At 66.2% G+C, this 115,343-nt stretch carries 86 protein-coding genes and 1 pseudogene (1 of these 87 running past the window's edge); 42 read left to right on the top strand and 45 right to left on the bottom strand.

Annotated elements, in window-relative coordinates; translation table 11 throughout:
- Positions 1–96: 96 nt before the first annotated feature.
- Positions 97–1,716 carry an ABC transporter substrate-binding protein gene (locus N4261_RS11160; RefSeq protein ID WP_261760215.1) on the top strand — a complete coding sequence of 540 codons (1,620 nt, stop codon included), beginning with the start codon at positions 97–99 and terminating at the stop codon, positions 1,714–1,716.
- A gap of 60 nt (positions 1,717–1,776) precedes the next feature.
- Here N4261_RS11160 and pmbA read toward each other — a convergent pair whose 3' ends face one another.
- A complete protein-coding gene (gene pmbA / locus N4261_RS11155) occupies positions 1,777–3,144 on the bottom strand; it encodes a metalloprotease PmbA (RefSeq protein ID WP_261760214.1) in 1,368 nt (455 codons plus the stop codon).
- Between the two features lie 77 nt (positions 3,145–3,221).
- Here pmbA and yjgA point away from each other — a divergent pair, with 77 nt between their 5' ends.
- The 3 genes from yjgA (at position 3,222) to N4261_RS11140 (ending at position 5,042) form a co-directional block, all read left to right on the top strand.
- Positions 3,222–3,881 (top strand): ribosome biogenesis factor YjgA, encoded by a 660-nt coding sequence (yjgA, locus tag N4261_RS11150; RefSeq protein ID WP_261760213.1) that lies wholly within the window; start codon positions 3,222–3,224, stop codon positions 3,879–3,881.
- Positions 3,874–4,497: a molybdopterin adenylyltransferase gene (gene mog / locus N4261_RS11145; protein ID WP_261760212.1), complete on the top strand. Its 624-nt coding sequence runs from the start codon at positions 3,874–3,876 to the stop codon at positions 4,495–4,497. The genes yjgA and mog overlap by 8 nt, the downstream gene beginning before the upstream one ends.
- 68 nt (positions 4,498–4,565) lie before the next feature.
- Positions 4,566–5,042 carry an FKBP-type peptidyl-prolyl cis-trans isomerase gene (locus N4261_RS11140; RefSeq protein WP_261760211.1) on the top strand — a complete coding sequence of 159 codons (477 nt, stop codon included), beginning with the start codon at positions 4,566–4,568 and terminating at the stop codon, positions 5,040–5,042.
- 122 nt (positions 5,043–5,164) lie between these two features.
- Here N4261_RS11140 and cysE read toward each other — a convergent pair whose 3' ends face one another.
- Together cysE and N4261_RS11130 are read right to left on the bottom strand one after the other, a co-directional pair.
- Positions 5,165–5,932: a serine O-acetyltransferase gene (cysE, locus tag N4261_RS11135; protein WP_261760210.1), complete on the bottom strand. Its 768-nt coding sequence runs from the start codon at positions 5,930–5,932 to the stop codon at positions 5,165–5,167.
- 391 nt (positions 5,933–6,323) lie between these two features.
- Positions 6,324–7,115, bottom strand: a complete 792-nt coding sequence (locus N4261_RS11130) for an RNA methyltransferase (RefSeq protein WP_261760209.1) — start codon at positions 7,113–7,115, stop codon at positions 6,324–6,326.
- Positions 7,116–7,237: 122 nt separating this feature from the next.
- Between N4261_RS11130 and N4261_RS11125 the strand changes: the two genes are divergently transcribed.
- Positions 7,238–8,212: an inositol monophosphatase family protein gene (locus tag N4261_RS11125; RefSeq protein WP_261760208.1), complete on the top strand. Its 975-nt coding sequence runs from the start codon at positions 7,238–7,240 to the stop codon at positions 8,210–8,212.
- 114 nt (positions 8,213–8,326) lie between these two features.
- Here the strand turns inward: N4261_RS11125 and N4261_RS11120 are convergent, their stop codons facing one another.
- Positions 8,327–8,725: a hypothetical protein gene (locus N4261_RS11120; protein WP_261760207.1), complete on the bottom strand. Its 399-nt coding sequence runs from the start codon at positions 8,723–8,725 to the stop codon at positions 8,327–8,329.
- Between the two features lie 605 nt (positions 8,726–9,330).
- Here N4261_RS11120 and mutS point away from each other — a divergent pair.
- Together mutS and N4261_RS11110 are read left to right on the top strand one after the other, a co-directional pair.
- A complete protein-coding gene (gene mutS / locus N4261_RS11115) occupies positions 9,331–11,931 on the top strand; it encodes a DNA mismatch repair protein MutS (RefSeq protein WP_261760206.1) in 2,601 nt (866 codons plus the stop codon).
- Positions 11,932–11,995: 64 nt separating this feature from the next.
- Positions 11,996–12,859, top strand: a complete 864-nt coding sequence (locus tag N4261_RS11110) for an alpha/beta fold hydrolase (protein WP_261760205.1) — start codon at positions 11,996–11,998, stop codon at positions 12,857–12,859.
- A gap of 4 nt (positions 12,860–12,863) precedes the next feature.
- Here the strand turns inward: N4261_RS11110 and N4261_RS11105 are convergent, their stop codons facing one another.
- From N4261_RS11105 to pyrG, 7 genes are all read right to left on the bottom strand, one after another.
- On the bottom strand, positions 12,864–14,609 hold the full coding sequence (locus tag N4261_RS11105) for a bifunctional metallophosphatase/5'-nucleotidase (RefSeq protein ID WP_261760204.1): 1,746 nt from the start codon (positions 14,607–14,609) through the stop codon (positions 12,864–12,866).
- A 66-nt stretch (positions 14,610–14,675) separates the two neighbouring features.
- Positions 14,676–15,338: an ATP-binding protein gene (locus N4261_RS11100; protein WP_261760203.1), complete on the bottom strand. Its 663-nt coding sequence runs from the start codon at positions 15,336–15,338 to the stop codon at positions 14,676–14,678.
- A 21-nt stretch (positions 15,339–15,359) separates the two neighbouring features.
- Positions 15,360–16,007 carry a nicotinamide riboside transporter PnuC gene (pnuC, locus tag N4261_RS11095; protein WP_261760202.1) on the bottom strand — a complete coding sequence of 216 codons (648 nt, stop codon included), beginning with the start codon at positions 16,005–16,007 and terminating at the stop codon, positions 15,360–15,362.
- Positions 16,008–16,266: 259 nt separating this feature from the next.
- Positions 16,267–16,536, bottom strand: coding sequence for a cell division protein FtsB (gene ftsB / locus N4261_RS11090; RefSeq protein ID WP_261760201.1), 270 nt, complete (start codon positions 16,534–16,536; stop codon positions 16,267–16,269).
- 281 nt (positions 16,537–16,817) lie between these two features.
- Positions 16,818–18,104, bottom strand: coding sequence for a phosphopyruvate hydratase (eno, locus tag N4261_RS11085; RefSeq protein WP_261760200.1), 1,287 nt, complete (start codon positions 18,102–18,104; stop codon positions 16,818–16,820).
- A gap of 144 nt (positions 18,105–18,248) precedes the next feature.
- Positions 18,249–18,536: a DUF1330 domain-containing protein gene (locus N4261_RS11080; RefSeq protein ID WP_261760199.1), complete on the bottom strand. Its 288-nt coding sequence runs from the start codon at positions 18,534–18,536 to the stop codon at positions 18,249–18,251.
- A gap of 89 nt (positions 18,537–18,625) precedes the next feature.
- Positions 18,626–20,293 carry a CTP synthase gene (gene pyrG, locus N4261_RS11075; protein ID WP_261760198.1) on the bottom strand — a complete coding sequence of 556 codons (1,668 nt, stop codon included), beginning with the start codon at positions 20,291–20,293 and terminating at the stop codon, positions 18,626–18,628.
- Positions 20,294–20,660: 367 nt separating this feature from the next.
- Here pyrG and N4261_RS11070 point away from each other — a divergent pair, with 367 nt between their 5' ends.
- From N4261_RS11070 to N4261_RS11045, 6 genes are all read left to right on the top strand, one after another.
- A complete protein-coding gene (locus tag N4261_RS11070; RefSeq protein ID WP_261760197.1) occupies positions 20,661–21,044 on the top strand; it encodes a BlaI/MecI/CopY family transcriptional regulator in 384 nt (127 codons plus the stop codon).
- Complete coding sequence (locus N4261_RS11065) at positions 21,044–22,915, top strand: M56 family metallopeptidase (protein WP_261760196.1); 1,872 nt, start codon at positions 21,044–21,046, stop codon at positions 22,913–22,915. Before N4261_RS11070 ends, N4261_RS11065 begins: the two co-directional genes overlap by 1 nt.
- Positions 22,916–23,084: 169 nt before the next feature.
- Positions 23,085–24,233, top strand: coding sequence for an NAD(P)/FAD-dependent oxidoreductase (locus tag N4261_RS11060; RefSeq protein ID WP_261760195.1), 1,149 nt, complete (start codon positions 23,085–23,087; stop codon positions 24,231–24,233).
- 145 nt (positions 24,234–24,378) lie between these two features.
- Positions 24,379–26,523: an ABC transporter ATP-binding protein/permease gene (locus N4261_RS11055; RefSeq protein WP_261760194.1), complete on the top strand. Its 2,145-nt coding sequence runs from the start codon at positions 24,379–24,381 to the stop codon at positions 26,521–26,523.
- 100 nt (positions 26,524–26,623) lie between these two features.
- The gene (locus tag N4261_RS11050; protein ID WP_261760680.1) at positions 26,624–27,181 is read left to right on the top strand and encodes an MgtC/SapB family protein; all 558 of its coding nucleotides are present in this window, start codon (positions 26,624–26,626) and stop codon (positions 27,179–27,181) included.
- 130 nt (positions 27,182–27,311) lie between these two features.
- The gene (locus N4261_RS11045; RefSeq protein ID WP_261760193.1) at positions 27,312–27,548 is read left to right on the top strand and encodes a hypothetical protein; all 237 of its coding nucleotides are present in this window, start codon (positions 27,312–27,314) and stop codon (positions 27,546–27,548) included.
- Positions 27,549–27,583: 35 nt separating this feature from the next.
- On the opposite strand, the gene pdeM is transcribed toward N4261_RS11045, so the two are convergent.
- From pdeM to N4261_RS11025, 4 genes and pseudogenes are all read right to left on the bottom strand, one after another.
- Positions 27,584–28,414 (bottom strand): ligase-associated DNA damage response endonuclease PdeM, encoded by an 831-nt coding sequence (gene pdeM / locus N4261_RS11040; RefSeq protein ID WP_261760192.1) that lies wholly within the window; start codon positions 28,412–28,414, stop codon positions 27,584–27,586.
- A gap of 138 nt (positions 28,415–28,552) precedes the next feature.
- The gene (locus N4261_RS11035) at positions 28,553–31,555 is read right to left on the bottom strand and encodes a DEAD/DEAH box helicase (protein WP_261760191.1); all 3,003 of its coding nucleotides are present in this window, start codon (positions 31,553–31,555) and stop codon (positions 28,553–28,555) included.
- A gap of 335 nt (positions 31,556–31,890) precedes the next feature.
- Positions 31,891–33,534, bottom strand: a pseudogene (locus tag N4261_RS11030) (ATP-dependent DNA ligase); the annotation flags it as partial.
- Positions 33,531–34,598 (bottom strand): ligase-associated DNA damage response exonuclease, encoded by a 1,068-nt coding sequence (locus N4261_RS11025; protein WP_261760679.1) that lies wholly within the window; start codon positions 34,596–34,598, stop codon positions 33,531–33,533. The gene N4261_RS11025 and the pseudogene N4261_RS11030, both read right to left, overlap by 4 nt.
- Positions 34,599–35,431: 833 nt before the next feature.
- Between N4261_RS11025 and N4261_RS11020 the strand changes: the two genes are divergently transcribed.
- From N4261_RS11020 to N4261_RS10990, 7 genes are all read left to right on the top strand, one after another.
- Positions 35,432–39,421: a response regulator gene (locus tag N4261_RS11020; protein WP_261760190.1), complete on the top strand. Its 3,990-nt coding sequence runs from the start codon at positions 35,432–35,434 to the stop codon at positions 39,419–39,421.
- Positions 39,418–40,644: an HD-GYP domain-containing protein gene (locus N4261_RS11015; RefSeq protein ID WP_261760189.1), complete on the top strand. Its 1,227-nt coding sequence runs from the start codon at positions 39,418–39,420 to the stop codon at positions 40,642–40,644. Before N4261_RS11020 ends, N4261_RS11015 begins: the two co-directional genes overlap by 4 nt.
- A 236-nt stretch (positions 40,645–40,880) precedes the next feature.
- Positions 40,881–43,118 (top strand): hypothetical protein, encoded by a 2,238-nt coding sequence (locus tag N4261_RS11010; RefSeq protein WP_261760188.1) that lies wholly within the window; start codon positions 40,881–40,883, stop codon positions 43,116–43,118.
- Between the two features lie 181 nt (positions 43,119–43,299).
- Positions 43,300–45,516: a hypothetical protein gene (locus tag N4261_RS11005; protein WP_261760187.1), complete on the top strand. Its 2,217-nt coding sequence runs from the start codon at positions 43,300–43,302 to the stop codon at positions 45,514–45,516.
- 164 nt (positions 45,517–45,680) lie between these two features.
- A complete protein-coding gene (locus N4261_RS11000) occupies positions 45,681–46,742 on the top strand; it encodes a S1C family serine protease (protein WP_261760186.1) in 1,062 nt (353 codons plus the stop codon).
- 172 nt (positions 46,743–46,914) lie between these two features.
- Positions 46,915–47,901 carry an LLM class flavin-dependent oxidoreductase gene (locus N4261_RS10995; RefSeq protein WP_261760678.1) on the top strand — a complete coding sequence of 329 codons (987 nt, stop codon included), beginning with the start codon at positions 46,915–46,917 and terminating at the stop codon, positions 47,899–47,901.
- Between the two features lie 120 nt (positions 47,902–48,021).
- Positions 48,022–48,768, top strand: coding sequence for a 2OG-Fe dioxygenase family protein (locus N4261_RS10990; protein ID WP_261760185.1), 747 nt, complete (start codon positions 48,022–48,024; stop codon positions 48,766–48,768).
- Positions 48,769–49,014: 246 nt separating this feature from the next.
- Here the strand turns inward: N4261_RS10990 and N4261_RS10985 are convergent, their stop codons facing one another.
- Together N4261_RS10985 and N4261_RS10980 are read right to left on the bottom strand one after the other, a co-directional pair.
- A complete protein-coding gene (locus N4261_RS10985) occupies positions 49,015–50,520 on the bottom strand; it encodes a DUF3999 family protein (RefSeq protein WP_261760184.1) in 1,506 nt (501 codons plus the stop codon).
- Positions 50,507–53,434, bottom strand: coding sequence for a DUF2339 domain-containing protein (locus N4261_RS10980; protein WP_261760183.1), 2,928 nt, complete (start codon positions 53,432–53,434; stop codon positions 50,507–50,509). Before N4261_RS10980 ends, N4261_RS10985 begins: the two co-directional genes overlap by 14 nt.
- A 405-nt stretch (positions 53,435–53,839) precedes the next feature.
- On the opposite strand from N4261_RS10980, the gene N4261_RS10975 reads away from it, so the two are divergent.
- The 3 genes from N4261_RS10975 (at position 53,840) to N4261_RS10965 (ending at position 58,368) form a co-directional block, all read left to right on the top strand.
- A complete protein-coding gene (locus tag N4261_RS10975) occupies positions 53,840–54,946 on the top strand; it encodes a Leu/Phe/Val dehydrogenase (protein WP_261760182.1) in 1,107 nt (368 codons plus the stop codon).
- A 360-nt stretch (positions 54,947–55,306) separates the two neighbouring features.
- Positions 55,307–56,674, top strand: coding sequence for a phosphoinositide-specific phospholipase C-related protein (locus N4261_RS10970; RefSeq protein ID WP_261760181.1), 1,368 nt, complete (start codon positions 55,307–55,309; stop codon positions 56,672–56,674).
- A gap of 290 nt (positions 56,675–56,964) precedes the next feature.
- Positions 56,965–58,368 (top strand): phosphatidylinositol-specific phospholipase C domain-containing protein, encoded by a 1,404-nt coding sequence (locus tag N4261_RS10965; RefSeq protein WP_261760180.1) that lies wholly within the window; start codon positions 56,965–56,967, stop codon positions 58,366–58,368.
- A 196-nt stretch (positions 58,369–58,564) separates the two neighbouring features.
- Here the strand turns inward: N4261_RS10965 and N4261_RS10960 are convergent, their stop codons facing one another.
- The 4 genes from N4261_RS10960 to N4261_RS10945 are packed head-to-tail and all read right to left on the bottom strand — an operon-like array spanning position 58,565 to position 62,169.
- On the bottom strand, positions 58,565–59,281 hold the full coding sequence (locus N4261_RS10960; protein ID WP_261760179.1) for an ABC transporter ATP-binding protein: 717 nt from the start codon (positions 59,279–59,281) through the stop codon (positions 58,565–58,567).
- A 17-nt stretch (positions 59,282–59,298) separates the two neighbouring features.
- Positions 59,299–60,078, bottom strand: a complete 780-nt coding sequence (locus tag N4261_RS10955; protein WP_261760178.1) for an ABC transporter ATP-binding protein — start codon at positions 60,076–60,078, stop codon at positions 59,299–59,301.
- 22 nt (positions 60,079–60,100) lie between these two features.
- The gene (locus N4261_RS10950) at positions 60,101–61,225 is read right to left on the bottom strand and encodes an ABC transporter permease subunit (protein WP_261760177.1); all 1,125 of its coding nucleotides are present in this window, start codon (positions 61,223–61,225) and stop codon (positions 60,101–60,103) included.
- 20 nt (positions 61,226–61,245) lie between these two features.
- On the bottom strand, positions 61,246–62,169 hold the full coding sequence (locus N4261_RS10945) for a branched-chain amino acid ABC transporter permease (protein ID WP_261760176.1): 924 nt from the start codon (positions 62,167–62,169) through the stop codon (positions 61,246–61,248).
- A 332-nt stretch (positions 62,170–62,501) separates the two neighbouring features.
- Between N4261_RS10945 and N4261_RS10940 the strand changes: the two genes are divergently transcribed.
- Together N4261_RS10940 and N4261_RS10935 are read left to right on the top strand one after the other, a co-directional pair.
- Positions 62,502–64,460 (top strand): sensor histidine kinase, encoded by a 1,959-nt coding sequence (locus N4261_RS10940; RefSeq protein ID WP_261760175.1) that lies wholly within the window; start codon positions 62,502–62,504, stop codon positions 64,458–64,460.
- The gene (locus tag N4261_RS10935; protein ID WP_261760174.1) at positions 64,453–65,793 is read left to right on the top strand and encodes a sigma-54-dependent transcriptional regulator; all 1,341 of its coding nucleotides are present in this window, start codon (positions 64,453–64,455) and stop codon (positions 65,791–65,793) included. Before N4261_RS10940 ends, N4261_RS10935 begins: the two co-directional genes overlap by 8 nt.
- Before the next feature lie 129 nt (positions 65,794–65,922).
- On the opposite strand, the gene N4261_RS10930 is transcribed toward N4261_RS10935, so the two are convergent.
- Positions 65,923–66,294, bottom strand: coding sequence for a response regulator (locus tag N4261_RS10930; RefSeq protein ID WP_261760173.1), 372 nt, complete (start codon positions 66,292–66,294; stop codon positions 65,923–65,925).
- A 442-nt stretch (positions 66,295–66,736) separates the two neighbouring features.
- Between N4261_RS10930 and N4261_RS10925 the strand changes: the two genes are divergently transcribed.
- Genes N4261_RS10925 through N4261_RS10910 form a run of 4 tightly spaced genes read left to right on the top strand, consistent with a single transcriptional unit; the run spans position 66,737 to position 72,646 of the window.
- Positions 66,737–67,534 carry a biliverdin-producing heme oxygenase gene (locus N4261_RS10925; protein WP_261760172.1) on the top strand — a complete coding sequence of 266 codons (798 nt, stop codon included), beginning with the start codon at positions 66,737–66,739 and terminating at the stop codon, positions 67,532–67,534.
- A 7-nt stretch (positions 67,535–67,541) separates the two neighbouring features.
- Positions 67,542–69,956 carry an ATP-binding protein gene (locus tag N4261_RS10920; RefSeq protein WP_261760171.1) on the top strand — a complete coding sequence of 805 codons (2,415 nt, stop codon included), beginning with the start codon at positions 67,542–67,544 and terminating at the stop codon, positions 69,954–69,956.
- Between the two features lies 1 nt (position 69,957).
- Entirely contained in the window at positions 69,958–70,416 is a 459-nt protein-coding gene (locus N4261_RS10915; RefSeq protein WP_261760170.1) for a response regulator, read from the top strand.
- Positions 70,409–72,646 carry a hybrid sensor histidine kinase/response regulator gene (locus tag N4261_RS10910; protein WP_261760169.1) on the top strand — a complete coding sequence of 746 codons (2,238 nt, stop codon included), beginning with the start codon at positions 70,409–70,411 and terminating at the stop codon, positions 72,644–72,646. Before N4261_RS10915 ends, N4261_RS10910 begins: the two co-directional genes overlap by 8 nt.
- 83 nt (positions 72,647–72,729) lie before the next feature.
- On the opposite strand, the gene N4261_RS10905 is transcribed toward N4261_RS10910, so the two are convergent.
- From N4261_RS10905 to N4261_RS10885, 5 genes are all read right to left on the bottom strand, one after another.
- A complete protein-coding gene (locus N4261_RS10905) occupies positions 72,730–73,815 on the bottom strand; it encodes a TRAP transporter substrate-binding protein (protein WP_261760168.1) in 1,086 nt (361 codons plus the stop codon).
- Between the two features lie 504 nt (positions 73,816–74,319).
- Positions 74,320–75,885: a DHA2 family efflux MFS transporter permease subunit gene (locus N4261_RS10900; RefSeq protein ID WP_261760167.1), complete on the bottom strand. Its 1,566-nt coding sequence runs from the start codon at positions 75,883–75,885 to the stop codon at positions 74,320–74,322.
- Between the two features lie 107 nt (positions 75,886–75,992).
- On the bottom strand, positions 75,993–77,336 hold the full coding sequence (locus N4261_RS10895; protein ID WP_261760166.1) for an HlyD family secretion protein: 1,344 nt from the start codon (positions 77,334–77,336) through the stop codon (positions 75,993–75,995).
- 64 nt (positions 77,337–77,400) lie between these two features.
- On the bottom strand, positions 77,401–78,861 hold the full coding sequence (locus N4261_RS10890) for an efflux transporter outer membrane subunit (protein ID WP_261760165.1): 1,461 nt from the start codon (positions 78,859–78,861) through the stop codon (positions 77,401–77,403).
- Positions 78,862–78,943: 82 nt separating this feature from the next.
- A complete protein-coding gene (locus N4261_RS10885) occupies positions 78,944–79,468 on the bottom strand; it encodes a MarR family winged helix-turn-helix transcriptional regulator (protein WP_261760164.1) in 525 nt (174 codons plus the stop codon).
- 395 nt (positions 79,469–79,863) lie between these two features.
- Between N4261_RS10885 and N4261_RS10880 the strand changes: the two genes are divergently transcribed.
- Positions 79,864–81,603: an ABC transporter transmembrane domain-containing protein gene (locus N4261_RS10880; RefSeq protein ID WP_261760677.1), complete on the top strand. Its 1,740-nt coding sequence runs from the start codon at positions 79,864–79,866 to the stop codon at positions 81,601–81,603.
- Positions 81,604–81,684: 81 nt separating this feature from the next.
- Positions 81,685–82,512, top strand: coding sequence for a thymidylate synthase (locus tag N4261_RS10875; RefSeq protein WP_261760163.1), 828 nt, complete (start codon positions 81,685–81,687; stop codon positions 82,510–82,512).
- Between the two features lie 68 nt (positions 82,513–82,580).
- Here N4261_RS10875 and N4261_RS10870 read toward each other — a convergent pair whose 3' ends face one another.
- Complete coding sequence (locus N4261_RS10870) at positions 82,581–83,096, bottom strand: hypothetical protein (protein ID WP_261760162.1); 516 nt, start codon at positions 83,094–83,096, stop codon at positions 82,581–82,583.
- Between the two features lie 81 nt (positions 83,097–83,177).
- On the opposite strand from N4261_RS10870, the gene N4261_RS10865 reads away from it, so the two are divergent.
- The 3 genes from N4261_RS10865 to N4261_RS10855 all read left to right on the top strand — a co-directional run bounded on the left by N4261_RS10865 (position 83,178) and on the right by N4261_RS10855 (position 85,017).
- Positions 83,178–83,684, top strand: coding sequence for a dihydrofolate reductase (locus N4261_RS10865; protein WP_261760161.1), 507 nt, complete (start codon positions 83,178–83,180; stop codon positions 83,682–83,684).
- Between the two features lie 147 nt (positions 83,685–83,831).
- Positions 83,832–84,410 (top strand): DUF4337 domain-containing protein, encoded by a 579-nt coding sequence (locus N4261_RS10860; protein WP_261760160.1) that lies wholly within the window; start codon positions 83,832–83,834, stop codon positions 84,408–84,410.
- 70 nt (positions 84,411–84,480) lie between these two features.
- On the top strand, positions 84,481–85,017 hold the full coding sequence (locus N4261_RS10855) for a pyridoxamine 5'-phosphate oxidase family protein (RefSeq protein WP_261760159.1): 537 nt from the start codon (positions 84,481–84,483) through the stop codon (positions 85,015–85,017).
- A 248-nt stretch (positions 85,018–85,265) separates the two neighbouring features.
- On the opposite strand, the gene N4261_RS10850 is transcribed toward N4261_RS10855, so the two are convergent.
- The 10 genes from N4261_RS10850 to N4261_RS10805 form a co-directional block, all read right to left on the bottom strand.
- Entirely contained in the window at positions 85,266–86,420 is a 1,155-nt protein-coding gene (locus tag N4261_RS10850) for a Fic family protein (RefSeq protein ID WP_261760158.1), read from the bottom strand.
- Between the two features lie 281 nt (positions 86,421–86,701).
- Positions 86,702–88,918, bottom strand: a complete 2,217-nt coding sequence (locus N4261_RS10845; RefSeq protein WP_261760157.1) for a winged helix-turn-helix domain-containing protein — start codon at positions 88,916–88,918, stop codon at positions 86,702–86,704.
- 618 nt (positions 88,919–89,536) lie between these two features.
- Entirely contained in the window at positions 89,537–90,991 is a 1,455-nt protein-coding gene (locus tag N4261_RS10840) for a choice-of-anchor D domain-containing protein (protein WP_261760156.1), read from the bottom strand.
- 81 nt (positions 90,992–91,072) lie between these two features.
- Positions 91,073–92,533, bottom strand: coding sequence for a DUF1501 domain-containing protein (locus N4261_RS10835; RefSeq protein ID WP_261760155.1), 1,461 nt, complete (start codon positions 92,531–92,533; stop codon positions 91,073–91,075).
- Between the two features lie 16 nt (positions 92,534–92,549).
- On the bottom strand, positions 92,550–94,343 hold the full coding sequence (locus N4261_RS10830; RefSeq protein ID WP_261760154.1) for a DUF1800 domain-containing protein: 1,794 nt from the start codon (positions 94,341–94,343) through the stop codon (positions 92,550–92,552).
- 247 nt (positions 94,344–94,590) lie between these two features.
- A complete protein-coding gene (locus tag N4261_RS10825; protein WP_261760153.1) occupies positions 94,591–95,295 on the bottom strand; it encodes a hypothetical protein in 705 nt (234 codons plus the stop codon).
- 1 nt (position 95,296) lies between these two features.
- Positions 95,297–95,779, bottom strand: coding sequence for a BLUF domain-containing protein (locus tag N4261_RS10820; protein WP_261760152.1), 483 nt, complete (start codon positions 95,777–95,779; stop codon positions 95,297–95,299).
- A 37-nt stretch (positions 95,780–95,816) separates the two neighbouring features.
- Complete coding sequence (locus tag N4261_RS10815; protein WP_261760151.1) at positions 95,817–96,389, bottom strand: hypothetical protein; 573 nt, start codon at positions 96,387–96,389, stop codon at positions 95,817–95,819.
- A 189-nt stretch (positions 96,390–96,578) separates the two neighbouring features.
- Positions 96,579–97,508 carry a LysR family transcriptional regulator gene (locus N4261_RS10810; RefSeq protein WP_261760150.1) on the bottom strand — a complete coding sequence of 310 codons (930 nt, stop codon included), beginning with the start codon at positions 97,506–97,508 and terminating at the stop codon, positions 96,579–96,581.
- On the bottom strand, positions 97,505–98,230 hold the full coding sequence (locus N4261_RS10805) for a sensor histidine kinase (protein WP_261760149.1): 726 nt from the start codon (positions 98,228–98,230) through the stop codon (positions 97,505–97,507). The genes N4261_RS10810 and N4261_RS10805 overlap by 4 nt, the downstream gene beginning before the upstream one ends.
- Positions 98,231–99,148: 918 nt before the next feature.
- On the opposite strand from N4261_RS10805, the gene N4261_RS10800 reads away from it, so the two are divergent.
- The 6 genes from N4261_RS10800 (at position 99,149) to N4261_RS10775 (ending at position 103,850) form a co-directional block, all read left to right on the top strand.
- Complete coding sequence (locus tag N4261_RS10800; protein ID WP_261760148.1) at positions 99,149–99,697, top strand: TlpA family protein disulfide reductase; 549 nt, start codon at positions 99,149–99,151, stop codon at positions 99,695–99,697.
- 2 nt (positions 99,698–99,699) lie between these two features.
- Positions 99,700–99,927: a DUF4266 domain-containing protein gene (locus N4261_RS10795; protein ID WP_261760147.1), complete on the top strand. Its 228-nt coding sequence runs from the start codon at positions 99,700–99,702 to the stop codon at positions 99,925–99,927.
- A complete protein-coding gene (locus N4261_RS10790; protein ID WP_354005409.1) occupies positions 99,827–101,158 on the top strand; it encodes a DUF3570 domain-containing protein in 1,332 nt (443 codons plus the stop codon). Before N4261_RS10795 ends, N4261_RS10790 begins: the two co-directional genes overlap by 101 nt.
- 5 nt (positions 101,159–101,163) lie before the next feature.
- A complete protein-coding gene (locus tag N4261_RS10785; RefSeq protein WP_261760145.1) occupies positions 101,164–102,075 on the top strand; it encodes an FAD:protein FMN transferase in 912 nt (303 codons plus the stop codon).
- A gap of 321 nt (positions 102,076–102,396) precedes the next feature.
- On the top strand, positions 102,397–103,161 hold the full coding sequence (gene xth / locus N4261_RS10780) for an exodeoxyribonuclease III (protein WP_261760144.1): 765 nt from the start codon (positions 102,397–102,399) through the stop codon (positions 103,159–103,161).
- 200 nt (positions 103,162–103,361) lie between these two features.
- Positions 103,362–103,850, top strand: a complete 489-nt coding sequence (locus N4261_RS10775; protein WP_261760676.1) for a PaaI family thioesterase — start codon at positions 103,362–103,364, stop codon at positions 103,848–103,850.
- 237 nt (positions 103,851–104,087) lie between these two features.
- Here the strand turns inward: N4261_RS10775 and N4261_RS10770 are convergent, their stop codons facing one another.
- Both N4261_RS10770 and edd read right to left on the bottom strand, forming a co-directional pair.
- Complete coding sequence (locus N4261_RS10770) at positions 104,088–104,723, bottom strand: bifunctional 4-hydroxy-2-oxoglutarate aldolase/2-dehydro-3-deoxy-phosphogluconate aldolase (RefSeq protein WP_261760143.1); 636 nt, start codon at positions 104,721–104,723, stop codon at positions 104,088–104,090.
- A gap of 121 nt (positions 104,724–104,844) precedes the next feature.
- Entirely contained in the window at positions 104,845–106,665 is a 1,821-nt protein-coding gene (edd, locus tag N4261_RS10765; RefSeq protein ID WP_261760142.1) for a phosphogluconate dehydratase, read from the bottom strand.
- A gap of 238 nt (positions 106,666–106,903) precedes the next feature.
- On the opposite strand from edd, the gene N4261_RS10760 reads away from it, so the two are divergent.
- On the top strand, positions 106,904–107,533 hold the full coding sequence (locus tag N4261_RS10760) for a gamma-glutamylcyclotransferase (RefSeq protein WP_261760141.1): 630 nt from the start codon (positions 106,904–106,906) through the stop codon (positions 107,531–107,533).
- 231 nt (positions 107,534–107,764) lie between these two features.
- Here N4261_RS10760 and N4261_RS10755 read toward each other — a convergent pair whose 3' ends face one another.
- Positions 107,765–108,430, bottom strand: coding sequence for a nucleotidyltransferase family protein (locus N4261_RS10755; RefSeq protein ID WP_261760140.1), 666 nt, complete (start codon positions 108,428–108,430; stop codon positions 107,765–107,767).
- A 143-nt stretch (positions 108,431–108,573) separates the two neighbouring features.
- On the opposite strand from N4261_RS10755, the gene pdxH reads away from it, so the two are divergent.
- Positions 108,574–109,209 (top strand): pyridoxamine 5'-phosphate oxidase, encoded by a 636-nt coding sequence (pdxH, locus tag N4261_RS10750; protein ID WP_261760139.1) that lies wholly within the window; start codon positions 108,574–108,576, stop codon positions 109,207–109,209.
- Positions 109,210–109,747: 538 nt separating this feature from the next.
- Here the strand turns inward: pdxH and N4261_RS10745 are convergent.
- The 4 genes from N4261_RS10745 to N4261_RS10730 all read right to left on the bottom strand — a co-directional run.
- Complete coding sequence (locus N4261_RS10745) at positions 109,748–112,006, bottom strand: TonB-dependent receptor (RefSeq protein WP_261760138.1); 2,259 nt, start codon at positions 112,004–112,006, stop codon at positions 109,748–109,750.
- Between the two features lie 524 nt (positions 112,007–112,530).
- On the bottom strand, positions 112,531–113,127 hold the full coding sequence (locus N4261_RS10740; protein WP_261760137.1) for a hypothetical protein: 597 nt from the start codon (positions 113,125–113,127) through the stop codon (positions 112,531–112,533).
- Positions 113,128–113,153: 26 nt separating this feature from the next.
- On the bottom strand, positions 113,154–113,738 hold the full coding sequence (locus N4261_RS10735; protein WP_261760135.1) for a DUF3299 domain-containing protein: 585 nt from the start codon (positions 113,736–113,738) through the stop codon (positions 113,154–113,156).
- A 465-nt stretch (positions 113,739–114,203) separates the two neighbouring features.
- Positions 114,204–115,343 carry the 3' portion of an ABC transporter permease gene (locus tag N4261_RS10730; RefSeq protein WP_261760134.1) on the bottom strand. 273 nt of this gene lie beyond the right edge of the window, so 1,140 of the gene's 1,413 nt are visible here — the last part of the coding sequence; its start codon lies beyond the right edge, outside the window — the gene reads right to left on this strand; its stop codon occupies positions 114,204–114,206.

The following is a 115,343-nucleotide window of genomic DNA, read 5'->3' as shown; positions in this document are numbered from 1 at the left end:
GCCCCGGACCACCCGCGAACCCGCCCACCGCCCCCGAGCGTCGCCCGCCTGTCGCACTGCCGGGGCCAATCGCCGATTGATGGAGATGCCCAGACCATGATCCTGAAGACCGCCACTCGCATCAGCACGACGCGGACTGCCCGCGCCCTGCTGCCCTGGGCGCTGGCCGCCGGCAGCCTGTTCAGCGTCGGGATCGCCAGCGCGCAAACCCTGCGCTGGGCCAGCCAGGGCGACATGCAGACCGCGGATCCACATTCGCAAAACGAAATCCTGACCAATTCCATCAATGGTCAGACTTACGAGCGCCTCGTCTCGCGGGACCAACAACTGGCCATCGTGCCGGGACTGGCCACCGAATGGACGCAGGTGAAACCCACCCTGTGGCGGCTCAAGCTGCGTCAGGGCGTGAAATTCCATGACGGCAGCCCGTTCACCGCCGACGATGTGGTCTTCTCGATCCAGCGCGCCAAGGATCCGAACTCGCAGATCAGCGTTTATGCGCAGGCGGTAGGCACGCCGAAGAAGATCGACGACCACACCGTCGACTTCCAGCTCGACAAGGTCAATCCGATCTTCCTGCAGCACCTGGACACGCTGTTCATCATGAGCAAGCGCTGGAGCGAGCAGTACAAGGTCACCAAGCCGCAGAGCTTCAAGGACCGGGAAGAGACCTATGCCGCCACCCATGCCAATGGCACCGGCCCCTACATCCTGGTGGACCGTCAGCCTGGCGTGCGCACGACCTTCAAGCGCAACCCGAACTGGTGGGGCAAGTTCGACGGCAATGTGCAGGACGCCGTCTACACGCCCATCGGCAACGATGCGACGCGGCTCGCCGCGCTGATCTCGGGCGAAATCGACTTCGTCGTCGACCCGGCGCCACGCGACATCCCCCGCCTGAAGCAGACCGCAGGCGTGAAGGTGCAGGAAGGTCCGGAGAATCGGCTGATCTTCATCGGCATGGACCAGTCACGCGACAAGTTGCTCTACGGCAAGGTCCCGGGCGACAAGAACCCGTTCAAGGACCTGCGGGTGCGCCAGGCGCTCTACCAGGCCATCGACATCAACGCCATCCGCACCAAGCTGATGAACGGCCTGAGCGTGCCCACCGGCGGACTGACGCCCTCGCCGCTGGGCGCCTTCAACGATCCGCAGCTCGAGGCCCGATTGCCTTACGACCTTGCCGCCTCGCGCAAGTTGATGTCGGATGCAGGCTTCGCCGACGGCTTTGAGGTGACGTTGGACTGCCCGAACAACCGCTACATCAATGACGAGGAGATCTGCCTGGCACTGGCCTCGATGTGGGCGCAATTGAAGGTGAAGGTCCGCGTCAATGCCCAGCCGCGGGTGCTGATGTTCCCCAAGCTGGAAAAGCTCGACACCAGCCTCTACCTTTACGGCTGGGGCGGCACCATCACCGACGCGGAAACCCTGATCACCCCGGTGCTGCGCAACCGCAGCGACAAGGGCGTCGGCAACTACAACTTCGGCAACTGGCGCGACGACAAGTTCGATGCGCTGGCGGCCGCCTCCAGCATCGAGGCCGATCCCAAGAAGCGCGAAGCCCTGATCAGGGAGGTGCTGGCCGAGTTCAAGGCGCAGATCCACCTGATTCCGCTCCATCGTCAGATGATTCCCTGGGCCACACGTCAGAACGTGACGGTGCAGCACCGCCCGGACAACTGGTTCGAGCTGCGCTGGGCGACCGTGAAATAAGCCGGGCGACCAAGAAGAAAGCCGCGGGCCCGTCATGCACGGGCGCACGGCTGGGCTCGATCAGGAACCGGCCAGTTTCATCTGCGGCAGCAGCAGCGAGCCGACGGTCTTGCCGCCCAGGGTGTAGGTGTCCGAACCGATGCCGACGATCTGCCGGAACATGTCCTTCAGGTTGCCGGCGATGGTCACTTCATTGACCGGGAAGGCGATCTCCCCGTTCTCGACCCAGTAGCCGCTGGCACCGCGGGAATAGTCCCCGGTGACGTAATTGACGCCCTGCCCCATCAGCTCGGTGACGAACAGGCCAGTGCCGAGCCGGCGAAGCATGGTGGGCAGGTCATCACCCGGCGCGGTCGCACGGCTGCGCATCGTGAGGTTGTGGGAGCCGCCGGCATGGCCGGTGGTGCGCAGACCCAGCTTGCGCGCCGAATAGGTGCTCAGGAAATAGCCCTTGAGCACGCCCGCCTCGACGACGGTACGGGGACGCGTGATGACGCCCTCGTCATCGAAGGGCGCGCTGGCCTTGCCCTTGAGCAGATGCGGATCTTCCACCACCTCGACGTGCGGGGCCAGGATCTGCTGATCCAGGCTGTCCAGCAGGAAGCTGGCCCGGCGGTAGAGCGCGCCGCCGCTGGTCGCCTGAACCAATGCGCCCAGCAAGCCGGCGGCCACCGGCGATTCAAACAGCACCGGCACGGTCGCGGTCTTGACCTTGCGGCCCTTCAGGCGTGCCAGAGCGCGCTCGGCGGCGTAGCGGCCGACGGATTCGGCGCTGGCCAGATCGGCGGCGTCACGCATCGAGCTGTACCAGGCGTCGCGCTCCATGCCCGCGCCGCGACCGGCGATCGGTGCGACCGAGAGGGAATGCCGCGAGCTGGCATAACCGCCGCGGAAGCCGCGCGAATTGCCAGTGAAGAAATGCGATTGCTGCGCCGACACGGCCGCGCCTTCGGAATTCGTGATGCGCGCATCCGTCCTCAGCGCCGCAGCTTCGCACTCCAGCGCCAGTTCGGCCGCGGCCTCGGCGGTGATCGCCCAGGGGTGGAACAGGTCCAGGGACGGGCGGGCCTCCGCGTCCAACGACAGGTCCTGCTCATCCGGCAGACCGGCGAATTCGTCCTCGGCAGTGAAGCGGGCGATGTCGTAGGCGGCGCGCACCGTGTCCTTCAGGGCCTTGACCGAGAAGTCGGAGGTGCTGGCATTGCCGCGCCGCTGGCCCAGGTAGACGGAAATGCCCAGCGACTTGTCTCGGTTGCGCTCGACATTCTCCAGCTGGCCGCGGCGAACCGACACCGACATGCCGCTGCCTTCAGACACTTCCGCACCCGCGTCCGACGCGCCGAGCTGCTTCGCTTCGGCGAGCACATCCTCGATCAACTGTCGGAACTGGTCCTGGCTGTAGGCGAATCCTTGCTCGGCTTGGCTCATGAATACGGTCTCGTGTGATGGGGCTCGCGCGGGACGACAACCGTCCGCGCGGAAATGGTCGCAATAGGGGGTCGCAAATGGGGGTCGCGACCGGGATCGACAGGGTGGCGACTATCATACGGGCGCTGCGCCCCACCCTCTCGGTCGGGGCTTCTGACCTTTCCCCCATGCAAGATTACGAAGATCCCGACGACGAACGCCCCAGCAAGAGCCAGCTCAAGCGCGACATGTCCGCGCTCCAGGCCCTGGGTGTCGATCTGCTCGCACTGCCGGAAAAGCGCATTGCCGCGCTCAATCTGCCCGAGAAGCTCAACGATGCGCTCCGGGACGCCCGCCGCAGCACCGCGCACGAGGGCAAGCGGCGGCTGCTGCAGTTGATCGGCAAGCTGATGCGCCACGTCGACCCGGAACCGATCCGGGAAGCCGTCGCGGAATTCAAGCTGGGCCGCGCCCAGGATTCGCTGGAGCTGCACCAGGCTGAACGCTGGCGCGAGCGGCTGGTCAGCGAAGACCCCGCGCTGCAGGCCTTCATCGACACCTTCGACGAAGTCGATGTCCAACAACTGCGCAGCCTGATCCGCGCCGCCCGCAAGGACCGCGCCCTGGAGCCGGAACAACGCAACGGCCGCGCCTGGCGCGAACTGTTCCAGTTCATCAAGGCCCACGTGCTGGCGGCCAAGGGCTCGACCGGGAGCGACGACGAGCAAGCCGACGCTCCGGGCAGCGACGATGAGTGAGCCCAGCGCCAGCGGCCCCGCCGCCGCATTGCAGCCCGGCCCGATCGAGCCGGTGCGGATCGGCATCGTGTCGATCAGCGACCGGGCCTCGAGCGGTGTCTACGAGGACAAGGGCCTGCCCGCGCTGCAGGACTGGCTGACCGCCGCGCTGCTCAATCCGATCACGTTCGAGCCGCGACTGATCCCGGACGAACGGGCACAGATCGCCCACACGCTGCGCGAGCTGGTGGACGACGCCCGCTGCGACCTGGTGCTGACCACCGGCGGCACCGGCCCTTCGCCGCGCGATGTCACCCCCGAAGCGACGCTGGATGTTGCGGACCGCGAGATGCCGGGATTCGGCGAGCAGATGCGCCAGATCTCGCTGCATTTCGTGCCGACGGCCATCCTGTCCCGGCAGGTGGCGGTCCTCCGGGGCCGGGCGCTGATCATCAATCTGCCGGGCCAGCCCAAGGCCATCGCCGAAACCCTCTCGGGGCATGAGGCCGCGTCTGGCATCTTTGCCGCGGTGCCGTATTGCATCGATCTGATCGGCGGCCCTTATCTGGAAACCCGCGACGAGGTGTGCGCGGCGTTCCGCCCCAAAACCGCCCGGCGCCCCGCGCGCCAGGGCTGAATGAAACGACTGATCTCATTCATCCGATGGGATCGTCACCCACGACTGAATCGAACCACCCTCCGCTCATGAAAATCACCAAAGACACCATCGCGACCGTGGAACTGAAAGTGTCCGACAAGCTCGGCCGCGTCATCGAGAAGACCGACGAACCCATGGCGCTGCTGATCGGCGGCTATGGCAACACCCTGCCGGTGGTGGAATCCACGCTGGAAGGCCAGGAAAAGGGTTTCCAGACCGTGCTGGAACTGACGCCGGAAACCGGTTTCGGTGAGCGCGACGAGGGCCTGCTGATCACCATCGCCAAGAAGGACTTCCCGCCCGGCGTCAAGGTCGGCGGCCAGTTGGAAGTCCGCGGCGAGGATGGCGAGTTCAAGGTCTTCACCGTGTCCAAGATCAAGGGCGACGCGGTGATCCTCGACGGCAACCACCCGCTGGCGGGACAGCATCTGAAGATCAGCATCAAGGTCAAGGATGTCCGCGCGGCCACGCCGGAAGAGATCGAACACGGTCACGCGCACGGCGCGCATGGCCATCATCATTGAGGGATGAGATCTCGCTTCGGGCCACTGCCGATCACGGCTGACCCGCAGCACTGAAGGCGGGGCGCGCCGCGGAAAGGTCATCATGACCTTGCCGCAGCGGATTGACGCTGGCCGTCAGCGCGTCACTTGACCAAACGGGCGAACTCGGCGGCGTCGAACTGCTCGTCCTGCTGCGCGCCGCTTGGCACGCAGTCCCGACGCTGGTCTTCGGAGAGCTTGGCCACCGCCTGCCACAGCAGCGCAATCTGATGCTCATGGCCGGCGGCGTGGTCGATCAAGCCCTTCATGGCCAGCGCGACCGGATCGTCGCCCTGGGTGACCCCGTAAGCGGAGAACCCCATGCGCGCCGCGGCAGCCTCGCGTTGGGCGTCGCCCTTGGCTTCGATGATGCGCGCCGGATTACCGACGGCGGTCGCGCCCGCCGGGACCGGCTTGGTCACCACGGCGCCAGAACCCACGCGGGCGCCTTCCCCGACGGTGAAGCCGCCCAGGATGCAGGCATTGGCGCCCACAATCACGCCGCGCTCCAAGGTCGGATGGCGTTTGGCGCCCTTCACCAGCGAGGTCCCGCCCAGGGTGACGCCCTGGTAGATGGTGCACTCGTCGCCGATCTCGGTCATCTCGCCGATGACGATGCCCATGCCGTGATCGATGAAGACGCGCCGGCCGATGGTCGCGCCGGGGTGGATCTCGATGCCGGTCAGGAACCGGCCGACATGCGAGGTGAAGCGACCCAGCCAGCGCCATCCGCGCGTCCAGAACCAACGCGCACAACGATGCAGCACCAACGCATGCAGACCGGGGTAACAGGTCAACACCTCCCAAGCCGAGCGAGCGGCAGGGTCGCGTTCGAGGATGCAAGCGATGTCTTCGCGAAGACGCTGAAACATGAGGGACGCAGCGGTGGGCTGTCCTGGATGGAGGATGGGATGCACGCGGCCAGCGACGGCCGGGCAGGACACTGGGCGCAGACCCCAAGGTCATGAACGCCAGCGGGCGGCCAGTTTAGCGGCGGGCGCCAACCTTGCTTCGGTCAGGCTCTCTGGGATGGAGGGCAGCTCGGGTCGCCGCTCGTCGCTCGTCGCTTCACCACGAACGCCCGATCGCGGAGTCATGTGTCAACGCCCTGCGACAGGCGATTCCTGCGCTGCGACGGTCGTCAGGCACCTCATGCGGTGCTGCGGTCGTCGGACGCGTCATGCGCTGCTGCGGTCGTCAGGCGCTGCGTGCGCTGCTGGAGCCCTCAAACGCTCTCGGGCAACGGCGCTCAGCGCTCAGCGCTCAGCGGTCAGCGGGCCCGGTTTTCTCGATGGCACGCGCGATCCCGCGCAGGATATGGACCTCCTCCTGCGTGAGGCCGGCCCGATTGAAGAGCTGATTCAGTCGTGGCATCAATTTCTTGGGCGACGCCGGATCCAGGTAGCCGAGATGAATCAGGCTGCGCTCCAGATGCTGCAGCAGACCTTGAACCGACTGTGCATCGGCCCATTGCGGGTCGGCGGTCCGGGCCTGGACGGGGAACCCGCCGAGTGCCTGCCGCCAGTCGTACGCCAGCAGTTGAACGGCCTGCGCCAGATTGAGCGAGCCGTAGTCCGGATGCGTCGGGATGGACAGCACCGCATGGGCGCGATAGACGTCCTCGTTGCTCATCCCATACCGTTCGGAGCCGAACACAAACGCCACCTGCGGCGTGGTTCTCGCAGCACCCGGCGCAGCGCCCCCCGCCAGCTCGGCGAAGAGTTCACGTGGCATGCGGGTCGGCGGCCCGAAATCGCGCGGAGTCATGGCGGTGGCGCACACGAAGGTGCAGCCGTCCAGCGCATCCTCCAGCCGATCGACGATGCGGGCGCGCGCCAGGATGTCGGCCGCACCGCTGGCCATGGCGACGGTGTCTTCCTGGCTCAGCACATCGGCGAAGCGGGGCCTGACCAGCACCAGATCGCGAAAGCCCATGACCTTCATCGCACGGGCGGTCGAGCCGACATTGCCGGGATGGCTGGTCTCGATCAGCACGAAACGTGTCGGATCCAACGCCGGAGCGGGTGCGCCGGGATCGGCGGAGGATGGGGGCATAGGGGAAACCACGACTCTGTGCCAAAATCGCGCATTATCCGCGCCGACGATGGGCTCACGCCCTTTGTGGCGCGTTGCTCTTTCCCTTCGCCAGTCCATCTCCAGCACAGGAATCGTCCCGCATGACGCAAGTTGCCCTTCATCCCATGCTCAACGTCGCCATCAAGGCGGCGCGAACCGCCGGCGCCATCATCAACCGCGCGTCGATGGATCTGGACATCCTGAAGATCAACACCAAGTCGCCCAATGACTTTGTGACCGAGGTGGACCAGGCCGCAGAAGCGGCCATCATCGAAACCCTGCTGCAGGCCTACCCTGACCACGGCATCCTCGCCGAAGAGTCCGGCCGCACCCACGGCGCCCGTCATTCCGAATACCAATGGATCATCGATCCGCTGGACGGCACCACCAATTTCATCCACGGCCTCCCGGTCTATTGCGTGTCGATCGCCCTGGCACACCGCAACGTGGTGCAACAGGCCGTCGTCTACGACCCGACCCGCAACGACCTCTTCTACGCCACCAAGGGCCGCGGCGCCTACCTCAACGACAAGCGCCTGCGCGTGTCCAAGCGCACCCGCATGAGCGACGCGCTGATCGGCACCGGCTTCCCCTTCCGCCGCGGCGACAACTTCAAGCGCTACATGAAGATGTTCGAGGAGGTCATGACCCAGTGCGCCGGCCTGCGCCGCCCTGGCGCTGCCGCCCTGGACCTCTGCTACGTGGCCGCCGGCTACTACGACGCCTTCTTCGAAACCGGCCTCAACCCCTGGGACGTGGCCGCTGGTTCGCTGATCATCACCGAGGCAGGTGGTCTGGTCGGCAACTTCACCGGTGAATCGGACTTCCTGTTCCAGCGCGAAATCGTGGCGGGCAGCCCGAAGATCTACGGCCAATTGGTGCAGACGCTCACCCCGTACACCCGCGTGATCAAGGCGGAAGACCTGGAGGCCGATGCGCAAGGCGAGGGATCGCCCAACGCCAGCGCCACATCCGCCAAGCCGGCAGCCGCGACTGCCGCCGATGCGGTGGCTGAAGCCGCCCAGAAAAAGCGCGGACCTGTCCGGATCAAGAAGACCGAGGACAGCGAGGGCTGAACGTCGCCCCTCAGGACCGGCCTGTGAGCGAACCTCACGATCAGCCCCGCCCTCGAGCGGGGCTTTTTCATGCCTCGCAGCGGTGCGGTTCACCCGCCTCTCGCAGGTCATGGCTCAGGGCGCCTCCTCCGTCGTCCTGGGCGACGATTCCCGCACGCGGCTCGAGGCATTGGAGGGCGGCGCCGCCACACCCCCCGCTGCCAAGGGCGCGCTGGCATCCAATCGAGGCGCGCCCAGCACGTCCAGACGCTGATTCAGTTGGCGGAATTGTTCGGTCAGCTCATGCTGATGCTGTTGATAGACACTGCCCGCACGGACCGATTGGATGGTGGTCTGTTGCACCGCCCACACCGCCCCATACACCCCGGTGACCACGGTCAACACCGGAACCACCCACCACCAGCGGAGATTGCCCACGCGCAGGGCCAGATCCTCCACTTGCTTGGCGAGCGCGTCGATTCGGCGGGACACGCCTTCCAGCTGCAGTTGCAGCAGCTTGACCTCCGCGCGCACCTCTTGGCGGAGGGCGCCCAGCTTTGCGTCGTGCTCTTCTCGCCCAATGGGGTGGAACGAACGCTCATTCCGCGAGCGCGAAGGGCTGTCTTGACGTTGTCCATGACGCTGGCCATCGGGACGTTCGTGCAGCCATTCTTGTGAAGGTTCCTGCGGAAGTTCGTGGGCGCGCTCATGCGGGCGCTCATGCAGGCGATCGCTTGGTCGATCGTGCGGTCGATCGTGTGGTCGATCGTTTCGACGCTCGTCGGCATGGTCCCAATGAGACACTGCGGGCCGGGCCTCGTGGGCCGCCGGCTCGCTCATGGGCTCTGCCGGGCGCTGCCCACCGGTGGACCTCTCCGGCAGGGGTGAGGGTGTCAAGAACGCGGCGGCGGTCGCGCCCTTCATCGTGATGTCTGCGGTCGTCATGTCCTGCTCTCCGTCAAGGGGTGAAACACAGGGGTTCAGACTAGTCCCGCAGGCGGCTCACCTCAATCGCGCAAAAGCGGGCACTCCGAAGGGGGGCGTTGGACGGACCTTGAGCCGCCCCCTCTGCCCTACACTGTCGCCTCCAGACCCCCCAAGCCCTCGGTCAGAGGGCTTTGTTCATTTCCAGACGCCCGATGAGCAGTCCCGCGACCGACGATTTCAGCCAGCACACACCGATGATGCAGCAGTACCTGCGCATCAAGTCGGAGTATCCGGAGACCCTCGTCTTCTACCGGATGGGCGACTTCTATGAGGTGTTCTACGACGACGCCCGCAAAGCGAATCAGTTGCTGGACGTCACCCTCACCACGCGAGGCCAAAGTGGCGGCGCGCCGGTCGTCATGGCTGGCGTTCCCGTGCATGCCCTGGACGCCTATCTCGCCAAGCTGATCAAACTGGGCGAGCCCGTGGCCATCGCCGAACAGATCGGCGAAGTCGGCGCCACCAAAGGGCCGGTCGAGCGCAAAGTGGTCCGGGTGGTCACGCCCGGCACCGTCACCGATGCTGAGTTGCTCGCCGACAAGCAGGACGCCATCCTGCTGTCCGTCGCCACGCAGGGCAAGACCTTCGGCCTGGCCTGGCTCTCATTGACCCAAGGCGAACTGGGCCTGGCGCAATGCGGAGAACGTGAACTGGCCTCCTGGCTGGCCCGCCTCGCTCCTGCCGAAGTGCTGGTGGACCGCGAGCGCCACCCCGCCGCCGTACTCGCCGCGCGGCTGCCCATCACCAACCGCCCCAGTTGGCAGTTCGACACCAGCCTCGGCCAACGCAAGTTGTGCGAGCAACTCGGTGTCGCGAGCCTTCAGGGCTTCAATGCGCAGGATCTGCCAACGGCGCATGCGGCCGCTGCGGCGCTGCTGTCCTTTGCAGAACACACCCAGGGCCGTGCGCTCTCGCATGTGAAGCGCCTGCAGGTCCAGCGCGCGACCGATCTGCTGGATCTTCCGCCCGCCAGCCAGCGCAACCTGGAACTCACCCAGACCCTGCGCGGCGAGACCTCGCCCACGCTGCTGTCCTTGCTGGACACCTGCCGCACCGGCATGGGCAGCCGCGCGCTGCGTCACTGCCTGCTGAACCCGCCGCGCGACCGCACGATCGCCCGCGCTCGGCAGGATGCGATCGCCGAACTGCTGGCCACCGGCTTCGATCCACTGCGCGAAGCCTTGCGCCAGGTATCTGACGTCGAACGCATCTCCGCGCGCATCGCGCTGCGGCAAGTCCGACCGCGGGAACTGGCGGGCCTTCGCGCCACCCTGCAGATCCTGCCCGAACTTGCCCAGACGGTGCCCGCCGGCTCCGCCCTGCTGGATGAGTTGGCCGTCGGCCTCGGCGCATCCCCTCATTTGGCCGAATTGCTGACCCGCGCCATTGCCGAAGAGCCCGCCGCGTTGTTGCGCGAAGGCAATGTGATCGCCACCGGCTTCGACGAACAACTCGACGAGCTGCGAAGCATCCAGACCAACTGCGACGACTTCCTGCTGGATCTCGAGACCCGCGAACGGGCTCGCACCGGCATCACCAACCTGCGCGTGCAGTACAACAAGGTGCATGGCTTCTACATCGAAGTCACCACCAGCGGCCTCGACAAGGTGCCGCTCGACTATCAGCGCCGCCAGACACTCAAGAACGCCGAACGCTTCATCACGCCCGAGCTCAAGACCTTCGAAGACAAGGCCCTGTCGGCGCAGGAACGCGCGATGGCGCGTGAGAAGCTGCTTTATGAGCTGGTCATCGACCAACTGGGCGAGGAGCTCCCTGCCCTGGGCCGACTGGCGCGCTCCCTGGCCACCCTGGACCTGCTGGCCGCCATGGCTGAACGTGCCGCAACCCTGAACTGGTGCCGGCCCGAGTTCGTGACCCACCCCTGTATCGACATCCAGGCCGGCCGCCACCCGGTGGTCGAATCCCGCCTGCGGGAAACCGGCAGCGGCGAGTTCATGGCCAACGACTGCCGACTCGACGCCCGCACCAAACTGCTGGTGATCACCGGCCCCAACATGGGCGGCAAGAGCACCTTCATGCGGCAGGTGGCCCTGATCGCCCTGCTGGCATCCATCGGCGCCTATGTGCCCGCAGCGGCCTGCCGGCTCGGACCGATCGATGCGATCCACACCCGCATCGGCGCGGCGGACGACCTCGCCAACGCCCAGTCGACCTTCATGCTGGAGATGACCGAGGCAGCGGCCATCCTGCACAGCGCCACGGAACAGTCGCTGGTGCTGATGGACGAGATCGGCCGCGGGACCTCGACCTTCGATGGTCTGGCATTGGCCGGCGCGATCGCGACCCATCTGCACGACAAATGCCGCGCGTTCACGCTGTTCGCCACCCACTATTTCGAGTTGACCGAGTTCCCGGCCAAGCACACGCAGGCGATCAACATGCATGTGTCGGCGGTGGAAAGCGGCGAGGACATCGTCTTCCTGCACGAGATTCAACCCGGGCCCGCCAGCCGGAGCTACGGCGTGCAGGTGGCCCGGCTGGCCGGCATGCCCGCCCCGGTGGTCCGTCAGGCGCGTGCGGCGCTGGAAGCCCTCGAAGCCCGCGCCAGCGAAGACGAGAGCCAGATCGACTTGTTCGCCGCACCGCCAGAGCCTGCCCCGGGTGCCCTGGCGGCGGATGAGCCCTCCCCGCTGCTGGACGCGCTGCGCGATCTCGATCCCGACGCGCTCAGCCCGAGAGAGGCGCTCGCCGCGCTCTATCAGTTGAAGTCCTTGGCTTCGGGACGGCTTTAACCACCGCCTGGCCACTGCACCGCCGCCAATCCACGATCATCGCCACGCACCTGACGCCCCTTCCATGAGCCCAGCGACCCACGCGATGCCCCCCTCTCAGCCTGACGGACCGAAGACCCTGGTCTTCTCCCACGCCAATGGCTTCCCGTCCGGCTGCTATCGGGTGCTGTTCGAGACCTGGGAAGCGGCAGGCTGGCAGGTGCATGCGTTGCCGCGCATCGGACACGATCCGCGCTATCCGGTCACCAGCAACTGGCCGCACCTGCGGGACGAACTGCTGGGCTTCATTCAGGACGAGGTGCGACCGCAAGGTCCGGTGATGCTGGTCGGCCACTCGCTGGGCGGCCTGTTGTCGCTGCTGGCGGCCTGCCGAAAACCGGCGCTGGCGCAGGGTCTGGTGATGCTGGATTCGCCGGTCGTGGACGGCTGGCGGTCGCACAGTCTGCAGGTGGTGAAAGCCGCGGGGCTGATCCACCGCGTGTCGCCGGGAAAGATCTCTCGGCAACGCCGCCATGAATGGCCGACGCGTGAGGACGTCCACACCCATTTCGCGACGAAGGGGAAGTTCGCCCGCTGGGATCCACGGGTGCTGCAGGACTATGTCGCCAGCGGATTCGATGAGCAGGCGGACGGTCGCATCCAACTGGGCTTTCAACGCGAAATCGAGACCCGCATCTACAACACCCTGCCCCACAACCTGCCACGCATCCTCAAACGCCACGCACCGAAATGCCCTGTGGCCTTCATCGCAGGCACGCAGTCCGAAGAACTGCGCCAGGCCGGTGCTGGCGCATCAAAGGCGTTGGCGAAGGACCTCTTCCGCTGGTTTGAGGGCACCCATCTCTACCCGTTCGAACGCCCGGACGACACCGCGGCGCTGGTGCTCGAATTGATGGCAGCCATGCGCGCCAAGGCGCACACGGCCTGATGCGTCAATCGTCGATGCGCACCGAGCGCGTCAGCAAGCTGGGCTGAACGGGCGTCGTGCCCTGCAACTTGAAATAGGTTTCCAGGGCGTCCACGTCCATCGGCCCGGTCTGCACCAGTCGGCCCTTGGTGAGGGTGGTGAAGCCGTCGCCACCGGCTTGCAGGAAGGCGTTGATGGTCACTCGCAATTTCTGATCCGAGGTGATCGGCTGGCCGTTGAGCATCAGGCTGTCCGGCAGGATGCGCTGACCCGCCGGACGACGCTTGTCCCAGCGATAGCTGAAGCCCTGAGACACCTGCAGCGGCAGGAAGCGGCTGTCGTTCACCTGCCATTGCTGCTCGAGCACCTCACGCAATTGCGCGCCGGTGTACTCCATCACCACCAGCGCATTGGAGAACGGCAGTGCGGCAAACAGGTCGCCGAAGGTGACGCGGCCGTCGTCGCGTCGGATCAATCCGGTACGAACCCCGCCGATGTTGGTCAACGCCAATTGCGCGCCGCCGGCCGAACTCGCCGCCGTGGAGGCCAGCATCGCATCGGCCACGAGTTGGCCCATGGTGGTGCCGCCGCCCTTGTCCCGGTCACCATCCTCCTTGCTGAGCGGGCGGGCGAGGAACCCCACCGGTCGCTCGATCAACGGATTGGCCAGGCGCTGATAGGACGCGATCAATGCCGTCTGGGCGGGATCCTTGGCAATCTCGGGGCGAACGACCAGGTTCTCAGCCCGTGCTTCGACCAGCCGGCCGGACCGGCGATCGATCTGCAGATCGATCTCACTGACCAGCGTGCCGTACTTGTCGCCGCTGGTGACCAACCGACCGTCTATCCGACAGTTGTAGGCACGGTGGGTGTGTCCGGAGACGACCAGCCCCACGCTGGGATCCAGTTGCTTGACGATGTCCACAATCGGACCCGAGATCCCCGGGCATTCGTTGTAGCTGCCAGTCGGAACGCCGCCTTCATGGATCAGCACCACGACGGTGTGCACGCCCTGTCGCTGGAGTTCGGGGACCAGGCGATTGACGGTCTGGGCCTCGTCGTCGAAACGGAGTCCGGCCACGCCGGTCGGGCTGACCAGATTGGGCGTGTCTTTCAGGGTCAGGCCGATGAAGCCGACAGGCACGCCATCAAACCGCTTGATGCTGTAGGCGGGCAGTACCGGGCGCCCGGTCGCGGTGTCGATCGTGCTGGCCGCCAGGTACTGGTAACGCGCGCCGGTGAACGGGGTCGGCCCCTTGCAACCATCCTTGAGATGACAACCGCCGTTCTGCTTGCGCAGCAGCTCCGTCAGTCCCTGATCGAATTCATGATTGCCGACGGCCGACAGATCCAGACCCATCAGTCCCAGGGATTCGATCGTGGGCTCGTCATGGAACAGTGCCGACAGCAGCGGGCTGGCACCCACGAGATCGCCTGCAGCGACGAAGACATGGTTGGGGTTCTTCGCCTTCAATGCCTGGACGACAGTCGCCATGCGCTCCGCGCCGCCCGCGCCCAACGTCAAGGTCTCCCCGGTTTGCGGATCGCGAAGCTTGATGCCACCGGCTGGCGGCATCAGATTACCGTGGAAATCGTTGATCGCCAGCACCTTCACCGCCACCGTGGCCGCGTTCACCGTCGACGTCGACTTCAACGCAGACGGGGCGGGGGCGCTCGGCGGAGCGTCTGGCGGTGCCGTCATGCTGGCGCACGCGGCGAGCACGGCGCTGCTCAGCAGCAGAAGGAAATGACGCGGAACCAGTCGATTCATGAGGGCACTCCGAGGTCCTGCAAACCTCTGCGATCGGGGACGGCGGATTGTGCCTCGCCGACAGGTTCAAAGCCGTGTTTGACGGCTCGCGTGTTCGCAGTCCGGGTCGTCGCAGTTGTCGCAGCGCCAATCGCCCCCCAGGCGCTCGCCGCGCTGAAGCAGTCGACCGAACAGACCGTCTTCTCGACCGAGATGAGGACGCAGCAGCGGTCCCAGCGCGTTCAAGGCTTGCGCCAAGCGCGCCCCACCCTCTCCGGCCACCAGGCTGTAGCCCAGCCCTGAACCGCGGAGCGCGCGCCGGATCGCCTGATCGACCGGGCCGCGCACCTGCGGGCCATCCCGCTGCAGGCCATCGGCCACCCAGGGGAGGTCCAGCGCCATGAGCAAGGTCGCATCCATGCCGGCCTGCACGCGCAGTGCGAACGGATAGAGACTGTCATCCTGAAACAGCAGGTCGCTGTAGATGGCGGTCATCAGCGGCGTGGTGTCGTGCAGCACGAGGTCATGGGCCTGCGCAGCGACGTCGGCGCGACGATGCTGCTCCTGGGCGATGGCCATCTGCTCGTCCGGGCGTGGCGTGCGGCCCTCCCGGTCGCACCACTCACGCAGGAACTCCGGGACCAGGGCACATCGCAGCCGGGTCTGATCGCACAGATGGCGCAGCAGGTCCTGACCGAGCTGACTCTTGCCGGTGCTCTCGGCCCCGAGGAGCGCGATGTGAAGCGCCATGTCGAACCTGGCGGTCGCGGGTCAGGCCGGCACCGGCGCGCCCAGCTGACGTTGCCACGCACGCCAACCCGCCACCGACATCGGTACGAAGACCGCATACAGCACCACCGTCAGCCAGTAGCCCTTGAGCGCAAACAGGGCAATGCTGACCAGATTCACCAGCACCCAGACGGGCCAGTTTTCCTGGTACTTGCGACCCAGCAACCATTGCCCAGTGATGCTGGCCACGGTGGGCAAGGCATCCCAATAGGGCAGCGGCGAATCCGTGCGGTGTTGAAGGAAGAGCCCCAACAACGGCCAGGCCGCCAAGGTGACCAGCAAGGCGGCCCAACGGCCTCGGGGCCCCAGTGTGCGAACACGCAGCGCCTGACCATCCGCCGTCCGGCCGCGCAACCATTGCCACCAGCCCCAGAGCGACAAGGCGGCGAACAACAATTGCAACGAGGCCTCGCCATAGAGCTTGCCGCTCCAGAACAGGAGGAAGTACAGCAGCGAACTGCTCAGCGCCAGCGGCCAGGCCAGCACTTGAACCCGCATGTTGCACACGACCATCCAGATGGCCAGGACGAAGGCGACCAGTTCCAGCCAACTGATGGGACTGCCCAGGGCGGTGAACGCCGGAGCGAGCATCAACGACACGAGGGACTGAAGCGACGGCAGAGCATCCATGGATCACTCAGGGGTTCAATGGCGCAAGGCTAGCCCGCCAGGCTGACGACGAGGCCCGCCTCGGGAATTCGGGAACACCGAGACCCGGCAACCCGGAGCCTCGGGAGCTCGACGAATCCTGAACTCCAAGACTCGCGGAGCCCGCAAGTCGGCAAGTCGGCAAGTCGGCAGGTCGGCAGGTCGGCAGATCGACACATCGGCGCAACGGCAGCGGACGGACCAAGATCGAGTCGATCGGAACAGACACCGCCGAGGCGACTCAGCGACGCAGCGGAACGAAGACTTCGTCCGGCTTGACCATGCCCAGTTCGAGCCGGGCCTTTTCCTCGACCATCTCCAGGCCTTCGCGAAGGTCCAGCAGTTCGGCCTGCAATTGTGCGTTGCGGGCCCGCGCCTTCTCGTTGGCCTCCATCTGCTCACGCAGTTCGGCCCGCAACTGGACGCCGCGCGCCAGCCCGCCCTTGCCAAACCAGAGCTGGGCCTGGATGGCGACAAGGAAGGCTGTGAGGACGATGGCCAGGGCTTTCACGGCCAGAAGTGTAGCCGCAGCGCGGTGGCAGGCATTGCCCGGCACCTACCGCATTCAGGTGGGGCGTGTTGGCCATCACGGTCCGCCATCAGGGGCCGCCACCACGGCTGATGAATGCCCCGGATGACAGGTCATGACCGCCGCGCCGCCACCCTACCGACCCCTACTGACCCCTGTCGGCCCCATCCAATCTGATCCGCAACGGCCTGATCGGATGGGACACCGGCCGCAGTCCAGGGGCGCAACACGCCGCCACCCGGAATGCCGGCCCCTGCGGGCGATCAGCGCAGGTTGTAGAACGCCGAACGGCCAGGATAGACCGCCACGTCGCCCAGGTCTTCCTCGATGCGCAGCAGCTGGTTGTACTTGGCCATGCGGTCGGACCGCGACAGCGAACCGGTCTTGATCTGACCCGCGTTCAAGCCGACGGCGATGTCGGAAATCGTCGAGTCTTCGGTCTCGCCCGAACGGTGCGAGATGACGGCGGTGTAGCCAGCGCGCTTGGCCATCTCGATGGCCGCGAAGGTCTCGGTCAGGGTGCCGATCTGGTTGATCTTGATCAGGATCGAATTGGCGATGCCCTTGTCGATGCCTTCCTTCAGGATCTTGGTGTTGGTGACAAACAGGTCGTCGCCGACCAGCTGCACCTTCTCGCCCAGCTTCTCGGTGATGTGCTTCCAGCCATCCCAGTCCCCTTCGGCCATGCCGTCCTCGATCGAGATGATCGGGTACTTGTCGACCCAGGTGGCCAGCATGTCGGTCCACTGCTCAGCGCTCAGCTGGATGCCGCCCTCGCCTTCCAGGACGTACTTGCCGTCCTTGTAGAACTCGCTGGCAGCGCAGTCCAGGCCGAGCGCGATCTGTTCGCCGGCGGTGTAGCCGGCCTTGTCGATGGCTTCCAGGATCAACTGGATGGCCGCCTCGTGGCTTTCCACGCTGGGGGCAAAACCGCCTTCGTCGCCGACGGCGGTGCTGATGCCCTTGTCGTGCAGGATCTTCTTCAGCGCATGGAAAACCTCGGCACCCCAACGCAGGGCCTCGCGGAACGACGGTGCGCCCACGGGGATGATCATCAGCTCTTGCAGGTCCAGCGTGTTGTTGGCGTGCGCGCCGCCGTTGATGACGTTCATCATCGGGACCGGCAGTTGCACCCCACCCATGCCGCCGAAGTAGCGGTACAGCGGCAGGCCGGATTCTTCGGCCGCCGCACGCGCCACTGCCATCGACACCGCCAGCATCGCATTGGCGCCCAGGCGGCTCTTGTTGTCGGTGCCGTCCAGGTCGATCAGGGTCTTGTCCAGGAAGGCCTGTTCCGACGCGTCCAGCCCCAGCACCGCTTCCGAGATCTCGGTGTTGATGTGCTCGACGGCCTTCAGCACGCCCTTGCCCAGGTAGCGCGACTTGTCGCCGTCACGCAGTTCGATCGCTTCACGCGAGCCGGTGGACGCGCCGGAAGGCACGGCCGCACGGCCCATCACGCCGGACTCCAGCAGCACGTCGCATTCCACGGTGGGATTGCCGCGGCTGTCGAGGATCTCTCGGCCGACGATATCAACAATGGCGCTCATGGGAACAGTCTCCAGAAGTGAAAAATCTTGTCGGCGCGCATGGTGCCAGCTTGTAGTTACCTGCGCAGAACAATCGATCCACGGACGCACGTGGCCAGCACGGCGGGCGGTGTCGAGGCGATCGTCATCAAGGTGACGCGCGGATCACACACCGTCGACCAACACCATGCGCATGACGCCGGCGTTCTCGCGCAGCGACTTGGCATGTTGGTAGGTCTCGGAGTGATAGAAGCCCTTGGCGGCTTCGCGGTCGGCGAACTTCAGCACGACCAGACGGCCCGGGGTCCACGGGCCTTCCAGCACCTCGAACTCGCCGCCACGCACCAGCACCTCCGCCCCATGCTCCTTCATCGCCTTGGTGCTCCATTCGCGATAGATCGCCATCTGGGCGGCATCGGTCACGGTCACGTCGATCAGGATGAAGGCGGGCATGGGCGAGGTCTCGGGCGGGTTCGCGGGGCGCTGACGCGGCCTGTGGAAGGAAGCGCGGCGTCGGTTGGTCTCAGCGGTCTCAGGCGGTCTCAGGCGGCCTTGGCTTCAGGATGGGCCTTGGCCTTGTGCTCGAGCGCGGCCTTGATGAAGGCGATGAAGAGCGGGTGGCCGTCCCAAGGGGTGGACTTGAACTCCGGGTGGAACTGCACGCCCATGTACCAGGGGTGCACCTCGCGCGGCAGTTCGACGATCTCGGTCAGCTTCTCGCGCTGGGTGATCGCGGAGATCACCAGGCCGGCGTGCTGCAGCTGATCCAGATAGTGCTCGTTGGCCTCGTAGCGATGACGATGGCGTTCGGTCACAACCGGGCCGTAGATCTCATAGGCCAGCGTGCCCGGCTTGACGTCGGAGCTCTGGGCACCCAGGCGCATCGTGCCGCCCAGATCGGACTTCTCGTCGCGCTTCTGGATGGTGCCGTCTGCATCCTGCCACTCGTCGATCAGCGCGATCACCTTGTGCTGCGCGTCGGGTTCGAACTCGGTGGAGTTCGCGCCCGCGAGGTCAGCCTTGTGACGGGCATATTCGATGGTCGCGACCTGCATGCCCAGGCAGATGCCCAGGTAGGGGGTCTGGTGCTCGCGGGCGTACTGGGCCGCCAGGATCTTGCCTTCCACGCCGCGCTTGCCGAAACCGCCCGGCACCAGAATCGCGTCGTACTGGCTGAGCTGGCGAATGCCGTCCGCATCCAGCGTTTCGGAATCGACGTACTCGATGTTCACCCGCGCATGGTTGTGGATGCCGGCGTGGCGCAGGGCCTCGTTCAGCGACTTGTAGCTGTCCGACAGATCGGTGTACTTGCCGCACATCGCGATCGTGACTTCGGTCTTGGGGTTCTCGACCTCGCTGACCAGGGTGTCCCAACGCTTGAGGTCGGCCGACTTGGTGTTGAGCTGCAGCTTGGTGCAGATCAGTTGATCCAGACCCTGCTCATGCAGCACGCGAGGCACCTTGTAGATGGTGTTCACGTCCCACATCGAGATCACGCCGTATTCGGGGACGTTGGTGAACAGCGAGATCTTCTCGCGCTCATCGTCCGGGATGCGGCGGTCGGCACGGCACAGCAGCGCGTCGGGCTGGATACCGATTTCGCGCAGCTTCTGGACGGTGTGCTGGGTGGGCTTGGTCTTGAGTTCACCGGCCGCGGCAATCCACGGCACATAGGTCAGGTGAACATAGGCGACATTGGTCGGACCGAGCTTCAGGCTCATCTGCCGAGCGGCTTCCAGGAAGGGCAGCGACTCGATGTCGCCCACGGTACCGCCGATTTCGACGATCGCCACATCCACCGCATCCGGCGTGCCATGACCGGCACCGCGACGGATGAACTCCTGCATCTCGTTGGTGATGTGCGGGATGACCTGCACCGTCTTGCCGAGATAGTCGCCGCGACGTTCCTTCTCCAGCACGGACATGTAGATCTGTCCGGTCGTGAAGTTGTTGCTCCGCTTCATCCGCGTGGTGATGAAGCGCTCATAGTGGCCCAGGTCCAGGTCCGTCTCGGCGCCGTCGTCGGTCACGAAGACTTCGCCATGCTGGAACGGGGACATCGTGCCCGGATCCACGTTGATGTAGGGATCCAGCTTGATGAGGGTGACCTTGAGGCCGCGGGACTCGAGCAAGGCGGCGAGAGAGGCCGATGCGATGCCCTTGCCGAGGGAGGACACGACACCGCCGGTGACGAAGACGTACTTGGTCATTGTCTTGCAGCGCCTGGGTACTCCGATGGGATCCCAAAAACGCCGTGGTGGTAAAGCGCGATTATATAGGTCGGCTCTTGGTCGACCCGGCGCCCGGCGTGCCTCCCCCCGCATCAGAAGGATATCAGGGGCGCCTTGGGGGATGCCGGGGTCGCCCAAGGAGACAGACGGAGGGCCCCGCGAAGCCGGGATGCCACACCCCAGCAGCCGGCCGCTTCGCGCGTTGCTGCCCCGCTGGGAACACCCCGGGAGAGGGAGAGGGAGAGGGAGAGGGAGAGGGAGAGGGAGTAGAGAGCGAGAGAGACATCGCCGCCATCTAGACATTTTGTTCTAGACAATCTCTTCTAGAACACCTATTCTGCGCGTCATGTCGAAAACTGGATTGCCACCCCCTACGGCGGGCGAACTCGATCTGCTGCGCGTGCTGTGGCGCCTCGGTCCCGCCGATGCCCGCCAGGTCCACGAGGCCCTGCTGCCCGAACGACCGGACGCCACCTATGCGACGGTGCTGCGCCAGTTGCAAGTGATGCACGGCAAGGGGCTGCTGGAACGCGATGAAACCCAGCGCCCGCAGCGCTATGCACCGGTGCAGACCCAGGAAAGACTCCAGACACGGCTGCTGAAGGAACTGATCGCCAAGGCCTTTGCCGGCTCCGGCAAGGCGCTGGTGATGGCGGCACTGAAGGGTCATGTGAATGCCAAGGAGCGGGCGGAGATCCAGGACCTGCTCGACCGCGAGGCCAAATCCTGATGGGCGCGATCTGGTTGGACAGCGCCGTGGCGGCGCTGGGTTGGGTGCTGCTGCATGCGCTCTGGCAAGTGGTGCTGATCGCCGCCCTCGCCGCTGTCGGCTTGCGGGCACTGCGCGGTGCCGCCCCTCAGGCGCGCTACGCCGTCTGCGCGGCGGCCCTGGCCGCTTGTCTGGCCTTGCCGCTGCTGCACTGGCTATGGCTGGTGCAGCCGTCCGGCCAATGGCGCTACGACAGCGATGAGGCCCTGCCCCGCCCGCTGAAGGAACTGGTCGACCACCTCCCGCTGCTGGTCCACGCCTGGGCCAGCGGTGTCGGACTGATGAGCCTGCGTCTCGGTCTGGGGCTGGTGTGGGTGGCCCGACTGCGACGCCGCGCCACCGCCGCCCCGGCCGAGTGGCAGGCGCGGCTGGATGCGCTGCGCCGCCGACTTCACATCCACCGACCAGTGCCGCTGCGCCTGCTGCCGACGCTGGACGGCCCGATCACCGTCGGCGCCTTCCGCCCGCTGGTGCTGGTGCCCGCCAGCCTGCTCACCGGTCTGCCGGCGCCGCTGATCGACGCCCTCCTGGCCCATGAACTGGCCCATGTGCGGCGATGGGACTTCCTGGTCAATCTGCTGCAGAGCCTGGCCGAAGCGCTGCTGTTCTTCCATCCCGCCGTCTGGTGGCTGTCGGCCCGCATGCGGCATGAGCGCGAACAGGTCGCCGACGCGCTGGCCGCCGACGCGCTGGAGGGCGACCGTCATCGCGTGGCCACCGCCCTGGCCGCGCTGTCGCAGTTCAACGCATCCCCCGCATCCCGCCCATCCGTCCGGCGCCCCGATCCGGACGCCCGCGCCGGCCGGTCCGCCCCTCCCCCCTTTCCCGCGCTGTCCGCCCGCGGCGGCCACCTCCTGCAACGCATCGAGCAACTGATGATCACCACGCCGCACACCACCAGCTGGAAGCTGGCCCTGCCTGCCTTGTTGCTGGCCTGCGCGACCCTGCTGGTCCAAGCCGCCAGCCATGCGCCCGTCGCCGTGGACGAGCCCACCCAGGCCCGCTCGCCGCAGCGTCAGTCCGGCGTCGTGACCGCCGCCGCACCGGTCGCCGCACCGGCCTTCCAGACCGTGTCCGGCACACAGATGATGAAGCTGCCGGTCAATGCGCGGCATGTGATGGTGGTCGACGACAGCGGTCGGGTCATGATGGCCAAGGATCCGGATGCGATTGTTCCGATCGCCTCGCTGACCAAGCTGATGACCGCGATGGTGGTCCTGGATGCCCACCAGGATCCGCAGGCGATGTTGCGGATCGACGCCGCCGATGTCGACCTGCTCAAGCACAGCCGCTCCCGGGTGGCAGTCGGCGCCCAGATGACACGCGCCGCGGCGCTTGAACTGGCGCTGATGTCCTCGGAAAACCGCGCCGCCGCCGCCCTGGCCCGTGCCTATCCCGGCGGCACCGCCGCCTTCGAGGCCGCCGTGCAGGCGAAGATCCAGGCGCTCGGCCTGACCCGCACCACCCTGGTCGACCCCACCGGCCTGTCGCCCGCCAACACCTCGACCGCCACCGAAGTGGCCCGCATCGCCATGGCCGCAGCGCACTATCCGGACATCGCCCGCATCACCAGCGACAAGAGCAGCCGCGTGGCGATCAATGGCCGCGCCCGGGAGCTGCGCAACACCAACCACCTGGTCGGCGGCAAGGGCTGGGACATCAAACTGTCCAAGACCGGCTACACCACCGAGGCCGGCCGCTGCCTGACGATGCGCATGAAGAGCGGCGGTCAGACGCTGACCGTCGTGCTGCTCGATGCCGATGGCTCTGCCCAGCGCCTGCGTGATGCGTCGCTGATCCGCAAGTCGCTGTCGCGTCTGGCCGCCGCCTGAGCGCGGGGGCCGCGGCGGGGCCGCGTCGGGTGTGGCCCATCGCCTGCGGTTGCGCTGCAGATGCGCCGCGGATGTCCGGCCGAGGCCCCGCAGACGCCCGCCGACGCCTCGCTGAAATCCCCTTGATGCCCTCCTGATCCGGGCGCCTCGCCGGCGCTCGTCCCACGCCATGCAACGACGTCATCTGATCGGCGCTGCCAGCGCCTGGGCTGCCGCATGGCCGCTCGGCGGCTCAGCGGACCCCTTGCCCTTCGCCTCACCCGCGCTTCCCGCCCGCATCCGCGCCAGCGTTGATCGCGTGATCGACATCGGCGTGTGCACCCGACCGTTCCGGCTGCAAGGGCCGCGCATCGAGTCGGAGCGCCTGTTCGGCAAAACCGTGGTCCACCACTACGGCCACGGCGGCAGCGGCTGGTCGCTGTCGTGGGGATCGGCCGCCATCGGCGCGCTGCCCCTGATCCAGGCGACCGGGGAACGTCGCATCGCCGTGATCGGCGGCGGCGCGATCGGACTGACCACCGCGCGCGTGGCGCAGCAGGCCGGCCTGCGGGTGCGCCTCTACGCCCGCGAACGCCCGCCCGAGGTCGCCTCCACCCACGCCACCGGGATGTGGACGCCCGACTCACGTCTGTGCGCGCTGGCCGCCGCCACACCGGCCTTCGAGCGACGCTGGGAGGCCATGGCTCGCCACGCGTTCCGCAGCTACCAGCAGTTGCTGGGCGCGCCGGGGTCCCCCATCGAATGGCGCGACGGTCATGTGCTGTCCGACACGCCGTTCGATGCCCCGGGTGCGGGCGACCATGGCCTGCCGGGCGAGCCCGAGTATCCCGACCTGATGGATCTGATTGCAGACCTGCGTCCAAGATCGAGCCCGCTGCGGCCGGATCAGCACCCGTTCAAGGTGGCCCATGCCCGGCGCTTCACCCAGATGGTGTTTCACATCCGACCCTATCAACGGATGCTGGTGGAGGACTTCCTGCGAGACGGCGGCGAGTGGATTCAACGGGACTTCCAGCATGCCCGCGAGCTGGCCACGTTGCCGGAGCGCACCCTGGTGAACTGCACGGGCTACGGCGCGAAGGCGCTGTTCAATGATCCGCTGCTGATCCCGGTGCGCGGCCAGACCGCTCGATTGATTCCGCAGCCTGAAGTCACCGACCTGCTCGTCTACCGCGGCCACAACCTGGTGGTGGTGCCCCGGCGCGATGGCTTGCTCGTCCAGGCGCAGGATCCGCAGGACTTCAACAACCCCGACCACAAGGTGGTGCGCGCGCTGACCGATGCCGCTGTGCAGCGGCTCGCATCGCTGTTCGCTTGAAGCGCTGTTCGCATCAGAAGCCCTTCCCAGGAGACGCCGTTCGTCAGAATGCGCTGCCCGCCGTCAGACGCTGTAGGTGGCGTCCGACACGGTGCCTCCGGGCGCCGCGCTACCGTCAGGCATCCCGGCTGCCCTAGGGCAACTCATGCCTCGCACCTCCCCTACCAACACGCCTTCTGACCCCGGCCGGACTGCCGACTCAAAAGCCAACACCGCCAACTCCGCGGCCACGGCGCCCGCAACGAACACGCCCTCCGCAGCCGGCGCCCGCGCCCGTGCGCGGGCGGCCGCACAGCGTGCCTTGGCGCGCACCCGGGACGCCTTCAAACGCAAGTCAGACAGCCCCCGGCGACAGCCGCCGCGACTCTCCGCCGCCGCATGGCGGCAGTTCCTTCAACTCGCCAAGCCGTATTGGCAAGGCGACAAGAAGCGAGCCGCCTGGGGCTTGCTGACCTTGCTGGTCGTGCTGATGCTGTGCGAGACCCAGCTCGCGGTGATGCTCAACGACAAGACCGGTGAAATGACCTCCGCACTGGCCGCGCGCGACCATGGCCGGTTCTGGCTCTCGGTGCGGGACAGCCTGATGGTGCTGGCCTTCGCCGTCCCGGTCTACGCGTTCTACTACTACATGCGGGACGCCTTCTCCAACCATTGGCGTCGCTGGCTCACCGGTCGGTTTCTCGACGGCTACCTCGACGGGCGCAAGTACTACGACATCAGCCGCGGCAGCGCCGCCAGCCAGCACGGCGACATCGACAACCCCGACCAGCGCATCAGCGAAGACCTCAACACCTTCACCGGCCGCTCCACCCATTTCCTGCTGATGATGTTGGGCTCGGCCATGCAACTGGTGGCCTTCTGTGCGGTGCTGTGGTCGCTGTCCAAGCCGCTGGTCGCCTTTCTGGCGGTCTATGCCACCACCGGCACCTTCCTGGCCCTGTATGTCTTCGGCTCGCCGCTGATCAAGCTCAACTTCTGGCAGTTGCGTCGGGAGGCCGACTTCCGGTTCGGTCTGATGCGGCTGCGCGAGAACGCCGAATCGATCGCCTTCTACCGCGGCGAACCGCAGGAGCGCGCCCAGATCGAAGGCCGCTTCGAAGCCGTCTACGACAACTATGCCAAGCTCATCCGCAAGCAGCGCTCGCTCAACCTGTTCCAGCGCGGCTTCAGCCAGTTGACCCTGGTTGTGCCCAGCGTGATCCTGGCCGACAGCGTGCTGTCGGGACAACTGGAGGTCGGCGCCGCCGTCCAGGCCGCGGGCGCGTTCGCTGCGGTGCTGACCGCCGTCTCCCTGATCGTCGACAACTTCGAAAGCCTGAGCCGGTTCGTGGCGGGCATCGACCGGCTGCATGCGCTCTCCGAAGCCGTGCTGCACAACAAGCCGCCCACCGGACGCGAACGTGAGCGCATCGCCAGCAGCCCGGCCGAGCAACTGGCGCTGCGTGAGGTCACGCTCTACACGCCGCAGTTCGACCGCCTGCTGGTCGACAAGCTCAACCTCCAGCTCAAGCCGGGCGAAAGCCTGCTCATCACCGGGGTGAGCGGTTGCGGCAAGAGTTCATTGCTGCGCGCCATTGCCGGCCTGTGGCGCACCGGCAGCGGCACCATTGAACATCCACCGATGGAGGATGTCTTCTTCCTCCCGCAGCGCCCTTATCTCCAGCCGGGCAGCCTGCGCAGCCAGATGATCTATCCGGACACCCGGACCGACCTGGATGACGACACCCTTCGCCGCATCCTGGACGAGGTCAGCCTGCCGGAGCTGGTCGATCGGGTCGGCGGCCTGGATGCGGTGCAGGATTGGGAGAAGCTGCTCTCGATGGGCGAGCAACAGCGTCTGGCCTTTGCCCGCGTGCTGGTGCGACGTCCCAAGATGGTCATCCTGGATGAGGCCACCAGCGCGCTCGATGGCCGCAATGAGCACCGGCTCTATCAGCGCCTGTGCGAGGACGGTGTCACGCTCGTCAGCATTGCGCATCGCCCCGCGGTGTTGCGGCATCACACCCATGTGCTGCGACTGCACGGAGGAGGTGAATGGTCGCTGCATCCGGCGGAAGGCTTTGCCTTCGAGTCCGACGATCCGGAGGCGGCCGACCCCCGGGTCAGCGCGGGCTCCGCACGCGGCGATGTCCGGACGCTGACCGGCACGTCGACGCCCGCGCTGGCGGCCGATCCCTTGGGGACGCCGATGAGCACGGCGCCCGTCGAAGCCGACGAGCCCAGGCGGGCGGCGATGTCCGAAGCCGACCGTTCCTCCATCGCTGGGCTGAGCCTCGGCACCGCCACCTGAACCCAGGATGTCAGCCATGATGCTCGCGCTCACGCCCCTCACCGCCGCCGTCCACCCGGGCGCCGCCCCCGCCTCCAGCACGTCCGCCTCCGGCAGTTGGATGGACGAGGTCGTCGACACGATCCGCACCGAGTTCTCTGACATCCCCGACACCGCCCAGATCGTGCGGCTGGTGCTGCGCCTGACGCTGGCGGCGCTGCTGGGTGGCGTGCTGGGCTATGAGCGCGAGCAGGCGGGCAAGGCTGCGGGAATCCGGACCCACATGCTGGTGTCGCTCGGCGCCGCGCTGTTCGTGCTGGTGCCGCAACAAGGCGGCATGCCGATGCCGGACATGAGCCGGGTGCTGCAGGGCGTGATCGCCGGCATCGGCTTCCTGGGCGCGGGCGCCATCCTGAAGCTCAAGGAAGAGGAACAGGTACACGGCCTCACCACGGCAGCCGGAATCTGGATGACGGCGGCGATCGGTGTGGCCTGCGGACTCGGCCGCGAGGCCACGGCCGTGGTCAGCACCCTGCTGGCGCTGGCCGTGCTGACCTTGGTGCCGCTCATCACCCGAAACGGCAACCGCAACGGCAACGGCAGCGGCAGCGGCAACGGCAACCGCGCCCGCGCCACGCCCTCGTCGGTCGAACGCTCAGACGACGCTTCCCGCGACTGAGCCAGGGTCGCAACGCCAGGGAGATCCGTTGGGCATGACGGTTGCCGCCGAAGGATGTTGACGCCAAGATGGCCCGGTCGTTCCCGACGCGAGGACCCAAAGCAACGCCCATGAGGACGTGGAGTGCACGATGGATATAGACACGATTTCTTATGCCTATGAGAGTGTGGACGGCAGATTCACCATCAAGCCGCGGCTGTCGCGCCGCTGGCGTGTGAAGCACGACGGCCATCCCTGGGGCGATTCCTTCACCACCGCTGAAGAGGCCGCCAAGGCGGTGGCGGCCGCATTCGCCGTGCCCGAACAGCTGTCGCAATGGTCGGAGGTCGGGGATTACCACACCGAACTGGGCGGCCTGATTCCCTGACCCCCACTGAGCCTTCACCGCCCCGCGTGGGACCGTCAGCCCCGACGCCAGCGCGGCCCCGACCCGCCGCTTGCGATCGGCCCGTGCACCCGGCCTCCGCCGATCGGGTAACAGCGTGCGTCGGCCGGTAGTCCTGACACCGTCGAACCGGTGAACGCGCCGAAGGCCGGGAGGATCAGCTGGTCCGCCGTCTTGCAAAAGCAAGGCAGGCGCAGGCGGTCCGCAGCCGGCCCCCTCAGCCACACTGCTGGATGCAGGTGCCCGGCCAGACGGACGCGCACCGCCGGGCCGTCGCTGGCTCCGCCGGATGCATTCGATGCATTCGATGCATCGTTGGCGAACCCTGTCGATCCGCTGCCCGCCACATCGATGGACGCGCCGCCTGCGGCGTGCGCCGGCATGTGGCAGGCCAGGAACGGTCCCAGCGGATGCGGCTCATCGACGATCTCGAACCTCAGCGACGGCGGCGGATCGCCCGCATGGCTGTCGTGATTGCCTCGCACCAGCACGCACACCAGATCGGCATGCCGCGCCCGCCACTGCGTCGCCGGCTCGATCACCTGGCTCTGCTGCGCCGTGGCGGCATGCAGAAAGTCCCCCAGCACCACCAGACGCTTGGCCTGAAAGCGATCGATGAGGTCACTGAGACGATCCAGGTTGTCGCGCGTGGTGCCGGATGGCACCGGCTGGCCCAGGGCACGGAAGCTCGCGGCCTTGCCCAGATGCACGTCGGCGACGAACATCGTGTCCGCCGCCGGCCACCAAAGCGCCCGCTGCGGTAGCAGCCAGACGGATTCCCCCGCCAATGGCAACGCCACGGCCCCGGGTGAAGGCTCGATGGCGGCATCCCTCATCAACGTCGTCATTCCCTCATCATCGCCCGGTTTCATCCCGATGAAGCCGCCCCACCTCGGCCGCGGAGCGCTCCACGCCACATTCCGCCGACCTGGCCTGAAAGGCAAAAACGGCGAGCAGCCCCCACACCCTTCGTCCCCGGAGGCCCATCAGCGACGCCCCCGCCGCGCCCGCCCGTCCCGACGGGACGACGGCGCTTCACCGCGCGGCTCCATCGCCAGCGACGCGTCCACCGTGCCGATCGCCCATTCCGGCGCCCCTTCCTTCGCATACACCCGCTCCGCGCGTTCATGCGCGGTGCCCACGGTCTCACCGCCGGCACTGCGTTCCAACTCGGACACCATGCGCGCAATGCGTTCGCCCAGTGGCTCGTTGCTCAGCTTCTCGCGGAAGCGTTCCACCATCAAAGGAAAGGCCAGCGGCGTGGGCTTGCGCAGCGCATGCACCCGCACCGTCTGGGTCGCGATGCGTCCCAGCGCGCCGGCGAGTTGCTGCACATCCAGCTCCTGCGTGAGCAGTTCCTGTTCGGCCTGCACCAGCAGCCGGTTCTGGGGGTCATATTGCTGGAACACCTCGAAGAACAGCGTCGCGGAGGCCTGCAACTGTCGATTGCTGCGCCGCTCACCGGGGTGGCTCTGGAAGATCAGTCCCGCGATCCGCGCGATCTCGCGAAAGCGCCGGCGCGCCAGCTCGGTGGCATTGAGACTGGCCAGCACTTCATGCAGCAGATCCTCCATCGGCGGCAGCGTCAGCAGCGAGGGCAGCCGTTCCGCCCAATCGATGGGCTTGGCGCTGAGCAGCTCGATGCCGTAGTCATTCAGCGCGATCGAGAACGTGCCGGATTCCGGTTGCGCCGCCCGCCAGGCCATCAAACCGGCCAGGCCCAGGTGGACCTGGCGGCCGGCAAACGGATAGAGGAACAGGTGCCAGCCCTCGCGGGACTTGAGGGTCTCCACCACCAGCACCTCGGGCGCCGGCACGCCGGACCAACGCCGCTGGATGTCGATCAGCGGCCGGACGCAGGCCATCTCCGGTGACGTGTCCAACCCGGCATCGGCCGCTGCCAACTCGCGCAGCACCGCATCGGCCAAGGTGCTGGACAGCGGCATCCGGCCGCCATTCCATCGGGGCAGCGCCGCGCGGCCCGCGGTGGCGCGTCGCACCAGGGCCGTCATCTGCTCCACCCGCACCAGCTCCAGCAATCGGCCGCTGAACATGAAGGCATCGCCCGGACGCAAGCGCCCGATGAAACCCTCCTCGACCGTCCCCAATTTGCCGCCGCTCAAATACTGCACCGTGACCGCCGCATCACTCACGATGGTGCCGATGTTGACCCGGTGCCGCCGCGCCAGCCGGGCATCGGGCACCCGCCAGACACCGGCCTCGTCCGGAATCACCCGGTGATAGTCCGGATAGGCCGCCAGCGAGGGTCCGCCCTGGCGGACGAAGTCCAGGCACCACTGCCAGGACGCGTCGGACAAGGACTGATAGGCCACTGTCGTCCGAACTTCGTCCAGCAGAGTCTCGGGTCGGAACCCGCCGCCCAGCGCGACCGTGACCAAGTGCTGCACCATCACGTCCAGCGGCTCGCGGGGGCTGTGGCGGGCTTCGATCTGACCGGCGTGCACCGCTTCGCGCGCGGCAGCGGCCTCCACCAACTCGAGGCTGTGGGTGGGTACCAACGTGATCCGCGACGGTCGCCCCGGCGCATGACCGGAGCGACCGGCCCGCTGCACCAGCCGCGCCACACCCTTGGCCGAGCCGATCTGCAACACCCGATCGACCGGCAGGAAGTCCACGCCCAGGTCCAGGCTGGAGGTGCAGACCGCCGCCTTGATGCGGCCTTCCTTCAAGCCCAGTTCCACCCACTCCCGCACCTCGCGGTCCAGCGAGCCGTGGTGCAGAGCGAGCACGCCGGCCCAGTCCGGCCGCGCTTCCAGCAAGGCCCGGTACCAGCGCTCCGCCTGCGAGCGCATGTTGGTGAAGACCAGGCAGCTCGCGCTGGACTCGATCGCCTCGACCACCTGCGGCAGCATCCGCAGCCCCATGTGGCCCGCCCAGGCGAAGCGCTCGGCGGTGGCGGGCAGCAGCGTGTCAATGACCATCGTCTTGTCGGTCTCACCCTGGACCAGCACCGGTGCGAGGTGACCCGACGCACCGTCGATCGATCCATCGGTCCCGAGCAACGTTTTCAGCGCCTCCTCCAGATTGCCCAGCGTGGCCGACAAGCCCCAGGTCATCAAGGGCGCGGCACGGATCGTCGATGCCGGCGTCGCAGGCAATGCGGTGGATTCGGTGGATGCGGAGGATGCGGAGGATGCGATCCATGCCGCTGCGCAGGCCGATGAAGCGGATAAAGCCGACGGTGCGGCCGACGCGGCCGACGCGGATGACGAGGCTGACGCGGATGCATCAGAGGCCTTGGCGGCCCGGCCACTGGCACGCGTGCGCCTGGCGGGCCGCACGGGCGCCATCGAGTCGTCGGATGAAGACGGCACCTCTGAGGGCTCTGAGGGCTCCGAGGCATTCGACGGACCCGACGACCTCGAGGGACTCAACGCATCGCCTGGGCTGAGCCGCTCCCGCCGAAAGGCTCGCAATCGCGCCAACGCCAGTTGCGTCTGCACACCGCGCTTGTTGCCCATCAGCTCATGCCATTCGTCGACGACGGCCAGCCGCACCTGGCCCAATTGATCGCGCGCATCGGCACGAGACAGCAGCAGGGACAGGCTTTCGGGCGTCGTGACCAGCACCGTCGGCAGCCGCCGATCCTGCGCGGCGCGCTGGGCGGAGGTGGTGTCGCCGCTGCGCAGGCCGATCGACCAGTCAGGGCACAGCGCCGCCATCGGGGCCTGCAGGGCCCGCATCGTGTCGGCGGCGAGCGCGCGCATCGGTGTGATCCAGAGCACGGTCAGCGCCGGCGCGAGGGCCTTGCCTCCACGTGTGCGCGTTGGCACTGCCGTCTCGCCCTCGCGCAGCGCCGCCAACGCGCCCAGCCACACCGCCAGTGTCTTGCCACTGCCAGTGCTGGAGTGCAGCAGTCCACTCCGGCCCTGCGCCATGGCGTCCCACACCTGTCGCTGGAACGGAAACGCCGACCATCCCTGCTGCGCCAACCAGTCTTCCTGCACCGACCCCTTCTGCTTCCTCAACGCGCGTCCTCCGGGTGCACATCGGCGTCGGCTTCGGCCTGCGCATCCATGCCGGCATCGGTATTGGCATCGGCATCGGCATCGGTAAGGACATGGGCAGGCGCAGAGTCAACGCCACGGCTTCGCCCCTTCGAGGACCATCCGTCGGTACCAGGCACGGCCAAGGCCGCGCCAGGCTCGGGCACGGACACGCGCGAGCCCATCGCCGCGGCTGATCCGGGCATGTCGCTGACCGCTTCGGTCTCGCGGTCCGTGTCCGCTGGCTTGGCTTTTCGCCGCGCCCGGGCAGGCGGTGCCGCAGGCCCCTGACCCGGCGTGCCTGAGGAGGGATCGACCGGCAGCAGCGCCTGCAGCGTCTGCAAGGTGTCAGCCTCCGCCACCGGCTTGTCCTCACGCCGACGCAGCATCCGCGGGAAGCGCACCGCGATGCCGCTCTTGTGCCGCGCGCTGCGGGCAATGCCTTCGAAGCCCAGTTCGAACACCAGGGTCGGTGTCACGCTGCGCACCGGGCCGAACGTCTCGATCGTGGTCTTGCGGATCACCGCATCCACCTGGCCGATTTCCGCATCGGTCAGGCCGGAATAGGCCTTGGCAAACGGCACCAACTGCCGTGCCGCGTCGTCCGGCGGACCGTTCCAGACCGCAAAGGTGTAATCCGAATAGAGGCTCGCCCGACGGCCATGACCACGCTGCGCATAGATCAGCACCGCGTCCACCGACAGCGGATCGATCTTCCACTTCCACCACACGCCCACCTCCTTGGTGCGGCCCACGCCGTAGCGGGCATCGGCGCGCTTGAGCATCATGCCCTCCACGCCCAGGGCCCGGGCCTGTTCGCGCACACGGGCCAGATCGGCCCAGGTCGCGCCATCGATCAGCGGACTCAGTTCCAATCCCGGCATCGGGTGCGCCGCCACCAGCGCCTCCAAACCTTGGCGACGCTCCCGCTGAGGCCGATCCCGCAGATCCTCGCCCTCGGCCTCCAGCAGGTCGTAGACGCACAGCACAGCCGGCAGGTCCCGCAGCAGCTTCGCACTCAGCGTCTTGCGGCCGATGCGCTGTTGCAGTTCGGCAAAGGGCTGCGCACGCCCCTCGCGCCAGATCAGGATCTCGCCATCCACCACGGTGCCGTCGGGCAAAGCCTCGCCCATGGCACGCAGTTCCGGAAAGCGATCCGTCAGCAGCTCCTCGCCGCGCGACCAGATCGAGACCTGCCCGTCGCGCTTGACCAGTTGCGCACGGATGCCGTCCCACTTCCATTCGACCAACCAATCGGTGGTTGCCCCCAGCGCCTCGTCGAATTGCGCCAGCGGCAAGTTGAACGGATGCGCCAGGAAGAACGGATACGGCTGCCCGCCGCGCGCGGGACTGTCCGCCGCATCGACGTCGGCGGGCGCGACCAGTGCCTCATAGTCCGCCGCGGCCGGCCGCGCCCCGATGTGGGTGTAGCCCATCAGGCGCTGGGCGATGACCTTGGCATCGACCCCGCTCACCGCCGCCAGCGCCTGGGTGACCTGCAGCTTGGACACCCCCACCCGGAAGGCCCCGGTGATCAGCTTGAAGTAGACGAAGCGCTGCGCCGGATCCAAGGTCGCCCATTGGCTTTGCAGCGTCAGCGCCAGGGCGTCTGGCGCCTGTCCACGCAAGGGCAGCAGGTGATCCCGCATCCAGGCCGAGAGCGGGCGCTCCGCCACCTCGGTCGGTTCCGGCAACAGCAGTGAGATGGTCTCGGCCAAGTCGCCGACCGCTTCGTAGCTCTCGTCGAACAGCCATTCGGGCAGGCCCGCAGTCAGCCGGGCCTGCGCACGCAGCAAGGCATTCGGCACCAACTGGCGGGGTTTGCCGCCGGCCAGGAAGTACACCGCCCAAGCGGCATCCTCCGAGGGCGCCTGGCGCAGGTAGGCCTGCAGTGCGGCCTGCTTGGCCAGGCTGCCGGTGGACGCGTCCAGCTCGCGATACAGCGCCGCAAACGCCTTCATGCGGGCTCCTGCTGCGCTGCGGCGTCCGGCGCTGGGGCCTCGGGGCGCTCCGGGCCGTCGTCCTCGTCGCCGTATTCGGTGGCAAAGGACTGCGCACGCAGGCCCTGCTCATTGAGCCAGCGCACCATCACCGGCACGCTGCCATGGGTGACGAAAATCCGCTCCGCGCCGGTGGCACGGATCGCCGCTTGCAGCCCGGGCCAGTCCGCATGGTCCGAGACCACGAAGCCACGGTCCACGCCGCGCCGACGACGCGTGCCGCGCAGTTGCATCCATCCGCTGGCGAAGGCGTCCGCCGGATCGGCGCCAAACCGGCGCAACCAGGTCGACCGGCCCGCAGATGGCGGCGCAATCACCAGCGCCTGCGACAGCGCCGCCTTGTCCAGTGACGCGTCGGTGGCCAGGAAGGTGCGCGGCAGCGCGACACCCGCCGCGCGGTAGACCTCGTTCAAGGGCTCCACCGCGCCATGCGCAACGATCGGTCCGATCGACGCATCCACGCCGTGCAGCAGGCGCTGCGCCTTCCCGAGCGCATACGCATACAGCACCGACGCCCGACCCGCCGCCGCATTGCGGCGCCACCAGGCATCGATCTCGGCGAACAGCACTGCCTGGGACGGCCAGCGGTAGATCGGCAGTCCGAAGGTCGATTCGGTGATGAAGGTGTCGCACCGGACCGGCTCGAAGGGCGCGCAGGTGCCATCTGCCTCGAGCTTGTAGTCGCCAGAGGCCACCCACACCCGCCCGCCATGCTCCAGCCGCACTTGCGCGGAGCCCAGCACATGCCCCGCTGGATGCAGGGAGACCCGCACGCCGTGATGGTGAACCACCTCGCCATAGGCCAGCGTCTGCAGCTGGATGGCGTCGCCCAGCCGCCGCCGCAGGATCGCCTCGCTGTCCCGGTGCGCCAGATAGTGGGCATGTCCCGAGCGCGCATGGTCGCTGTGGCCATGGGTGATCACCGCCCGGTCCACCGGCCGCCATGGGTCGATGTAGAAGTCACCCGGCGGGCAATACAGCCCCTCGGGGCGCGCGACGATCAGGTCCCCGGCCTGGGCTGCCATCGAGGCGCGGTCGGCCTGCAACTGGGCTGTCCGCCTGGCAGAGACCTCGTCATGAAACGGGTCGGTGGGGGCTTCAGCGGGCTCGTCGGCCATGCGCGGGCCTGCGGGGAAAGGGGCATCCGGTCCGGTCATGCCACCGATCGTAGTGCGGCTGCCTCCACGTTCGCTGTAGGACGTGAACCCGTCCGCGCCTGTCCCCCATTTGTCTCCCGATCGTCCCCCGATCGCCGCTCGTTGGCGCCTCGAACCCCGCCCGACCGTTGCAGCATGGCCTCGCAACGGGTGATGGATGACGTCCGGTGCGTCTCCAGCGCAGTGCAGTCGCCCCTTTAATCGCCTTCAATCGCCCTGCAATCACTCAGCAATGGGGTTGCAATCGCGCCGCGATGGCCTCTCCATCGGGTGTCAATGCCCGGCGATGGTCCCTCAATCGCGTGTCAATGCCCCGCGCATTTCGTCCGCATTTCGTCCCAATGAACTCTCAATGGCCATTGAAGGCCGTTGAAGGACTTTCAAGCGACCTCTGAAGCGGCCTCTGCAGCGACCTTTGACCGGTCGTTCACCTGACATTCAGCTGCCTTTCAATCGGCTTTCAACCCATCCCATCACCCTTCAGTGGCCCCTTCAGTCGCCCCTTCACTCGCCCGCGTCAATCGCTCCAGAACCGCTGCGCCATCGCGGCGCAATCCCGGCCAGCCTGCCCATTGGCGGCGCCTCTGTTGCCCCTCCACAGGGGGCTTCCCATCGCCGGGCGCTCCCCTACACTGCACAGGACGGGTTCACATCCACAAAGGTCCGGCGGACGCCGCCAGGACTTTCCGGGGAGGACAAGGATGGGTCGTGTCTCAGGATGGTTGCTGGCCCATCGCCGCGCCGGCTGGCTGCTGGCTCTGGTGATGGCGGCGGTGCTGGGATGGGCTGCCGGTGCGCTGCATCAGGCCTCGCTGGAAAGCGAGTACCGCCGCACCATGGATCAGACGGCCCTGCGCGAGGCCAGCGCCCTGCAGAACTTCACCTTGACCGGCCGCGGCATGGGCGCGGTCACCCTGGCGGGGCAACTGACTCCGGCGCTCAAGACGGCGGCCCAGATCAAGGATGTCGCGCTCGCGCGGCGCACTCGCCCGGCGGCCGACACCTTGCAGGTGCTGGCCAGCAGCGTGGCCTCCCAGCAGACCTTCGTGGTGAATGCCGACGGCGTGCTCATCAGCGCCTGGGACGAAAAGGGCCAGGAGCCCATCGGCCTGGACGTGAGCTTTCGCGAATACTTTCGACAGGCCATGCAAGGCCAGCCCAATGTGTATGCCGGCATCAGTCTGAGCACCGGCAAGCGCACCTTCTGGCTCTCCGCCCCGATCTATGAAACGCCAGGGCAGACGGGCAAAGTCATCGGCGTGATTTCGGCCCGCTTCTTTGCCGAAGGACTTGATCGCTTCCTGGACGCCGGCAGTCACGCCGGCGCGCTCCTGGTCTCACCCACCGGTGTGGTGCTGGCCGCCACCCGCGAGGAATGGCGTCTCACGCTCGACGGCACCCCGCATCCCGAACGCAGCCGCCTGCTCACCGAGAGCCGCCAGTTCGGCAAGTTGTTTGCCGATCCTCAGACCGTGCGTCGACTGCCGTTGGCGCTCAACCTGCGAACGATCGAGCTGGATGGCCAGCGTCATGCCGTGGCACGGGCGCCCGTCGAGTGGCATGACACCACCGGCCAGTGGCAACTGGTGCTGCTGGACGATCTCTCCGGCGTCGCGCCGATGGCCTATCGGTGGTGGATCTCGTTGCTGGTGGGGCTGCTGGCCTTCGGTCTCATGATGATGTGGCTGCGCGGACTCAGCCACCGCGCCGACCGCGAACGCAAGGACCTCGCCCTGCAACGCCAGCACCGTCAGCTGCAGACCATCCTGGACCGATCGCCGATCGGGGTGAGCGTGCTGGTGGACGCCGAGGTGCGCATGATCAACCCGGCCCAGCGCGACATGATCCGCGCCGAGCTGGGCTTGCCCCTGCCCGACGACATCGCCGAGCCCGGCGAGCGCGACCGCCTGCAGGCGCTGATCACCCAGGGCTCCGACGAGCGCAGCATCGAGCTGCGGCTCTACAACCCCAAGCGCGAACTGCGGGACTACCTCGCCTCCTTCCTGCGCATCGACTACCAGGGCGAAACCGCCACGCTGATGTGGATGGTCGACATCACCCGCCGCAAGCAGGCGGAGCAGGCCATCCTGCGTGCCAAGGAAGCCGCCGAGGAATCCACCCGCGCGAAGTCCGACTTCCTGGCCAACATGAGCCACGAGATCCGCACGCCGATGAACGCCATCATCGGCATGTCCCATCTGGCGCTGCAGACCGGCCTGGACGCCCGGCAGCGCAACTACATCGAGAAGGTGCACCGCTCCGCCGAGAACCTGCTGGGCGTGATCAACGACATCCTGGACTTCAGCCGCATCGAGGCCGGTCGACTGACACTGGAGCGGGTGCCCTTCCGGCTGGATGATGTGCTGGATCACCTGGTCAACCTGATCGGGTTCCGGGTCGAGGACAAGGGCCTGGAGCTGCTGCTGAAGCTGGAGCCGGACCTGCCGCTGGCGCTGCTCGGCGATCCCCTGCGGCTGGGTCAGGTGCTGGTCAACCTCGGCAACAACGCAGTCAAGTTCACCGACCGCGGCGAGGTCATCATCGGCATCGAGCAGACCGGCTGGCGCGAGGTCGACGAGGGCCGGCTGGTCGAGCTGCACTTCTGGGTGAAGGACTCCGGCATCGGCATGAGCGACGAGCAGCAGTCGCGCCTGTTCCAGAGCTTCAGCCAGGCCGACAGCTCCACCACGCGCCGCTATGGCGGCAGCGGCCTGGGCCTGGCCATCAGCCGCCAACTGGTCGAGCTGATGGGCGGACGGATCTGGGTGGAATCCGAACCCGGCGCCGGGTCCACCTTCCATTTCAACGCCACCTTCGGGCTGCAGGCCCAGCCGGCCGGCCAGTTGCCCGGTCGCCGCGCGCTCATGGCCCATGATCTGCAACATCTGCGCACCCTGGTGGTGGACGACAACGCCCCGGCCCGCGAAATCCTGGCCGCCCTGGCTCAGAGCTTCGGGCTGCGGGTGGACACCGCGTCCGATGGCGCCCGGGCGGTGGATGCGGCAGTCGAGGCGCAGGTGCAGGGCGATCCCTACGGCCTGGTGCTGATGGACTGGCAGATGCCGATCGAGGACGGTCTCTCCGCCTCGCGCCGCCTGCGTGACGGCCGGCTGCGCCAGCCGCCCTCGCTGGTGCTGGTGACCTCCTTCGGCCGCGACGAGGCGCTGGCCGCCGCCCTGGCCCAGACGCCGTCCACCCAACGGCCGGTGCTGCTCACCAAGCCGGTCACCGGCTCGGCGTTGCTGTGCGCGGTCGGCGAGGCCATGGGGCATGCGAATGGACCGGTACCGCATGAACGCCGTCGTCGAGGCGCCACCAAGGACGCGATCCGAAAGCTGGCCGGTGCCCACGTGCTGATCGTGGAAGACAACGAACTGAATCAGGAACTCGCTGCGGCTCTGCTGGAAGAGGCAGGCCTGCGCGTGACCCTCGCCCCCAACGGCCAGATCGCCCTGGATCTGCTGGCCGACGCCGCCCAGCCCTTCGACGGCATCCTCATGGACTGCCAGATGCCAGTGATGGACGGCTACTCCGCGACCCGTGCACTGCGGGCCGATCCGCGCTGGCGCAGCCTGCCGGTGATCGCCATGACCGCCAACGCCATGAGCGGCGACCGCGACAAAGTGCTGGCCGCCGGCATGAATGACCATGTCCCGAAACCGCTGGATGTGGACGCCTTGTTCGAGACCCTCGCCTACTGGATCAAGCCGGTGGCGACCGATGACACCATGAAGACCCGGTCCGGGGAGGGGCGTCGCATCGACACCCGGCTGCGCACCGACGACGCACTCCCGGTGGCTGACACGGTGGATCCGATGACCGGCCTGACGGCCCTGCCCGGCCTGGATCTGCAAGCCGGGCTGGCCACGACCGGCCACAATCCCAAGCTCTACCGCAAGCTGCTGCGCACCTTCCACGACAGCCAGTTGGACTTCACTGCGCAGTTCGCCGAGGCCACCCGCGCCGGCGACACCGTCACCATGACGCGCCTGGCGCACTCGCTGCGCGGCGCGGCGGCCACGCTCGGCGGACACACGCTGGCCCAGGCGGCGGGCCAGCTCGAACAGGCCTGCGCGCGGCAGGCGCCAGCGGCAGAACGAGAGCCCCTGCTCCAGCAGACCCGGTCGCTGCTCGCGACGCTGCTGGTGTCCCTGGGCCGCATGCTCGCGCGAGAGGCGCTGGCGGATACCCAGGCGGAGACGGCTGCCGGAGCGTCCTCCGCCTCCACCGCAGCGGCACCGCCGCCTCAGGTCGCGCAGGCCCGCAGGCAGCTCGAGGACGCGCTGCAGACGCTGATGAAGGTGCTGGAGGAGAGCGATTCCAACGCCTCCGAGATGGCCTCGCAATTGGTGCTGGCCATGGAGCGTGCCGCACTGCCTGCACCGCGTCATCGGCTGCTGCGCCGAGCGATCGATGCCGCAGCCCGGTTCGACTTCGATATCGCGATCGCCTTGTTGAGAGAGGACGCTCAGCTGCAACGCCAGCGCGCAGCGACGTCGAACACAAACGGCGGCGTGTCGACCGGGCCCAGCGCTGCGAACACCGTCGCCCCCTCGATCGCGAGCGCAAGCACAGGCGCGGGCATGAACGCGGCCGCGACGGGAATCGTCAGCACGGCGTCGCCTGCGGGCGCGGCGACCGTCGAGGCGGTCGAGCCGGGTGGTCCCCGCGAAGAAAGGAAACCGTCATGAGCGATGCCGCCCCTCTGCGACCGTCGTTGCACCCCGTGACGGGAGCCCCGGCCGAGCGCCCGATCGTGCTGGTCGTCGACGACACGCCGGACAACCTCTCGTTGATGAGCGAACTCCTGCACAACGACTACCGGGTGAAGATCGCCAACGGCGGCGACAAGGCGCTGCGCATTGCCAATGCCGATCCCGCGCCCGACCTGATCCTGCTCGACGTCATGATGCCGGGCATCGACGGTTACGAGGTCTGTGCCCGGCTCAAGGGCGCGCCGGCCACAAGCGACATTCCCATCATCTTCCTCACCGCCAAGTCCGACGTGGCGGATGAAACCCGCGGCTTCAGCCTGGGTGCGGTGGACTACATCACCAAGCCGATCAGCCCGCCGATCGTGCTGGCGCGGGTGCGTACCCAGTTGCTGCTCAAGGCCAGTGCCGATTTCCTGCGCGACAAGGCGGATTTCCTGGAGCGTGAGGTGGCACGCCGGACGGCGGAACTGGCGGCGATCCAGGATGTGACCATCCTCGCCATGGCCTCGCTGGCCGAGACCCGCGACAACGACACGGGCAACCACATCCGCCGTACCCAGCACTATGTGCGCGCGCTGGCTCAGGCCTTACGCTCGCATCCTCGCCATGCCGCCCTGCTCACCGACGCCTACATCGACACCCTCTTCAAGTCAGCGCCCCTGCACGACATCGGCAAGGTCGGCATCCCGGACCGCATCCTGCTCAAGCCAGGCCGTTTCGATGCCGACGAGTTCGAGATCATGAAGACCCACACCACGCTGGGCCGCGACGCCATCGCCCAGGCGGAGCGCCAGCTCGGCACCCCGGTCGCCTTCCTGGCCATGGCCAAGGACATCGCCTACGGTCATCAGGAAAAGTGGGATGGGTCCGGCTATCCGCTGGGCCTGCGCGGCGAAGACATCCCGCTGGCCGCCCGATTGATGGCGGTGGCCGATGTGTATGACGCCTTGATCAGCCGGCGCATCTACAAAGAAGGGATGTCACACGAAGCCGCTACCGCGCTGATCCTGGAGGGTCGCGGCGCGCATTTCGACCCGGAGCTGGTGGACGCGTTCATCAACATTCAAACCCAGTTCCAGGAAATTGCCGCGCGATACGCGGATTCAGACCTCGAAATCAAGAAGAAGCGCGATTGGGCCGAGACGGTTTCGCCGCCGTTGCTGGACAGTCCCGGCGCGTCGGACGATCAAGTCGGATGACAACGGCTCAAATGAAGCGACTTCCACGCATAGGAATGACGCAAACAGCATCAGTTGGCAGCGTGTAGGTCAGTCACGACGATGCGGGCTGGAACAACCCAAGCGCCAGCGCTCGACTGGCGATGTCGCCCATGCCCATGCTCACCTCCCGCACCCCACTTCAGGCGCGCCGTGTTGGCCAATCGGGCCATCCGTCCCCCTCCAGCGAACGTGGCTCCCGAGGTCCGGCGGGCCCCATGCATCACTCAAACCCGCTCGCGGTATCGGCGCGACAACAGACCGCACGCCGGGCGACGCCCCGCCCCCTGGGCCGGCACGACGGCGGATTCACCCTGCTCGAATTGGCGTTGGCCAGCACCCTGATCGTCGGTGTGAGCGTTGGCATGTTGTTGAGCTTGCGCATGCATCATATGGTGCAACTGGGTGAAGCCGCGGGCGAGCAACTGAACCTGATCGACGCCGGCGTGAACCGCTACATGCAGCAGCACGCGCAGGCCATCGCCGGGCTGCCGGCGACCTGCGCGGTGATCCCGGCGCTCGATACGGCCTCGGTGCCGGATCCCCAATGCGCGATGCCAGCCAACGGCCTCACCGTGATCAACGGATTCCAGCCCGCCATCCAAGAGCTGTGGCAGCTCGGCTACATCAGCCGTCCCGAGTCGGGCGAACTGATGCTGCCCTTCGATGCCATCAACCCGGCGCTGCCCAAGCCGATGCTGGCCGTGTCCATCGTGCTGGAGCAGGCGTCTGGATCGGGCGGCGATGGCGGCGGCGGCAACAACGGCGGTGGGAACGGGCCGGGTTCGGGCTCATCCATTGCCACCTTTGAAGAAGGCACGGGACGGGGCCGGCTTGCGGTGACCTACAAGGCCAGCGGCGAACTCGCCACCGTGTTTGACGCGTCGTGTGATTGGGTAAGGGGGTCGAATGGATTCAACGAACTGCATGCCGTCAAAGATCCGGACAAGGCCCCAGGCGACCATTACAACACCGCGATCTATCAGGGCACTGGGGCGGAGTTCTGTGGCGCCTACCGTCAAATGACCCTGGGAGGATCCTTTCGCAGCGACTGGGCGTTCTACTATCCCGCAAAGCTCAAGACCCTCTACGGCGCGGACTGCAACAGCATCGCCCCCGCCGTGTTCATCCCAGGTGTGCTGGAGTTCCCCGACAGCAGCCGGTTCTGCCAGAGCTATGTTCAGGCCAGCCTGGCGGCGACGATGATCCAACAGCTTCAGAAGTTCTGGACCTCGTCCAACACGGGTCAGAGTTCCGCTGCAACGGGAGGCACTGAAACCGGGTCGGGAACAGGAGGCAGCAATAGCCGAACGCGGCTGCGCAGCCTGGTCTACAACCCGCAGCCCTATCACTACAGCCCCCGCGCCACATCCGCGTCGCTGCCCTTTGGCGCCTCGGCTCAGTTGTCCGCCGCCTTGCATGCGACTGGCTTGAAGGGGCGTCTGTCGATGCCGGGGTGGCAATCGGTCGACACCCCCGCGGGTCCCGCCGAGCCTCCGGGTGAGCTGTATGGCCTGCAAGGCAAGCTGCGCACCGCCAATCCGGTTCAACGAGCCGACGGCCGAGGTGGACTGCCGGGGATCCTGGCTGCCGAGAGCTGGCACTACCTGGACAACCAGACGGTTGGATCCGGAGGCGAAACCCCTTCGACGCTTCCGCCTTGCGTGCCCTACGGCAAGTACGTCTGCGTGGATGGGTCGGCGCTGCCCACTTCGGCGTGGGACTTCAATGAACAAGACCTCACCCGCGTGAAACATGCTCAGGCGGGCACCCTGGAGGTGCGCTACCAAAACTGGCAGAACCACTCCGCCGCACTCCCTGCGTTGATCAGTCCTCAAAATTCAGGGCGACCCGCGTTGACGGTTCGTGGCGATCTTCAGATGTCCGAACGGTCCACGATGGCGGCCGACGTCGTCGAGGCCAGCGTGGTGGTGGCCAAGAATCTCGGTGCGACCCACAATGCCTCGTTTCAAAGCAAGACAACCGTCGGCACGCCGAGAGGTGGCCAGATCTTGGGTGAACGACATGCGGCACTCTATGTGCACAACGGCGCAGCGCTGCGGCTGCCCCGAGCCATGCCGGGTGAACCCTGCGCCAGGGAAAACGACCTGGAGGACATCGCCCTGAGCCTGCCTGGCCAATTGGTCAGCAACGACGATGGAAAGCAGGTTCTGCTGGATGCCAATGGCCGAAGTTTTCATCGGTTCATGCTCTATTGCGGCGCGACGAAGGCCACGTCCCCCACACATCCTCCTTCAGGCAGCGAACGCAATGAAGCCGTCTGGCGAAACTCCGAATACGAGGCACTTTCGCAGACCTACCGAGCGACCCATGTCTGGAGGTGGTTGGAGCCGACCTACGCGGCGAATGGCTCGCTCACAACCGGTTCCCGGCGTGACACGAATGAGGACATCCTCATCGGACCCAACGGTCCGTGGGTGAGTGGCTATGAGTGAAGTGTCGCCAGCTCAAACAAGCCAGCACCAATCGAGACGAGGACTCCAACTCTGAGCAATTGTTGAAGTCCCACACCCTGACGACGATGCGGACCAATTCCAACCATGCGCCCGTTCGGGGCGCCGTCGTCTCATGCGTGACCTTTGTTCCGGGCGGTTGACCCCGCCCCCGTCTTCCCTCGTGGCCATGCCGTCGCGCCGATCCCGGCGCGGCGCTGGCCTGCCGCCCTTCCGCCTCGCCCGCGGCATGACCTTGATCGAGATCGCACTGGCCAGCACCCTGGTGGTAGGCCTGAGCGTCGGCTTCATGCTCACGCTGCGGATGCACCAGATGGTGAAGCTGGGCGAAGCGGCCGGCGAGCAACTGGCCGCCATCGATGAGGGCGTCAACCGCTACATGCTGCGGCATGCCGAAGCGATCCGCGCCCTGCCGGCGGCCTGTGCGGATGTCAAGCTGGTTGCCGGCAGCACCATCGGCACCGCGCCCTCACAAGAGCCGGATTGCAAGCTCACCCTCAACGGCGAAACCGTGCAGAACGGCTACCAACCCACGGTGGCAGAACTGTTCAAGCTCAACTATGTGCGCGGCGCTGATTCGCTGCTGCTGCCCTACCAGCAGTCCGCCGTGAAGGACAGCGTCACCGGGCAGGACGCGCTGCCGCGACTCGCAGTGTCCATCGTGTTGGAACAGGGCCCCACCAGCGACGATCCCGGTGCGGAATCAGGCAGTGGGGGATCGGGCGGCGGATCGGGTGGTGGGGGATCCATCGGTGGCGGATCTGTCGGTGGCGGCGGCACTGTCGGAAACGGCGCACGGGAGATTGCGAAATTCGCGATGGGTAGCGCAGGGCGCCTACCGCTTGATTACGGACTCGATGGAGAGCTGAGTCGCGTCTATGACGTCGATTGCCTCGACACGTCCATCAAAGAGATCAACGTCGTCATCGGCTCAAAAGTTTTTACCTCATCAAGCGGCCAATCGTTTTGCGATATGTACCGCCACGGGAAGCCATTCACCGGCGAAGCTCAGGATGCCTGGAAAGCGAAGTACCCAGCGACGCTCCAAACACTGTATGGCATCGATTGCAGAAGCAACATTAAAATAATCTTCAAAGCTGGCTCCATTGAATTCGACAACGGCATCCAGTTCTGCTCCGATTATGTAAACGCAAAGCTTCGACCAAACATCATCAAGCAATTGCAGGAAACATGGCGAACTGATTCACAGAACATTGCCGGAATCACCTCGGGCACCGGCACAGTGGGTTCCAATGTCTCTCAGAACAAGCCAGAATGGCGACTGAGGAGCCTGGTTTACAACACCCAGCCCTACTACACCGGCAACCATGCATTGCCTTTTGGGGCCTCTGCACAGCTTGCTGCCGCTTTGCATGCCGCCGGGTACAAGGGGCGACTGGCTATGCCCACCCTTTCGCCCGCTCAAAGCGTTCAGCTAGCGGGTTTGCAAGGCACCACTCAAGTACCCAACCCCATTTCAATGGCGGATGCAAGCGGAGGACAGCCCGGGATTCTTGCCGCCGAAAGCTGGTATTACTTCAACGGCAAAAGTGGCAGTGGGGGAGGCGATGATTCGTCCACCTTGCCGACCAGTTGCAACCAGTTGGGCGCCACCACCTGCCGCGACGGAACAGCGAAACCCACTGCAGCATGGGATTTCAACCAAAAGGACCTGATCAACGTCAACAATTTCTCATCTGAGGACATCAAAGCTCGACAAGTCACGATCCAGCCGGACAGATATCCAGACGCGTCCAGCTTCACGCCGGTAAAGCAGAACCAGCAGGGTTGGAGACCGACCGCTCTAAAACTGGATGGAAACTTACAAATGGGAAAGGACTCGAAAATTGCTGGCGGAGAGGCACAGCTGGAGACAATTGAATCCAAGCGGCTCGTTAGCGAGGCAATGGAAAGCACCGGATACTTGACGGTAAACCCGCCCATCGACAAGTCCCAGAAAAATATAGGCCTCTATGTGAAGAATGAATCATCGATCAGGCTTCCACGGGCATACCCAGGCCAGAAATGTGACAGCAGAGGCTATGGTGACATGGCGCTCTCCTACTCTGGCAAATTGGTCAATCTCAACAATGCGGCCTCGGCAAATGATCTTGTTCGCTTTGACTATCCAAGCGACTATGTCAACGCTCAGAATCTTCGCTGGCAGAGATTTTTCCTCTATTGTGGAAGCAATGGCGTAGCAAGCAATGCGGGCGAAAGAATCTGGCGCAGCGCCGAATACGAGACACTGACCGCATCCAAGAGCAAGACTCACCGATGGGTGTGGAATGACTCGGCCATACCCATTTCATCAGCTGGTAAAATGACCTATCTGGAACTTGTGCCGAGCGATTCGAATTTAAACACCTCAGCGCCCTAATATGACAACCAACCCTTAACAGGAAGGAACGCGTCAATTTGAGCGTGAAGCGCCAGTAGGCCCTCAGATGAAAGCAGGAGCACCAGGGACGGCGCATGAATCAATAAGGCCCGCACTCGCGTCGACGAAGTCGATAATGCGGGTGTTGTCTCAACGCAAACGCCATGATTCATCGCCGCCTGCTCCTCGGACTGCTGAGTCTGTGTCTCCTCCCTGCCTGGGCCCAGCAGCCCCGCGCGGTCACCCCGCGCGGGACGTTGGACGCTCAGGAGCAGAACAACATCGCCGTCTTCCGACGTGTCTCGCCGTCGGTGGTGCACATCACCACCTTGGAGCAGCAACGCGACTTCTTCTCCCGCAATGTGTCGCAGGTGCCCCGCGGCACCGGCTCCGGCTTCATCTGGGATGAGCAGGGCCACATCGTCACCAACTTCCATGTGATTCAGGGCGCGGACGCCGCCCGGGTCACGCTCTCCGATCAATCGAGCTTCGCCGCTCGCCTGGTCGGCATCGATCCCGACCGCGACCTGGCCGTGCTGCGGATCCAGGCACCGCGCGACAAACTCCCCCCCGTCCCCATGGGCAGCAGCCGCGACCTGCTGGTCGGACAGACGGTCTACGCCATCGGCAATCCCTTCGGGCTGGACCAGACGCTCACCCGCGGCATCGTCTCCGCCCTGAATCGCGAGATCGAGTCGCTGACCCAGCGCACCATTCGCGGCGCGATCCAGACCGATGCGGCCATCAACCCCGGCAACTCCGGTGGCCCGCTGCTCGATTCCTCCGGTCGCCTGATCGGCGTCAACACCTCCATCTACAGCCCCAGCGGTGCCAGCGCCGGCATCGGCTTCGCCATCCCGGCGGACGAGGTCAATCGCGTGGTCCCGCAATTGATCAAGAACGGCCGCGTGATTCGGCCCGCGCTGGGCATCAGCGCCGGCGCCGAGGGGTTGCGCCAGGCCCTGAACCTGCCCAAGGGTGTGGTGCTGGTGCGTGTGCAGGCCGGCGGACCGGCCGCCAAGGCCGGCCTGCAGCCGTTCATGCGAGGTCGCGATGGACGCATCCAGCATGGCGACGTCATCACCGAGGTCAATGGCCAAACCGTCGCCTCATTGGATGACCTGCTCAATCGACTCGAGGACTTCCAGATCGGCGATTCGGTGACCCTCACCGTCTCGCAGGCGGGCCGATCATGGCAGGTCAAGGTGCAGCTCGGCAGCGATTGAGCGCGCTACTCGCACGCGAACCTCCCAGCACTGGCACTGGCACTGGCACTGGCGCACACAAACACGCACGGGCACAGGCACGGGCCCACGTACATGCGCCAGCGAAAAGCACAACCAGAAAGCCCCCGCCGCCGACACGTCCGCGCGCTCCGTCCTAGACTCGCGTCCCATGCTGACCCGACTGTCTGTTCTCGACCTCGCCTTCATCGTTGAAGGCGGCGACGCCGCGCAAGCCCTGCGCGGCAGCATTGCCCTCGCCCAGCACGCGGAACGCCTCGGCTACGAGCGCTTCTGGGTGGCGGAACACCACAACATGGAGGGCGTGGCGTCCTCCGCCACCGCGGTACTGATCGGCCAGATCGCTGCCGCCACCCAGACCATCCGCGTCGGCTCCGGCGGCATCATGCTGCCCAACCACGCGCCGCTGACCATCGCCGAACAGTTCGGCACGCTGGCGACCTTCTTCCCCGGCCGCATCGACCTCGGCCTGGGCCGCGCCCCCGGCACCGACGGCCCGACCATGCGCGCCCTGCGCCGGCACCTGGCCACGGCCCATGAGGACCGCTTCCCGGAAGACGTGCTGGAGCTGCAGGCCTACCTGGCGCCCGCAAAGAAGGACCAGGTCGTGCGTGCAGTCCCCGGCCAGGGCACCGAGGTGCCGATCTGGCTGCTCGGCTCCAGTCTGTACAGCGCCCAGCTGTCGGCTTACCTGGGCCTTCCCTTCGCCTTCGCCTCGCATTTCGCGCCGGCGATGCTGATGCAGGCGCTGGAGATCTACCGTGCCCAGTACCGACCCAGCGAGCGCCATCCGCGACCTTATGCGGCCGTCGCCCTGAATGTGATCGTGGCCGACACCGATGCAGAAGCCATCCGCCTGTTCAGCTCCATCCAGCAGCGCTTCCTCGGCATGCAACGCGGTGAGCGCGGCCTGCTGCCTCGCCCGGTGGACAGCATCGATGCGCTCTGGACTGCGGGCGAGAAGCTCGCGGTGGAGCGGATGCTCTCCGAATCCATCGTCGGATCGCCCCGCACGGTACGCGCACGTCTGGAGGAGACGCTGGCCCGCACCGAGGCGGACGAGCTGATCGTCGCTTGTGCGGTGCATGACGCGGCCGCACGTCGCCGCTCCTATGAGCTGCTGGCGGGACTGAATCGCTGACCCGCCCTCTCACCGATTGGCGCAAAGTCCCGCGACACGCGGGCGCATCCTGCACCGCTGATCCCGGATGCCGACAAGGACTCGACGTCGGTCGGCCCGCGCAGCGCGATACTGCCGACCATGAAGCATTTTCCGCCGCCGTATTCCAGCGCCGCCCAGTTCGAGCAGCAGTTGTCCGACCTCGGTCATACCGTGATCGCCCCGGAAAGCCTGACCCACTGGCTGCACTGCCAGACCGCCGACCTGCGCGCGCTGCAGGCGTTCTGGAACGACCTGCCCGCAGACGCGTATCTGCGCGACGGCGGCCGCTACCGCTTCCGCCGCCACGCCAGCTTCGTCGTCGATGCCCAGGCCGATCCCGCAGTGCGCTTGGCGCCGCATCGCGCCCACTGGCAACCGCTGGACTACAACGCGCTGCACGGCGGCATCGAACGGTGGTTCGAGCCAATGGCGCCCGGGGCGATCGAGCTGCCCATCTGGTCGCGACTCATGCTGGGTCTGGCCGGGGTCGCCGACCGTCTGAAGGGCACCCGCCCCTGGTTCGTCGAGGCGCATCAGTTCCGCATCGACACCGCCGGCGGCATCGGCCGACCCACGCCCGAGGGCGCGCATCGGGATGGCGTCGACCTGGTGGCCGTCTTCATGCTGGCACGCCAAGGCATCAAGGGTGGCGAGTCCCGCGTCTTCGAGGCCGACGGCCCGCGCGGCATGCGCTTCACCATGATGGAGCCCTGGACGCTGCTGCTGCTGGATGACGAGCGGGTCATCCACGAAACCACCCCCATTCAGCCGATGGAGCCGATGCATGCCGGCCACCGCGACACCCTGGTGGTGACGCTGCGGTCCGAGACCTTCATGGGCCCTTGATCCCGTGTGCGGTTCGGCGCGCCAAGGCGCCGGCCGCCGCGCATGTCTCTGCCTCATCGAGGATGTCGAAGACACGCTGAGCGCATCAGCAGATCAGCGCATCAGCACGGCAGCACGGCAGCGCATCAGCGGATCACCGCATCGCGCATTGGCATCCTGCCCGCCAGTTCACGCCACCTTGTTCACACTTGCTCCGGCGTAGCGTTGACACGACGCCGGCGTGCTGTCGCAGTGAACCCGCATCGTTCAAGGTGCCGATGAGCCACCGGCTTGAGGATCGCGCGTGTTTTCGGCGACCGGCTGCGCGGCGGCTGACGTGTCGTGTCGCGCACCGCGAGCGAGCTTCCACACCATCGCGCCCAATGCAATCACGCCCGCGAGCAATACGCCCCACAGCAGCCAGACGCGCATGGCGGCCCGTCGCTGGTCCGCGGCAGCCTGCTCCGCCACCGCGGTGACTTCCGTCCATTCGCCCAGTTGCGCGCGCCCCAGGCGGTCCCGTTCCTGATCCAGCTGCGGCACCAGCATGCCGATCGGCAGCGCCCCATTGGCCGCGTTGTCCGCGCCAGCCTGCAACTGGAACGGCGGCTGGCCTTGGCTGGCGAACACCAGCGTCGCCAACGCGGCCTTCACCACGAGCTGCGTACGAGCGGCATCGAGGGCGCCGGTCCGTTCATCCGGCAGCAAGCGCAGATAGCGAACCGTGGCCGGCACCGCCATCGGTGGCGAATGACTGGTGGGCGATTGCCCATCCGGCCGGTCCAGGCGATAGGCCACCCAACTGCCGAGCTCGCGCCACGGCTCGTCGCTGCGTTGCCGACCTTGAAGGCGCAACGGCACCACACGGGTGGCCGGGGGCAGTTGAAGGTCGACGGCGTGGATCGGCAAGCCCCCACCCAGATCAAAGTGGAGCGAATTCGGCACAAGGGGCCACCGGCCGGCCGGCTCGGGGCTGGGCGTGAAGCGCAAGGTTTCAGTCACGGTCTGCGCGCCAAGGCCCGTCTGAATGCGGACCGCTTGCCCGCCCGTGAGCTGCGGTGCCGTCGAGGTGTCCCGCCACACCAGACGCACAAACCGCGGCACATCGGCCGGCAGCAGCACATCGCGCTGCTGCAGCGCCCCGGACGGCGCACTCAAGGCCATCACTTGACCGCTGCCGGCACCACGCCAGTCGCGCAGGGTCTCGCTGGCGTCGATGTCGAACGTCGCGGCGAATTCCGATGGCCCCGACCACGTCAGCCGCAGCCTCTGCGGCGCCGCTTCGCCGGGCGTGCGCTCGCCCAGGTCGAACAACCAACCGGGGGACATCGCATCGGGTCGGGCCAGCGTGTCGCCGCCTCCCAGGCGCCGCACGCGAAGGCGGTCGCCCTGCACCAGCACCTCCACCGGCGACTGCAGTGCCGCATCCGGCGCCGTGCGGCGCGGCAGCGGATAGGCCGTGGTCGCGCGCAGGCTCTCTTCTGAACGGGGTGCCCCTTCCGGCTGTGGCAGCCACGCATACGGCACGCGCTGCCCGGCGGCATCCACCACGCGCAAGTCGGCCAGGCCGGGGCTCAGGCTGTGCGCATAGGCGCTGGGTGGCAAGGGCAGTGCAATGAAGCTGCCCTCCTGCTGGAGGGTGACGGCGGCCTGCCAGCGCAATGCGGGGGCGGACGCCGGGGCGGCGGGCGCATGGGAAGCGGCCCATGACGGTAGCGTCCACAGCGACACACTGCCCGCCAGCAGCGCAACGACGATCTCAAGAGGCTTCACGTTTGGACTCATTCGCAGTCGAGGGCAAGGGGGCCACATAGGCGATGACCAGCATCAGCACCCCGACGCCGATGAAGGACACGATGCGGGTCACCGTGCCGCTGCCCGACAGGTCGACCAGCAGCAGCTTGGCCACCACGGCCGCCAGCAGCGCGGCGCCCACCATCCACGGGGTGCGACGAACGCGACGGGCCGACCACCACATCAAGGCCAGCGCGGTCACCGACCACAGCAAGGTGACGCCGGTCTGCACCGCGAGTGAATCCGTCCACGACGCCCATCGGTAGGGGATGTCCGCCCAGTGGTGGAAGGCACGCAGCAGCATCGCATTGATCCAGAAGAAAGCGATCCCGGCCATCAAGGCCATGGGCGCAGGCGCGGCGCCGGCCAGCCGGGCGCGCGCGGCCGGATGGCGCAACCACATCCACACCGCATACAGGGCCGCGGCCACGCCCAGATCCAGCGGATTGAGCAGCGGCACATGCGGCAGCGGGCGGGCATTGCCGCTCGAGAACCAGTTCGCCAGCAGCGTCCACAGCAACAGTGACGTGGCCAGCACCAGCCCTGCCGAAATCAGATAGGCCCTTGGTTCGGCCTTCACCGGCCAGCGAGCGGCCGTGGCGGCTCGCGGCAGCAGCAGCAACAGCAGCGCCGGAACCGCCAGGGTGCCCAGCCAGGGCCAGGCGGTGTGGGCGTCGCCCCAGTGACGGGTGAGGTCGCCGCCCCCCTGCGCGCCCAGCACCGCCAACACACAAGGCCCGAAGGCGTGCACCGCATGGCGCGCCCGCGCTGGCCAATCCGGCGACAACCGACGCAGCACCCACACCTGCAGCGCCAATGCCAACGGCCAGGCCCACCAGCCGCCCTGCTGCGCCGGGTTGTCCAGCAGGACCACCGAGCCCAAGGCCAGGAGCAGCAGCGCTGGCGCCAGCGCCATCAGCGGCAGGCCCAGGTGGCGCCAGCGCAGCCGCAGCGCGCCCGTCGTCAGGCCCAGCGTGAGGGCGGACAGCGCGGCCAGCCAGGCCGTCACGCTCTGCCGCTCGGTGGTGAACAGCTCGATCTGCACCGCTGCGGCACCCAGCGCCCACAGCAGACCCCATCCGATCAGCAGCCCTTCGGCGCTCGCTTCATCCTTCAGCGATGGGTCGGTGGAGGTGCCGCGATGGACGAAATAGCCGCCGGCCAGAGCCGCCACCGCCAGCAGCAGCGCATTGAAGGCCCAGCCGTTGAACACGGTGGCGGGCGCGCCATGCCATTCCCGCGCCATCATCAGCGTGAAGCCGGCGATCAGCATCAAGGCGTAGCCGAACAGGCGCGGCAGGCGTCGCTGCTGCCTGAAGCCCAGCCAGAGCAGCCCCGCCCCTTCCAGCGCCCACGCGCCGCCGGTGCTGTCGGCATCAAGGGCAAAGGGAATCACCAGGCTGATGAACACGGTGGCGATCGCCAGCGTGGCATCGAACAGACCCTTCAGCGCCGCGCTCTTGCGCAGGCGTGTGGCCAGCACCACGTAGAACGCCGCCATCACCAATGCAGACAGCGCGGTGCCGTAAGCCGTGTCACGCATCAGGCCGTGCTGCAGCACGAAGCTGAGCGTCGGCACGCCGAACAGCAGCCCGCCGTTGATCCAGGCATCGCTGCGCGCCGGGGCAGCGGACAGCCGCCGCACCGGCATCAGCAGCACGGCAGTGAAGAGCAGGAAGTAGGCGATCAGGAAACTCTGGGCCATGGCGTACTGCGCGGGGTCGTACTTCAGCACGCCCCAGGCCGTGGCCACAGAGAAGGTGAAGAAGAATCCCACCGCGTTGAGCAGCCGCCAGTTGCGGAACCAGGCCACCGCCGCAATGCCCAGATCCAGCACCAGGTAGTAACTGAACAGGCCCAGCACATTGCCGCTGCCGCTGGACACCAGCAAGGGTGTGGCGAAGCCGCCCAGCGCGCCGATGACCGCCAGGCTGCGGGCGTCCTGCCGCACCGCCAGCGCGGCGGCCAGCCCCGCCACCATCACCATCAGCCCGAAGACCGGTCCGGCGGCCAGCACGCCGTAGAAGCGGAAGGCGACGAACAAGGTCAGATAGAGCACCGCCACCGCCCCACCCTGCAACGCCTGCCCGAAGGCCGGGCGCGCCTGGCGCAACCGCCAACCGAGCCCGAGCAGCGCCAGCGCGACCGCGCCGATGCCGGCCAGACGGAGCTCCACCGGCAGCAGCGATTGGTCGCTGGCGTATTTCGCCAGGAAGGCCAGGCCGATGAACAGGATGCCGATGCCGGCCTTGGCGATGGTGTTGCCACCCACCAGCCAGGCACGAACCTGATCGAAGAGGTCCGGGGAGCGGGGCGCGGCCGGACGAGCCGGGGGAAGCGGCGTCGGCACCGGTGCGGAAGGCGCAACGGGAACGGGAACGGGAACGGGAACGGGAACGGGATCGGGATCGGGATCGGGATCGGGAGCGGGGACCGGGGCAGTCGCGAGGGGGTCTCCTGACGCCGGCGAACGCGCTGCGACAGCGGAAATCTCGACGGCCGCCGCTGCAGACGCTGCGGCCGGCCCGGCAGGGGTCAAGGTCGACGCCGGCACCGTCGCCGAGGCAGGTGGGTGCGCCGGTGTGGGCGCAGCCGTCGACGGGTGCACCGCCGAGGTGACCAACGGAGACGGTGGTCGGCCCGTGTCGGACATCGCCTCGCCTTCGGCCGAGGGGGCTTCAGCCTCGGGCGCGGTGTCGCGTCGAGTCACCGCAGCCAGCGCGACCTCGCGCCACTGCGTCAGGGCGTCCTGCAACTGCTTGATCTCTTGCTGCTGAGACCGGCTGCGGTGCAGCAACCACCCCACCACGCCGCCGACGACGGCGCCGAAGAACCCACTGTCCAGTGCGGCGCCCATCAAGACCCCCACCACCACCATCACGATCAACGGCACCTTGTCTGCCCTCCCATGGCCTTGCCTTCGCTGCCCTGTCGCTGACAGCCTATCGTCGCCCGTTGCCGCCATCCAGCGGCCGGGTCTCCCGTGTCACCTCCCGCGACGGTCGGTGTCGGGTGGCGCGCCTTCGGTACGTCCTGCTTGAAATTTCCGAAGTGCCCGGACTTTGACACGGAAGCGGCCCGGAATTGCGCCACCCACCCTTGGGAGGGATCCGCCACTCACCGCACGAAACCCGGCCCAGCATGCAAAGCTTGCATGCCCTGATGCCCAAGGGGCAAGCAGCCCGCTGGGCGGCCCTCTACACTGACGCACCCTCGGCGCCACAAGCGCGCGGGGTCCGTTCCCCCGGCGCCGCTGGCACGGGTTCTCCCCTTACGCATCACAAGTGCAGGCTCTCGCATGAACGCCCTCACCGACATCGCCCGCGCGCTCGCCGCCGGCTCCTCCGACTCCATCCCCTCCTCGCTGTTCGGTCTGCCCGACCAATCGCCGCATGAGCGCGTGCTGCTCGCGGCCGATCCGGTCACCGGCCTGAAGGCGATCCTGGCGGTGCACAGCACCGCGCGCGGTCCAGCCTTCGGCGGCTGCCGCTTCTGGAGCTATGACAACGAACTGGCCGCGCTCAATGACGCGCTGCGCCTGTCGCAGGGCATGAGCCTGAAGAACGCCCTGGCCAACCTGCCCTTCGGCGGCGGCAAGGCGGTCATCATCAAGCCGGCGGGCGACTTTGATCGTCCGGCCCTGTTCGCGGCGTTCGGCCGCGCGGTGCAGTCGCTGGACGGTGCCTACATCACCGCCGAGGACGTCGGCACCACCACCGCCGACATGCTGGGCATGACCGCGCACACGCAGTATGTGTCGGGCATTCCCCGTGAAGGCGCCTTCGGCGGCGACCCCAGCCCCAAGACCGCCTACGGCGTGTTCGTCTCCATCGACGAGGGCGTGAAACGCGTGCTGGGCCGTGAGTCCCTGCAAGGCGTGCGTGTGGCCCTGCAAGGCCTGGGCGCGGTGGGTTGGCACCTGGCGGAGTACCTGCACCGCGCGGGCGCTCAACTGGTCGTGGCCGATGTGAACGCCGACAAGGTCGCCCGCGCGCAAGCCAAGCTGGGCGCCCAAGCGGTCGGCATTGGTGAGATCCTGGCTGCCGAGGTGGATGTGGTGGCCCCGTGCGCCCTGGGTGCGGTGCTGAATGCGCAGTCCATCCCGGCCTTGAAGGCCAAGCTGATTGCCGGCGCCGCCAACAACCAGTTGGCCACCGCCGCCGATGGCGACGCGTTGCAGGCCCGCGGCATCACCTACCTGCCGGACTACCTGGTCAATGCGGGCGGCATCATCAGCGTGGCACGCGAGTTCCGCAACGAAGGCGAAGAGACGGCGGTGATGAACGAGGTCGCGCAGATCCGTGGTCGCGTCGCCGAGCTGCTGGATCGCATCAAGACCAGCGGCCAGACCCCGGCCCGTGAGGCGGACGCCTGGGCGCGTTCGCTGCTGGTCAAGCCGGCCTGAGTTCACGCAGTCACCGGAGCGGCCCCTGTGCCGCTCATCGCAAGAAAGGGCGCCGTGGGCGCCCTTTCGCTTTTCCGGGCACCGACAACCAGCGGCGCGGCGAGCGGCCCCTCCTGTTTCCAGTCATCGAGCGCCTGATGCAAGGCAAGACCTGGCCCCAGAACGACCTGTCAGAGCGTGAACGACCGTGGCTCACTGCGGCAACTGAGGCGCGACCTGCGCAGTGCGGGCGGATCGCATCCAAACGCGCCGCGCCACTGTGCGGGCCAGCGCACTTCCTCGTGAAGTGTCATCGCCAACCGCGAGCTCATGCTCGCATGACAGGAAATCGATACTGTGACTGCCCGACTTTCAAGACTCATGCTCCCATGTGTCAGCGCCTTGATGGCCGTGCTCTGCACGACCGCCAAAGCCGGGGACTGGGACTACAACGACGCGTACTGGCCCAAGTCCCTCTGGGCTCGGGACAAGTGGCAAATGGACTGGATGTCGACCATCCCCGACGACCGTCCATTGCTCAAGATGTCCCTCCCTGGCACTCACCAATCCGCCTCCAACGGTTATGGTGGCGACGCCATCCAGAACCAGAGCCTCAGCATCGCTGATCAGCTGAAGGCGGGCATTCGTTTCCTGGACTTCCGATGCCGACTCATCGACGGCAGCCTCCAGTTCCACAACTACGACGTGTGGATGCGCAAGAGCTGCGCGAGCGGCATGGCCGACGTGGCCAACTTCCTGGCCGAACATCCCAAGGAAGCCGTCATCGTGTCGATGAAGCAGGAGTACTCCAACGCTCCCAACGCCGTCTTCCAGGGGGCATTCAACCAGATGGCAGCGAGTTTCTCCGGCTCGATCTGGAAGGGGGACACACCGAATCCACTGCTGGGAAAGGTACGAGGCAAGATGGTGATCTTGAATCGAGGATGGGACCAGTCCAGCCAAGACTACTCCACGCTCCTCGGCGCCAACTTCGATGTCCTCTACAGCCCCCAGATGTCGAGCAACTGGGACCTGTATGACCGTTGGACCAAGGTCAAGTCGCGGCTGGGCGGGTTCGCTGAAGGCAACGCCGCCAAGGTCACCTTCATCGTGGGCACTGGCGGATCGTTTCCGTATTTCGCGGCCGGCGGACGCTCGTCAATGTATGGAGGACATCTGTTGACCGGACGGACAACGCCCGGCTGGAACAGCAGCTACCCTGACTTTCCGCGGGACGACTGCTTCATCGGCATCTGCAGCATCTTCTTCAAGGGGCTCAACGAGCTGACAGCCGGCTTCCTCAAGCAGCAGATGCCCACCTACGTCGGCATCGTGGTCGCAGACTTCCCTGGCAAGCCACTGATCGACGCCATCATCGAGCGCAATGCCAGTGCATGGAAGTGGGCGGGGACCGCGCAGAAGAACGAGGTCTTCATCTACAAGAACCCTTATACGAAGACGGTGGACTTCCTCGCCGCCAAGCGCGACGGCAGCTACGGCTACTTCCCGATCGACGGCAAGGACAACAACGACTGGCTGTTGCTGGGTCGCGAGTTCCCGACCAAACCGGGTGCCAAGTACTGGATCGCCAACGGCTATTCGAATGCGGGGGACCTGTATGTCTACCGGAATCCGTTCAGCCACACCATCGAGTACTTCCGCGCGAAACAAGGCGCTTTCTACGACAACCAGAAACTCTGGCTCCCAGTCGACCAGACCTCCAACGCGTATTGGGAGATCGTGCACTGAGTGAGTGAGTGAGTGAGTGAGGCACGTCACTCCGTGACCCTCAGATCAGGGCGCCAGGGGCGCCCTGACTTGCTTCCAGGGACCCAACACCTGATGCAAGGCAGGCTTCACGCCAAAGCGACCTGTCCGAGGGTGAACGACCTCAGCGGGACGGCAACTGATGGGTGACCTGAGCCCTGCGGGCGGATCGCATGAAAGCGCGCCGCGTTCACTGCGCAGGTCACCGCACCTCCCCGTGAAGTGCCATCGCCATCCGCGAGCCGTCGCTCGCATGACAGGAGAGCCATCCCGTGACTGCCCAACTTTCAAGACTCATCGCCCCCAGTGTCAGCGCCTTGCTGGCCGTGGTGTGCACCACCGCCAAGGCTGGCCCCTGGGAATACGAAGACGCCTATTGGCCCAAGCCGCTGTGGGCTGGGGATCAGATGCAAGCGGATTGGATGTCGACCATCCCGGACGACCGCCCGTTGTTCAAGATGTCCATCCCGGGTACGAATCAATCCGCGACCTACGGCGACCACACCAGAAGCCTGGCCTACCAAAGCCAAAGCCTCAACCTCGTGGACCAGTTGCAGGCGGGGATTCGCTTCCTGGATTTCCGCTGCCGCCTCACCAACGGCAGCCTGCAGTTCCAGCGCGAGGAGCTGTCAATGCGCAAGAGCTGTGGCAGCGGCATTTACGACGTGGTCAGCTTTCTGAAGCGACATCCCACCGAAACCGTCATCGTGTCGCTGAAGCAGGAATATTCCACGGCTTCCAGCGAAGAGTTTCTGACGGCCTTCAACAGGATAGCTGCGGACTTCGCCCCATGGATGTGGACGGTGGACACCTTGGCACCGACGCTGGGCAAGGTGCGGGGCAAGATCGTGATCCTGAACAACTATGCTTGGGACGAATGGGATATTGACAAATCAGGGATCCCGATCCGCCACTTCAATGTGCTCAACAGATTCGAGAATTCGACGAAGCAGTTCCCTTACGAACAGTTTGTGGCGACCCAGGCTCGACTGAAATCGTTCCCGGACCCCGCCGCGTACTACATCACGAACCTCGCGTCCTCCGGGACCTACCCTCCGTATGTCTCGGCAGGCGCACGCACGTCGATGTTCGGTGGCCATCAGGCGACCTTCCTGAGGGTGCCTGAGTGGGATCTGGCCTACCCTGAATTGCCGCGGGACGTCTGTGCCGGCGGAACTGCCCGATGCATCTACTACATGGGGATGAACGAGATGGCAGCCGGCGTGATCAAAAAGGAGATGCCGGCTTACGTGGGCATCGTCGCCGCAGACTTTCCGGGCAAGCCGCTGATCGACGCCATCATCGAACGCAACGCCAGCGCATGGCAGGCAAACGGCACCGCCCAGGCGCAAGAGCTCTTCATCTACAACAACCCCTACACGAAGACGCTCGACTTCTTGGTCGCCAAGCGAGCCGGACGCTACGGCTACTTCCCGATCGACGGTAAGGACAATGGCGACTGGGTTCTCATTGGCCATGAGTTCCCGGCCAAGCGCGGGGCCAAGTACTGGGTGCCCAACGGCTACTCCAATCCCGGCGACCTGTATGTCTATCGGAACCCCTACACCCGCACGGTCGATTACTTCCGAGCCAAGTACGGCACCTATTACGAGAACCAGCACCTCTACTTGCCGATCGACCAGAAGTCCAATGCGTACTGGACGAGCGAGCAATAAGTGAGGAAGGCCCACCTTGACGGGCCATGACGCGCCATGATGCATGGCGCGTCATGTTGCGCGGCAGCACGGAATGACACGGAACTCCGCGATGCCGCGCACCGGCGTTGCGACCACAGTGCAGAAGGCGCGCGGGCTGCGGCACATCGCGTGCGCCGCAGCCCGCCGTAATTCGAGCCCGCAAGGCGGGCCGGCCTCACTCGCCCAGGTAGGCTGCCCGCACCTTCGGATCGGTCAGCAGCGTCCGGCCTTCACCCTGCATGGTGATCAACCCGGACTCCATCACATAGCCGCGATTGGCGAGTTCCAGCGCCCGGCTGGCGTTCTGCTCGACCAACAGCACGGTGACGCCCTGTTGGTGGATGTCGTTCACCACCTCGAAGATCTTGTCGACCATGATCGGCGACAAGCCCATCGACGGCTCGTCCAGCAACAGCACCTTGGGACGGGCCATCAGTGCACGGCCCATGGCCAGCATCTGCTGCTCGCCACCGGACATCGTGCCGGCCAGTTGGTTCCGGCGCTCCTTCAGGCGGGGGAACAGGCCGAACACCTTGTCGATGTCCGCATCCACCTCCTTGTCCTTGCGGATGTAGGCGCCCATCATCAGGTTCTCGGTGATGGTCATGCGGGTGAACGTGCCGCGACCTTCCGGCACCATCACCAGGCCCTGCTTGGCCAGGTCCCAGGCGCCCTGGCCCTTGATCGACCGGCCCATGAACTGGACATCGCCCACGGCCACCGGCTGCAGACCCGTGACCGCCTTCAGCGTGGTGGTCTTGCCCGCGCCGTTGGCACCGATCAAGCTGACCAGCTCGCCCGCACGCACTTCGAAATCGACGCCCTTGACGGCCTGGATGCCGCCGTATGCCACTTTCAGGCCGGAGACCTGAAGCAGGATGTTGTCTGCCATCTTGTTGAGTCCTTGGATCAGTGGGCGTGAGCCGCATTGGCACCGAGATAGGCCTCGATGACCTTCTCGTTGCGCTGCACTTCCGCCGGCGTGCCTTCGGCGATCTGCTTGCCGTAGTCCAGCACGGTGACGCGGTCGCACAGACCCATCACCAGCTTCACATCGTGCTCGATCAGCAAGATGGTGCGCCCATCGTTGCGGATGCGGTCGATCAGTTCGCGCAGCACCACCTTCTCGGTCGCATTCATGCCGGCCGCCGGTTCGTCCAGAGCGATCAGCTTGGGATCGGTGGCCAGCGCGCGGGCGATTTCCAGGCGACGCTGGTCGCCGTAGGACAGCGTGCGCGCCTTGAATTCGGCGTACTTGCCGATGCCGACATAGTCCAGCAGCTCCTGCGCCCGGGCCGCGATCTCGGCCTCTTCCTTCTTGAAGCCCGGCGTGCGGAACACCGCCCCCAGCAGCCCCGAGTGGGTGCGCACATGGCGCCCGACCATCACGTTCTCCAGCGCGGTCATGTCGGCGAACAAGCGGATGTTCTGGAAGGTGCGGGCGATGCCGGTCTTGGCGACCTGGTGCACCGCCTGCGGCCGATAGGCCTGACCACCCAGCTCGAAGCTGCCGGCGTCCGGCGTGTAGAGGCCGGTGATCACATTGAAGAAGGTGGTCTTGCCGGCGCCATTGGGACCGATCAGGCCATAGACCTGGCCCTTCTTGATCTCGATGCCGACTTCGCTCAGCGCTTGCAGGCCGCCGAAGCGCTTGGACACACCGGCGACTTTCAGTACGGTTTCAGTCATTCGTCTTTGCTCCTGCCGGTGTTCAGGCCGCGTTGGCGGTTTTGGCGGAATGGTCGGGGCCATCCACCGGCGTCGGGGCGGCCTTGCCGTGCTCCGGCGACGGCCACAGACCGCGCGGACGCAGCAGCATGATCACGATCATCGCCAGCGCAATCAGCAGCTGACGCAGGATGGCGGCATCCAGCCGGCCGTCCGTCATCTGTTGCAGCGGGCCGGCCACATAGCGCAGCACTTCCGGCAGCGCGGCCAGCAGCAGCGCCCCCAGGATCACGCCCGGAATGTGGCCGATGCCGCCCAGCACCACCATCGCCACGATCATCACCGACTCCTGCAGGCTGAAGGACTCGGGCGAGACGAAGCCCTGGAAGGCACCGAACATCGAACCGGCCACGCCGCCGAAGGTCGCGCCCATGCCGAAGGCCAGCAGCTTCATGTTGCGGGTGTTGATGCCCATGGCCTTGGCGGCGATCTCGTCTTCGCGGATGGCCATCCAGGCGCGACCGATGCGCGAGTTCTCGAGCCGGTAGCAGATCACCACCGAGCCGATCACCAGTGCCAGGAACAGGTAGTAGTACATCGACACCGACTGCACGGTGAAGCCGAAGAACTCATGCGACTGGCTGAACTCGAAGCCGAGGAAATGCACCCCGTCGATCTGGCCGATGCCGCGCGGGCCATTGGTGATGTTCAGCGGATATTCCATGTTGTTCAGGAACACCCGGATGATCTCGCCGAAACCCAGCGTCACGATGGCCAGGTAATCGCCGCGCAGCTTCAGGGTCGGCGCGCCCAGCAGCACACCGAACAGGCCCGCCAGCATCGCCGCCACGATGATGGCGATGATCAGCGGCAGATGCAGGCCCTGCGGGAAGTTGGCCGCAATGGTCTCGAAGTTCTCCGCCAGGTGCGGGCTGTTGAGCAGCGCGAACAGATAGGCGCCGACTGCATAGAAGGCCACATAGCCCAGGTCCAGCAGGCCGGCATAGCCCACCACGATGTTCAGGCCCAGGGCCAGCAGCACATACAGCAGCGCCAGGTCGATGATGCGCACCGGCCCGTTGCCCAGCTGCTGGGTGAACAGCGGCAGCGTGAGCAGCACGGCGGCGGCGATCAGGAAGACGATCAGCTTGTTGAATTGTTTTTGCATGAGTGGGTTCTCCTCTGGCCTCAGGCGCGGTCGGCGACACGTTCGCCCAGCAGGCCGGACGGACGCAGCGTCAGCACCAGGATCAGCGCAACGAAGGCAAAGATGTCGGCGTAATGGCTGCCCAGCACGCCGCCGGTCAGGTCACCGAGGTAGCCGGCGCCGATGGCTTCGATCAGCCCCAGCAGCACGCCGCCCACCATCGCACCGGCCAGGTTGCCGATGCCGCCCAGCACCGCGGCGGTGAAGGCCTTCAGTCCGGGCATGAAGCCCATCGAATGCTGCACCGTGCCGTAGTTGGCCGCCCACATCAGACCCGCCACGGCCGCCAGCGCGGCGCCGATGATGAAGGTCAGCGAGATCACCGCATCGGGCTTGACGCCCATCAGCGCAGCCACCCGCGGGTTCTCGGCGGTGGCGCGCATCGCGCGGCCCATCTTGGTGTGGTTCACCAGGAACAGCAGGCCGCCCAGGATGACCACCGTCGAGACCAGGATCAGCACCTGGGTCACCGTGATCACCGCACCGGCGATCTGGATCGGCTCGGTGGGCAGCAGTTGCGGGAACGGCTTGGGGTTCGGCTTCCAGATGATCATGGCCAGCGTCTGCAGCAGCAGCGACATGCCCATGGCGGTGATCAGCGGCGCCAGGCGCGGCGCATTGCGCAGCGGCCGGTAGGCGATCTTCTCGATCGCGAAGTTGAGCACCATGCAGACCACCACCGCGCACACCAGCGCGATGATCATCAGCAGCCAGCCCGGCAGGCCCAGCCCGGCGAGCGCGGTCACCACCGTCCAGCTCACCAGCGCGCCCACCATCAGCACCTCGCCGTGCGCGAAGTTGATGAGGTTGATGATCCCATACACCATCGTGTAGCCCAGTGCGACCAGGGCATACATGCTGCCCAGCACCAAGCCGTTGATGATCTGCTGAAAAAGTATCTCCATGAAGGCCCCGGCAATCTGTTGGACATGGCTTTCGCCAGCGACCGGTCACAAGGTGCAACCCCCGTGCCAATCTTCACGTTTCAAGGGTAATCACCGACCCAGAACACCCTCTGGGCCGGGATCGGTGCGCTATTCGCAGTCTCGGCGAGCAAACGCTGGGCGGAAATCCGCACAAACCGCCTCGACAGCCGGGCGATTCCCCGCCAACCCCAAAAATCGGGTGCCGCATGGTGCACGACATCTGACACTTTGGGCACACTAGGTGACGTTTTTCGTCTCACATGGATCAGGCAGTTCCTCACTCAAACATCAGGGCCCGGGCCACTCATTTATTGGGGCGGCCGAGTTTCTATCTCTATCTGACCGCGGTGCTGATGATGCTGGGGCTGGTGTTCGGTCACCGGCTCAGCGAACGCGCCGGCCTGATCCAGCTCTCTGCGCTCGCCACCGAACGGCTGGAGCTGTATGCCTCCAACCTGTCGACCGAACTGAGCCGCCACGCCTATCTGCCCAGCCTGCTGGCGATCGATGACCGGGTGACCACGCTGCTGCAGCGCCCGGACGATGAGGCCCTGCGGGGGCAAGTCGGCCAGATGCTGGCGCGGGTCAATGTGCGGGCCGGCACCACCCAGATCTTCCTGTCCGATGCCGAGGGCCAGGTGCTGGCCGCCAGCGAGGCGGTCACCCCGCCGCCGCGGCTGGCCCAGGCGATCGCGCAGGACCGCCACCATTTCTTTGCCTCCGATGCGGGCGATGGCGTGGCCAGCACCAATTTCTATCTGCTGCAGGCGGTGCGCCGCCAGCAGCGTCTGCTGGGCGTCATTGTGGTCAAGCTCAACCTGGCGCCGCTGGAAGCCACCTGGGTGGACCTGGGCCTGCGTTCCCAGGGCGAGCGCATCCTGGTGGCCGATGACCAGGGCGTGGTGATCATGAGTTCGGTCGAAGCCTGGAAGTACGCCGTGCTCAACCAGGCGGACGACGCCCAGCGCGATCAGTTGCAGGCCAGCGCGCGATACCCCCGTGCGGTCGGCCCGGACCTCGGCCTGCCCGCCGTGCTGGAGGCCTACGACAGCCGACTGGTGCGCGCCCCGGCGCCCGCCAACACCACCCTGCTGGCCCAGGAGCGGCAGCTGCTGCCGCTGGGCCTGCGCTTGCTCGCGCTGTCCGACCTGTCGGAGGTGCGTCGACAGGCGCGGCTCGCCGCCTGGAGCGGCGCCGCCTTCGGTGCGGCCATCGGCATGCTGCTGCTCTATCTCGCTTCACGCCGCAAGACGCTGCGTCAGCTGTTCCTGGCCAAGACGGAACTGCAGGATGCGCATGTGCAGCTGGAACGCACGGTGGATGAACGCACTGTCGAACTACGCCGGGCCAACGACGAATTGAAGGACCAGATCAACCAGCGCCGGCAAGCCGAAGGGGAATTGCTGCAGACCAGCAAGCTGGCGGTGCTGGGGCAGATGTCCGCCGGCCTGTCGCATGAAGTCAACCAGCCGCTGACCGCCTTGCGGGCCCTGGCGCGCAACTCGCAGCGCCTGCTCGAAGCCGGCCGCACCCAGGCGGTGGCCGACAACCTGCAGACCATGGATGAGATGGTCGAGCGCATGGCGCAGATCACCCGGCAGCTCAAGAGCTTCGCCCGCAAGGCCGAGCAGGTGAATGCGGCCGTGCCGCTGCTGGCCTGCGTGCGCAACGCGCAGCTGCTGCTGGAGCACCGCACCCGCGCGCTGGATCTGCGCATCGACGTCGCCGTGCCCGGCGGCCTGCGCGTGCGGGCAGAGGGCAATCGGCTGGAGCAGGTGCTGGTCAATCTGTTCGCCAATGCGATCGACGCGATGGTGGCCGATCCGACCGCGCCGCTCGGCCCGGCGGCGTCGCGCGAGTTGGCGGATGACCTGCCCACCGGCGCGTCGCCAGCAGCGCAACCAGCGCAAGCCGCCCACGCGTCTCACGAAGGCCTCCACGATACGGCCGACGCCCCCTTGTCGACGTCCTCGGCGGTCAGCCATCGGCTGCGGATCGAAGCCGTGCCGCTGGACGACGGCCGACGCGCGCTGATCAAGGTGCAGGACAGCGGTCCCGGGCTGGCGGACGATCATCTGCAGCGGCTGTTCGAGCCCTTCTTCACCACCAAGCCGGCGGGCGAAGGGCTGGGGCTGGGGCTGGTGATTTCATCCAAGATCGTTCACGAGTTCGGCGGCACGCTGCGTGCGCAGCGCCTCGAACAAGGCATGAGTTTCGAGTTCGACCTGAGCGTCGACACCTGGCAGGCGGAGGAAGAGACATATGTTTGAGGGCTACAAGGTCGTGTTCGTCGAGGACGACCTGCCGGTGCGGGTCAGCCTGACCCAGACCCTGGAACTGGAGGGCCTGTCGGTGATCCCCTGCCGATCGGCCGAGGAAGCCCTGCCCCATGTGCAGCCGGGCGCGCAGATCGTCCTCATCACCGATGTGCGCCTGCCGGGCATGGACGGCCGCGCTCTGCTCGCTCATGTGCAGGCGACCGATCCCGACATCCCCGTCATCCTGATCACCGCCCATGGCGATGTGCAGATGGCGGTGCAGGCCATGCGCACCGGCGCCTACGACTTCATCGAGAAGCCCTTCGCGCCGGAGCGTCTGCTCGACACCACCCGCCGCGCGCTGGACCTTCGCATGCTGCGCCATTCCGCCGACGAACTGCGCCAGCAGCTGCAGCGCGCCAGCGGCATCGAGGCGGCCTTGCTGGGCCGCTCGGCCTCGATGCAGCAACTGCGTCGCCAGGTGCTGAACCTGGCCTCCACCTCGGCCGACGTGATGATCCTCGGCGAGACCGGCACCGGCAAGGAGCTGGTGGCCCGTTGCCTGCACGATCAGAGCCCGCGGCGGGATCGGCACTTCGTCGCCATCAATTGCGGCGGTCTGCCGGAGGCCTTGTTCGAAAGTGAATTGTTCGGTCATGAGCCGGGTTCGTTCACCTCGGCGGCCAAGCGGCGCATCGGCAAGATCGAGCATGCCAACGGCGGCACCTTGCTGCTCGACGAGATCGAAACCATGCCGATGCCGCTGCAGATCAAGCTGCTGCGGGTGCTGCAGGAACGCCGCATCGAGCGGCTGGGCTCGAACGAGGAATTGCCGATCAATGTCCGCTTCATTGCCGCCAGCAAGGCGGACCTGCGCGAGCTCGGCGATCGCGGCCAATTCCGCAACGACCTCTATTACCGGCTGGACATCGCCACCTTGCAGCTACCGCCGCTGCGCGACCGGCGTGAGGACATTCCGCTGCTGTTCGAGCATTTCGTGGCCCAGGCCTGCGTGCGCTATGAACGGGAGGCGCCGGAGCTGACGCCGGAGAAGCTGCGCGAGCTCATGGCCCACGACTGGCCGGGCAATGTGCGCGAGATCCGCAATGCCGCCGACCGCTTCGTGCTGGCGCTGGATGACCTCGATCGCCAGGAAGCCCTGCGCGACCTGCCCAGCCTGCACCTGGCCCGTCAGATGGAGCTGGTGGAGAAGGCGCTGATCGAGCAGGCCCTGCGGCGCACGCAGGGCAAGGTGCCGGCCGCCATGGAGCTGCTCGGCACCCCGCGCAAAACGCTCTATGACAAGCTCAACCGGCACGGGATCCAGCTGGACGATTTCCGCTGAACCTGGCGGCAGTCCTGGTGGAACGCCTGGCGGCGTTCAATGCGCTCGACAGGCTGAAAGCCAGTCTGCAGAGGTTCGGCGAATCGTGCCGCGCGCGTCGCGCGTGGCGATTCCGCCGCGCAGTTGCGCTCAGACCTGCGAGGTCGTGCGCGACGCTGCCTGATCGAGCACCGCCTTGAGCTGGTCGATGGTCGTCGGTTTGACCAGGTAGGCGGCCGCGCCGCGGCGCACCGCTTCGGCGGCGTCGGCGGCGTCGGACAGGCCGGTCAGCAGCACCACGGTCATCGGGCCGTCTCGCAAGGCCTCTTCAATGAAGTCCATGCCTTGGCCGTCCGGCAGCGCCCGGTCCAGGATCAGCACATCCGGCCGATGCTCGGCCAGCCGCCGGCGCGCTTCGCCCAGCGACGCGGCCGTCGCGGCGTCATAGCCCTCCATCTCGAGAAGGATGGCCAGGGTCTCGCTGGATTCAAGGTTATCGTCGACGATGACGGCGTACGGCATGGCGGTCTCTGCAAGTAATGGAACAGGCGTGCGCGGCAACGCGCCGGACACGATGCATCGAGGGTCCGCGCAGCGGAGAGGTCGCGGAGTGTCGCCGCAAATCCAGCCGGGTCGGTTGCCGCAAGCCTGCCCACCGTGCTGGTGATCACATGACACGCCGCCCACCGCCGCTCAAGGCCGTGATGCGATGGGCGAGTACCGGGCAAAAAGCGTTCCCGTCACGCGCCGTGCATTTGTTGCGAAAGCCGCATCCCATCGACATTCGGGGCCCGGTATTGCGGGGGTGTACCTGCTGCTCAACCGTGCCCTTTCTGACCATAATCCGCCCGCCGCGAGATCCGGCCCTTGCCGGACGCACTGCCTTGCCCGTTCCGCAAGGCTTGGCTCGCTCCCGCCCCCTGGCGCGCCGATTGCCCTACGCTGGCAGCCTCCCTTGCTTCCGATGACGACCGACGACGACTTGCTACCCCGACTGCGCCGCAGCACCGGTTCCCTTCACCAGCGGATCGAGGAGGTGCTGCGTCTGGAGTCCCCCATGCCGCTGGCCCGGTACGGCCAGGTGCTGCACGGATTCCATGAATTTCTGCAGCTTTGGGAGCCCCGTGTACGCGCGGCGCTGCCCGAGTCGCTGCACGGCTGGTTCGACCTGCGTCGCCGCAGCCCGCTCGCCGCGCGCGACCTCCGCCACTTGAACCCGCCTGTGGCGCCCGAGTGGCGCGAGGCGGCCCGCGTCGCGCAGGATCAGATCCAGCTGGAGTCACCCGCGCAGGCGCTGGGGGCGCTCTATGTGATCGAAGGCTCCGCGCTGGGTGGCCAGGTGCTGACGCCGCAATTGGCGGCCCTGCATGGGCTGTCGCCAGAACGTGGGCTCAGCTATTTCCATGGCTTCGGCGATCGCACCGGCGCGATGTGGCGCGAATTTCGACAACTGCTCACCCGCGAGGTGGGCGAAACCCCCGAACAGATCGACGCCGCTTGCCGCGCCGCGATGCAAACCTTCCAGGCGCTGATCACCACCTTCGAAGGGCTCGACCCGATCGAGGCGATGACGCGGCCTTCCTTGACCCACACTGCGCCCCCGGCGGCCCCGACCGGACGCGGCGTGCCCACCCCGCCCCTCCCCGCATCCGGCTCCCCGCACCTTGCCGCCCCGGCGGACACGGCGCCTGACCACCCCGGACGGGCAGCGGCGGGTGACGACCCGTCGGAACGCCGTCCTTGCTGCGCCTCGGCGCCTTGATGAGGCCATGACCGCCGCGCCCACCATTTCCGACGCTGACCTGGCGAGCTGCGCCAGCGAGCCGATCCGCATTCCCGGTGCCATCCAGCCGCATGGCTGGCTGGTGGTGGCGGATGCGCTGACCGGACGCCTGGTGGCCTACAGCCGAAATTGGCCCGACCTGCTGAAAGCGCCCGACAACGAGGTCGACGCCGCGATCCACGACCTGTTGAGCCCGATCGTCCAGACCCGCCACACGCTGGTGGATGGCGAAGGTCCGGTCTCCTGCGGACCGCTGATCGCCGGCGGCCGCCGCCTGCATGTGTCCGGCCACCGCCTGGGCGAACTCACCTATTTCGAGCTGGAAACCGAAGCGGAAGACGCCGGCCCCCGCGCGCCGATCTACAGCCTGGCCCGTCATCTGGTGCCCTTGATGCAGCGCACCGATTCGGTCGACGCGCTGTGCCGCCTGGTCGTCAACGAAATGAAACGGCTGACCGGCTTCGGTCGCTGCCTGGCCTACCGCTTCGATGCCGAGGGCCATGGCGAGGTCCTGGCCGAAGCGCGTGATGCGGATTACGACGCCTACGCCGGTCACCACTTTCCGGCGGCGGACATCCCCAGCCAGGCGCGCGAGCTCTACCGCATCAACCACATCCGACTGATCCCGGATGCGGACTACCAGCCGGTGCCGGTGCGCTTTGTCGATGGTCGCGAGCCCACCTCGCTCGACCTCTCCCAGGCGGCGCTGCGCAGCGTCTCGCCGGTGCATCTGCAGTACATGCGCAACATGGGCACGCTGGCCTCGATGTCGGTGTCCATCATCGTCGACGGCCAACTCTGGGGTCTGGTCTCCTGCCACAACCACGCGCCGCGCCACCTGTCCTGGCAGGTGCGCATGGCTTGCGAGCATCTGGGGCAGTTGCTCTCGCTTCAGATCGAGGCCAAGGAAGAAAACGAACGGGTCAGCGAACAGCTGCGATTGCGCCAGCTGACCCTGGCCATCGTCGCCCACCTGTCTGACAGCGACGCCACACTGCAACGCCTGATGGCCGAGCCCGGGCCGCTGCTGCGCCTGGGTCGGGCCACCGGTGCGGCGGTGATCCTCAACGACCAGTGCTGGTCGGTGGGCGAGACCCCGGCGGCCGGCGCCCTGATCCAGCTCGGCCAATGGCTGGGCAACCGCATCGACGAGGTCGACCACACCGACCGCCTCGCCACCGACGCCCCGGCCCTGGCCGACGCGCTGGGCGGCGCGGCCGGGTTGCTGGCCATCTCGATCTCCAAGCTGCATCGCCACTACATCGTCTGGTTCCGACCGGAGATCGTGCAGACCATCGTCTGGGCGGGTGATCCGCGCAAGGAGCTGGACAACCCGAAAGGCCGGCTGCATCCGCGCCTGAGTTTCGCCAGCTGGCGTCAGCAACTGGGGGGCCGCTCGCTGCCCTGGACCCAGGGCGAGGTGCATGCGGTGCAGGAGCTGCGTCAGGCGCTGATCGGCATCGTGCTGCGGCGTGCCGAGGAGATGGCGGAAGTGGCCATGGAGCTGGGGCGGGTGAACAAGGAGCTCGAAGCGTTCTCCTACACCGTGTCCCACGACCTTCGCGCGCCGATGCGGCACATCGCCGGTTTCGTCGACCTGGTGGTGGAGATGGAAGGGGCCGGCCTGTCCGAACGTTCCCGGCGTTATCTCACCCATGTGAAGGAAGCCTCCGCCCATGCGGGGCAACTCGTCGATGCGCTGCTGGATTTCTCGCGCATGGGGCGCTCGGCCATCAAGCCGGTGTCCCTCAACACCGAGCATCTGGTGGACGACCTGATCGCCGAACACAACGCACAGCACGGCGCTCAGCACAGCGCACAACACGGCGCACAACACAGCGCCCTGCAAAGCCCGCCCCGGTCCGCCGACGCGAACGGCGCGGCCCGGGAAGCGCCCATCGAGTGGACCGTTCACCGGCCGCTGCCGCGTCTGTGGGGCGATCCGGTGCTGCTGCAGGTCGCCGTGCGCAACCTGATCAGCAATGCGGTCAAGTACAGCCGCCAGCGGCATCCGGCGCGCATCACCATCGAACCGGTCCAGAACGAGCACGGCGTGGGCCTGAGCATTTCGGACAACGGCGTCGGCTTCCAGATGAAGTACGTCGGCAAGCTGTTCGGCGTCTTCCAGCGGCTGCATCAGAACGAGGCCTTCGAAGGCACCGGCATCGGACTGGCGAGCGTGCGCCGCATCGTGGAACGCCACGGCGGCCAGGTCGATGCCTGGGGCGCTCCCGACGAAGGCGCCCGTTTCACCTTCGTGCTGCCCACCCGCGAGATGGCGGCCGCCCCATCCACAGCGCCGGCGCCACCGTCGGTCGATCGCTCATCGGCCCTGGCCGCGTTGATGTCTTCCGCGCTGTCGGCACAATCTCCTCCTCCCCGTTCCACCGATCCGCACTGAGATGCTCAAGCCCATCCTTCTCGTCGAAGACGACGCCCGCGACCTCGAACTCACCCTGGTGGCGCTCGAACGCAGCCAACTGGCCAATGAAGTCATCGTGGTGCGAGACGGTGCCGAGGCGCTGGACTATCTCAACCGCGAAGGCGCCCACGCCGAGCGCGCCGAAGGCAACCCGGCGGTCATCCTGCTGGACCTGAAGCTGCCCAAGGTCAACGGGCTGGAAGTGCTGAAGACGGTGCGCGCCACCGAGTCGCTGAAATCCGTGCCGGTGGTGATGCTCACCTCCTCCCAGACCGAATCCGACGTGGTGCAGAGCTACGCGCTGGGCGTGAATGCCTATGTGGTCAAGCCGGTGGAGTTCCAGCGCTTTGTCGCGGCCATCGCCGACCTCGGCGTGTTCTGGGCCGTGTTGAATGAACCGCCCCCCGGCTCGCTGCGCTCGTCCCGCCGTTATGAGTGACACCACCGGCTCGACCGGGCCGTCCGGCGTGCCCGGCGCGCCCGATCCGGCGGGAAGCCCCGGCATGATGGGCTCAGACGGCCACTCGACCGAATCGACGGGATCGACTGGACCGACCGCGCCCGCAGCCGCCGCGGCCCACAGCGCCTCCAGCGCCGCACGTGCCGCCGCAGGCGCCGGGGCGGCTGCGGTCTGGGCCGCCTCCGGGACTTCGGGCCCCTCCGCCACGGCGGGCAACGCACCGGCGGGCCTCACTGCGGGCCCGGGCGAGCCTGCGGGCGCTGCCGCGCCGCTGGAGATCCTGCTGCTGGAAGACTCGGCCTTCGATGCCGAACTGCTGCAGGCCTCGCTGGACCACACCCATCCGCGTGCCCGGGTCACCTGGGTGAAGGATGAGGCCGGCCTGCTGGGGGCGCTCGAGACGCAACGCTTCGACCTGATCCTGTCGGACTATCAACTGGCCGGCTTCAACGGCGCCGAAGCGCTGACGCTGGCCCAATTGCATGCGCCGGGCACGCCTTTCATCTTCGTCTCCGGCGTGATCGGCGAGGAAAACACGGTGGAGCTGCTCAAGCGCGGCGCCACCGACTATGTGATGAAGGGCCGACTGACGCGCCTGTCGGTGGCCATCGACCGCGCACTGCGCGAGGTGCGTCAGCGCGAAGCCCAGCGGCTGGTGGAAGCCCAGTTGCGCGAGGCCGATGCGCTGTATGCGCGCGTGGTGGACTCGCTGCAGGAATATGCGGTGATCCTGCTGGACACCGAGGGCCGCATCCGCGACTGGAACCAGGCGGCGAGCAGCATCTTCGGCCACACGCTGGACGAGGTGCGCGGGCGCTCGGCCGAGCTGCTGCTCACGCCCGAGGATCGCGCCGCCGGTGTACTGGATCGCCAGCTGGCCGAGGCGCTCACCCAGGGCTCCGCCCGCGATGATCGCTGGCTGATGCGGCAGAACGGCGGCCGGCTGCGGGCCGAAGGCGCGGTCACGCCGCTCTACAGCGTCTCCGGCGAGGCCACCGGCTTCTCCAAGATCATCCGTGACATCACCCCGGCCTTCGAAGCGCGCGAGGCCCTGCGTCTGGCCAAGGAAGAGGCCGAGCGGGCCAGCGAGCTCAAGGACCAGTTCCTCGCCGTGCTCTCGCATGAGCTGAGGTCGCCGCTGAGCGCCATCACCGGCTGGGCCGACATCCTCAACAACTTCTCGGACGCCCATCCGCTGCTGGGCAAGGCCTCCACCGTGATCCGGCGCAATGCGCAATTGCAGGCGCGCATGATCAACGACCTGTTGGACATGAGCGCGGTCGTCGCCGGCAAGCTGCGTCTGCAGACGGCCCCGCTGGACCTGGCCAATCTGGCTTCGGAGACGGTGCTGGGCTCGCTGCATGAGGCCCAGGGCAAAGGCGTGGCCCTGAATTGCCATGCGGACGGCACGGTCTGGATCAACGGCGACGTGGAGCGGCTCTCCCAGGTCATCGCCAACCTGGTCGGCAATGCGATCAAGTTCACCGACCGGGGCGGCCGAGTGAATGTGGAGGTCCATGTCGACGGTACCGAAGCGGTGCTTCGGGTGAGCGACACCGGCCGCGGCATCTCTCCCGCCTTCCTCCCCTATGTGTTCGACCGGCTGCGGCAGGAGGACGGTTCGTTCACCCGCAAGGCTGGCGGTCTCGGCCTGGGCCTGGCCATTGCGCGGGCCATTGCGGAGCTGCATCAGGGTCAGATCAGCGCCCACAGCCCGGGGCCGGGCTGTGGAGCCTGCTTCGAGCTGCGTTTGCCGGTGCTGGAAGACTGCGCCCTGCCGCCGCCCCCGGCCACCGGAACGATGGCGCTCTCCGACGACAGCCTGGCCGGCGTGCGGGTGCTGTTGGTGGACGATGAAGAGGATGCGCGCGAGGTGGGTCAGGTGGCCCTGAGCCGGCTGGGCGCGAAGGTGCGCGTGGCGGGCAGCGCGGCCGAAGCGCTGGCCGTGCTGAACGACGAACGCTTCGACCTGCTGGTGTCCGACATCGGCATGCCCGACATGGACGGCCGGTCCCTGATCCGCGAAGTGCGCCGCATGCCCGGCGGCAGCGCGGCCGATCTGCCTGCCGTGGCACTCACCGCCTTCGCGATGGTGTCGGACCGGCAGGAAGGCCTCGCCGCCGGCTTCCAGGGCTATGTGGCCAAGCCGATCGAGTTGGGCACCCTCACCCGCGCCATCCGCGAGGCGCTGGACGGCCGCACCTGCTGAGGCGAGGACCCTCGACCCATGGCACGGACCGCAAGCCGCGTGAGCCGGCGCGACAGGCGGCCTGACGCGGCCGCCGCGAGCACTCAGAACCGCTGCCGCTGCATGTACTCGTCGAAGCCGGCTTCGGCGAAGCGGAACCAGAGGTTCTGGTCGCGCCGGAACAGCGCGTAATCCTCGTAGACCTTCTTCCAGTTCGGGTTCTTGGCCGACAGCTCGCTGTACAGCGCCATCGACTCCTTGAACGCCAGGTCCATCACCTCGGTGGGGAAGCGCATCAGGCGCGTCTTGTTGCCTGCCACCAGTTGTTTGAGCGCGATCGGGTTGAGCACGTCGTACTTGGCCTGCATGTCGACATGGGTGTGCGACGACGCTGCCTGGATGATCGCCTTGTACTCCGGCGTCAGCGCCTCATAGGCCTTGGTGTTGATGTAGAAATCGACCTGCGGGCCGCCCTCCCACCAGCCGGGGTAGTAGTAGAACGGCGCCACCTTGTGGAAGCCCAGCTTGAGATCGTCGTAGGGCCCGACCCATTCGGCGGCGTCGATGGTGCCTTTCTCCAGCGCCGAATACAGCTCGCCGCCAGGCAGGTTCTGCGGCACGCCGCCCATGCGTTCGATCACGCGACCGGCAAAGCCGCCGATGCGGAACTTCAGGCCCTTGATGTCGGCGGCGGACTTGATCTCCTTGCGATACCAGCCCGCCATCTGCGCGCCGGTGTTGCCGCCGGGAAAGTTGATGATGTTGTAGTTCCGGTAGAACTCGCGCATCAGCTTCAGGCCGTTGCCGTGATAGGTCCAGGCGGTCATCTGCCGCGAGTTCAGGCCGAACGGGATCGCGGCGCCGATGGCAAAGGTCTCGTCCTTGCCGAAGAAGTAATACGGCACGGTGTGGGCGATCTCCACGGTGCCGTTCTGCACGCCGTCCACCACGCCGAAGGCCGGCATCAGCTCGCCGCCGGCATGCACACTGATCTGGAACTTGCCGCCGCTGAGCTCGCTCACCTTCTTGGCGAAGACCTCTCCGCCGCCGAAGATGGTGTCGAGCTGCTTGGGAAAGCTGGAGGCCATGCGCCACCGCACCTGGGTCTGCGCATGCACGATGGCCGGTGCCGCACCGGCGGCCAGCACGCCCGCCAGGCCGGCGTTCTTGACGAATGATCGACGCTCCATGAAGTCTCCTCGTTGGTTGAATTGATCCTCGCGGTCCGGTCGCGGCACGCGTCCTCGGCGGATCGTCGTGCCTCGCGACCTGACCCGGGTCGGTGGAGGTGACGGCAGGATCAACCAGCGCAGGTCGAACGTCAACAAGGGAGACCCGAAGGGCGACCGATCCCGTGGCCAGGATGACCTCGGCGGGAGGGACATGTCAGGCCGCCCCGTCCTCGCGATCGGGTGTGGCAGCGCATCTCATGCCGAATGGGCCAGCCAGGCAGCCTCGAACGACATCAAGGCATGTGCAGGCGCGTCATCGCGAAGGTGTGCAGGCGCCTCAGGGCGACATTGCGTCATTCCTCATCGCTTCATCGCGGCATCGCAGCATCGCGGCATGACGTCATGGCCTGGAAATGCAAAACGCCTGACGGCGCCTCGGATCGAGGCGCCGTCAGGCGCTGGTGTCATGGCGGCGTCCGCTGCTGCGGGCCGCGCACGGGTCGGTCGTCTAGCGTGCCACCGTCAATGGGCCCCGCCCGCATCCACCGGCGCGCCGACCTTCGGCGGCCGCTTGGTGATCCAGACAAAGGCAATCAGCACGATGAACAGCACCCCCGAGGCCAGGAAGATGTCGTCCGCTGCACGGGTGAAGGCCTGCTGGTCGATCAGGCGGTTCAGGTAGCTCAGCGCCTGCTCGTAGCTCATGCCGGCTGCCTGCAGCGTGCTCAAGGTCTGGCCGGCCACGGGATCGCCGACGGCGATGTGCTCCACCAGATGGCTGTGGTGCAGGGTCGCGCGGTTCTCCCACAGCGTGGTGGAGATCGAGGTCCCCATGGCGCCGGCGGTGATCCGCACGAAGTTCGACAGGCCCGCCGCCGCCGCAATGCGCTCCGGCGGGATGCCGGACAGCGTGAGCGTGGTCAGCGGGATGAAGAAGAACGCCAACGCCGCGCCCTGAAGGATGGTCGGCACCATGATGGTGGCCAGGTCGGTGTCGGTGGTGAAGAACGAGCGCATCGTCAGCACCACGCAGAACATGACAAAGGCAAAGCTCGCCATCCATCGTGGATCCCACACCGCGACCTTCTTGCCCGCCACCGGCGACAGCAGGATGGCCAGCACCCCCACCGGTGCCAGCGCAAAGCCGGCCGCGGTGGCGGTGTAGCCCATGTGCTGCTGCAGCCACAGGGGCAGCAGCACCACATTGCCGAAGAACAGGCCATAGGCCACCGACAGCACCGCCGCACCGAACAGGAAGTTGCGCCGAGCAAACAGCCGCAGGTCCACCACCGGGTGCTTCTCGGTCAGCTCCCACACCACGAACACCGCAAAGCCCACCACCGCCAGCACCGCCAGCAGCTGGATCTGGCCGGAGGCGAACCAGTCCAGTTCCTTGCCCTTGTCCAGCATCACCTGCAGCGAGCCCACCCACAGCACCAGCAGGGCCAGGCCGATGGTGTCGATCGGCAGTTTCTTGATCGGCGTTTCGCGGTGTCGGTAGATGCTCCAGGTCAGGCCGGCAGCGAACAGGCCCACCGGCACGTTGATGTAGAAGATCCACGGCCAGGTGACGTTGTCGGTGATCCAGCCGCCCAGCAGCGGCCCCACCACCGGTGCCACGAGGGTGGTCATGCCCCATAACGCCAGCGCCGTGCCCGCCTTGTGCTTGGGATAGCTGGACAGCAGCAAGGTCTGCGACAGCGGAATCATCGGTCCGGCCACCAGGCCCTGGAACACCCGGGCCACGATCAGCATTTCCAGCGAGTGGGCGAAGCCGCACAGCCAGGAGGCCAGCACGAACAGCAGCACGCTGGTGGTGAACAGCCGCACTGCGCCGAAGCGCTGGGTCAACCAGCCGGTCAGCGGCACCGAGATCGCGTTGGCCACGCCGAAGCTCGTGATCACCCAGGTGCCCTGCACCGGGCTGACGCCCAGGTCGCCGGCAATCGCCGGCAGGGACACGTTGGCAATCGACGAGTCCAGCACATTCATGAAGGTCGCCAGCGACAGCGAGATCGTGCCCAACACCAGGGCAGTGCCCTGGAGTGGCGCGGGCGCTGTCGGGGCGCCTGGAGCCGGTGTACTCATGCTCGTCTTCTTGTTGGAGGTCTTGCGATGGCCCCAGCCGCGCCGGCATCAGCCCGCCCGCGGTCCATCGTCATCAGAAAAGGGAGACCGTGAAACGCGGCCGCACCTCAGGCGTGGCCGTGGCTGCCGTGGGCCTGGGCGCCCGGAGCCGCCTTGGCCGGTGCGTTGTCGGGCGCGGGCTTGATCGTGGCGCGTACCGGCGCCTTGGCGGCCTTGCCCAGGTTGGTCGCGATGATGCGGTTGACCTGCTCGTCGGCGGCGCGTTCCTGGGTGTCGAAGATGGTGGTCTGCAGACGCGGCGCGGTGTTGCCGGTGGCGGCGGCCAGGGTCGGGCCGTCCTGGTTGCGGATGTCGACCTGCACATCCATCGACAGGCCGACGCGCAGCGGATGCTCCGCGACTTCCTTGGGATCCAGCGAAATGCGCACCGGCACCCGCTGCACCACCTTGATCCAGTTGCCGGTGGCGTTCTGAGCCGGCAGCAGCGCAAACGCCGCCCCGGTGCCCGCGCCCAGGCCCTGCACCTTGCCGTGGTACTCGGTCTTCTTGCCGTAGACATCCGCCTCCAGCGTCACCGTCTGGCCGATGCGCAGCTTGGCCAGCTGGCTCTCCTTGAAGTTGGCATCCACCCAGACCTGCTGCAGGCCGACCACCGCCATCAGCGGCGCACCGGCGGCCACGCGCTGGCCCAATTGCACCGAGCGGCGGGCGATCCAGCCCTCCACCGGGGCGACCAGCTCCGCACGCTGCAGCGCGAGATAGGACTCGCGCACACGGGCGGCGGCGCGCAGCACGTTCGGATGGTCCTCCACGCTCACGCCGTCGGTCAGCGCCTGGTTGGATTGCAGTTGCTCACGCGAGGCCAGCAAGGCGGACTGCGCGGCCGCGGCGGCGGCGCGGGCGGCCGTCAGTTGGGCCTGCGCATGGTCCAGCTCTTCCTTGCTGACGGCGCCGGTGGCGAGCAGCGGCTGACGGCGGGTGACGTCCGCCTGCAGCCGGCTGAGCTCGCTCAAGGCGCGCTGCTGATCGGCTTCACGCACCTGCACCTGGGCGGCCAGGCCGCTGTTGTTGGCATAGACGGTGCGCACTTCACGCACGGTCTGCGCCAGCTGGGCCTGGGCCTGGTCCAGCGCCATGCGGGCATCCACCGGATCCAGGCTGACCAGCCTCTGGCCGGCCTTCACGAAGTCGGTGTCGTCGGCATAGACGGCGCGGACCGTGCCGCCAACCAGCGGCGTGATCTGCACGACGTTGGCCTGGACATAGGCGTTGTCGGTGGTTTCGTAATGGCTGCCGATGACCCATTCATAGGCGGCATAGCCGATGCCGGCCAGCGCGACCACCACCGCGATCAGGGTCAGGCCCTTCTTGCGGGGGTTGCCGTTCTTGCCGTTGGCGGGCGGGGTGCCGGTGGCGGCGGAGGGTGTGGTGTTCTCTGGCGTGGCGCTCATGATGGTGCTCGGACGGAGGTGCTTCGAGAGTCGGTTCGGGTGTTTGTTCAGGACGGTCGGGGCCTCAGCCGCGCTCGCCCGTCGGGGTCTGTGCGGTGGTGCGGGCCGGGTCGGCATAGCCGCCGCCCAGGGCGCGCATCAGATTGATCTGCGCATCGATGGTCAGGGCCTGCAGATCGATCTGGCCGCGTTGCTGCAGCAACTGGTTCTGATGGGCGTTGAGCACCGCGAGGCGGTTCACCAGCCCGGCCTGGTAGCGCTGGCTGGCCAGGGCGGACTGGCTGTCCGCATTGGCGACCAGCGCCTCCTGCTGCACGCCTTGCTGGCGCAGCGACTGCAGGGTGGTGAACTGGTCGCTGGCATCGCGGACCGCATCCAGCACGGCCGCGTTGTAGGTGGCGACGGCGGCGTCCTGCTCGGCGGCACTGCCCTTGAGCTGCGCGCGCAGACGGCCGCTGTCGAACAGCGGCAGATGCAGCGCCGGACCGATACCGAACTGGCGGCTGCCGCTCTTGAAGAGATCATCCAGGCCGATCGAGTTCAGGCCGGCGAAGGCGCTGAGGCTGACGCTGGGATAGAACTGGGTGCGGGCGGCGCGCACGTCCTGCGCGCTGGCTTCCACCCGGGCGCGGGCGGCGGCCAGATCGGGGCGACGGCCCAGCAGGTCCAGGTGAGGTTCCTGCTGCCAGTCAATCACTCGCGGCAGGGCCGCTTCCAGCGACGCCGTGGCCGAAGGGCCCTGCCCGGTCAGCGCGGCGAGCTGATGGCGCAGCAAGGCCTGCTGTTCCCGCAGCACCACCTGCTGGCGCTGGATGTCGGGCAGCGGCGCTTCGGCCACGCGCAGGTCCTGGCCGTTGTCCAGGCCGGCGGCGCTGCGCTGGCGCACCAGGTCCAGGCTTTGGTCGCGCAAGGTTTTCTGCTGCTCCAGCAGTCGGCTCTGGGCCTGGCTGCGCGCCAGCGCCACATAAGCCTTGGCCACCGCATTGGACACGCTCAACTGCGCGGCCGCGGCATCCGCCTCGGCGGCGCGACGCTGGCCCAGCGCCGATTGCAACGCGGCCTCGTGGCGGCCGAAGAAGTCGAACTCATAGCTCAGGCCGGCCTGGATGTTGGCCAGCGTCTGGACGCTGCCAGACAGCGGCGGGGGATAGATGCCGTGTTCGGAGAAGCGCTGCCGGGTCACATCGGCGGACAGGCTGGCATTGGGCCGCTTGGCGGCTTCGGCGTTCTCGGTCAGCGCAGCGGCGCGGGCGATGCGGGCCCGGGCCAAGGCCAGGCTGGGCGATTGGGCGATGGCCTGGTCGACCAGCCCATCGAGTTGCGCATCGCCGAAGGTCTTCCACCACTGGGCGTCGAGCGCCTGGCCGTCGCCGGTCGACAAGCCCAGGCGCGCGGCGGCCTCGCCTTCCAAGGGCTGGGCCGGATCAGCCAACTTGGGGATAGGCGCACAAGCGGCGAGCACCATCAGCAGCGCCGCGCCCATGGCCAGGGCCAGCGTGGTTCGATGAAGGATTCGGGAAGTCATGAGGCAGTCCTGCGGGAAATTGTTCTTGTGAGGCGCCGTGTGACCGGCGCAGGGACAACACAGCGGCGACGTGGTCCAGGGATCAGTCGTCCCTGTCCACCAGGGACGAGGTCTCCGAGGTCAGGCCAGCGTCGCGGATGGCATGGCCGTTGGCGACCATGCGTTGCAGCAGGTCGACCAAAGTCCGGAACTCCTGATCGGTGAAACCGGCCAGATGGGCGTTGAACACCTGGGACAGCACACCGGGCGCCGCCGCCATCGCCGCCAGACCGGCGTCCGACAACGACACCATCACCACCCGGCGGTCTTCGACCGACCGCTCACGCCGCACCAGGCCCTTGGCCTCCAGGCGATCCAGCAAGCGGGTCATCGCGCCACCGTCCATCGCCAGCTCACGCGCCAGGGCGGCGCTGGACATGGACCCGTTGAACCGCAGGCGCAGCATCGGGGCCCACTGCGCATGGGTCAGGTCATGCTTGCCCAGCAGCTTGTCGGCCTGGCACACCATGGATTGCTTGATCTGGCGCAGCATCCATCCCAGGCTGGGTTCGCACTGGAAGTTGTCGGCGCTGTAAAACTCGGCGATGGGTGGGAGCTTGGGACTCATGGCAGTCGTCCAGTGATCTGAAATCCCGGAAGATCCGGTTTTTCAGTGGTGGCCTTCGGAAAAGTCTGGGCAATTATTGCTTAGGCAATGATTGCCTTGCCAATCACTGCATCCAATGGGCCTAAGCAATGAAGGGGCTTTGCGCTCCTGCCCGGCCGGCCTCGCGCCTTGATCCTTCAAGGTGCCGGAAGCGGGTTGTCACGGGCAGGCGGCGGTGGCCGCCCTACACTGCCTCGATGTCCGCTGTCCCGCCCGCCTCCTCCGCCCCCTCGTCCCGGCCTGCCGTCTCCGGCGCGTCAGGTCATCCGACCGCCACTTCCGCCGTGCCACGGTCCGCAGCCGCGTCAGACAGTGGCGACGCGGCCGGTGCGCGCGCCAGTCCGCCGCTGCGAGCCATGGGGCCGGCGCTGTGGCCGTTCCTGAGGCCGTACCGCTGGCGGATTGCTTCGGCGGTGGTGTTCCTGGTGATGGCGGCGGTCGCGACGCTGGTGTTTCCGATCGCGCTGCGGCAATTGATCGACCAAGGCCTGATCGCCGCCGATCCCGGCGAGCGGATGATGGCGCTGCGGGAACACTTCCTGTGGCTGTTCGCCACCGGTGCGGCGCTGGGGTTGTTCTCCGCTTTGCGCTTTTATGCGGTGAGCTGGCTGGGCGAGCGGGTGAGCGCCGACCTGCGGACGGCAGTCTATGCGCATGTGCTGCGCCAGAGCCCGGAGTTCTTCGAGACCACCCAGACCGGCGAGGTGATCAGCCGCATCACCACCGACACCACGGTGATCCAGAGCATCGTGGGCTCCAGCCTGTCGATGGGGCTTCGCAACATGATCATGGGCATCGGCGCCATCGCCCTGCTGATCGCGACCAATCCGTGGGTGATGACGCAGGTCATGGGCATCCTGGTGCTGGTGGTGCTGCCGGCGCTGTTCTTCGGCCGCCGGGTGCGACGGCTCTCCCGGGCCAGCCAGGACCGCGTGGCCGACACCAGCGCCATCGCGGCCGAGATGCTCAATGCGATCACCGTCGTGCAGTCGCATGCCCAGGAAGGCCGCGAGGCGCAGCGCTTCGACGTGGCCAGCGAGGCGGCCTTCGACACCGCCCGCAAGCGCGCCCGGGTGCGCGCGCTGCTGGTGGCCTTCATCATCACCGCCACCTTCGGCGCCCTGCTCTGGGGCCTGTACCAAGGCACGCAGGCGGTGATGGCGGGACGCATCAGCGCCGGTCACCTGGGTCAGACGGTGGTGTATGTGATCCTGCTGGTGTCCTCGGTGGCGGTGCTGGCGGAAGTCTGGGGCGAGTTGCTGCGCGCTGCAGGCGCCACCGAGCGTTTGATGGAATTGCTGGCGGCCCGGTCGCCGGTGGCCGATCCCGTCGCACCGCTGGATCCGCCGGCACAAAGCGGGCCGTCACGGGTGGTGTTCCATCAGGTGGGCTTCCACTATCCCTCGCGCCCGGATCGCGCGGCGCTGACGCAGTTCGATCTGCACATCGCGCCGGGCGAAACCGTGGCCCTGGTGGGCCCCAGCGGCGCCGGCAAAAGCACCGTGCTGCAGCTGCTGCAGCGCTTCTATGACGTGCAGCAGGGCCACATCGAGCTCGACGGTGTGCCGGTGGACCGCATGCGGCTGGCGGACCTGCGCAGCCGCATGGCGCTGGTGCCGCAGCAGAGCGTGATCTTCTCTGCCAGCGCGTTGGACAACATCCGCTACGGACGACCCGAGGCCAGCCGTGACGAGGTCATCGCCGCGGCCCGCGCGGCGCACGCGCACGAATTCATCGAGCAACTGCCCCAGGGTTACGACAGCTTCCTGGGCGAGCGCGGCGTGCGTCTTTCCGGCGGTCAACGCCAGCGCATTGCCATCGCCCGCGCGATGCTGCAGAACGCCTCGCTGCTGCTGCTGGACGAAGCCACCAGCGCACTGGACGCCGAAAGCGAACGGCTGGTGCAACAGGCGCTGGACGAAGCCATGCGGGACCGCACCACGCTGGTCATCGCCCACCGGCTGGCCACCGTGCAGCGGGCCGACCGCATCGTGGTGATGGAGGACGGCCGCATCGTCGAGCAAGGCCGACACGCCGAGCTGGTCGCCCGAGGCGGTCTCTACGCCCGCCTGGCAGCGCTGCAGTTCACGCACTGATCCTCGCTTGTCACCCGGACCGCAGCGCGGGAAGCCTCGCTGGCGGCCCCGGCTTTGACGCCCCACCTAGAATCCCGCCCCATGACCGACATTGCCAAGCCCCTGCGCCCGGTGCGCCGCCAGTACGAAGACTTCATGCGCCATGTGTACGAGCATGGCGTGGCCAAGGGCGACCGCACGGGCACCGGCACGCGCAGTGTCTTCGGTCATCAGATGCGTTTCGATCTGAACGAGGGTTTCCCGCTGGTGACGACCAAGAAGGTGCACCTGAAGTCGATCATCCTGGAGCTGCTGTGGTTCCTGCGGGGGGATTCGAATGTGCAATGGCTGCAGGAGCGCGGCTGCACCATCTGGAACGAATGGGCGCGCGAGGACGGCGATCTGGGCCCGGTCTATGGCGTGCAATGGCGCAACTGGCCGACGCCGGACGGCGGCCACATCGACCAGATCGCGCAGGTGGTTCAGCAGCTCAAGTCCAATCCGGACTCGCGCCGGATCATTGTCTCGGCCTGGAACGTGGCGGATCTGGACCGCATGGCGCTGATGCCGTGCCACGCCTTCTTCCAGTTCTATGTGGCGGACGGCAAGCTCTCCTGCCAGCTCTACCAGCGCAGCGCGGACATCTTCCTGGGCGTGCCCTTCAACATTGCCAGCTATGCGCTGCTCACCCAGATGTTGGCGCAGCAATGCGACCTGGGCCTGGGCGACTTCATCTGGACCGGTGGCGACTGCCACATCTACGCCAATCACTTCGAGCAAGTGCAAACGCAACTGAGCCGCGAGCCGCTGGCCTATCCGACGATGCACATCAAGCGTCGGCCGGCTTCGATCTTTGATTACGAGCTGGCTGACTTCGAGCTGCAGGGGTATGAGCACCATGCGGCGATCAAGGCGCCGGTGGCGGTTTGAGGGCTCGAGGCGACGGTTGGGGCGAGGTTCCCTCACGAAGAGACGCGGATCACTGACGATGCCGCGCCTCATGCGAGGCCGTGGTAGCCCCCCAGATCGCCCACCAAGGTCCGATACCCCATGGGCATACGAACGATGTCGTCATGCAGGTCGGCCAGCCGGGCACAGACCTCCACGCGGGCCAAATTCAGCTGCATGTCGAAGAAGGCGATGTGATCAGCCAAGCTGCCGGTCAGCAGTTTGTCTTCCTGCATGACCGTGCCGATCTGGCGGCGGCAATTGGGCATCCCCAATTGCCGCATCGGAATACCGCCGAAGGCGACCTCGCCTTCCGTCGGTTGCAGCAGGCCCAGGGCGATCCCAGGGCGATCTTCAGCAAGGTGGTCCTGCGTCGGTACGAAGCCCATCGCAACAGACCATGAGCCAGCAGGGCGCCCCCACCGCGCCGCTAGAATCCGCGCCATCTTCAGGCCCTGTCGAGACCGCTCGCCCAAAGCCAGGCCGCCCGCACGTTTGCCCGCCACGATTCCCACATGCCGCTCCAGCGCCGTCCCGCATCCGATCGACGATGCCGTGCCGGACACTGCCGCGTCGCACCCGTGCCACCTGGCGCCCCGAAGGCCCTCTGCCTGCCACCCCAATCCGCTTGAATCCGGAGCCCCAAGATGCCTCACCTGACGCTGATCGCCGCGCTGGACTGCGCCCGTGGCATCGGCCGCGACAACGAACTGCTGTGCCGCCTGCCCGAGGACATGGCCCGCTTCAAGGCCCTCACCCTGGGCCACACCGTGATCATGGGTCGCAAGACCTGGGACTCGATCCCCGCGAAGTTCCGACCGCTGGTGCAGCGTCGCAATCTGGTGCTCTCTCGCCAGCCCGGCCTCGAACTGCCTGGCGCCGAAGTGTTCGACTCGCTGTCCGCCGCCCTGGCCGCCTGCGGCACCGACGAGGCCGTGTTCGTGATGGGCGGCGCCCAGGTCTATGACCAGTCGCTCCCCCAGGCCGACGCCCTGGAGCTGACCCACATCGACCACGCCTTCGACGCCGACGCCTTCTTCCCGGCCATCGATCCGGCACAGTTCAAGGAAGTCGCCCGCTCGTCCCACCACAGCCCGGCCGACCGCGGCCACGGCTGGACCTTCGACTTCGTCCGCTACGAACGGCAGCGCTGAAGACCTGGCACACCGCCGCGCATCGACCCCACTGAAGCGGTCGGGCCACCGCAGACGCGCAACACCAGGCAACACCTGTCACCGCCCTTCCCCGTTCCACGCCGAACGTTCATCATCCGCATCCCCGAAAAATCTGGAGAGTTCCCAATGTCCGGAGGCCAATTCCACGTTCACGGCCCGCATGACCATGAGATGGAGCACGCGGCTCAGCACGAGCCCAAAGGCCTGGCAGGCCAGTTGGCGGTGATCACCGCGGTGCTGGCGACCGTCGGCGCTTGCTTCTCCTACATGGGAGGCGCCACCCAGGCCAATGCCGGCCTCTACAAGAACAACGCCGCGATCACCAAGACCGAAGCCGCCAATCGCTGGAACTACTTCCAGGCCAAGAGCAGCAAGCAGAACATGGCCGAGCTCGCCATGGACCTGACCACCAGCGACGATCAGAAGGCCAAGTACCGCGAGAAGATCGCCCGCTACGAGTCCGAGAAGAACGAGATCAAGACCCAGGCCGAAGCGCTGGAAGCCAAGTCCGCCGAGTGGGACCACAAGAGCGAAGAGCAGTTGCATGAGCATCACCGCTGGGCCCAGGCCACCACGGTGCTGCAGGTGAGCATTGCGCTGGCCGCCATCGCGCTGCTGACACGCCGCCGCTGGATGGAGGGCGCCACCGTCATCGCCGGTGTCGTCGGCATCGCGCTCGGGGTGGCCGCCTGGTTCCACTTCTGAACGGGCCGGCGCCAAGTCGAGCGGAACGCCATTTGCCACAGGAGTGGATCTCCAACTCCCGAGGCACGTCATGGACTCCATCAATCGTCAACAGCCCGAAGAGAACCGCAAGGATCTGAGCGGCGCAGAGGCCATCGAGCGCGTTCGCAGCGCCATCAAGAAGAATCAGAGCTGCTTCTTCTGCACCAGTGCGAGCACCAGCGACTCCGCCACCACCCGCCCGATGGGCGCCCTGGAGGTCGACGACGCCGGCCGGATGTGGTTCATGAGCGCGTCCGACAGCCACAAGAATGCCGAAATCGCGCAGGATCCGAACGTGAGGCTGTACTTCCAGGCCACCGAGCATTCCGGCTTCATGGCGCTGGACGGCCGCGCGACCGTGTCCCGCGACCCGGCCAAGATCGATGAGCTCTGGAGCCCGTTGATGAAGACCTGGTTCACCGAAGGCAAGGACGATCCGCGCATCACCACCATCGCCGTGCAACTGGTCTCGGGCTATTACTGGGACAACAAGCATGGGGACCTCGTCGCCGGCGCCAAGATGGCCATCGGTGCGGCCATCGGCAAGACGCTGGACGACTCGATCGAGGGCGTTCTGCGCTTCTGAGAACCGCGTGGCGGGTCCGCCTGAAGGGCCCGCCACGCCGGCGGACGCGCCCGCTGAGAGCACAGGTGCGTCTCAGCCCGCGCCCGCCGGGGTGATGTGGCCCAGGGCGCTGAAGGCGCTGAGGGTGTTGATCGCCTGCAGGTTGTCGCCACGGAGGGCGCCTTGCAACGGTGGCATGTGCGGCGGGCCAGCGGGCCTCCGGTGGGCGCGGACAGAATCCGCCGGTGCCCCTCCAAGGCCCTTGCGGCCTACGTCGCCTTGGCGCGAAGGAAGGTCGCGACGCTTGCGGATGCGGGCCGCTTGCCGGTATTCACATACTCGACCAGGCTGCCCGCCAGCACCTCCGGATCCGCACTGGCCGTGCGCAGACTGGCGGGCAGGTTGCTGCTGCGGATCACGGATCGAACATAGCCTTCGATGAAGGTCTGCTCGATGACATGGACCGACCCGAGCTCATAGAACGCGGCCATGCCGCGGATGTAGTCGGCCTTGTTGACGTCGGCGAATGAAAACGGAATCAAACCCTCGGCCAGCAGCGGAATGTTGGCCGCCAGACGCGACGTGCGCTTGTTGCCGTTGCTGAACGACTGGACATAAGCGACGCGGGTGAGCAGGTACACCGCCGCCTCCACCGCCGGCTGCGCCTGCGCGGTGGCGACGATCCGGTCGAGCAGCTCTCGTGCGTGGTCGGTGCCCGGGCGAAACGGCGGCAGATAGGCCGAGTTCTGCAGATTGACGTCGTTGAAGACCCGGGTGACCCCACGCTGGTCGATCGGAAGAAAGTGATCCGACTCCGCAAGCTCTTCCCGCCCATGGTCATCGGTCAGGAGGGCATGCATGGCGCACAGGTTCTCGACAGAAAGCGCGCGGTGCGTCCACAGATGCTCACCGGCCCGCTTGTGGTTGAGCGCCAGGAAAGCGTCCTCCACCGGCTTGTCCTTGGCGCGCTGGCCGTAGGTGATCAGCGCTTCGGTGTCGAGCTCCGAATAGGTGCTGCCTTCCAGGATCGAGGAGCCCCAGCTGAAGTCCACCAGGAAGGCCGCCAGGTACTTGCGGTCCATGGGATTGGCCAGACCCTGGATCTCGACGCAACGTGCGGCGCGCTCACGGTCAATGTTGGGCTGCGGCTCCAGGTACGCTTCCCGGAACGGCGCATAGGGACGGCTCGCGGCGGGACGGGCGAAATAGGCGTCGATGTCGGCGCGCGAGAAGGACGAGGTGGTGACATAGCGCGTGGCGCGCGCCTGCCCGACAGACTTGATCAGGCCCCCTTCCCGCAACGCCGCCAGATGGCGATTGAGCGTGGCCCGGCTGATCTTCTCCGTCAGCCCGTTCAGGATGTCTTCCGCCGCAAGCCCTCCCGGGCCGCCGGCTCGAACCAGGTCCAGTATGTCGTCACGCATGAGCAGATTCTTTCTTCCCAACCCATTGAAATATAAGGTATTTTCAGAATCATCTCAAAATACCCTCATTCAACGGAGAATCTACTCATCGGCTTGCGTGCCAGACCCGCAACCACCCGATCCTCGAGCCGGCCGGACCTCGATCGCCGGGAGCCTGGGCCGGCGACATTCCGCCAAGGGTACGCGGACGCGCACCGCCTGTCTCGCCATCCACAAGGTCATGGTCGGATGCCAGCCAAGCACGGCGCCACCGTCAGCGAGATCGCAGCGCCACGACCGACCTACCAGCAGGCTTGATTCACAAGCTCCGACAGTTTTCTTGGCGCACCCGATGTGGCCTCCGAGGCGAGGTCCACATCGGCCAGCCAGCCATGCCGCAACCTGAGCCCGGGTATCGAGAGAACCAGACGGCGCCACACCTCGGCATCGAATGGCTCCACCTGGGTCGCCACGCGATAGCGGTACTGCACCAGTCGTGCGCACTCGTGCTGGGGCGAGATCGATTGAACGTGACGCCAGAAGGTGGGTGCCCCATCCAGTTGACCGTCCTCCAACAACAGCCACGCCAGATTGAGTGAATTGTCAGGACTCTCGGGCCCGCTCGAGAACCTCGTCCAGATCCCGCGGAGCAGCGTGACACAGCGCTCGCGGTCGCCTTCAAACAAGGCGAGGTGGGCCGCGATGGACATGCGTCTCCACTTGTGGGGGTCTGACTCGGCGAGCTTCGCCACCTCGTGCGCTTGCTCGCCTTGACCCAAGCTCAGATGCATCTGAAGCAACTCCTTCGCAATGTGGCGACGGAGCTCTGAATCGATGTCGATGCACACCCGCAGGACTTCTGCGAGCTGACTCACCGCCTTCAGGTAATGGCCTTGCCGCCACACCAGCTCCGCCGTCGCGGTCGCAACCATGGCCGAAGGTTGCTCCCCGCCTGCTGCTTTCAGCTCAGGCATTCCGGCCACCACGCTGGCTTCCTCAAGACGACTCGCAGAGATCAGGTTCCACAGTTCGATGGTTCGCGCACGCACCACCGTGTGCTTGGGGCCATGCGGACCACAGAACGCGAGTGCCTTGCGCACCGCGTCCACGGCGGTGGAATGCTCCCGGCGTATGCCGTGAACAATGGCCAGCGCGCTGTAGCTGGAGGCCTGCAACGTGGGCATGTCGCTCAAGGTCGCCATTTTGATGGCGATGTTGGCGTGATTGATGGCTTCCGCATGTCGCCCGTTGATGGGCAAGACGTACGCCAGATACTCATGCGCTCGGACGATCGCAGCCTGGTCGCCTTCAGCCGTGGCGACTTCCAGCGCGCGCCTGCACAGCAAGGTCGCAGCGGCGTTGTCGCCGAGCGCATGTTCGATCTGGGCCAATGCAATCAAGACATGCGAAAGCGCTTCATTCAGCGCGGAGTGGGCCTCGATCAACGACAGCGCTTCGTCGCAGTATTCCCGGGCCGATCGGTATCTCGCTCTGAGGGTATCCACTTCGGCGAGTTCGATGAGCAGCCAGAGACTGACGTGCGGCGGCAGCGTCGGTCCGGCGGGGTCCATGGCCTCGGTCGCGATCGTCTTGGCCCTGTCGAGTGCGCCCGTCTTTCGCAGCAGACGAACCCTCATCGGCAAGCGCTCAACGCTCGGTTGTTGGGCATCCAGCGATTCGATCAGCGACAGGGCCTGCTCTTCCTTCCCCTGGCGCTCGAGCACGAACGCCTGCACCACTTCGTCGCCCCCGTTGGCGTCGCCGATGAGTTTGGGCGGCGTTCCACCCAGCAGGCCCAGGAGTCGGTCGATGGCCGCCACCAAGGTCGCGCCCACAACGCGCTGGGTGTGGACCAGGCCGTAGGCACAGCCCCAGACGGCATCGACCACCGTCTGGCCGTCCTCGAGACTCAACCGGCACACCAGAGCACAAGGCGCGCCAATCGCCTTGCAAGCCGCCGTCACGTCCATCAAATCGCCGTCGTGGGGTACCCAAGCCAGCGAGGACCCAATGGGGAGCAAGGGCCCCAACCCGGCCTGTTCGAACGCAAAGTGAAGCCAACGCGCCAATCCCTCGGCCGCCTCCTGGTCGGGATGGGGCATGCGGTCATCCACGAAGCGAAGAATCGCAGTCGGTCGATACACCGGTCCCGGAAGGCCGAGCGAGGGTGCCTCCGCCGGCTGCGGTCGCATGGGCATCGGACCGTCCGCTTCAATCACATGCTCGTCAAACCGGTAGCCGACGCCATGGACCGTCGTGATGACGTCGCCGACGATCTTTCGCAACTTCATCACGGCACGAGCCACCGCCGAGTCCGTCACGAAAGGCGACTTCCAGACCGCCTCGAGCAGTTCGTCCTTGGCCACCACCCTTCCGGCGCTGTTCAGGAAGTGCAGCAGCAACGCATAGACCAGCGGCTGCAGTGCCACCACTTCGCCACCGTCACTCAACTGCATGCGGTCGCGGTCCAGAATCCACTTCCCGAACTGCAGCTTTCGCCCCCTCAACGCGTCTGGCACTGATCACTCCTTAAACTCATAAGCCTTTCCAGCTGCTCAAGCCAGCGACGAGACCGGAACGGTCTTTCGCGCCGGGGTGCGTGCAGAGGAGCAGGGATGTGGAAGGCCTCGCGGTGTTCGCAGGACCACGGCAACAGCCTGTGCCGCCGCCCTGACGCCCGATGGCTGTCCCGACTCACCCGAGCCCACTGCCGGGAACCTGGTGGGCGGCTTTCCACATCGGCCTGCCCCTGATGCCGCACCCTCAGTGCACGCATCCATGGCAAACGCTACCGCGCGGAAGTACGGTGGCCGCGCCACCCGTCGCCAACTGCCCGGCGAATCCGTGAAATCTGATCGCCATTTCGAGCTGGGTCAACCCGGACCTCGACGCCCGACCACGGGAGACGCCGCCCGCCCAACAGCCTCAACATACCGCTGATCGGCGTGACGGACCCGGCACCGGTTTCATCTGTGCTCAGCGGCTGCTCCCCATGCGGGAAGGGCCGCTCAACAAGCCGCCACGGCCTGCGTACGACCGGTTCGCGTGCGCGACGCGCAGGGAGGAAGTTCATCGGTCGACCGACTCGCAGTTCCCCAGCCTCGCCTCCGGATCCGGACCCGCTTGCGGACCCGGGCCTACGGTTCATCCATCCAATCCAGCGGTCCGGCCGGATGCGCTCGCATCGAGCCCGAGCCCGAGCCCGATCCCGATCCCGATCCCGAGAACTCGCAGGCCGAGCCCGCCTCAGTGGGATGGCATCCCGGAGAGCCAAGGTCATGGAGTCCGGTCGAGTCGACACCGCGCGGCTCGAACGCCAGCACGCCCAGCGATGCGACCGTCTCGCGCCCGTCGGGCACGCTCAGCCCCGCGTGGACGCGCTCGGGCCGCATCGGTGCAGGCTCGACACCGCCGGTTGAACCCACCGAGCCGATCGACAGCAGCAAGGCCGCAAGGAGCGCGCCCACGATGGCAGGTCCCAGCCACCCGGCCCACCGTCCCCGCGGCCAGCATGTGGCCAGTCGCAAGCGAAGGGGCTTGGCATGAATTCGCCGCCGAAGCAGGATGGCGAAGGCACCCATGCCCATGGCCAACAAGGTGGGATCGGCAGCAGCCTGCTTGTCACCTTTTCGCTCGGAACACCCGCCACCACTGTCGCTGTCACTGGCGGACTCGGTCCCGATCCCGGTCCCCTGCAGTCCCAGCGAGAGGGCCTGCTGCGCGTCAGTTTTCAGGTTCAGCGTCGCAGTGCGAAGCCCGGCGTCACTGGGGCGGAAGCCGATGTTCAGTCGACAACTCGCCCCTTCCGCCAGCGTCATCCCGACGACACAGCCTTGATCGGCAGGCAGCGTGAAGTCCCCGACATGCGGCCCCGCCAGCAGGATCTCAGTCACCTTGACCCCACCGGGACCGCGGTTGACGAGGCCCACAGACTCTTGGCGCATGGCGCCGCCCCGTTCCACCGCACCGAAGCCAAGCACATCGGTCGCGGCATCCCAAGAGAGTCGGGCGCCGGTGCCGGCGGCGCTGTCCAGGGCCTCACCGACGAGTGACACGCTCAGTCCTTGTGGAAGGCCGTCATGGAGAATCGTCAGGTTTCCCTGCTGCGTCCCGACCGACATCGGACTGAACTTGATCTCGACACTGCAGGTCGTGCCCGCAGCCAGTTGGCTCCCACAGGTGCCACCGGCCCGTCGAAAGCTCCCGTTGAGCGCGAAATTCAACGTCCCCAGCGGCTGCAGCGTGCTCGCTCGTACCGTCACCGTCGCGGAGGCGCTCTCGGCACTCACCCGGGTGGGCGAGAACTCCACATCGGAGGGGAGATTCCCAAGATAGGCCGCCATATCGGCCACTTCGTCGACGGTCAAGCCGGTGAGAAATCGCATGCCACCGATATTGGCGTCGATGGCGTTGCGGATCGTTCGCGACGAGTTCGCGCCCCTGGCGGTCGCAAGATTATTTGTATTGGTCGCGGCGACATGGCACTCGAAGCAATGCCGAGCGTAGAGCGCCGCCCCACGACCTGGATCGGCGAAGGCCCCGGCCCATGGAGAAAGGCATGAAAGGATGAGTGCGATCACGAGTCGTCGCATCGTCGAACTCCGGTTAGCAGCGCGTGGAAGTCGAAAGACGTCCGCGCAGGTCTGTGAAGGCCCCGCGCGGACGATTGGCTTTCAACGCATGAAGCCCAGGTCGATGGGGTAGTCCGTCCCCCCGAAGTTCCGCAGATTGGGCAGGATTTCGGGGATCTGGCTGGCCGGGACCCCGAACCACTTGGCGAGGGTCGCCGCATATTGTTCGACCGAGGTCGTCGGGAGCAGTCGCCCTCGCCCGACATGGCCGTCAAAGCCATCGCCAGTGGCCACGTCGCTCACGCTGATCACGGGCGTCTTCCCGTAATAGCGCTCCTTCCCTTTCACCGCACCGCCAACGATCATGTGGTTCCCCCCCCAACCGTGGTCGGTGCCGTCGCCGTTGCTGGCCATCGTCCGGCCGAAGTCGGACGCAGTGAACAAGGTCACCTTGTCTCCGAGCCCGAGCTGCTCCATGTGTCGATGGAACGCGAAGACCCCGGCATTGACATCCCGCAGCAGCGCCGCCTGCCGCACCAACAGGTTGTCATGCACATCGAAACCACCCAGCAGCACGAAGAAGACCTGGCGGCGCGCGGATGTGGACGAGCGTGCGGCGATCATGCGGGCGACGGACCCCAGTCGCTTGCGCATTCCGCTCGCCGTCAAGGTCGAGGGGGCGGGATTGCTTCTGACGTACACCTTGTTCAGTTGCTCGACCGCATCGCTGGCACGCTTGTTCAGGCTGGTCAGGTCATTCTCGAGAACATGGGTTCTCGCCTGCTTCGCCATTTGTTCGAGCGCAGCCGTCACCGACGACGAACCGAACAGCATGGGTCCGTTGGAACTGAGCCCGTGAATCGGTGCGGCGTTGACCCCGTTTCCGACATTGAGCGTGCGGGCCGAGCGCCCGGAAATCATCGTCATCGACCCCGACACCGAGACAGTGGTGAAGAACGATGTCGGGTTCTGGGCCATCATCAGATCCCCGATCCGACCGACCCAGCCGGCTTCCCGCCCCGTGGGTTCGAAGCTGGACCATGTGGCGACCTGCGAGTCATGAGAGAACAGGTTGCCCGGCCGCGGAAATTTCTTCGGGTCGTCAAAGTACTGTGCGCGCGTCAACGGCACGATGAGCGGTCCCACGTTCTGCTGGAGCGCCACCTTGCCTTCGTTCTGAAGCGTCCAGAGGTCCCTCATCAGCGGGTTCATCGCATAGACGCGCCCGTTCGCGACCTGGTCCACGGTCATGACCGTGCTGGCCTGGTCGCTTCGCCGCAGTGCGATGCCACCGCCGGCCTCGCCGCTCCCCCCGCGAATGGCGCTGTACTTCAGGTAGCTGGCCAGGTCGTGCGGCACGAAGGTGTGCGGATCGTCATTCCCGCCGAACAAGAAGAGGCAGACCAAGGCCTTGTAGTCGTCGTTGCCGGAGGACTGCGCCGCCGCGTCGCCCATGGCGGCGAACGTCAAACCGAGGGGCATGGCCGTCCCGAGCGCGGCCATCTGGCTCGCGCGCTGGAGGAACGCGCGACGCGCGAGCTTCTTCGGATCAATGTGATGCATGGCGTCCTTCCTGGTTCTACTTTTGGATCAGGTATTCGGGCGCACTCATGATCATGAGAACGGCCGCGTAGATTCGATTCAACTTGCCCGCTTCCGCGCTCTCGGCGGTCAGCGCGCTTTGCTCAAGCGCCCGAACCATCACGGAGAGGGTCTCGGCAGAGATCTGCCCGGAAGCCAACAGCAGGTTGAGCCTTCGCACCAACGCCTTTGCATCAAGGACGACGCGCATTTCCTCCGTATAGGCCGGGGGAGGACTGCCCGTCTCCAGCGGGGAGGAGACGCGGCTCACCATGTAGGACTGGTAATCCGGAATCGTCGATTCGTCGATGATCTGGAACTCAGGCGCCACCAGACCTCTGGCGGCGGCACCGCTGTTCGACGGCACGTGATCCGGCGTGAAGAAGTTGAACACCGTCGGCGCACGAAGGGGACTTTGTCCGATCCGTTCCGTCAGATCGCCCAGCTCCCACTTGTTCTGCGGCGACGTCAGACCGAATGTCCTTGCCCACTGAACCACTCGAACAATCGGCTCGCGCAGCCGGCCATAGGTCGGATTGCTCAGGCCGGAGGCATCGCGGGCCTCGGGATCCAGCAAGATGGCGCTGAACACCGCCCGCATGTCGCCCCGGACACCCGCGCCGTTGTTGGCGAACGCTTCCGACACGCGCTGAACATAGGCCTTGCTCGGGTTGCTCGTGGTGAGGCGCTGGATGAGCTTGCGACCAATGAACGGCCCGACGTTGGGGTGCTGGTAGAGCGCATCCAGCGCGATCTTGAGCGCTGCGGCGGACGGCGTGTTGGCAGGCACCGTCACGCCAAGGAACTTGGCCTCGAGCTTCGAATGATTCGCCTCGTTCACGATCATCGGCCGGCGCGGCCAGTCAGCCAAGGCACTGTTGAAGTTGTACCCGGTGAAGACTCGGGCGAGGTTGACGATGTCGTCCTGCGTGTAGTTGGCCATCGGCTTGCCGTCGGCATCCAGCTTGGGCGAGCCGTCCGGATTCAATGCCGTCAAGCCGATGGTGAAGAGCTGCATCACCTCCCGCGCATAGTTCTCGTCGGGTTGTCGGCCGTTCGCGTCCTCTTTCAGATTGCCCTTGGTGTTGAGGTAGGCACCCATCGCCGGATTGAGGGTGATGTCTTCCAGAAGCGTGCGGAAATTCGCCGTCACACCGTCCACCAGGAGATCCCAATAACCGGTCATCAACTGGTTGGCGGGCTCGGTCATGCCGTTCGCGGACACCACAAACACCTCGCTGAGCGCAAACGCCAGGCGCATGCGGACCGCGTCGGACGCACCGATGAGCTGCCCCCAAACCGCACTGTCGATCGCTCCACCGTAGGTCGGCGGACTGCGAGGTGCGTCGAACTCCTGCTGGAGCCAACCGCGGTATCCCTTGGCGCGCACCGAGGCGACCTGCTCAGGACTGGCCGAGAACTGCGCCTGAAGGAGGAACCGCACCCCGTCTTCATCGCTGCGAGGCACCAGCTCGACGGGTCGCGGAGGCTCTTGGCCGACCGTGGGTGGCGACGAACCTCCTCCAGGCTCTCCGCCCACCTTGGGGGGCGACGCCTTGTCCTCGGCACCACTGCCGTTGCCGCCGCCGCAGCCCGCCAGTGTGGCAACGGCCAGGGCGGCCAGCGCGGCAGCGTCAAGGCGTTGGCTGCCAGGGCGTTCACTGGGGATTTCCAGGCCGTCGCTACACGCGGTAGCAGTGATCAAGCCTTCGCTCATTGTTTCCGGAGAATCAATCATTGCTTCCTCAAGCGAGTCAGTGCAACCAGGATGTTGGCGAGGACGCCAAGGCACGTCGAGCGGAGTTCAACGAACGCTCCATTCGCCTGAACTCGCGGCGCCCAGCGGTCGTGTGATGTGGAAAGTTGGAGGCTCAGAAGGCACCCATGCCCAGCGAGCGGACCACGATCGGCCCGGCCGAACGGCGCCGGATCGACCGGTTCATCCCGCTTGAAGTTGGGTCGAGCGCGAGGAGACGATGACGGACCGCGTCACGCCAGCTTCGAGAGGCCGATCTCCAACCGCCATGCTGGGCGGGCGTTCAAGAAGGCTTTAGCGGGCGCTTGTTCTTTTGCAGCAATTGATGAAGTTGATCAATGTGCCGCGCCGCCGCTTCACCAAGGGGCGCCAGAAGCTGCGCATAGTCGGGCAACTCGTCAAGCAGTTGTCTGGTGGTGGTGATCATCTGAATGGATTGTGAAAGCGGCATCGATTTCAGCTCCATGGTTTCTGAGATGAAGCGACTCATCTCCTTTTTGACGAGGTTCAACGTCTCCTCGCAATCCAGATGATCATCAGCCTGGCGGGCTGCTCCTGCATTCAATTTCTCTGCAGGCGGCCCGACTGGCACAGACGATCGGCCTTGGTCGACCGAAAAAACGGATTCGATGGCCGCCACGATATTGGGATCCAAGCCCCTGCCTCGGAGCGGCAAGGTTTTCACATCACATAGCGTGGCTTCGACCTTCGATAATGGCGGTGGCGCGCCAAGGGTGGATTCGCTGGGGGGCCGGGTGCGTTGCACCAGCCCGAGTGCTTCGAGTTGAACAAACTTCGGGCTCAATGGCGCCAGTGAGTTCAGAAAGGCAACATAGCGCTCCACGGTCAGGCGCCCATCGATGGCCAGCAGCAAGGTTCTCAAATGCGCTGGGACGGAAGCCGTATCGTGGCGCAGTTTGGCATCAGCCAATCTCGTCCGCTTGAAGACAACCGTCGCCAGCTCCTCAGTTACGGGGTGAGATTTCATTTCACTTCTTCAGAAAACGCGCGAAGACGCCGCCCTCTTTGCGGGCGTCGACTTCCGTGCGCGGTGCAGTGAGTGCAATCGCCGAGCTGGCCAGCCGCATGAGCAAATTCTCGACAGCATTCGCCCCCATCCCGTAAGGATTGAACACGCTCTGCGTGGAATTCTTCAGAAACAGCGCGCGGTTGTCCGCATTGGGCGCGGCAAAGCCCATGGACCAATTGGCCCAATGGCGCTCTTCAATCTCAGCGAACTTGAGAATCGCAAGGCTGTGATGGCGAGGATCTCTCATCAACCGGCCATAGAGATCATTGATCTTGTCCCGGTCGCCCTCCAATGCCTGCAAGAACACCTTGCTGTTGAACACCAGCATGCCGGTGAGATCGCGGCGCTGATTATTCCCCTGGGCTTGCAGCAAGATGCGTTTGAATTCCTGAATGTCTACGGTTTCCTTGGCAGTGCTGGCATATATGAGTCGTACGAGCATGAGACCCCTTTGAATGTGGATTCGGTTTTTAAAATAATCAATTACTGGACAGCAGCAGCTGCAATTCCTTCAGATGCTGGCGAGAGACTTCACCCAACGACTTGATCAAAGTCAGGTAGCTGGGCATCTGCCGAGCCAATGCTTCAACGGAACTCAGGCGCTCGAGTTCGAGCACGATTTCAAGCTGCCTTTCCGGGAAATGGATGGCAACGAAATCACTCATCAGATTCACGGCGGCTTTGAGCTGGTATTCAGCCACCCGCGGATTCATTTCATTCCCACCGGTGACCGATGAACCATGCGCGGGTTGATAGACGTTTTTTCTCTCACGAGAAGATCGGGTTTCCGCTCTTCTCGCCCATTCATGAGCCTCCTCGGCCGGCAAAGTCGTCGAGAATCTGTTCTGGGCAGATTTCGTACTGCTGCCAGACGACGACTTTGAGGATGGCACCTGCTCGATGTAGCCCGCTTGCTCAAGTTCCTTGAACAACAAAGGCAAGTCACCAAACGACGACAGATTGCTCTCGAGAAACTTGGAGTCGGTGCGGCCATCTACCGCGAACAGCAGGGTACGAAGATTTCGTGGCAGGTCAGTGGTGCGTTGGCGCATGGCCTCCCTGCCAAGCTCGGTGCGTCTGTAAGTAGTCATAAATCAACGGAATGAACTCGCTTTTCGGATTCCACTCAACCGTTCGAGCAAGACCCCGCCCCTTACTCAGCGCCGTGCGACGTGATGTCCCCGCAGGCTCCCCAAAAAGAAGAGCCATGAACGCCACCAGCGCCTTTCACTGGAGGCCGGTCAGTTGACCCTTTGTTCAATCTCCAAGTCTGGCAATCGTTGTCGATGCAAGTTGCTCAAATAAAGGCTGAGAGCGTGGACGGAGCGCTGAATACCGACGGAATCTCTCGATCGGCAGACCAGCAATTTGCGCCTTGCCCAAGCGTCCGTCAGCTTGACCGTCTGGCACTGGTCGGCAAACCGTGGCGTGAGAATATCGACTGGAAGAATGGCCACCCCCACCCCAGCCGCCACCAACCTGAGCACGGAGGCAAAGCAAGAAACTTGCATCCTCACGTCCATTTTCATCCCCAGCGCCTGCGCCTTGCTGTGGAGATACCGCTGCATCGGCGCCGTCGGCGGGAGTCCGACCATCGGAAACTTCAGACATTCGAAGAATGAGATGCTTTCCGACTTGAATATGGGATGCCCCGGTGAGGCCACCACGGCGAGCTCTTCATTACGGTATTCCTGGTACTCCAGGTCTGGATGTGGGATGCCAGAAACCAGAATGCCCAGATCGGCACGTTGAGCTGCAACGGCGCTGGCGATATCGCTGTTGGGATGCTCCTCCAGACTGATTCTCAGGTTGGGGTGCTGTTGGAGAAATGGCTGCAGGTCATCCAGCAGCACTGAAGCCGCTGCGGTGCAATTTGAAAACAACCGCAGCTGACTTTTCAGACCACTGGCGTAGCTGGCCATCTCATCGTTCATGGCCTGGAGCAACTGCACACAGGTGCGCGCATATCCCAACATCGAATGACCGGCTTCGGTCGGTGTCACGCCGCGCGCATGGCGCTCGAACAGCGACGTCCCCACTGCATCCTCGAGATTTCGCAAGCGCAAGCTGGCAGAAGACGGCGCCAGAAAGCACGCGGATGCAGCCGTTGTGACGCTGCCTGCCTCCGCAATTGCAATCAGGAGTTTCAGATCCACAATATCGTATTTCACGCTGTATCAGCCCGCCGACGCTGTGGAATCACTTCATTCTCTGAACGTGCACCGGAGAAAACACGGTGCCCCTCGCGCAATGGCTCGTTGGCAAGCCAAGGCATGTCCAATTGAATGGAAAAGATGAGCCGGCAACCGAGTTCGGGCTCCTTGACGATATGCAGCTGTCCGCCGAGGTCCTGAATGAGCCGTTCCGTCGCGTAGGGTGCAGCCGGTGTGGCGTCGACGCTGAAAAATGAGCACGGCTCGACTTTCGCGCTCATATCTTCAACGATGAATTCCACAGTCGCCGTCGATGGGTTGCTTCGAAGAAGGTCATCCTTGCGCCGCACGTCAAGCCTCACGGGCCCGTGGTCGGAAATGCTGATGCCATGAGCGATCAACCCCAGCAGTACATGGCGCAGCCGCACTTCATCAGCCTGAACCATGACCGGGATACTGGGGCTGATCTGCAGGCGCAAATCGATGAACTTCTTTTCTGCCAATGGGCGGGTGATCTCGATCGTGTTGGATAACAGATCACGTAATCGGACCGGGCCGGGGCGAAGTCCAACGCCCCAGTTTTTCTCCCCCGCCAATTCGGCGAGATCGCTGATCAGAACCAACAGGTTTTCACTGCATCGGACGATATGAGTCAGGCTTTTCCGGTGTGCCTCACCCACGGAATCGTCAGCGAGCAGTTTCTTTGAGAGACGGGATAGGGCCGTGAGGGGCACGCTCAACTCGTGGCATCCCACAATGAGATTGGTCGCGAGCTCTGAGGCCTTCTGCTGCTCCAGCGGAGATGGCGCCGACTGCGTGGTCGCCGCTCGATCGATCTCCCCAACCGGTGCATATCCTCTCGCCGCGACAGGTGGCTGGGGTATTGGCGTTTTCACGCCCGCAAGGGTGGATTCAACCCAGGTTCTCATCCGATTCCAATGACCACCAGGCAATCGGGATGGCAACGACGCCATGGAAGGGGTGCCCGACGCTTCACCCTCGGGGTTGTTTTGGCATCGCGTCGTATTTGCTTGAACAGGGTTTTTTGTAGTCACCGAAGATCCAATCTATTTTTAGTGGATCAGCCGTCGCGCTGATGGGTGCGGATGATTGACAAACAGCCAAGCAAAGTCTTGACCATGGAACGACCCGTTCATGACCGACTCATGCCTAAGGCAATGGAGCAGGGGAATACGCGGTTTCCGACACGCTCATGGGTGGCGGCTTCACCGACTTTCTAACGGCGACGGCTCAGCGTTACGAAAAAGTCAGCACACGGGACCCCTGGCTCTGATTCGCGACGAACACCCGCGAAGAAATTCTGAGGACGTATGCGGCGAGTTGATCTTTCCGAGCGAAGCAAATCTCCCATGCTCCGTGGGTATGCGGTGTGGCCGATCAATTTGCCCGTTCCAGATCACGCCCGGTAGTTTCGCTCCCAGCCGGTAATCTCAGACTGATGCACTGATACGCTGATGCGCTGATGCAAATCATCTCAATCAGTTGCCGGTTCATCTGATCCAAAAAAGGTCTGCGCCATCTCAACGGAAGCTGGATGCAGCCGTCGGAAAAACTCGCTGGTCCAAGCGCGTTCGCTCGTGAACACTTCGGGCGAGTTGGGCAGAGAGATAAGCCGCAGCTCAAGCCTGAAGGATCCAATGAAAAAAACGCTTCTGGTCCATTTTTATGGACGCCGGCTTCGTTGTCTCGTGGCGAGTGCTGCGATTCTTATATCTCACCCGCCCGTATCAGCGGTGACGCTGGGGGATAGCGCGCCGGATTTCAAACTTGAAAGTCGATTGGGCGAACTTCAGTTATCTCGCTACAAAGGGCATTTGGTCTATCTGGACTTCTGGGCGACATGGTGTGCACCATGTCGCCAGTCATTGCCTTGGATGCATGACATGCAATCCAGATATGGCGCCAAAGGGCTTCGAATTGTTGCCGTCAATCTGGATGTCAATCGGGCAGAGGCGATGCAATTCTTGCGAAGTATCCCGATGAGCTTCGATGTCGCCTTCGATCCAGTTGGAGACGTGCCCAAGAACTATCGCATCAAGGCAATGCCCACGTCATTGCTGATTGGTCCCGATGGCCGAGTCATTGCTATTCACAAGGGGTTCCGCCTGGAAGACACGGCGGAGATCGAGGCTCAGATTGCCCAATATCTGCAGCAGATGCCAGTCAACTTCCGGGCCACGAAGTAAACATGTTGAATATTGCGATCAAAGTCATGTCTGCACTTTTGTTGATGTCGCTTGCAGCATGCGCCAGCCATTCACCGCCTCGGGCCTGGGAGAAAGGCGACCTCGCTCGCAACGCGATGCGGATGAACAGTGATCCGCTCGAGGCAGGCCTCTCGGCACATCTCTATTTCAGTCGAGAAGCGGCGTCGGGCGGCAGCGGCGTGGGTGGAGGCGGTTGTGGTTGCAACTGAGAAACACCGCTGGGGACGACTCGGATCCATCAGTTTGGCCGCCATGGCGCTGCCAGGCGTGATGCTTGAAACGGCAATCGCGCAGGAAATGCCGACCGAAGGCATCGTGGCATATAAACAGTTTCACTATTCTGAGGAACAACCTGCGCCGCCAAACTCAGTGCGGGAGTTCGGACGCGCGCCCCAAGCGTGGTCGGCTCGCGATCTGGCAGGACGGTCCGGTTCAGCAGACGCGATATCCGGCGCCAGCGGTGCGGGTACTGACGGACGACGGGTTCGGGTCAGCAGTCCCTCGCTGTATGTGCTTGCCCCGTTTGGCGGACATTGGGCAGCCCAGGGTTCGTTCACGCGAGATTCCGTATCGGGCGCGACTCCCCAGTATTACTCGGACATGCGAGGCGCACGCCAAATGCAAGAGGTGCGCAACGCGCTCGATGCCAAGATCAGCCGCTTCTGGCCGCGCAGTTCACTCAGTGTCGGGACAGCGCGCTCTGAGGAAAATGACTACATCTCCCAAGCATTTTCTGCTCAGACCACCCAATCAAGCGAAGACCAAAACACCGTCTGGAATCTGGGCGTTGGTTTGACGCGCGATCGCATCAATCCCGCCAACGAGCGAGTGGTCGACGAACGCAGGCAAACCCTCGAGTTGGAGCTGGGCGTGACCTATGTCTGGTCGTCCAAAGATGTGTTTCAGCTCAATTTGGCATCAAGTCGCGCTCGGGGCTACCTCTCGGATCCCTACAAACTCTCCGACAGACGGCCCCGCCAACGTGATGCAAACACAGGGATCATCCGGTGGAATCGTTGGTTGGGATCCTCGGCCCTGAAAAGCAGCTATCGGTATTACGCCGACAGCTACGGCATTCGGTCCCACACCATCGAACTGGGCTTGGCCACGCCCATGCTGAGGCACCTGACCCTGACGCCGAGCCTCCGTTATTACTCCCAGAACTCTGCAGATTTTTTTGGAGGGCCGGGGCTGGACGGTTTTCCAGCGCCACCGCCGGCCCCCAAATTATTCTCTGCGGATCAACGCCTGGCCGCATTTGGTGCGCTGACCGCGGGACTGAAGATTGAATGGCAAGTGGACCAGCTCTGGCTGATTGACTACAAGCTCGAGAAGTATCGCCAGCAAAGCAATTGGGCGCTGCCCTCACAGAGAACAACGTTCAGCCTTGATCGACTTGATGCGATTTTCTGGCAGTTTGGAATCAGCAGAAGGTTCTAGTCGAGATGGCTGTCCCGCATCAATTTCTCGAATTCCGAGCGATGGGATCCGTCTGCGCGATCCGGGTCCATCAAGGTTTTCTCGGCGTATCCAGGGTTCGCGAGGCGGTAAACAGGGCCGCCGCAGAAGTGATCCGTGTGGAGAAGCGCTACTCGCGTTACCGCGCAACGAGCGTGCTGTCGCTCATCAATGCGCGCGCAGGACACCGCGAGCCGGTTGCCATCGATGCAGAGACGGCCGGTCTGCTTCGTTTCGCCGGTCAAATGCATCAGCGAAGTCAGGGTCTGTTCGACGTGACCTCAGGGGTGTTGCGTCGCGCATGGCGATTCGACGACGGCAAGTTGCCCTCTTCGCAGGAACTGATGCCTCTCCTTGAACGCGTGGGCTGGCAGCATGTGGAGCTCACCGACACCCATGTGCGTCTTTCACGGGTGGGAATGGAATTGGACTTTGGTGGTTTCGGCAAGGAATACGCGGCGGACCGGGCGGCCTCTCTGCTTCAAGACGCCGGTTTGAAGCATGGTTACGTGAACCTGGGCGGCGACATCCGGGTGCTGGGGCCTCAACCCGACGGATCGGCCTGGTCGCTCGGCATAGCACATCCGAGACGTCCGGGCACCTTGGCGTGTCGAATCGGACTCACCGGCGGCTCGCTGGCCACCAGTGGCGACTACGAGCGATTCATGGAGGTGGAGGGGCAACGCTACTGTCACATCTTGAATCCGATGACGGGCTGGCCAGTGAATCACTGGCAGTCCATGAGCGTCATCGCGCCATCCTGTTTGGCGGCCGGTGTGATGAGCACCGTGGCCATGCTGATGGGCGACCGTGCGGCTGCGTTTCTCTCGGAGCAAGGCGTCAGTTGGATTGGCATCGATGCCAGCGGCGCCCCGCATGGTTCAGGCTCCTCCCCGTGAGCCTCTCCAGGATCGGGACTACAACGCATCCTGCGAAGGCAGGTCGGAGCCTGTGAAACTCGCCGATCAGATCGGTGAAGACAGCCCTCGTCGATCCGTCCGAGGGAGTGGCTGCGCTTTCAGCGAGAATCGAGCTCACTGAATTCAGACGCCGCAGCGACTGGCGCAGCCTGCAGCTCGTCGACCGCCCTCACGCGCGGTATCGACACGCACAGGTCTCGGAACTGGCTGAACGACCGCCCCGGCAGTTTCAAACGCGGGACGCTCCGGAGGCTTCGAAACGAGACGTCCCCCTCTTCCAATCAATAGGTTACGGATCCCATGAAGTTCGCCACCTGGAACGTCAACTCCCTGGCCGTGCGCCTGCCGCAACTGCTGGACTGGCTGAGCGCCAACCCGGTGGACGCGATCGTGCTGCAGGAAACCAAACTCACCGACGACAAGTTCCCGCAGCAAGCGCTGCAGGAGGCCGGCTATCAGGTGCAGTGGTTCGGCCAGAAGACCTACAACGGGGTCGCGCTGATCAGCCGCGAGCCCGCCCAGGACGTGGTGAAGAACATCATCGGTTATGCCGATGAGCAGGCCCGCGTCATTGCGGGCACGGTGGCCGGCGTGCGGGTGATCGGCGCCTACTTTCCCAACGGGCAGGCGCCCGACAGCGACAAGTTCGTCTACAAGATGGCCTGGCTGGACGGCCTGCGCGCCTGGGTGGCCGACGAACTGAAACAGCATACCCAACTGGTGTTGATGGGCGACTTCAACATCGCTCCGGAAGACCGCGACGTCTACGACCCGGTCGCCTGGGCCGGCCAGATTCATTGCACCCCGCAAGAGCGCGAGCACTTCAAGGGCCTGCTGGACATCGGCCTGGTCGACGCCTTCCGCTTGTTCGAGCAAGCGCCCAAGAGCTGGAGCTGGTGGGATTACCGCAACCTGGCCTTCCGCAAGAACCAGGGCCTGCGCATCGACCACATTCTGGTGAGCGAGGCACTGCGCCCACGGGTCACCGCCTGTGTGATCGACAAGCTGCCCCGCAAGAATGAGCGCCCCAGCGACCATGCGCCAGTGATCGTCACCCTGGATTGAGGTAATCGGCGATCGGGCGGCCATTTCGCCCACCACGCCGTCGGTGGCCCGCCTCCAACGGACGTCGTCATCACCCGCTATTCTTGGCGGCTGGTCACCCTTCAGGAGTTCCGATGAGCGAGATCCCGTCCGCCCCCCAGCCCACGCCCGATGAAGTGCTGGCACAGTGGCAGGCCGAGGCCGCCGCCGCGCGGGGCCGGATGCGTCGCGACCATGGCGTCGCCTCGCCCGCGGATGTGGCTGGCCTGACCGGCATGGAACAGATGCAGGCCCTGCTGGACGGCCGCTTCCCGCCGCCGCCCATCGCCGACACCATGGATTTCACCCTGGTGTCGGTGGGCGCTGGGGAAGCCGTCTTCCAGGGCACGCCCAAGTTCCGCCACTACAACCCGCTGGGCACTGTCCACGGCGGCTGGTTTGCAACCTTGCTGGATTCCGCGCTGGGCTGCGCCGTGCACACCACGCTGGCGCCCGGCCGCGGCTACACGACGCTGGAGTTGAAGATCAACCTGGTGCGTGCGCTGCATGACCGTGTGCCGCTGGTGCGAGCGATCGGTCGGGTGCGCCATGTCGGCCGCCAGATGGCCACCGCCGAAGCCGATCTGATCGGTCCGGACGGCAAGCTCTATGCGCACGGCAGCACCACCTGCCTGATCTTCGACGCGCCCCCAAGGCCTGCGGAAGGCTGACCCGCCGGTCCGACGCTCCGCGGACATCCCACAGCGGTCACCCCGTCGACCGTGGTCAGCGGTCACCCCGTGGTGAGGCGGACGTCCCGAGGACCGCACCTCCCCTCACCCAAGCTCCCCCAGACGCAGCAGTGGCCGGATGAACCGGCCACGGCAACGTCGCGAGGTCGCGAGGTCGCGACGTCATGAAACGAGCGGATCACCTACCAGCCGTCAACCGACGGCTGGTCCGCCCGATCAGGCGCGCAATGCGCCGGCCTCCCGGGCCAGTTGGGTGATCCGGGCCCAGTCGCCCGCCTTCACCGCATCCGCCGGCGTGAGCCAGGAGCCACCGCAGACCTTCACATTTGGCAGCGCCAGGAAATCGGGCGCGGTCTGCGGCGTGATGCCGCCGGTCGGGCAGAAGGCCACGTCCGCGAACGGACCGGCCAGTGCCTTGAGCAATTGGGTGCCGCCCACCGCCGTGGCGGGGAAGAGCTTCAGGAAGCGGTAGCCGGCGTCGGCGGCCATCATGACCTCGCTGGCGGTCGAAACACCGGGCAACAGCGGCAGGCCTTGGGCCTCGCAGGCGCGCGCCAGTTCCAGGGTGAAGCCCGGGCTGACGGCAAACCGGCTGCCGGCCTGCTTGGCCGCCGCCGCATCCGCCGCCGTGCGCAAGGTGCCCGCACCGACGATGGCCTCCGGCACCTCACGGGCGATGGCGGCGATCGCGTCCAGCGCCACCGGCGTGCGCAGCGTCACCTCCAGCACCTTGACGCCGCCAGCCACCAGGGCGCGTGCCAGCGGGACCGCGTCCTCAACGCGATCGATGACGATGACGGGGATCACCGGGCCGTGCGTGGCCAGGCTCAGGGTGTCCAGGGGAGTGCTCATGCGAATTCCTTGTGGCAATGCGATGAATGCGATGCGATGCGATGCGATGAATGCGGTGCGGCGCAGCGCACCGATGCGGGGACGGAGGTCGGAAACGATGCGGTCGCGCGGGCCACGGGCCTCACAACCAAGTCACCGCGCCCTCTTCCGCCGTGGTGACGTTGCGGCGCATGCCGGCGAACAGCTCACGGCCCATGCCGGCGCCGTTCTCGGCCACCGCCTCGGGTGTGATCACCGCGATGTCGCGGGCCGCCCAGGTGGCGGGGTCAACCAGCGCCGTCAGCTCACCGGTGTTGGCACAGACCCGCACCACATCACCGTCGCGCAATTGCGCCAGCGGTCCGCCGGCCAGCGCCTCAGGGCTCACATGGATGGCGGCCGGCACCTTGCCGGAGGCGCCGCTCATGCGGCCGTCGGTCACCAGCGCCACCTTGAAGCCCTTGCCCTGCAGCACCGCCAGCGGCGGCGTCAGCTTGTGCAGTTCCGGCATGCCGTTGGCCTGCGGGCCCTGGAAGCGCACGACCACGACGACATCGCGCTCCAGCTCGCCGGCCTTGAAGGCCGCCTGCATCGCTTCCTGGCTGTCGAAGATCCGGGCCGGGGCTTCAATCGTGTGCCGGTCTTCCGGCACCGCCGACACCTTGATCACCGCACGCCCCAGGTTGCCGGACAGCAGCTTCAGGCCGCCGGTGGGCGAGAACGGTGCCGCGGCAGTCCGCACCACCGCATCGTCGCCGCTGTCGGCCGGCAGGTCGGTCCATTGCACCGAGCCATCGTCGGCTCGATGCGGCAGGCGGGCGAAGGCGCTCAGGCCTTGGCCAGCCACAGCGGTCAGCACGTCGCCATGCATCAGGCCGGCACCCAGCAGTTCGCGGATCACGAAGCCGGGACCGCCTGCGGCCTGGAACTGGTTCACGTCCGCGCTGCCGTTCGGATAGACCCGGGCCAGCAGCGGCACCACGGCCGACAGATCGGAGAAGTCGCTCCAGTCGATCAGGATGCCCGCCGACCGCGCCACCGCCACCCAGTGGATCAGGTGGTTGGTCGACCCGCCGGTCGCCAGCAGCGCCACCATCGCATTGACGATGGTGCGCTCGTCGACCATGCGGCCGATCGGCGTGTAGTCGCGTTGGGGAATGATGCGCAGCGCCTGGCTCACCGCCTCGCGGGTCAGCGACTCGCGCAGGCCGTCATGCGGATGGACGAAGGCCGCGCCCGGCACATGCAGCCCCATGGCTTCGAGCAGCATCTGGTTGCTGTTGGCAGTGCCGTAGAAGGTGCAGGTGCCGGCGCCGTGATAGGCCTGGGACTCGGCTTTGAGCAATTCCTCGCGGCCGACCTTGCCCTGCGCATACAGCTCGCGGACCTTGGCCTTGTCATTGTTCGACAGGCCGGAACTCATCGGTCCCGCCGGCACGAAGACGCAGGGCAGATGACCGAAGTGCAAGGCGCCGATCAGCAGGCCGGGGACGATCTTGTCGCAGATGCCCAGCAGCAGTGCGGCATCGAACACATCATGCGACAGCGCGATCGCGGTGCCCATGGCGATGGTGTCGCGCGAGAACAGGCTCAGCTCCATGCCGGGCGTGCCCTGGGTCACGCCGTCGCACATCGCCGGCACGCCGCCGGCGACCTGCGCCGTGGCGCCCTGGCGGTGGACCTCGTCGCGGATCAGCGATGGGTAGCCCTCATAGGGTTGATGCGCCGACAGCATGTCGTTGTAGGCGGTCACGATGCCCAGATGCGGCGCCTTTTCCGCCACGATGCGCAGCTTGTCGTTGGCCGGCATCGCGGCCACCGCATGGGCGACGTTGGCGCAGCCCAGGCGCTGCACGCCGCGCTGGCGGCCCGCCATGCGTTCAATCAGATCCAGATAGCGCTCGCGGCTGGCGGCGCTTCGCGCGCGGATGCGGGCGGTGACGTCGAGTAGCGTCTTGTTCATGCCGACTGCTGATGTAACTCAGCCAGGGTTTGATTGGTAACCATATTACACGCTCGTCCGCCGTTCTTCGGGTGGCATTTCCGGGTACGAGAGAGTTACAAGTGGCAAATCGCCCGCCTGCGGCTCACCCGTCGGCGAACGGTGTGCGGCATTTCACCTGGTTACCCGGCGGTCGTCTCGCGCCGGCGCTTGTGGCAGCATGATGAACTTGTTTCCGCCACTGCCGATCTCCCCCACGATGTCGAATGCGCCCGTCCTCGATCCGCTCGCCGATGCGCGGCTGGAGGATCTTCCCGCCCACAGTCGGCAGTGGTATGACCAGATCCGTGAGCAATGGGATCGCGAACAGGGGCTGATGCTGTTCGCCTACGGCTCGTTGATGTGGAACCCCGGCTTCGATCCGACCCAGACCGTGGTGGCCAAGGTGCGGGGCTATCACCGCGCCCTGCGCCTGCGCTCCCTGGTCAACCGAGGCAGCGCCGAGCAGCCCGGCTTGGTGATGACGCTGCTCTCCGGCGGCAGTTGCCGCGGCCTGCTCTATCGGGTCTCGCCCGAGCGCAGTGAAGCCACGTTGCATCGGCTCTGGCTGCGGGAGATGGTGGTGGGCACCTATGTGCCACGCTGGCTGAGCTGCCATTGCGAAGATGGTGAACGCCGCGCGCTGGCGTTCACGCTGTCGCGCCGCAGTCCGGGCTGGGTGGGCGAGCTCAGCGACGATCGCTTGCTGCACATCCTGCGTCACGCGCACGGCCGCTACGGCACCACGCTGGATTACCTGCAGCGCGCGGTGACCTGCCTGCGCGAGCACGACATCCGCGACCGCGCCCTGGAGCGCCAACTCGCACTCGCTCGCTCGAACGGCTTGTAGGCACGGGTCCAGTCGATCGGAGGTGGCGGGCCTCGGCGCCACGGGTCGGTCGAGCGCGCACCCTTACCCCGCTCACGGCTTGGCCGTCGGCAACGGCCGGTAAGGATCGACAGGGATCAGCTGCGGTCAAGGCCGCGACACAGGCCCGGACAACCTGCACCCGATTTGTCCATCGCGGCGCGGGTCAGGCGTTGGCAGCGTCAGGCTGCATCGGCCCGCCGAAGCGGCGGATCAACCGAGCAGGTTCATCCTCGCGCGCTGTCCCGAGGCGCCGGCCGGGGCGGTCGGCGCCGACGGATCCGCACCGCGCAGGCGCTGCAGATCCTCCACCGTGTCCACGTCGATCAGCACGCCGGGATCGTCCACCTCCACCGGCTGCGAAGGAAAGCGCGCCAGCAGGCGACGCGCGCCCTCGTCGCCCTTCAACGCGGCGAGTTCGGAGAAGAGTTCGGCGCTGAAACCGACCGGATGGCCGCGTCGCCCGCGGTACTGGGCAAACACGATCGGGTCGTCCGAGAGGGCCTGCGCCACCGCCAGCAGGGTGTCGGTGCGCAGCATCGGCATGTCCGCGGGCAGGATCAGCCAGCCCGGCGCGTCCCCTGTGGCGGCGACACCGGCCGCGATCGAGTGGCCCATGCCCACCGGCATTGGCCGCCCGAGGCGGTCCTGGTCGGGCAGCACCAGCATGTCGCGGGCGGCCACATGGGGACTCACCAGCGGCGCCAGCGCGGCGGAGGTCACCACCACCAGCGGCAGTTCCGATGCGATCGCCTGGCGCAGGGTATGCGCCAGCACGGTTTCCTCCCCCACGACCTGTTCCAGCTTGTGACCTTCCCCGCGAAAGCGTTGGCCACGCCCAGCCGCGAGCACGACAACAGCGGGTCGTCGCTGATTCATTCGTACTTCCTTCAGGTTGAAACCCTCGCTGCTTCCGGTTCTTCGCCCGGTGCAATGCAGCATGCCTGCCGTCCGGCGATCCTCACACCCGGAGTTTCACGACTGGGAGCTTTACTTAAGGATTCGCCCGATACTCCGGGGCTATGGACAAACTCGCTGACCTGCGCAAGAGCTACGAGCGCGATGAACTCGACGAACACCAGTCGGCCTCCGAGCCGCTGCTGCAGTTCCAGCAATGGCTGCAGCAGGCGCTGGACGCCAAGGTGCCCGAACCCAACGCGATGACCCTGGCCACCGTGGGGCCGGACGGCCGACCGTCCACCCGCATCGTGCTGATCAAGGACATCGATGCGCGCGGACTGGTCTGGTACACCAATTACGACAGCCGCAAGGGCCGGGAACTGGCCGCGCATCCGTTCGCCGCGCTGCAGTTCCACTGGGTGGAGCTGGAACGCGTCGTGCGGATCGAGGGCCGTGTCGAGAAGGTCGATGCCGCGCAATCGGACGCCTACTTCGCCTCCCGACCGCTGGACTCGCGCCTGGGCGCATGGGCCTCGCCGCAAAGCCAGGTCATCAGCTCCCGCGCGGTGCTGGTGGCCAACGCGGCCAAGGCCGCGGCCCAGCACGGCCTCAGCCCCAGCCGCCCGCCGCATTGGGGGGGCTATCGGCTGGTGCCGGAGCGGTGGGAGTTCTGGCAGGGTCGTAAATCGCGTTTGCATGACCGGCTGGTGTATCGGTTGGAAAACGGCGTCTGGTTGAGGGAGCGCTTGGCGCCGTAACCCTGGACCGTCAGGCGGCATTGTTGAAGAAGAAAGGGGCGCTCCAGGCGCCCCTTGGTTCGTGTGTTCGCACCGTGTGCGGTGTCGGTCGATGTCGATGTCGATGTCGATGCTCTGGCAGCGGCTCGCGCCAAAGTCTGGCGCCTTAGCGACAGTCCGTTGCCGGATCGCCTGAGGGTGATCCATCGGAGCACGGTGGGCGTGCCGTGGGATCGCCATCGCGCTCCAAACCCGGCGCCCATGAGGGCCGCACGAGTCCCCAACGAACGCAGCAACGCAGAGCGCAGAGCGCAGAGCGCAGAGCGCAGAGCGCAGAGCGCAGAGCGCGGAGCGCGGAGCGCAGAGCGCAGAGCGCGGAGCGCGGAGCGCAGAGCGCGGAGCGCGGAGCGCAGAGCGCAGAGCGCGGAGCGCGGAGCGCAGAGCGCAGAGCGCGGAGCGCGGAGCGCAGAGCGCGGAGCGCCGAGCACCGAGCACAGAGCACAGAGCACAGAACGCGGAATGCCGAAGGACCGTCGACAGTCCTTCGGCGGCACCCTGCTTAGAACTTCACCTGCATCCCTGCGAACAGGCTGCGACCGGGCAACGGGGTCAGGTCACGGATGGTCTGCACGCTGCTGGCGCTGTAGGCCAGCTTGTTGGCCAGGTTGTCCAGCTTCAGGTACCACATGGCATCCAGACCGGCGAGGTCGAAGTGGCGCGCCACATTCAGGCGCAGGATGCCGTAGCCCGCAGTCGGTGTGTCCAGCGCGGGCACCCGGTCCTGGCGCAGCGCGCCTCGCAGCTCGGCCTGCAGCAGCCACGGACCGCTCGCGGCCTGCAGCGACACGCTGCCACGCACCGGCGCCAGGCGCGGCAGCGCCTCATGGGTGTCGAGGTTGGTGCCACGGACGATGTCCAGCGTCGTGCCCAGGCTCAAGTCCCACCCCGCCACCGACGGCAGGGGCTGATGGCCTTCCAGTTCCACGCCGTGCATGCGGGCGCGCACGCCGGTATAGGCGTACTCGGGGAAGGTTTCGCCGTCCTCGTCGATCTGGCGGCCGGTGGCATCCAGCGCGAGGTAGTTGGAGAAGCGGGTCTGATAGACCTGCACGCTCCACTTGGCCTCACCCTGCTTCCAGTGCAGACCCAGGTCCACCGCCTTCGCCTTCTCCATGCCCAGGTTGAGGTCGCCCACTTCGTAGGCGCCCGAGGCCACGTGCACGCCGTTGGCGAACAGCTCGTAGAAGGTCGGCGCACGCTCGCTGCTGCTCACGCTGCTGGACAGGCTGAAACCGCTGCCCAGTTCAACGGCTCCGGACAGCGACAGGCTCTTCGGGCTGAAGCGGCGCGAGGTCGGCGCACCGAAGCGGTCTTCATCGCCACCAATGGAGGAGACCGTCACCCGTTCGCTGCGCGCGCCGGCCTGCAGGCTCCAGGGGCCGGCCTTGAACTGCTCGATCAGGAACAGAGCGTTGTTGCGGGTGGTGGTGTTGGGCACCAGCGCCTCTTCGCCCAAGGCGGAGAAGTCACTCTTCTCCCATTGCCAACCCAGCACGCCTTGAACCGGACCCCAGGGCGTCTGCAGGGCCGCATGCTGGGCCTCGATCCGGCCGTCCTTGCCGTCGGACTCGAACACGGTGCCGACCGCGCCGTCGCCCTCCACTTCCTGGTGCTTGTAGCGGCTGCTCGCGAACTGCCACTGCAGGCGCGTCAGGCCGGGCATCACATCCCGCCACTCGCCAGCGGTCGCCAAACGCTGGCGCTGCATCTGGATGCGGACATCGGGCTCCACCGTCACCCCGTAGTCGTTGTGATAATCCTCCACCGACACGCCGGCATAGCCCTGCGAGAACAGGAACGAGCCGCCGAGCGCGCCGCTGCGGCTGTGGGCGTCGGAATTGCGGACACGCGTGCTGGAGCCATCCTCGCTCTCGAAGCGCGGCACCCGCTGGTCGTCGGCCCGGCGATCGGCCGCATCGGCATGCCAGGCGAATTGCGAGGTGCCGCCATCCAGCACCACCGCGCCGCCGCGCTCATTCGACGCGCCGCCCAGTCGCACCTCGGCCGCGCCGTTCAAGCCGGGCTGCGCCAGTCGAGGAATGCGGTTGTCCATCGCATTGACGACGCCACCGATGGCATTGCCGCCGTATTGCAGCGCTGCGGCACCGCGCAGCACCTCGATGCGGGTCAGCACCAGCGGATCGATTGGCAGCGCATGGTCGAAGCTCAGACTGGACGCATCGACCGACGCGCCGGAGTTGCTCAGCATCCGGACCCGATCGCCATCCAGCCCGCGCAGCGTGGGCCGGTTGCTGTTGGGACCGAAGTAGGTCGAGCCGACGCCGGACAGGCCCTCCAACGTGTCGCCCAGGCTGGACCCGCGCTTGAGGGTGAGCGCATCGCCGCTGAGGGTCTGCACCGGCGCGACCAGATCGCGCTGGCCCAGCGGGTTGCCGGTGATGACCACCGCTTGCAGCGTTTCCTTGCGCTTGGGCGCGGCGCCGGCCTTGGCGTCCGATCCAGCCGACCCTGCGGCTGCTGAAGTCGCAGCATCCACAGCGGCTGGGGCCTCAGCAGACGCCGCGCCCGCTGCCGGCGCCTCCTGGGCCCAGGCGGACGCACCGCCCAACGCCAACGACAGCGCGACCGCCTGCGCCAGCCGGCTGCGCCGGGCCACGCCGGCAGCGCTCATCGACCGGGCGGTGTCGACACAACGGGTGGAGAAGGACGCCGAGGGAGCGGCAGCAGCGAAGGACGACGCCACCGACGAAGCCACGACATGGAGGGACGCCGAAGCGCTGATTTGATTCTTGGACATGAACACTCTCGCAGGCGCAGCGTCCGCGCTGCCCGTGTCGCGGTCGATCTCGACCGGGACACGGTGCAGCCGACTGGTCGACCCGATTCGCCGCAGGATCGTTCCGCGATCCGCATGCCGACGACCGGCCGACGCTCTCTGCGCCATCAATGACAAGGGGGTGCCCCGAGGGGTGCGCATCGGCGCGGCACGCAGGACGCAGGCCTCGGCCCCTGCTCAGGCAACGCGGCCGGTGTCGGAGGGCCCTTGTCGATGGCGCCTTGCTCCCAGCAATCACTGGCGCAAGGACGGACAACGACAGGGCGCCGCCAACCCGGGCAGCAGGCCATGAAGGGAGCGAAGCGGTGCGCCCCGAAGTCCACCCGGAACGCTGGCTGCAAAGCCGACGTCCAGCGGTGGCCTCTGTGCCGTCGCCTGCAGCGGACCAGCAGCCCACCTGAATCAACGCTGAGACAGCGCAGGGCCAGGGGGAGCGATCGCGCCTCGGAGGCGGGCAGATCCCAACGGGGATCGAGGGAGCGCGTTCAGGCCAGCGGCGGTGCGCGCGCCGGCAGACGCCAGACGCGCGCCAGCGGCGCACTGTGCGGTTGCGGCGTGGCCACCGGACCGTCCGGCAGCAGCGCGGTCCAGGCCATGGCCTGGACGATGGGACCCAGGGCCTGGCCCAGTTGGTCCAGCAATTGACAGTCGGTGCTGCCCGCGGCGTGGCCGAATCGAGCGCCGGCGGTGTCGACCGGACCAGGCACGTCGGCTGTGCTGGCGATGGTCCCGGCCGTGTCAGCGCCTCCTGGCGTCCACCGGCCGGACGACGAGATGACGGCGCCGTCGCCGTTGGCAACGGTTCCTGTATCCGCAGACCGCGCGAGCGCCTGCGTTGGGACCCGTCGGAGTCCGAGTTCCAGTCCGAGTCCGATTCCGATTCCGATTCCGATTCCCTGCCCCACGCTGGCGCGCAAGGACTGCGCCTGCATCGCCAGACGAAGCTGCGCCGGCAGGCTGCCGCCGTGCAGGGACCGGTGCACCAGGCCCAGCACCTGGAACGCCAGCAAGCTGACCACGCACAGCCAGATCCACCCGCGCTGCAGGCGCTGGGGTCGGTGGAGCGTGTGGAGGCTCAGCATGTCGATGCGGGGGAGGTCGACCCGGCTCAGCGCGCGGGCACGGAGGCAGGCACGGCCTGCGTCACGCGATAGAACATGCCGTAGGGATCGTCGCTGAGTACGGCCAGTTGGCCTTCCACCGTCACCGGCTCCAGCGTGTAGCGAACCGGTGACTTGCTTCGCACCTCCACCAGACCCTCAGGGCCTGCGGGCACGCAGAAGGAACAGGTGGTGGGCACCGACGACAGCAGGAAATGGCTCTGCTTGTCGCCCGGCTCCAGCGGCATCATGAAGCCCTGCACTTTCACCGTGCGCTTGTCCAGGGCCTGGACAGCGGCGGGAAAACTGGGGATGACCCGGCTCTTGTCCGCCTTGGTGGTGACCGACGACAGCAGCTTCCAGCTCAGCACGCCGTCGATCTCTTGGAGCGGTTTGAACGGGCTGCGGGGATCGTGATAACCGGGGCCTTGCCCGATGGCCGCCACAGCAGCGGCACCGCCCTGCCCCGCAGCCGAACCCGACGACTGCGCCTGCACGGCACCCAGGCCGGCAACCACCAGCATCGCGCCCACGGCGGCGCGCAGGCACAGGCGGATATCGGCACAGCAAGCGCTGGGGAAGGAGGCAGTCATCGTCTTGGAACTCCTGAAGCCCGACATTGTGCCTTCCAAATGTGGCGGTGATGTCGCGGCTCGGTGCCGCGACCGGTGGCGTGGGGTCGCCGCGACGACGTGTCGGCGACGGGATCGCCGACGGTCGCCCTTCCCCGGCGGGAGCCCGGCCCGGGACGATCGTCGACATCCGTGCGAAAGACGTTCGGGTCGAGCCGGTGCGACGCCGATCGGTCTATCGGTCTATCGGTCTATCGGTCTATCGGTCTATCGGTCTATCGGTCTATCGGTCTATCGGTCTATCGGTCTATCGGTCTATCGGTCTATCGGTCTATCGGTCTATCGGTCTATCGGTCTATCGGTCTATCGGTCTATCGGTCTATCGGTCTATCGGTCTATCGGTCTATCGGTCTATCGGTCTATCGGTCTATCGGTCTATCGCTGGATCGCTGGATCGCCATCGACCCTCTTGAGGCGCAAACGCGATCAGCGCGGCGTCTGCAGCAGGTCGGTCACATCCAGCCGATAGCCGCGCCAGGCGGGCCAGGCAGCGGCCAGCAGGGCCAAGCCGAAGGCCAGCACCGGCACCGTGAGCTCCCACGGAGACAGCCATCCCGCCGACAGCCGTACCGACTGCTGCGCGGACAAGACCATCCCCAGCGCGCCCACCAACGCATGCGCCAGCCCGAGCGCCAGCCCCGTCGCGAGCGCCGCCAGCATGCACGCTTCCAGGCCGATCAGCCCTGCCACACGCCCGGGGGTGGCGCCCAGCATGCGCAGCATGGCCAAATCGGATTGCCGCTCCCGCACGGCATGCAGCAGCGCCACCAGCACCGACATCGCCGCGGCCACCAGCAGCACCAGGCCGAAGCCGCGCAACACCTCGATGCCGACGCCCAGCATCGACAGCAACCGGGCCGTCTCCAACGCCGGCACCGAGGCCTGCAGGCCCGCCTGCGCATTGACCCATCGCGGCAACATCACCGCAGCCAGCGGGCCCTTGTACCGGACCAGCAGCATGCTGATCTCGCGGTCATCGGCAGCATGTTCCGCACGGTCCCCATGGCCCGACTGGTCCGACGGGTCCGCAACATCGACAGGTCCGGCATGTTCGACGTGCTCCGCGCGCTCGGCGTGGCCAGTACGGTCGTCGCGTCCATGATGGTCGGCAGGTTTCGCCCGATCGGCTTGGGGACCGTGGCGAGCTGACCAATCCCGCTCGTCGCCGTGGGCGGCGGTGGGCACGCCTGCGGCGGAGGTGCCATGCCCGTGCTGTGCATGGGCTTCCCAGACGGAGGTCAGATCGGTGAGCACCAGCCGGTCGGCCACGCCGCCCGTGGCCGCCATTACGCCGACGACGGTGTAGGCCTGCGCATGGGCATCGCCCTGCTCACCCAGTCCGTGGGTACCGTGGAAGGTTTCGCCCGGTTTCAGGCCGGTGCGGCGCGCCACCTCGGCCCCGATCACCGCCTGCATCGGCCCGGACCAGACCTGCCCCTCGGCCAGCGGCAGCGCATAAAGCGCGAAATAGTCCGGCGTGGTCCCGATGATCCGGAAACCGCGGAAGCTGTCACCCAGCGAGATCGGCACGGCCTGCGCCACCAGCGGCTGCGCCTTCACCTGGGC

The organism is Roseateles amylovorans (assembly GCF_025398155.2).
GTDB lineage: Bacteria > Pseudomonadota > Gammaproteobacteria > Burkholderiales > Burkholderiaceae_C > Roseateles > Roseateles amylovorans.
This window is presented reverse-complemented; position numbering and strand designations above follow the sequence as displayed.

What these genes read in the sequence shown, in the direction of transcription:
- N4261_RS11160 (WP_261760215.1), top strand. Translation starts at nt 97, where the DNA reads ATGATCCTGAAGACCGCCACTCGCATCAGCACGACGCGGACTGCCCGC.
- pmbA (WP_261760214.1), bottom strand. Translation starts at nt 3,144, where the DNA reads ATGAGCCAAGCCGAGCAAGGATTCGCCTACAGCCAGGACCAGTTCCGA.
- yjgA (WP_261760213.1), top strand. Translation starts at nt 3,222, where the DNA reads ATGGGGGTCGCGACCGGGATCGACAGGGTGGCGACTATCATACGGGCG.
- mog (WP_261760212.1), top strand. Translation starts at nt 3,874, where the DNA reads ATGAGTGAGCCCAGCGCCAGCGGCCCCGCCGCCGCATTGCAGCCCGGC.
- N4261_RS11140 (WP_261760211.1), top strand. Translation starts at nt 4,566, where the DNA reads ATGAAAATCACCAAAGACACCATCGCGACCGTGGAACTGAAAGTGTCC.
- cysE (WP_261760210.1), bottom strand. Translation starts at nt 5,932, where the DNA reads ATGTTTCAGCGTCTTCGCGAAGACATCGCTTGCATCCTCGAACGCGAC.
- N4261_RS11130 (WP_261760209.1), bottom strand. Translation starts at nt 7,115, where the DNA reads ATGCCCCCATCCTCCGCCGATCCCGGCGCACCCGCTCCGGCGTTGGAT.
- N4261_RS11125 (WP_261760208.1), top strand. Translation starts at nt 7,238, where the DNA reads ATGACGCAAGTTGCCCTTCATCCCATGCTCAACGTCGCCATCAAGGCG.
- mutS (WP_261760206.1), top strand. Translation starts at nt 9,331, where the DNA reads ATGAGCAGTCCCGCGACCGACGATTTCAGCCAGCACACACCGATGATG.
- N4261_RS11110 (WP_261760205.1), top strand. Translation starts at nt 11,996, where the DNA reads ATGAGCCCAGCGACCCACGCGATGCCCCCCTCTCAGCCTGACGGACCG.
- N4261_RS11105 (WP_261760204.1), bottom strand. Translation starts at nt 14,609, where the DNA reads ATGAATCGACTGGTTCCGCGTCATTTCCTTCTGCTGCTGAGCAGCGCC.
- N4261_RS11100 (WP_261760203.1), bottom strand. Translation starts at nt 15,338, where the DNA reads ATGGCGCTTCACATCGCGCTCCTCGGGGCCGAGAGCACCGGCAAGAGT.
- pnuC (WP_261760202.1), bottom strand. Translation starts at nt 16,007, where the DNA reads ATGGATGCTCTGCCGTCGCTTCAGTCCCTCGTGTCGTTGATGCTCGCT.
- eno (WP_261760200.1), bottom strand. Translation starts at nt 18,104, where the DNA reads ATGAGCGCCATTGTTGATATCGTCGGCCGAGAGATCCTCGACAGCCGC.
- N4261_RS11080 (WP_261760199.1), bottom strand. Translation starts at nt 18,536, where the DNA reads ATGCCCGCCTTCATCCTGATCGACGTGACCGTGACCGATGCCGCCCAG.
- pyrG (WP_261760198.1), bottom strand. Translation starts at nt 20,293, where the DNA reads ATGACCAAGTACGTCTTCGTCACCGGCGGTGTCGTGTCCTCCCTCGGC.
- N4261_RS11070 (WP_261760197.1), top strand. Translation starts at nt 20,661, where the DNA reads ATGTCGAAAACTGGATTGCCACCCCCTACGGCGGGCGAACTCGATCTG.
- N4261_RS11065 (WP_261760196.1), top strand. Translation starts at nt 21,044, where the DNA reads ATGGGCGCGATCTGGTTGGACAGCGCCGTGGCGGCGCTGGGTTGGGTG.
- N4261_RS11060 (WP_261760195.1), top strand. Translation starts at nt 23,085, where the DNA reads ATGCAACGACGTCATCTGATCGGCGCTGCCAGCGCCTGGGCTGCCGCA.
- N4261_RS11055 (WP_261760194.1), top strand. Translation starts at nt 24,379, where the DNA reads ATGCCTCGCACCTCCCCTACCAACACGCCTTCTGACCCCGGCCGGACT.
- N4261_RS11050 (WP_261760680.1), top strand. Translation starts at nt 26,624, where the DNA reads ATGGACGAGGTCGTCGACACGATCCGCACCGAGTTCTCTGACATCCCC.
- N4261_RS11045 (WP_261760193.1), top strand. Translation starts at nt 27,312, where the DNA reads ATGGATATAGACACGATTTCTTATGCCTATGAGAGTGTGGACGGCAGA.
- pdeM (WP_261760192.1), bottom strand. Translation starts at nt 28,414, where the DNA reads ATGACGACGTTGATGAGGGATGCCGCCATCGAGCCTTCACCCGGGGCC.
- N4261_RS11025 (WP_261760679.1), bottom strand. Translation starts at nt 34,598, where the DNA reads ATGGCAGCCCAGGCCGGGGACCTGATCGTCGCGCGCCCCGAGGGGCTG.
- N4261_RS11020 (WP_261760190.1), top strand. Translation starts at nt 35,432, where the DNA reads ATGGGTCGTGTCTCAGGATGGTTGCTGGCCCATCGCCGCGCCGGCTGG.
- N4261_RS11015 (WP_261760189.1), top strand. Translation starts at nt 39,418, where the DNA reads ATGAGCGATGCCGCCCCTCTGCGACCGTCGTTGCACCCCGTGACGGGA.
- N4261_RS11010 (WP_261760188.1), top strand. Translation starts at nt 40,881, where the DNA reads ATGCATCACTCAAACCCGCTCGCGGTATCGGCGCGACAACAGACCGCA.
- N4261_RS11000 (WP_261760186.1), top strand. Translation starts at nt 45,681, where the DNA reads ATGATTCATCGCCGCCTGCTCCTCGGACTGCTGAGTCTGTGTCTCCTC.
- N4261_RS10990 (WP_261760185.1), top strand. Translation starts at nt 48,022, where the DNA reads ATGAAGCATTTTCCGCCGCCGTATTCCAGCGCCGCCCAGTTCGAGCAG.
- N4261_RS10975 (WP_261760182.1), top strand. Translation starts at nt 53,840, where the DNA reads ATGAACGCCCTCACCGACATCGCCCGCGCGCTCGCCGCCGGCTCCTCC.
- N4261_RS10970 (WP_261760181.1), top strand. Translation starts at nt 55,307, where the DNA reads ATGCTCCCATGTGTCAGCGCCTTGATGGCCGTGCTCTGCACGACCGCC.
- N4261_RS10960 (WP_261760179.1), bottom strand. Translation starts at nt 59,281, where the DNA reads ATGGCAGACAACATCCTGCTTCAGGTCTCCGGCCTGAAAGTGGCATAC.
- N4261_RS10955 (WP_261760178.1), bottom strand. Translation starts at nt 60,078, where the DNA reads ATGACTGAAACCGTACTGAAAGTCGCCGGTGTGTCCAAGCGCTTCGGC.
- N4261_RS10950 (WP_261760177.1), bottom strand. Translation starts at nt 61,225, where the DNA reads ATGCAAAAACAATTCAACAAGCTGATCGTCTTCCTGATCGCCGCCGCC.
- N4261_RS10945 (WP_261760176.1), bottom strand. Translation starts at nt 62,169, where the DNA reads ATGGAGATACTTTTTCAGCAGATCATCAACGGCTTGGTGCTGGGCAGC.
- N4261_RS10935 (WP_261760174.1), top strand. Translation starts at nt 64,453, where the DNA reads ATGTTTGAGGGCTACAAGGTCGTGTTCGTCGAGGACGACCTGCCGGTG.
- N4261_RS10930 (WP_261760173.1), bottom strand. Translation starts at nt 66,294, where the DNA reads ATGCCGTACGCCGTCATCGTCGACGATAACCTTGAATCCAGCGAGACC.
- N4261_RS10925 (WP_261760172.1), top strand. Translation starts at nt 66,737, where the DNA reads ATGACGACCGACGACGACTTGCTACCCCGACTGCGCCGCAGCACCGGT.
- N4261_RS10920 (WP_261760171.1), top strand. Translation starts at nt 67,542, where the DNA reads ATGACCGCCGCGCCCACCATTTCCGACGCTGACCTGGCGAGCTGCGCC.
- N4261_RS10915 (WP_261760170.1), top strand. Translation starts at nt 69,958, where the DNA reads ATGCTCAAGCCCATCCTTCTCGTCGAAGACGACGCCCGCGACCTCGAA.
- N4261_RS10910 (WP_261760169.1), top strand. Translation starts at nt 70,409, where the DNA reads ATGAGTGACACCACCGGCTCGACCGGGCCGTCCGGCGTGCCCGGCGCG.
- N4261_RS10905 (WP_261760168.1), bottom strand. Translation starts at nt 73,815, where the DNA reads ATGGAGCGTCGATCATTCGTCAAGAACGCCGGCCTGGCGGGCGTGCTG.
- N4261_RS10900 (WP_261760167.1), bottom strand. Translation starts at nt 75,885, where the DNA reads ATGAGTACACCGGCTCCAGGCGCCCCGACAGCGCCCGCGCCACTCCAG.
- N4261_RS10895 (WP_261760166.1), bottom strand. Translation starts at nt 77,336, where the DNA reads ATGAGCGCCACGCCAGAGAACACCACACCCTCCGCCGCCACCGGCACC.
- N4261_RS10890 (WP_261760165.1), bottom strand. Translation starts at nt 78,861, where the DNA reads ATGACTTCCCGAATCCTTCATCGAACCACGCTGGCCCTGGCCATGGGC.
- N4261_RS10885 (WP_261760164.1), bottom strand. Translation starts at nt 79,468, where the DNA reads ATGAGTCCCAAGCTCCCACCCATCGCCGAGTTTTACAGCGCCGACAAC.
- N4261_RS10880 (WP_261760677.1), top strand. Translation starts at nt 79,864, where the DNA reads ATGGGGCCGGCGCTGTGGCCGTTCCTGAGGCCGTACCGCTGGCGGATT.
- N4261_RS10875 (WP_261760163.1), top strand. Translation starts at nt 81,685, where the DNA reads ATGACCGACATTGCCAAGCCCCTGCGCCCGGTGCGCCGCCAGTACGAA.
- N4261_RS10865 (WP_261760161.1), top strand. Translation starts at nt 83,178, where the DNA reads ATGCCTCACCTGACGCTGATCGCCGCGCTGGACTGCGCCCGTGGCATC.
- N4261_RS10860 (WP_261760160.1), top strand. Translation starts at nt 83,832, where the DNA reads ATGTCCGGAGGCCAATTCCACGTTCACGGCCCGCATGACCATGAGATG.
- N4261_RS10855 (WP_261760159.1), top strand. Translation starts at nt 84,481, where the DNA reads ATGGACTCCATCAATCGTCAACAGCCCGAAGAGAACCGCAAGGATCTG.
- N4261_RS10850 (WP_261760158.1), bottom strand. Translation starts at nt 86,420, where the DNA reads ATGCGTGACGACATACTGGACCTGGTTCGAGCCGGCGGCCCGGGAGGG.
- N4261_RS10840 (WP_261760156.1), bottom strand. Translation starts at nt 90,991, where the DNA reads ATGCGACGACTCGTGATCGCACTCATCCTTTCATGCCTTTCTCCATGG.
- N4261_RS10835 (WP_261760155.1), bottom strand. Translation starts at nt 92,533, where the DNA reads ATGCATCACATTGATCCGAAGAAGCTCGCGCGTCGCGCGTTCCTCCAG.
- N4261_RS10825 (WP_261760153.1), bottom strand. Translation starts at nt 95,295, where the DNA reads ATGAAATCTCACCCCGTAACTGAGGAGCTGGCGACGGTTGTCTTCAAG.
- N4261_RS10820 (WP_261760152.1), bottom strand. Translation starts at nt 95,779, where the DNA reads ATGCTCGTACGACTCATATATGCCAGCACTGCCAAGGAAACCGTAGAC.
- N4261_RS10815 (WP_261760151.1), bottom strand. Translation starts at nt 96,389, where the DNA reads ATGCGCCAACGCACCACTGACCTGCCACGAAATCTTCGTACCCTGCTG.
- N4261_RS10800 (WP_261760148.1), top strand. Translation starts at nt 99,149, where the DNA reads ATGAAAAAAACGCTTCTGGTCCATTTTTATGGACGCCGGCTTCGTTGT.
- N4261_RS10795 (WP_261760147.1), top strand. Translation starts at nt 99,700, where the DNA reads ATGTTGAATATTGCGATCAAAGTCATGTCTGCACTTTTGTTGATGTCG.
- N4261_RS10785 (WP_261760145.1), top strand. Translation starts at nt 101,164, where the DNA reads ATGGCTGTCCCGCATCAATTTCTCGAATTCCGAGCGATGGGATCCGTC.
- xth (WP_261760144.1), top strand. Translation starts at nt 102,397, where the DNA reads ATGAAGTTCGCCACCTGGAACGTCAACTCCCTGGCCGTGCGCCTGCCG.
- N4261_RS10775 (WP_261760676.1), top strand. Translation starts at nt 103,362, where the DNA reads ATGCGTCGCGACCATGGCGTCGCCTCGCCCGCGGATGTGGCTGGCCTG.
- N4261_RS10770 (WP_261760143.1), bottom strand. Translation starts at nt 104,723, where the DNA reads ATGAGCACTCCCCTGGACACCCTGAGCCTGGCCACGCACGGCCCGGTG.
- edd (WP_261760142.1), bottom strand. Translation starts at nt 106,665, where the DNA reads ATGAACAAGACGCTACTCGACGTCACCGCCCGCATCCGCGCGCGAAGC.
- N4261_RS10760 (WP_261760141.1), top strand. Translation starts at nt 106,904, where the DNA reads ATGTCGAATGCGCCCGTCCTCGATCCGCTCGCCGATGCGCGGCTGGAG.
- N4261_RS10755 (WP_261760140.1), bottom strand. Translation starts at nt 108,430, where the DNA reads ATGAATCAGCGACGACCCGCTGTTGTCGTGCTCGCGGCTGGGCGTGGC.
- pdxH (WP_261760139.1), top strand. Translation starts at nt 108,574, where the DNA reads ATGGACAAACTCGCTGACCTGCGCAAGAGCTACGAGCGCGATGAACTC.
- N4261_RS10745 (WP_261760138.1), bottom strand. Translation starts at nt 112,006, where the DNA reads ATGTCCAAGAATCAAATCAGCGCTTCGGCGTCCCTCCATGTCGTGGCT.
- N4261_RS10740 (WP_261760137.1), bottom strand. Translation starts at nt 113,127, where the DNA reads ATGCTGAGCCTCCACACGCTCCACCGACCCCAGCGCCTGCAGCGCGGG.
- N4261_RS10735 (WP_261760135.1), bottom strand. Translation starts at nt 113,738, where the DNA reads ATGACTGCCTCCTTCCCCAGCGCTTGCTGTGCCGATATCCGCCTGTGC.